Origin of the sequence: Acinetobacter sp. YH12039, from assembly GCF_013420015.1 — a bacterium.
GTDB lineage: Bacteria > Pseudomonadota > Gammaproteobacteria > Pseudomonadales > Moraxellaceae > Acinetobacter > Acinetobacter amyesii.
The window spans coordinates 1-115,343 of record NZ_VOZA01000004.1; the positions used below are offsets into that span (position 1 = coordinate 1).

The following is a 115,343-nucleotide window of genomic DNA, read 5'->3' on the forward strand; positions in this document are numbered from 1 at the left end:
ATTCATATTAAGCTTTACGAGGGCGTTGTATCGTCTGACGAGACGTGTATCAAGATGGGAGATATTAAATTGAAGAGCATGCTCTTCAATTTAACCCAAAACTTGGGATTTGTGTAGATACCTATGCCTTGTAGGAGAGGGTTAGGGTGAGGTGAATGCAATACGATATTGATGTTATGCCGCAAATAATGGACTAAAACCTTTTTTACGCAATAATTTGCGGTACATGCTAGAACTGCGGTCCGCCGGGAAATGCGCTTCGATGCTTAAATCCAAAGGCAAATATTCAGGCTTTTGTGATTCAGAGACTAATCGGTCTTCCTCAAATATTTTCAGGTTAAAGTCGTAAGCATCTTCGACAGGTAAGTCCTTGTCATAATTACGGCAAATGGGAGCAAATAGACGGGTGGAGCGGGCAGTCATCGGTGAAGCCACATTCATAATCACTTGCTTGCTGTCGTTTGGAAAATGTATGGTGAGTGTTGCAGTAAAAGGCAGATGAATTTCAAAATGCCGCAGCCATTGAAAGCCATCTTGTCCACGTTGTTCTAAACCAATCGGGTAGCGCCCAACACTGCTCCAATAATCCGCATTAAACCCTGTTTCAGTCTCAAATGTTTTATAGTCAGGTACTTCTACATTTTCAGGGTCACCAAAGGTATCGGGATGTACCCATGCAAAATGCGCAACATCAATAAAGCCTTCAAGCTGCCGGCCTGCAAAACATTGAAAATCGACCGTTGGGCACACCAATTGCTGAAACTCGGCTTCATCCCAATATGGCATTGCAGGTATATTCGGCGCAGTATCTTTAGCGGCAGTAAGTGAGCACCATATCAGTCCATAACGCTCAACAGCAGCATAAGTACGTAAGTTAAAGCGAGGTGAAATTTTGTGCTCAGGATGTGCAGGGATGCGATTGCAATGACCGTGTTCACCAAAGCGTAAACCATGATAGCGGCAGACAACGCCTAGACCATCATTTTTACCTAAACTTAGGGGTACGCCGCGGTGTGGGCAGGCATCTTTAGCGATAATCAGTTCATCTCCCATTTTATAAATGACGAGCGGCATATCTAAAAGCATGGTGCCATAAGGTTGTTCGCTGATTTCACGTGCTAATGCAATCGGATACCAATATTCTGCAAGTAAGTGCCAGTCATGTTCTTCAAAAGTCATATGCACAGGCAAGTCCGGATTAAATGTCGCAATGGCTTTGCTGGTCATTTTAGGCTCTGTTTTTATGTAAACTTGCATATTGAGCGAACTAAAAATGTAATGAAATTTCAATTATTGGAATACGGAGGAATAAAAAATCGAACATGCAAATGTGCAACATTCAGAAAAGGAGGGGAAATTGAAAAAAGAAAATAAGACAAAAGATGACAAGGACATGAATTCTTACGAATATCAAAGTAGAAATAAATAAGACCAATACTTTGATAAATTTCATTACATATTGAAAAATAAAGAATTATATTTAAATCAATGTGCAATCATCAATTATCATAAAAGCGTCATAAAGATGTAACCTAACTGTCATACTCTAAAATCAAAATGCAGATATCGAAAAAGTACAAGACTTTAAAAACAAAAGTGGCGTACTCCAATAAATGCATCAATTAAGAGAGATGAGAATGCGCTTAAATCATATCGCACTTGCTATGGTACTCACTACTGGGGCAACAGTCGCTACAACTGCAAATGCAGCTCGTGACACGATCCAAATTGCTGGTTCTTCAACTGTACTGCCTTATGCAAGTATTGTTGCAGAAGAGTTTGGTAATACATTCCCACAATTTAAAGCACCTGTCGTAGGTTCAGGCGGTACTTCAGGTGGTTTGAAACAATTCTGTAATGGTGTAGGCGACAACACAATTGACGTTGCAAACGCATCTCGTAAAATTAAAGATACTGAATTGGCTGCATGTAAAAAAGCCGGCGTTAACCAAATCTTAGAAATTAAAGTTGGATATGACGGTATCGTATTTGCGTCAAATGCGAAAAAAGCGGCATTCAAACTTCGCCCACAGCACGTATTTGCTGCACTCGCTGCTGAACTACCATCAAAAGGTAAATTGGTTCCAAACCCATACACACGTTGGAATCAAATCGACCCAACATTACCAAACGAAGCAATCACTTTAGTTATTCCTGCATCAAACCACGGTACACGTGAAGTGTTCCAAGAAAAAATGGTCGATGCTGGCTGTGAAACTTATGAAGCTTTCGCAAAATTAGATAAAGATGCTCAGAAAAAAGCATGTTCAACTTTCCGTAAAGATGGTCGTGTGATTGAAATCGCAGGCGACTATACAGAGACATTGGCACGCTTAAAAACTTCACCTAACGCTGTAGGTGTATTCGGTCTAGGTTTCTATGACCAAAACCGTGACAAGTTACGTGTAGCAACAGTCAATAACGTTGCACCTTCTGAGAAGACGATTTTAAATGGTTCATACCCAGTATCTCGTCCATTGTTCTTCTACGTAAAAGGTGAGCACTTAAAATCAATTAAAGGCTTAAAAGAGTTCACAGGATTCTTCCTTAGCAAAAAAGTATCAGGTAAAGGTTCTAAGCTAGAAAAAGCAGGCTTAATTTCAATGTCTGATAAAGAACGCGCTGCAGTTCTTGCAAACTTTAAAGCGGGTAAAGCAGTTAAATAATTGGATTGAAACAGCCAATGGCAGGATTGACCTGCCATTGGCTTTTTGCAAAGAAACAGTTTTTTCAAGAAGGGCTTTTGAAAAAACAGTGGAGATTACATGAATCTGCTACTTATTGGTGTGTTGCTCGCAATTATTGCAATCGCTTATCAAGTTGGACTGACCAAAAGTCGCAAACTTGCAGGTAAAGGCAATAACTCAGCAATGTTGCATTCACGACCGGGCTACTATGGTGTTTTGGTCGCTTTATGGTGTGGGATTCCCGCTTTTTTAATCTTGATTGTTTGGAACTTGGTTGAACCGAGTATTTTTCAACATGTTATTTTAAATAATGTCCCTGAAAATATTCGTTTAAGTTTAGATCCTGCAAGCACGAGCGTAATGGTTGACCGCGTTCAAGCGATTGCTTCTGGTTTTGGGGTGAGTGATACGCCAGCTGCATATGAACTTGCAGCAGCAGAACAATTAAAGAAAATTGAAAACATCGGCTCATATGCAAAATTGGCCATTGTGATTTGTGCGGCATTGATTGGTTTAGTCATGGCTAAACGCCGCATCGCAGAAAAATATCGTGCACGTAACCAAGTCGAAAAAGTCATTAATATCGCATTGGCACTGTGTTCGGGTGTCGCAATCCTGACAACAGTTGGCATTGTGATGTCGATGTTCAGTGAAGCCATGCGTTTCTTTAGTTTTGTCAGTCCACTCGATTTCTTCTTAGGCACTGAATGGAACCCCGGTTTTAGTACATCAGGGAATGCCGAAGGTAGTTATGGTTTGCTGCCACTCCTTTGGGGCACACTCATGGTCAGTGGTATTGCGCTATTGGTTGCTGTTCCTGTTGGTTTGATGATTGCCATTTACTTAGCTGAATATGCCAAGCCAAGTTTCCGTGCTTGGGCAAAACCGGCCATTGAAGTTCTCGCAGGTATTCCAACGATTGTTTACGGTGTATTTGCCTTAATGATTATTGGACCTTTTGCAAAACAGCTCGGCGCGTATATTGGACTCGATATTAATGCAACCAGTGCTTTAACAGCAGGCTTTGTGATGGGGATTATGATTATCCCATTCGTTTCATCATTATCTGACGACATCATTACTCAAGTGCCTCGCGCGCTTCGTGATGGTTCACTTGGTTTGGGTGCTACAAAATCAGAAACCATTCGCCAAGTGGTGATTCCAGCAGCATTGCCGGGCATCATCGGTGCATTCTTATTGGCAGCATCTCGTGCAATTGGTGAAACCATGATTGTGGTGCTTGCAGCAGGGAACAGTCCTTTACTGCATATCAACCCACTCGAAGCGGTGTCTACCGTCACTATTACCATCGTAAACCAATTAACAGGTGATACAGACTTTGCGAGTCCTCAAGCATTAGTTGCTTTTGCACTCGGTTTAACACTGTTTGTGATTACCTTAGGGCTGAATATTGTTGCACTGTACATTGTGCGTAAATACCGTGAGCAATACGAATGAGTACTACGAATACATCAAACATGGATCAAAAATTTGATTCACATGCAGCCGCTGAGCTTCGTGAAAAACGTAAGAAAATCATTGAAAACTCATTGGCGAAAAGACACCGTAAAGAAAATACCTTCCGTGTCTTGGGTTTTAGTGCAGTAGTGACTGGCTTATTGTTCGTCGTGCTATTGTTTGGCAGTATTTTAGCCAAAGGCTTACCAGCATTCTGGCAAAGCTCGATGACGGTGCCTGTGTTTTTTGATCCAAGTATCGTCAATGTAGGTGCGAAACCGGTTCAAAAAGAAGGTGAATCTCCTGCACAGTTCCAAGAGCGTTTTATTGCTTGGCAAACTGAAATGGGCATGGTGGATTGGGATGCGCTGATTGTGAATGGGATCATTGCAAAAGATCCAGCGATTGCCTCTCAACGTGATGATCTCAACAGTTTATATACCAGTTCAGAAGCATATCGCTTACGTGACATGGTTATGGCAGATCCATCATTGATTGGCCAAAAGCAAGATTTGAAAATCCTTGCAGATGCCAATGTCGATGTCTGGTTAGCGGGTAATATTGACCGCAGCTTGCCTGATGAACAGCAACAATTGAGCCCAGAAGTACGCCAACTCGCAGATAAACTCAAGGCTGACGGTGTTATCACCAACTCATTTAATACTGAAATATTTAAAAATCCAGACTCTCGTAGCTCACCTGCAACTTCAGGTTTAGCAGGGGCGTTTATGGGTTCACTCTTCATGATGCTGATCGTGATCATTATTTCGATTCCAATCGGTGTAGCATCCGCAATTTACTTAGAAGAATTTGCACCTAAAAACTGGATTACGGATGTTGTCGAAGTCAACATTAACAACCTAGCAGCGGTTCCTTCGATTGTCTTTGGTTTACTTGGTGCTGCGATCTTTATTGGTTGGATGCACATGCCGCTTTCGGCACCTGTGGTTGGTGGTTTGGTCTTAAGTTTGATGACACTACCAACGGTCATTATTACCACACGTGCATCACTAAAAGCTGTCCCGCCATCGATTCGTCAAGCAGCTTTAGGTTTGGGTGCATCACGTTTACAAACTGTATTTCACCATGTCTTGCCACTGGCATTACCGGGTATTTTAACCGGTGCCATTATTGGTGTTGCACAAGCCCTAGGTGAAACTGCTCCATTATTATTGATTGGTATGAGTGCCTTTGTGGCAAGTGTACCAACCACTCCTTTAGATCAATCCACTGCATTACCTGTACAAATTTTCCTTTGGCAAGGTAACGAACTACGTAACTTCTTTGAAGGGCGTACCGCAGCAGCAATCATTGTACTTCTTGCTCTCATGATCGGCTTAAACAGTTTAGCCATCTGGTTGCGTAAGAAATTTGAAGTACGCTGGTAATTGAGGGCATTATATGAATAGCGTCGTTACAACTGAAAAGAATTCCTTAGATCAGGATAAGTCCGTGAATCCAGAACAAACACAATTTACCTCTGCACAGGGCAGCCAAAAACAAACCAATACTGCGTTTGTGTCACAATTCGATACGCAATCTAGCGCGAAAAAAGATGCGAAATCGACCAATGTGAAAATCAGTACCAATGATGTGCATGTGTACTATGGTGAATCTGAAGCGATCAAAGGCATTGATCTGAACATTTATGAAAATGAAGTGATTGCCTTTATTGGACCGTCTGGTTGTGGTAAGTCAACGTTTCTACGTACGCTCAACCGTATGAATGACACGATTGATTCTTGTCGTGTGACAGGGCAAGTGCTCATGGATAATCAAGATATCTATGATCCAAATCTCGATGTGGTGTTACTTCGTGCCCAAGTGGGTATGGTTTTCCAAAAGCCAAATCCATTCCCTAAGTCAATTTTTGACAATGTGGCTTATGGTCCTAAACTGCATGGATTGGCGCGTGACAAATACGACATGGAAGAAATTGTTGAAAATAGTCTGCGTAAAGCAGGGCTTTGGGATGAAGTGAAAGATCGTTTGAACCAACCGGGTACGGGGCTTTCAGGTGGTCAGCAGCAACGTCTTTGTATTGCGCGAACCATTGCAGTTAGTCCTGAAGTGATTTTGATGGATGAACCTTGTTCAGCACTCGATCCGATTGCAACAGCAAAAGTAGAAGAACTCATCACTGAACTTTCAGCGCAATATACCATTGCGATTGTGACACACTCGATGCAACAAGCAGCGCGTGTTTCTGACCGTACCGCATATTTCCATTTGGGTGATTTAATTGAAGTGAATTCCACTGAAAAAGTCTTTACCCAACCGGATCATCAGCTTACAGAAGCCTATATTACCGGTCGTTTTGGTTAATCTGGTCTGTTTAAAAATAGAGCCGAAAGGCTCTTTTTTTATGAAGTCAATAATTAGGTCAAAAAGTCTTGATAAAAATAAAATGCTCAATTTGGCTCAATGAGAATTATTTTCAAAAAATAGATTGAATTTTTGTGATGCAACCCACATGTTATACAACATAAATATGAATTAAATGAGTTTCAATTTTATGCTATTTCATAATCCCAAGTTGCCTGCGGAAATTCGTGTAAGCCATTTAAATGCACGTATTAATGAACAACGAAAAAAAATTGCGCAAACGACTGCATCTAAACTTGAGCTGCTGCAACTAAGCCAACAATTATCAAAAGAAGCGCGCGCACGTAAAAAGAATAACCAAAAAATTTATGTAATCGATTTTAATGGTGATACCGCTGCATCTGCGGTAACGAGTCTACGTGAAGAAATTACCCTGATCTTAGCGACAGCAAAAGCAGGACGTGACCGCGTGGTTTTACGTTTAGAAAGTCCAGGCGGGATGGTGCATGGCTATGGTCTGGCCGCTGCACAATTGGTACGTTTACGTGATGCTGGATTTAACTTAACCATTTGCGTGGATAAAGTTGCTGCAAGCGGTGGCTATATGATGGCCTGCATTGCAAATGAGATCGTTTCAGCACCATTTGCCGTGGTGGGTTCGATTGGTGTAGTTGCACAAGTGCCGAACTTTAACCGTTTATTGAAAGAAAAACATATCGATTTTGAACTGTATACCGCGGGTCAGTTCAAACGTACCGTAACTATGTTTGGTGAAAATACTGCTGAAGGTAAAGCCAAATTTGAAGAAGAGTTACAGCAAACCCATAACTTGTTTAAACACTTTGTTGAAAAATACCGTCCTCAGCTCAATGTCGATAAAGTTGCCACAGGTGAGCATTGGTATGGTCAAGATGCAATGGATCTCAATTTGGTCGATAAACTCCAAACGTCAGATGAATATCTATTAAGTCTTATGCCACAACATGATGTATATATGATTGAAACCCGCAAAAAACCAACACTGGGTGAGAAGTTAGGCTTACAAGCAGCACAAATTGCGGATTCATTGGTTCCTGCTGTCATGTCAAAAGTGATGGAATCATTGAGCAAAGCCAATTCGAGTCTTGTGCAGTTGCGTGATCCAAAGCTTTAATTCTTTAAGTTTAAAAGCCAATCCAAAGATTGGCTTTTAATGGTTGGGTTTCTCAAATAAAGGGCTTTAAAACTGAAATCTGTATTTAATTTTCGTTTGATATTATTATTTTTTATCCTTACTTCTTTTTTAGTTTTTAACTATATTTCTAATAATCAGCAGTCTGAGGAAATTAAAATAACGGATAGCCAACACCCAATAAATTTAGAATTGAAGCAAAAGGCCCAAGAAATTTTTGGCAATATTCTTATATTGGAAGGAAGTTATAGTTCTTACTCCTCGCATGATGTACTTTATAGTATCCATTATAAAGATTTCAGTATCGCTGATTTTTTAATTTATCATGATGAAATTTTGAAGAAAAACGAATGGGTTTTTCTGAAAAAAATGGCCCAGTCATATATTTATTGTCAAAATCGTCGCCAGTTAGAGATTATTCCCCCGAAGATATTAATTAAAAATGTAGATAATGAAGAGGGGGATATCATTAGACAATTGGATGAAGAATGGAATATTAATTTTTATCATTCAAGAAATAGCCATTTTAGTCAGTGTTCGAAACATGATAATTCTCATGAATGAAATAAATAATACGGTTCTTTTTTGTTTAATTATAATGTGTGAGTAATTATTCTGGGACTGGAAGAGTGCTCCTAGTAAAAATAGCATTTTAGGTAGTTAGAAGCTTATCTTTTAGCATGTGTTGTCTTTTTAAACCTTATATTTTTATGAGTCTAGAAGATTACCCAATACTTAGTAATACGAATCAACTCATATATTACATTGGCTTTTTCTATGCCAAAATTACTCAATAAATAATTATATATTAGGGTTTGTCTGTTCAGCACCAATTTGATAAGGTACTTAACTAATTATTTATTAGATGTTTATTACATAATAACACTGAGGGCGAAATGACAAAAATTGTCGTGATATCGAAGAGAGATCAAACGATTTTAAAAGAAACTCAGGCCAACAAAATACAAATATCTCAACCTTAAATTATTCAGTTAGAACTCAAGCCAATCGATATTCAATCGATCCATCGAGTAGGGAATCAATGTGTGATTACCCTGAAAAACGGTCAAAAAATCGTGATTGATCATTTTTATACAGATGACTTTGGCTCTGATAACTCTTTGGTTTTACATAGTGGGCCAGAGCAATTTGAACTGGTTGAAATGGATGTCGATGGCAAAACGGTGAGCTATCGTTCTGTGAATGAATTTGCGCAACCTTTATCTACATCCACTCAATTGAATCAGGCAACAACACCCATTCAAGCTACTGAAATTGCAAGTGAAGATGATGGTTCACCATCTCTACTTAAGGCGGGATTGGCGATCTTAGGTGCAGAAGCGGTATATCTGCTGGCTTTTGACAAAGAAGATGATCAATCCTCTAGCAATGACAAAACAGCGCCAAGTACGCCAACTGGAAGTTTTGATAGTGACGGAAAAGTCGTGTCCGGTAAGGCGGAAGCGGGTGCAACGGTTTATATCGTAGATGCGAAAGGCAATACGATTGGTCAATCTAAAGCAGATGCCGATGGCAACTATAAAATTACTTTAGATGACGCGATTACAGACGGCAATCGCGTGATTTTGTACGCTAAAGACAAGGCTGGAAATAGTTCTCAATCAATGATTTTAACGGGTAGTAAAGATACGATCGCCCCAGACGCTGCAAATGCACAAGTGGATGAAAGCGGTAAATTTGTCTCTGGTTTTGCCGAAGCGGGTGCAAAAGTATATGTTTATGCTGCAGATGGCACAACGCTTTTAGGTGGGCCTGTGACTGCGGCAAGTGATGGCAATTTCTCCATTGCATTAAGTGATACTTTACAAGCAGGTGAGACGGCTAAAGTCATTGTAGAAGATAAAGCTGGCAACAAATCTGAAGCGCAGTCGGTTGAGATGGGCAAAGATACGCTTCGACCTGATCAACCTAAGATTGAAGTGAATAAAGCCGGAACTGAGCTGGTTGGTACTGCCGAAGCCAACAGTACTATTAAAATTTTAGATGCAAATTCACAAGTCATCGCCACCACTACGGTAGATGCCAATGGTCAATTTAAACTAACATTGTCCCCAGCACTGTCGGATAGTAATAAGACAACCATTATTGTGGTTGATGCGGCAGGCAATCAATCGATATCGTTAAATGTCACTGCCGGAACGGATAATACGGCACCAGTGGCACCAACAGCAACAATCAATACAGATGGTACAGAAGTGTCCGGAAGCGCTGAAATTGGTGCCAAAATTACGATTAAAAACAGTGCGGGAAATACACTTGGTACCGCAACTGTTGGTGACGATGGTCGCTATACAGTAAAATTAAGCAGCGCAATAACAGATAATAATATTGTTCAAGTGACTGCGACAGATACATCAGGGAATATATCAAAGAGCACGCAAGTCATTGGAACAAAGGACACGATTGCTCCTTCCGCGCCGACATTGACGACTGTGTATGATGATCGCGAGACTACAAAGCTCACCATTAAACAGGGGGAGAGCACGCAAGATTCCACCCCAAGTTTTGAAGGCAAAGGTGAGGCCAATGCCACGATTACCATTTATAAAAATGGCGTCGCAGTGGCAACGGTCAAAGCAGATACCAGTGGAAAATGGTTGTATACACCAGAATCTGACTTAGCGGCAGGTAAGTATAGCTATAGTTTTACCCAAACGGATCTGGCTGGAAATACCAGTGCCAAAAGCTCAGCATTTGATTTTACCGTTGAAGCGATGGTAGTTGCCAAAGCGAGTTTATTCTTGATCTCAGAAGAACAGGCTTCGGATGAATTACAAGATCAAGCATCAGTGTTAACTGATGATAATAGCGTGTTTGATGTACTTGCACAGCACAGTATGTCGAGCTTTAGCCTAGACGAAACTAACGCATTCATTCCTAATGATCAAATTGATTTGAACAGCTTATTGAGCAATCAAGAACCAAACATTGCTCTTGATGAAATATCAGATGATTCATCTTATTTAAATCCGTCTATCAATCCGGTATCGGGTGTCACAGCAGTTTCAAATACAGAGCTTCAAACAGCATGGGGCGCTTTAGATCCGTTAGATCAAACCTTAAATGCGCTACCACTCTATTAATAATTAATACATCCATTCATGAATAAAGCGATAAAAAAGCACTCTGATGAGTGCTTTTTTATTTAGGATTTTTTCTGATTGAAATATAAAAGGCCGCCAGTGATCATCGCACCAAATGTTGCCAGCAGCATATCTTTATGCGCATCCCAAATATCACCTTGTTGCCCATTGTAATTTTCAGCTTCTTCTGGTGATAAGCCAATGGCAATCAGCCATTCGATCCATTCATAAAATAAACTGGTCGCCATGACGAATTGTATAACCAATAAAAAGAGTGTTCCGGCTTTTAACTGCGGTAGCCAGATTTGAAATATGCGATAAAAGAACGGGTAGAGCAGCAATCCATAGGCAAGATGTACAAGCCGATCATACATATTCCGAGTCCATCCCATGCTTTGGTCAAGGTTGAAACCGAGGAGAGCTTGTGTCCATTCAGAATAAGGCACATAAGAATATAAATAATGGGCACCAATGACATGAATCAGTAAAAAGCCAAGATACAGACAAACTGTTGTGAAAGTTAGCCCTATTTTATAGAGGAAAACGAGCAACACGATCAGCATAAACGCTGTGCCGATTTGATGGAGGATATACGCTTCCATTTCTAAAGGTTGGATACTGGCGATCACAATGGCAAGCGTTAATAACGCAAAAGCTAAGATGTGCTTAAGTTTTAATTTGAAATCAATCATGAAAAGGCAAAGCTCAAATTTTTTATCGGTGTGCAATGTTTATAATTCGCGGCAAGTATAGCCATAATGCGATGAAAGGTGTTAGTTCGACGGCGTTAGAATTTGTGCATTATTTTTTCAAATGTCATCAGCTAGCAACTAGGGATAAGTATTTTCAAAAAGATTGTATTAAACTCAGATGTATATCGAAGTTTATGTATTTGGAAGTAACTATGGCCGTTGTTGAGGCATTTATTGCGACTCAAAATTGTTATTTTAACTATGAGTTTGAAGAACTTAATTTAACAGATGATTTTCCAGAAGAGCTCTCTGTATCTTTGCGCGGCATGATGTTTCGCCATGAAATTCAGTATCCCAATGCCACATATTATGTTTATTACTCAGATGTTTTAACAGGCTGTGAATTACAACGGATGAAAGATGATTGGGCGAAATATTGCCCTGCAGAATAAAATTACGTCTAAATTTTCTATCTCCTTGCGGAGCATGCTCTTCATCCCAAAGGGAGTAGGAGTATATAGGTGGAAATAAAAAACGAGGCATGAAGCCTCGTTTTTTTGATCTATTTAAAATTAGATTTTAGAAATCAGATCTTTGAAATTAATTCAGCAATTTGTTTTGCTTGAGTTGATGCATTACCTGTATATGTTGCAGGTGTCATTTCAGCAAGACGTGCACGGTCAGCAGCTGGAACAGCTTCTAACTCGTTACCATTTACGAAATCAACCATTATTTCGCGAGTCATTGCTTGACCACGAGTTAGGGCTTTAAGTTTTTCGTAAGGTTTTTCAACTGCATAACGACGCATTACAGTTTGAATTGGTTCAGCAAGAACTTCTTGAGCATGGTCAAGGTCTTCTAGAATACGTTGAGCATTCAACTCAAGTTTGCCAATACCTTTAGAGCAAGCTTCAAATGCAATCAAGCTTTGTGCAAAACCAACACCCATGTTACGAAGCACAGTTGAGTCAGTTAAGTCACGCTGCCAACGAGATACAGGAAGTTTTTCACCAAGGTGAGCCAATACCGCATTCGCAATACCCAAGTTACCTTCAGAGTTTTCGAAGTCAATTGGGTTAACTTTATGTGGCATTGTTGAAGAACCAACTTCGCCTTCTTTCAAACGTTGTTTGAAGAAACCAAGTGAGATGTATCCCCAAACGTCACGGTTAAAGTCGATTAAGATTGTGTTGAAACGACGTAGCGCATCAAAAAGTTCCGCCATGTAGTCATGCGGTTCAATCTGAGTCGTGTACGGGTTGAAGGTTAAACCTAAAGACTCTACAAAAGCTTGAGAATGAGCAGGCCAGTTAATTTCAGGGTAAGCAGAGTAGTGCGCGTTGTAGTTACCTACAGCACCGTTAATTTTACCTAGAAGTTCAACTTGTTTGAATTGCTTGATTTGACGCGCTAAACGGTAAGCTACGTTCGCCATTTCTTTACCCAAAGTTGTTGGGCTAGCAGTTTGACCGTGTGTACGAGACAACATTGGTTGTTCAGCATGTTTTTCAGCCAAAGCAACGATTGAATCGATGATTTGTTGCATCGCAGCAACTAAAACTTCACGGCCATTTTTAAGCATTAAAGCATGAGACAAGTTGTTGATGTCTTCAGAGGTACATGCAAAGTGAATGAATTCGCCTGCATTTTTAAGCTCATCGATATGTGCGATTTGCTCTTTTAAGAAGTACTCAACTGCTTTTACGTCATGGTTAGTTGTACGTTCAATTTCTTTAATGCGGTTAGCATTATCTTCAGAGAAGTTCGCAACAATTGCATCAAGCGCAGCGTTGGTTTCAGCACTGAACGCTGGAACTTCAGTGATTTCAGGACGGTTTGCAAGCGCTTGTAACCAACGCACTTCAACAGTCACACGAGCATGGATTAAACCAAACTCAGAGAGGAAGGGACGTAGAGCATCACATTTGCTTGCGTAACGTCCATCTAATGGAGAAAGTGCGGTTAAAGCGTTCATAGCGATTCCTTAAATTTTGGAATTAAACGTAAAACAAAAAGCCCGTACTGCATCAGTTAAACCACCTGATACTGTAAACGGGCAAGATCTTGAATATCTTGGAGCAGCTTACGCTTGCTGAAAATCATACCCCACGAGCTACCGCCGAGCTGACGCCACAAGTGAGCCATTTGTAAGCCTGTGAATAATGTCGCGCGAATGCGGTTGGTATGTGCTGTATCTTTAAATGCTTCGGCATTGCCACGAACCATAATACGTGGATTAATTTGGCCAGCAGTTTCAATATAGGTTTGCGCTAAATTGGCAATGATACTTGGATGTAAATAATTATTATCGAAAAAGGAAAGCTGTCTCAGAATTTTTTGTTGGGATTGTTCAATGATTTCTACAAATTTAGGATTGCTATAGACTTTCTTTTCTAACTGCAATAATGCCATCGCATACGTCATGGGTAGCTTGGTATTGGCAAGTTTAGGCAGTCTAGATTTGGGAGAAGTATTGAAGGGCTGAGTAATGCTACTTTCTAAGGTTTTTAATCCCAGCGAAATATCCGCCAAGCCACTAAAAAAATCAAGTGTCTGACTAGACTGATTCGACTTAGGACGGATATTTAAACTGGCTTTAATGAGATGTTCAAAATAAAAGTTACCGCTTTCCCCGATACTCTGTTGCCCAGTCAATGCAGTCATGTGGGTCAGCTGTGTCGCTTGAAAAACAGCAGCTAACGCCAATGCACGATTTTGGCGAGTATTCAGAGTCTGAGGCTGTTGAAACGGTAACTCTGTCATCCGAAACAATCCTTATTCAATAAAATCCGGTTTAGGCGCATTGGTATGATGAATCACACCACCCCCTAAACAAACTTCACCGGTGTAGAACACCACACTTTGACCCGGTGTAACAGCACGTTGTGGCTCATCGAATTCGACACGCACACCATTTGGCGCTGTAGGGTCTTTAAATATTGTACAGTCTTGGTCAGGCTGACGATAACGAGTTTTCGCTGTGCAGCGGAAGCCTGATTCAGGAATCTCTTGTTCACCAGCCACCCAATCAATCGCTTCAGACCATAAAATGGTGCTTTGCATGAGTGGATGTTCATGACCTTGACCAATGACTAGGCGATTACCTTCGATATCTTTATGCAGTACAAACCAAGCGCCTTCTTCAGCACCTTTTAGACCACCAAGACCGATGCCACCACGTTGGCCGAGCGTATAGTACATTAAGCCGTGATGTTCACCAACCTCTTTACCTGTGTCAAGGACGATTTTTCCGGGTTGAGCAGGTAAATATTGCTTTAAGAAGTCATTAAATCGACGTTCACCAATAAAGCAGATTCCTGTTGAATCTTTTTTCTTCGCGGTGATTAGACCTAATTCTTCAGCGATTTTGCGTACTTGTGGTTTTTCAATTTCACCCACAGGGAACAAAGTTTTGTTAATTTCACGACCATGCACTGCATGTAGGAAATAGGTTTGGTCTTTGTTGTTGTCTAGGCCACGTAGTAGAGGAGCATACTCTTCACCACGTGAATTTTTTAGCGTTTCACCACGGCGGCAATAGTGGCCTGTCGCAATAAAGTCAGCACCTAAGTTCACAGCATGGTCTAGAAATGCACGGAATTTAATTTCTTTATTGCAGAGAATATCTGGGTTTGGTGTACGACCTGCGGCATATTCTTCTAAGAAATGCTCAAAGACACGGTCCCAATATTCCATCGCAAAGTTCGCGGTATGCAGTTTGATACCAATTTTGTCACAAACGGCTTGAGCATCGGCAAGATCTTCCATTGCCGTACAGTATTCCGTGCCGTCATCTTCTTCCCAGTTTTTCATGAAAAGACCTTCAACTTGATAACCTTGTTGAAGTAAAAGTGCTGCAGATACAGAAGAATCTACACCACCAGACATACCGACGATGACACGTTGTTGCATAGGATTAAGCATCCAAATTTGAAATTAAGGGAGAATTTTGGTGCTCGTAAATGAGCGATAAAGGAAATTTTTGACCTGAAAGAGCATCTTGTACAGCTTTGATGACTAATGGACTACGCGCACGGGCAGACTCAATGAGTTCATCAAGCGTCATCCATACTGCACCGACAATGCCTGTGTCTAACTGTGCATCGGCATGGTGCTGAATGTCTTTAGCTAAGAAACAGAAACGGAAATAAGTACGATCAGGGAACATCGGAGGAGTATAAGTATACATGCCTAGGAGGTTCGTGATTTCTACATCGTGACCTGTTTCTTCCATGGTTTCTCGAATGGCTGCTTCAATAATGGTTTCGCCAGCTTCGACATGACCTGCAGGTTGATTAAATACAGTATGGGTCACACCTTCTGTATGTTCTTCAACAAATAGGAATTTTCCGTCTTTTTCAACGACGGTTGCGACAGTGACGTGAGCAGTCCAAGCGGTCATAAAGCAGCACCATGGATAAGGATGCACTATTGTATAAAATTTTGGGGTGTGTGGCTATGATGGGAGGGGAATTCTTTGGAGAGAGATGATTTTTAGCGTAGAAATTTATGGAACACTGTTTCATAAATGGGGTTGGAAACAATGAATCATAAAAAGCCCTGTACAGTTGATATAGGCTTTTTTTGTAATATGGATATGATTAATATTAAAAAATAATTAATACATGCACTATTTCAATTGTTACTTTCAATTGCCATTTCATAAGAACCCTGAAATTGGAACTTCATTGTTTCATCTGTTGTCGAGTTAATGAATTTTTCCATTTGTTCTTTATACTCACCATGTCCTGATTTATACATAGCTAATAAATATCCCCATTTAGCATACGGATAGGCTGGATCATCTTTGGGGATAGTCTTTAATTCATTCCTTATACCTTCTGCTACTTTACTCTGACAAGATCGCAGGTCATTTTGCGGATATTTCAAAATTTGCATTAGTTCACAGTGCTTAAATAATTTAGCTTGAGTTGGTCTCTCATTGAGTTGTTTCTTATTTAATTCATAAGCCTCTTGATACATTTCTAAAGAGAGATAAATATTCATTTCTATTTTTTCTCGCTCATTTTGAGCTTGGATTTTTTTTACATCTAATAAAATATTTTTTAATTTTTCTTTAGATTTAGGGTTATGAATGTCTATATCATTCATTAATATTCTGTATTTTTGGATGATAATATCATCTGATAGGGATATTTTTTGTTCTTCTACAACTTCATTTTTCTTTGGAATCTCTTGTGCATTAGAGCATCCAGTTATAGTGAAAACTGTACTAAAAAGAATAGTTAAAATTAGATATTTTTTCATGAAATACGTCTAGCAGCCGAAGTTAATGTGAATGTATGGTAATCCTCCCATAAATAACCGAAGTTAAAAGTAGAGGTTAAGCAGCCATTAGAGGTGGCTTTCCTTTGTTAGCTTGATGTGGTCTTTCATGGTTGTAATGCCACAACCAGTTTGTTGCATAATCTTGTACTTCATCCAAAGTATCAAATAAATGCTTGCTCAGCCAACTATAACGTATGGTCCGATTATAGCGTTCAATATACGCATTCTGCTGTGGCTTACCCGGTTGAATATATTCAATACGAATACCGTGCTCAGTAGCCCAGCGCACAAATTCGTGACTGATAAATTCGGGACCATTATCGCATCGGATCACTAACGGTTTTTCTCTCCACTCCAGCAATTGATTCAACGTACGAATAACCCTGATTGTGGGCAATGAGAACCCTGCTTCAATGGCTAGGCCTTCGCGGCGGTAATCATCAATCACATTCAATAATCGAAACTTGCGACCATCGGAAAGCTGATCATGCATAAAATCTAATGACCAAACCTGATTTTCTCGGATTGGTTCTTTCAATGGTTCAGGCGCATGCCGTTTTAGTCTTCTTCTCGGTTTAATACGCAGATTCAGTGCCAACTCACAGTAAATGCGGTAAACCCGCTTGTGATTCCAGCAGCAACTCTCAACATGCCGTAAATACGAGAAGCACAAACCAAAGCCCCAATCGGAATTTTCCTCAGTGAGTTCAATGAGCTGTTCAGCAATGAGTGCATTGTCATCGCTGAGTTTGGCTTGATAGCGGTAGCAGGTTTCACTAATGCCAAATGCTTTACAAGCCAAACGAATACTAATGGCATGCTGGGCAACTGCCTGTTGTGCCATCTTACGCCGGCAAGATGGCTTTACCCTTGCGCAGCAGTGCTGCTCATTGCCATCGCTTCCTGGATGATTTCGGCCTTTAATCGCTCTTCCGCATACATCTTTTTAAGTCTGGTATTTTCGGCTTCTAGCTCTTTCAGTCGAGCCATTAATGATGTATCCATACCACCATATTTGGCACGCCATTTATAAAAGGTAGCATTACTCATGCCGTGTTCACGGCAAAGGGTAGCTACAGGTGTGCCAGACTCCGCCTGTTTTAAAATGGATATGATCTGGCTGTCAGTAAATTTAGATGTTTTCATGCAGAATCTCCTGCTCGTATCTTAAGAGAAAATTCTACTTTTAGATCCTTTTATTTTTAGGGGGGATTACCCCCGAACAAGTCCACCATTTTTAGTTTTTGCACCGTTAAATGCTACATAATATTTTGTGTGAGGCTTATGATTCCAATATAGTTGTTCTGCCTCATGAATTTTTTTTATATCTTCTTTTGAAAGCTTTTGTAGCTGCTCTTTTGGCAGTTGATGCAAAAAAGTAGGGCTAGTCATACTATGTCCAAATATTGTAATTATATTCGAGCTTAATAAAATAAGATGACTAATAAAATTTGAAAATGTAACTAGGGAAATACTATCTAATTTTATATTTATTCTAATATATGCATTTTAGGTGCAAAACAATAAATAAATTTTTAGCATTGAAATAATGCTTTAATATAAAATTAACCTAAATAAAATCTATTTTATTTATAATTCCCCGACACCTTCACATAATTTTGTGCTGAATAGGGCAAGAACGCTTTTTCTTTATCCGTCAGTGGTCGAACTTTCTTAACGGGACTACCGACATATAAATAATCACTTTCTAAAACTTTATTGGGTGGAACAAGTGAACCAGCGCCTATCATCACATCATCTTCAACGACAACATCATCTAAAATAATCGTACCTATACCGACTAAAACACGATTACCAATGGTACAACCGTGTAATTTCACATGATGACCAATCGTCACATCTTCACCAATAATCAGTGGAGAACCTTCAGGTTTATCGGCTTTTTTATGACTCACATGCAACATTGAGTGATCTTGCACATTAGAGTTTTTACCAATACGAATATGGTTTACATCACCACGAATCACAGCAAATGGCCAAACCGAAACATTTTCAGCCAATACAACATCGCCAATCACGACTGACATTTCATCGATATAGCAAGAGTCAGCAATACGTGGAACAGTGTCTAAATAAGGGCGAATGTTTTGGCTCATAGGAAAGTCATCTACAGGTTTTTAGGCAGTATAAAATAAAAAAGCACCTAGACCGAAATCTAGATGCTTTCACTTTAGTCTTAATATCGAGTTTTCATCAAACTTAGAATAAGTTGCTAAAGAATTGTTTGATGTGATCAATCATTTTTGCAAAGAAACCAGCTTCTTCAACATTTTGTAGAGCTACAAGTGGTTTTTCAGCAATGACTTTGCCATTAAGAGTTGCAACGTATTTACCGACCACTTGACCTTGTTTTAAAGGAGCAGTTAATTTTGGTTGAACAACCAATTGAGTTTTAATGGCGTTCGCTTCGCCTTTAGGCATCGTCACGTTAAAGTTTTCAGCTAGACCTACTTGAACTTCATTGTCTTTACCGTACCAAACTTTTGCTTTTGCAAGCACTTGTTTAGCAGGTTGAACTTTTACAGTTTCAAAGTTTGCATAACCCCAAGCTAAAATTTCACGTGTTTGAGATGCACGCTCGTTCATGCTTGGCGCACCAAAGATCACTGAAATTAAACGTAAAGGACCACGTTTAGCTGAAGTCGTTAAGCAGTAGCCCGCTTCTTCAGTATGGCCAGTTTTTAAACCATCTACACTTGGGTCAGTATAAAGCAGGGCATTACGGTTGCCTTGCTTAATGCCATTGAACGTAAATTCTTTTTCAGAGTAGATCGGATAGTATTTTGAACTGTCATGAATGATATGTTGCGCAAGAGTCGCCATATCTTTGGCAGTCGAGAAATGACCTTCAGCTGGCATACCTGTCGCATTGATGAATTGAGTATTCACCATGCCAATACGTTTCGCTTCTTGGTTCATCATGTGGGCAAAGGTGCCTTCATTGCCAGCAATATGTTCTGCCATAGCTTTAGAAGCATCGTTACCCGACTGAATGATAATGCCACGTAACATTTCTAATGCAGTTGCAGTACCGTTGAGCGGAACGTACATACATGACTCAGTGCTGCTGCCGCGACACCAAGCCGACTCATTCATACGTACTTTTTCATTTTCAGTTAGTTCACCGCTTAATAACTTTTGCTCAATGATGTAACTGGTCATCATTTTTGTCATTGAAGCCGGAGCTAATTTTTCGTTTTCATTTTTAGAAGCAAGGATTTGCCCTGTTTCATAGTCCATCAGCACATAAGATTTATTATTTAATTCAGGTGGTGCAGAAAGGACAGTTGCCGCGAATGAAAAACTAGGTGCAAGTAGTAATGCGGCAAGGGCGGTTTTTCGGGTCATTCTGGGGGGTTCCAATAACTTAGGTATAAGCACAAAGAGCCTAGCATTTTAGGACAAAGCTAGGCGGACTGCTATGGGGTGCAAGCGCTTATTTTAAAAGTATTGTAACCAATTGGTATTATTTGCTGTAAGCAGTCAATTCTTTGCAAATCGTACCATTTTTCTTATCGCCAGCTTTCTTCGCATCAGACTGCGCTTCTTTTAAAGCTTCTTTAAAACTTTTTTGTTTGCTGAGCTGTTGTAAGGCATTTACAGGGTTCTTTTCATTCGGCATATATTCTTTGGCTAATTTTGCATAACCCGCTTCAAACTTCGGCTGATCTTTGTCATTCACCAGTTTTGGACAAACTTCAGAAAGTACATAAATAGCTGCAAGTTCTTGACTGGTCACTTGAGGTGTAGGAGTCACTTCAATTTTTTCATCTGCGGCATGTGCAGACATGGTGGTGAACGCAAAAGCAGAAAGGCTAAGGGCACAAAGAGATTTTACAAAAGAGTTTTTCATTTAAATAACCTGTTAAATAACCTAAAAGATATCAAATAGCTAAAATTTATTAGCCAAGCTTAATCATATTTTGGGTAGAGATCAGTAGAAAATTGTATTGAAGCTGTTTAGAAATCAATACATTGTGAAAGAAAAAAGGATGAGGCTATAAAGCGTCATCCTTTTTTGGCAGGTTTGATGCAATTAGGACTAACCTATTGAGAGGGCGTCCAAATCTGAATGATCAATTAACCTTCATAATTTAAAACGTCATCACAAACTGATTTTTGTTCAGCTTTATCAGTTTCTTTAGCAGCTTGACGTGCTTCTTCAAGAACTGATTTATATTCGCTGTCAGACTGTAGTTTTTCTAAAGTCATTGATTTATCAGAATAATCAGCAAGATATGTTTTAGTGAGTGCTTGAATGTTGGCATCAAATTTTGCATTTTGACCAATAATCGCAGGGCATACTTCTAACATGACTTGTGCAGATGCAATGTCTTCTTTTACGATAGTATTGGCTTCTTCTTGAGTGAAGTCATTGTCTGCGACCACAGTTTGAGTCATGCAAGCTGCTAGAGCAAAGCCCAATAAACCACGAAGTGCTACGGTTTTATTCATTTTGTACACACACATTTATGCTGGATGTTGAAATGTAAATATATATAATTATTCATATATTTCAATAAAATGTTCTTGCGAGTCATTTTTAATTTTTTAGTAATGGAAATTTAGTTGTGAATATATTAATTGCCAATGATGATGGCGTTTTTGCTCCCGGTATCCAAGCTTTAGCACATGCATTGCGTCCTCTCGGTCGTGTGGTGATTGTTGCACCTGAAAGTGAACGCAGTGGTTTTTCAAGTGCACTGACTTTAGATCGACCATTACGACCTGTCGAAATTGCACCAAATATGTGGGCGGTAAATGGCACACCTGCGGACTGTGTGTATTTATCAATGAATGGTCTGTTCGATTTTGAATTTGATTTGGTGGTGAGTGGGATCAATAGCGGCGCAAATCTGGGTGATGATGTGCTGTATTCAGGGACGGTCGGTGCCGCATTTGAAGGTCGTCTAATGAAACAACCTGCGCTAGCCGTGTCTTTGGCTGGGCCGAATGTGCGTAGTTATAACAACCCTGAAGATTATGCCGTAGCTGCACAATGGGTGCATGACTTTATTGCCAATGGTTTACCTGCGCTACCTGCACGACATATTTTTAATATCAATATTCCAGATGTCGCTGAACTTCAAGGCACTAAAGTGACCTATCAAGGGCGACGTTTACAGTCCAAACCGATTACCAGTCATGTAGACCCGCGCGGTCGTCAAGTCTATTGGATTGGCTTGGCAGGTGAGGCCGTGGCAGAGCCTAAAAAAGGCTTAACGCATATTGAATCAGACTTCTTTGCAGTGGCAAATGGTTATGTCAGTGTAACGCCTATACAAATGGATGCTACAAACTATGAGATTTTGAATAACTTGCACTCAGAGTTATCTAAATCTTAAGTATTAATGTTATAACTTTGTGAAAATGGTTATGCCGCAACTTTTTTAGAGTGGATTTTTGCTAATCTTAGCCCATTCATAATGACTATATTTGAATTATTAGTGAGGAAGATGATGTCCCTGGTGTCACAATATCGCGTTATTACCGCTCCTGCAGCATTATTTAAGACCCTTGTTTTATCTGCTGCGGTTGTTACGACTTTGGTCATGACTGGCTGTGCGTCAAAACCACAAATTAATAATGCGACCCGTTATGCGACTGCTCCGGATTATTATACAGTTCGTTCGGGAGATACTTTAAGTGGCATTGCCGCTCGCTATGGTTTGAGCTATGTCAGCATTGCAGAAATGAACGATATTGCGCAGCCTTATCGCATCTATGTTGGACAATCCATTCGCCTTAAAAATGGCGGCTCACGTCGTACAACGTCTACGCAAGCCATGACTCAAGCGGCACCAATTCAACGCCAAACGATTGCAATGCCAACGCAAACAGCGCCCGTGACTCAAGCTTCAACCACTCCATCGACAGTGACGCGAACTACAGTTCCAACGCCAGTGGTCAGTTCTTCAAGTTTACGTTGGGTGAGTCCAGTATCGCGTCCTACGGTATTACAAGGCTATAATTTAGCATCGAATGTGAAAGGAACACGTTACGCAGGTAATACAGGTGATCCTATTTTTGCAGCAGCTGATGGTCAAGTGGTCTATGCCGCCGATGGTCTTAAAGAGTACGGCAATTTAATTTTGGTGAAGCATATTAATGGCTATATCACTGCATATGCACATAACAGTAAAATGAATGTCAAAAGTGGCGATACTGTGAAAGCAGGGCAGCAAATTGGTGAGATGGGTTCATCGGGTACAAACCGTACGATGCTTGAGTTTCAGGTGCGTTTAGATGGTAAACCAATCAATCCAACTGCAGTTTTACCAAATAATTAAATATATAATGCAAAAGCAAAATATCCCCGTATAATACAATGAGTTGCTTTTATCGAAAGATGAAGCTTCTCATAAGTTTATGAGGGAAATTTATGTTAGATCAACTTCGAGCAATGGGTGTCTTTGCTTGCGTTGTGGAAAAAAATTCGTTTAGCGGTGCTGCTCGTGAGTTAGGTATTACCACGAGTGCCGTGAGTCAGCAAATCCGCTCACTAGAGCAGGATATGGAAGTCATTCTTTTACATCGTTCAACACGTAAGTTAAGTTTGACAGAAGCTGGACAAGCTTTTTTTCATAGTTGCCAAGAGATGCTATCTGCCGCAGAGCGCGGCAAAATTCGTATCAATGAACTTCGTGACGACTTAGTCGGTGAATTACGTATTGCATCGACACCAGAAATTTGTGCGAATCATGTGATTCCTGCATTGTCACATTGGATGTCGGCACATCGCGGTTTATCCGTTCATCTAGAAGCAGATAATCAATATATCGACTTAATTGATGGACGCATTGATATTGCGCTACGAATGAGTTCAAAAATTGATGATCAACAGTTTCATGTGGTGCCATTGGCACATGTTGAACAAGTTCTCGTTGCAGCACCAAGCTATATCAATCAAACCAGTTTAATTACACGACCAGAAGATTTACAAAATCATGATATGGTTCAAATAAATTTGGTTAGAAACTTTCAGCATTTTGCATTTGAAAATGCAGTGACTAAAGAACAGGTTGCATTGGATGTGCACTCCCGATTTACAACAAATAATGTATTTGCTGCAAAAGCAATGTGTCAACAAGGACATGGCATTGCAAGAATATTATATCTAGATACGCAAAAAGACTTATTAAACGGTTCTCTTGTTGAAGTTTTACCAGAATGGCGTTTACCATCATTTACTCTATATGCGGTGATGTCTAAACGTGATCAACAGCCTACTAAAATTCATCGTTGCCTAGATGCATTAAAATTGTATTTCAGTCAATTACCAGGCGGACGTGTATACCAAGAAGCCTCATAAAAACAAAAAAGGTTTAAAAAGATATAAAAAAAGCCGCAATCAGCGGCTTTTTTTACTTTCGGCACAAATTACGCTAGAAAGTTTTTCACCATTTTAACAATGCGTTCAATCAAGATATCCGCTTGTTCTTTATTGATGTTTAGCGTAGGTAATAAACGAATCACAGAACCTGCTGTTACGTTAATAATCAAGTGATGCTCATCACGTGCAATATTCACAAGTTCACCACATGCTTTTGGTAATTCAATGCCGACCATTAAACCAAAACCACGAACAGTTACGTTTTGATCGGCAAGTTGCTCTGTGAATTGCTCAACAAGGTACGCACCCATATTTGCAGCATTTTCAACAAGGTTTTCTTTTTGAATGGTATCAATCACGGTATAAACCACACGTGAACCTAATGCTGTACCGCTATAAGTTGAACCGTGGTTACCCGCTGTTAAAACGCCAACACCACGACCTTGAGTCATGACTGCGCCGATAGGGAAGCCATTACCTAGACCTTTTGCTGTAGTTAGCACGTCAGGAATAATATTGGTGTGTTGATATGCAAAGTATTTACCAGTACGGCCGTTACCTGTTTGCACTTCATCAAGCATCATTAACCAGTTGTGTTGGTTACAGATACGACGAATATCTTCTAAATAGCTAAAACCTTGAGGAGCAGTGTTGACGCCACCTTCGCCTTGGATCGGCTCAACCAAAATCGCTACGATGTCTGGGTGGTGAATTGCAGCTTCTTCAATTGCTTCGATATCACCAAAAGGTACACGAATAAAACCTTCAACCAATGGGCCAAAGCCTTCTTGAACTTTTTTGTTGCCTGTCGCAGATAACGTTGCCATGGTACGACCATGGAATGAATGATCAGCAACGATAATTTTTGGTGTTGCAACACCTTGCATATGACCAAATTTACGTGCAATTTTGATTGCACCTTCATTTGATTCTGCACCACTATTTGAGAAGAAAACTTCTTCCATACCCGCAACTTCAGCTAATTTTTGCGCAGCAGCCGTTTGCCAAGGCACTTCAAATAAGTTACTGGTATGAATGAGGGTCGCTGCCTGTTCAGCAATTGCAGCTGTAATTGCAGGATGTGAGTGACCTAAACCACAAACAGCGATCCCTGTCAGTGCGTCTAAGTATTCTGTGCCATCTGCGGTATACAGGTGAGCACCTTGACCTCGGACAAAGCTGATCGGTTGGCGGCCAAATACTGGCATCAAGTGCGATGGTTGATCAGTTTGTACTGGGGCAAGGGTAATGTTATTCATGACTAACTCTAATTTGTCAGGTGATTGAAATAATATAGAGGAGACGCCATATATATATATGAGCATCAAGAGGTCTATATAAGCAAAATATGACTCACTTGAAAAGCTGAAATGTAAATAAAACGTGAAATATTGCTTTAGTCATATTGTTTTACTCAGTTTTGGGTATAATGCGAAGCAGATTTATTGAGGATATATCAATGACTGAACAAGCACGCGATACAGAAGCGTTAATTCGTGACCAAATTGCTAAACACGCAGTTCTACTTTACATGAAAGGCACTCCACAGTTTCCACAGTGTGGTTTCTCTGCGCGTGCAGTAGAAGCGCTCAGTCAAATTGGTCGTCCATTTGCTTATGTAAATATTCTTGAAAATCAAGATATTCGCGCAACCCTTCCACAAATTGCAAACTGGCCGACTTTCCCACAATTATGGATCAATGGTGAATTGATCGGTGGTAGTGACATTATGCTTGATATGTTCCAAAAAGGTGAATTACAACCTTTAGTTGAACAATATAGCCCAGCTCCGGAAGCTTAATTGGATATGTATTTGATGATTTTAATCATTGGATACAGATAAAAAATAGCGCCTTTAAGGCGCTTTTTTTATGACTTAATTATCTAAAAAGTCTGGGGTTATGCGTTTTTCCACCATTTCAAAGGCATTTAAAGTGCAATGAATGGTGGAAAAATCAACAAATGAATAAACTCATCGAAGATTTATGACGGATTGTCTTCAGTCGGACTTTCTTCAACACCTTGCTCATTTTCAGCAGTCCCATTTTTAGCAGTACTGTCTTGAGCTTCAGACTTCTTTGCCTTTTTATCTTTGTCCTTTTTTGACTTCTTCTTTTTTTTCTTTTTCTTTGGCTCTTCTTCCTCAAACTCAGCACCATCTTCAATCGCTTGCCAGTATTCAAGTTGCTCCATGACAGCAGCGTAGATTGAGCCTTTGCTATAACGACCTTTTTTATCAAGAGTGCCTACTGGACGCGCCATCAAAATTTCTAGAGCTTGGTCAATGGTATCTATGGCGTGAATATGGAATTGACCTTGTTGCACAGCTTCAATCACATCTTTGCGTAACATTAAGTGCTGCATATTTTGGCGTGGAATAATCACACCTTGCTTGCCTGTTAGCCCTTGTAATTTACATGCATCATAGAAGCCTTCAATCTTGGCATTTACACCCCCAATCGGTTGAACTTGACCCAATTGGTTCATTGAGCCAGTGATTGCCCATGATTGATCGATCGGTAATTGGCTAATAGCGGAAATCAGAGCTGAAAGCTCTGCAACAGTTGCGCTGTCGCCATCTACTTGGCCATAGCTTTGCTCAAAGGCAAGGGCAGCAGAAAAATGTAAAATTTGTTCACGACCAAAGTGTGCCTTTAAGAAACTCGACATCAGCAGGACGCCTTTGGCATGTAAAGAACCACCGAGTTCTACACTACGCTCGATATCTAAAATATCGCCGCCACCTTGATAAACCGAAGCCGTTAAACGTGACGGTAAACCAAATTCAACATCAGCATATTGAATCACAGAGAGGGCGTTAATCTGCCCGAATCGATGACCTTTGGTTTCGATTAACTGTGTACCGCGAGTGAGATCTTGCCAATATAATTCACGTAAGTAGCCTAGACGGTATTTACGATGATCAAGAGCGGTATTGATATGTGTTTCTGTCACCATTTTATCGCCAGCAAGGGCTGCATGATGATGGGCTTCACGAATCAAATCACCTAAGGTGAGGGCATGTAATGACAAAGAGCTTTGATCTTCAGCTTGACGACTTGAATCAGTTAACAGTGCAGCAAGTGCTGTACGGTCAAACGGCAGAAGTTTGTCTGTTTGCACATAGTCAGCAATTAGCTGCATATATGCCTGCTCATTAATGTCATTACGTTGTAATGTATCGGTAAAATCGGCACGAATTTTAAAGACACTGCCAAGTTCAGGTTCGAGTTCTAAAATATCGTAATAAATATCAGGTTCAGCAAGCAGGATCACTTTGATATTTAAATCAATGGCTTCTGGCTCAATCGAAATACTGCCTGTTAGCGTGAGCATGTGTTCAAGTGAAGACAGCTTTAAATGTCCTGATTTTAATGCACGTTTTAGACCTTGCCATGCATAAGGCTGTTCTAAAAGTTGTTCAGCTTCCAAGATGAGGAATCCACCATTGGCCTTATGTAATGCACCGGGACGGATTAAGGTAAAGTCAGTGGTGATAGTGCCGTTTTGAGTCAGTTGTTCAACATGACCTAGCAAATTGTAATGGGTAGGGAAATCTTCAAAAATAACGGGCGCACCAGCATTAGGTTTATGTGTGGCAATGATGTTTGCTTGGTAGCGAGATGGCACGCGGTTAAATTGGCCAGGTGTAAAGTCATCTTCTTCTTGCTCAAGAACAAACTCAACATTTTGAATGATGTCATCTGCATATTGCTTCAGATAATCTTCTAAGCCTTCAACCATGCTAAATTTATTTTGAATTACATCAATACGCGGCATGACGACTTGTTTAGCAATTTCACGGTTTAAAACCTGAACTTTATCGCGTGCGTCATCTTCAAGATCACCAAGATGTAGACCAAGACGTTCAAGTTTTTTATCCATATAACGGACGTTTGACGCAATTTCAGCACGTTGTTTGCTGCTTAAAGCATTGATGTCTTCTTTCGACATTTCTTGGTATTTGTTATCGACCAAATGCATCGGAACGAAACAATGATCATCATCCTGAGAAATCAGTTTAAGATCGAGCTCTTCACCTTCTCGGGTTAATTCAACTAAAGCAAGATGTTGTTCATCACCAGCATGTTGGCGAATCATTTCAATGCGATTGTGATAGGTTTCTGCGGTGAAGCGACGTTCAAGCTGTTTTAATATAGTTTGCCAACTTTGATGTAATAACGTTTGGAATTTTGTCGCTTGACCAGAAGGAAGTTTCAGCGCAATCGGTTCACGCGGAAACTTGAAATTATTGACATAGACCCAGTCTGAAGGCGTTGGCATATTTTTAGCGTGTTGTTGTAATAAGCGCTTAATCATGGTGCGCTTACCTAAGCCTGCGGTACCTACAGCAAAAATGTTATAGCCTGAATAGGGTAATGCAATGCCAGCTTCAACCGAAGCTCGGGCACGATCTTGTCCTAAAAAGTCATTAAGTGGTTTGATCCGCTTGGTAGACGTTGGTATTTTTTTGAGTTCAGGTGTATGCGTCAGCTGAAGCGGCTGCAACTGGGTTTTAGTTAAAGTATTCTGTATTTCGGGTTGATCAAAAGCGCTCTTTAGTGTCGTTACTGTTTCTGCTAAGTTTTTTGTGTTGGTTTCATTAATGGTGGTTGATAAAGAAGAGTGAATTTGTTCAAGTCGCTGGGTCACTGTTGAATCCAAAAAACTAAAGAATAGAGATATGTAATTAAGGTATACAGGTTTAATGCCAAAGATCAAGCAACAGCATGCGAAATATCGATAAAATAAAACAATGATTTCATAAATGTTGTTGAAACCGTTGCCATTAAGCGCTTGAATAGCAACATTCGATTTTGACAAAAATAACTGAGTCATGACAACACAAGCTTCAGGATGGAAATCTGCTTTTACTGCATTTTTAGACCGACGTGCGCTGATTATGCTTTTTCTTGGCTTTTCGGCCGGTATTCCAATTTTACTGATCTTTTCCAGTTTATCGCTTTGGTTAGGTGAAGCAGGAATTGATAAAAGTGCAGTAACTTTTTTTAGTTGGGCTGCACTTGGCTATTCGTTTAAGTTTGTTTGGGCACCCTTAATAGATGAGTTGCCTGTGCCATTTTTAACTAAGCAACTCGGACGTCGCCGTGCATGGTTATTGATCGCTCAGGTTCTTATTATCTGTGCAATTTGTATCATGGCCTTTTCAGACCCAGCTTTAGGGCAGAGCTATATTTACCAAATGGCCGCTGGAGCCGTACTACTTGGTTTTTCTGCCGCAACGCAAGACATTGTGATTGATGCGTATCGTATTGAGTTGGCAGAAACTGAAATGCAGACCGTTTTAGCTTCGACTTATAATGCAGGTTATCGTATCGGCATGATCGTGGCAGGTGCAGGGGCGTTATTTTTGGCTGCATATTTAGGCACGGCCAAAGGTAACTATATTTATGAAGCTTGGAAATATACTTACCTTGCAATGGCTGCTGTGATGGTTATCGGTATTATCACAACTTTATCGATACGTGAGCCGCAGGTTGACCGTGTACAAAAGCATTATAAACGGACCGACTATTATCGTTTAGTCGCTGTATTCTTTGCTGCGGTGGTTGCCTTTGTCTTGAGTTATATCTATTCAGGTGTAGCGGTTGAAAGCTTGAAAGAGCAGTGGCAAATTTCAGACTCATTCGCCTTGTTCTGTTTAGAGGCTGTACGCTTTATTGGTTCAGCTGTGGTTGCTTTTGGTGTCGGTTCTGTTTTAGTGAAATCGGGTGCTGTAAATAAGCAGATGGCATTTGAAACTTGGGTTAATCCAGTTGCAGATTTCTTTAAGCGTTATGGTCTAAAACTGGCTTTAGTGTTGTTGTTACTTATTGGTTTTTACCGTATTTCCGATATTATCGCCGGCGTCATTTCTAATGTGTTTTATCAAGATTTAAACTTCACCAAAGAGCAGATTGCCGAAGCTGTAAAAGTCTATGGTGTGATTTTCAGCTTGGTTGGTGGCTTCCTTGGTGGTTTGCTAGCGCAGCGCATGAACATTATGAAATTAATGTTTGTCGGTGCGATACTAGCAAGTTCAACAAACTTGATTTTTATCGGCCTGGTCAAATCAGGTCAGCCATTGAGCGATGTCACTGTAAATGTAGCAGGGCAGCAATATACAGCGACGCCGGATGACACGGGAGCTTGGGCAGTTCAAATTCCAAAAGCAGTCTTGGCTGCAGATCAAAATATTAAAGTCAGTGCGGATTATCAGTCTAAGAATCAACATCCAATACAGGTGAGTTTGCCGTATCTGAATAATGCTTTTGCAAACTCAGCAATGATGTTGTTGCCAGTGACTTCAGATAACACGATTTCAGCTCAAGAGACTGCAAATAGTATCGTGGTCCGTGGACAATACTTGGCAGGCGAGTTAAAAGAAAATCAAAAAATTCAAATTATTTTGGATGCTAAACCATTCGACGCGAAGCTTGATAAAACCGGTGTTTTTAGTGCTGCAATTCCAGGGCAAGCGCTCGAAACAGCAAAGCAAAAAACATTAACGGCTCAACTGCTAGAAAATGATGTAGTGAAAAAGAGTGTCGATTTAGCATATCAAGTGAATACAGCGGCCAATATGGCGGGTGTGCTTGGTGTTGATATTCAACCGATTAATTTGGCTAGTGCTGAACAAAATGTGGACATCAAAGGTAAGGTCATTAAGCCTTATAGTTCGCTGTGGCTATATTTCGCGATCATTGTCGATAACTTGGCGTCAGGTCTTGCAGGCGCGGCATTTATTGCATTTTTATCGAGCTTGACCAGTGTTTCTTTCACAGCGGTTCAATATGCCATCTTTAGTTCATTAATGACCTTAACCCCTAAAATTTTAGGCGGTTACTCTGGTACGATTGTGACCAATATCGGTTATCCGAAATTTTTCTTGATGACAACTCTAATTGGTATTCCGATTTTAATTTTAGTAGTTTGGGTGGCTAAACTATTAAAAGAGCATGAACAGAAATCTAGTTTATAATTCAATTTGAATTAAAAAAGCCCATTCAATCTGAACGGGCTTTTTTATTCTAAGCTCATAAATAGCCTAAGCATATCTGCGGTTTTGGACAAGGATATTTGAAATAAGCGGGTATATGCGTTCTAGACTTAAATTGAACTTTGCATGTTAAATCCCTATAGTATTCAAACATAATGATAGATTTAGGAAACTCGATTATGCGCATGCTGCATACCATGTTACGTGTAGGCAATTTAGAGCGTTCATTGGCGTTCTATACTGAAGTACTCGGTATGACTTTGCTTCGTAAGCGTGATTATGAAGAAGGTCGTTTTACTTTGGCATTTGTGGGCTATGGTGATGAAGAAAATCATACTGTACTCGAGTTAACGCATAACTGGGATACAGATAGTTATGAGTTGGGAAATGCGTATGGCCATATTGCTATTGCAGTAGATGATGCCTACAAGGCTTGTGAAGAAATTAAAGCATGTGGCGGAAACGTGGTACGTGAAGCAGGACCAATGAAAGGTGGTGTGACCGTCATTGCCTTTGTTGAAGATCCCGATGGCTATAAAATTGAGTTGATCCAACAAGACTCAAATGCACGAAATAATTAATCTGCAATTATTCATTTAAAGTCATATGTAATGCTGAATATTCTTATTTATAAATTTTTTTGCGTTGAGCTCACTATCAACGTTTAAAATAATGAATATATCGGAGAAAAGCTGGCTTTATTTACATGGCCCAGTAAGATGAAATTTACTCAATGGTAAATTTAGCTTATTGGGCATTTTTGTGCCGACGAGCTTTAAAGGGAAATTTGTACAGGATGTTGTTATGCTGAAAATGTTGGCTTTGGATCGTTTTACCATTCTACTTTTTGTAATGGTCATACTTGCGACTTTTTTGCCTGTTAGTGGTCAAGCTGCAGAAATCTTTGGCTATATTACCACGGCTGCAATTGCCATTTTATTTTTCCTTCATGGTGCAAAGTTATCTCGTGAGGCTGTGGTTGAAGGCATTTTGCATTGGAAGTTACATGCTTTAGTTTTTGCTTTTACCTTTGCATTATTTCCATTATTGGGTTTAATGGCGAAACCAATTCTCGTGCCGATGTTAGGGCAAGAGTTGTATTGGGGCTTTTTGTTTATGTGCTTTTTACCCTCGACAGTACAGTCTTCCATTGCATTTACTTCGGTAGCACAGGGTAATGTTGCTGGCGCAGTCTGTAGTGCATCATTTTCAAATATTATTGGTATGTTTATTACCCCAGTGATGGTGGCCTATTTTATTCTCGGTCAGTCACAACATAACTACGATCCGACGGCATCTATTATCCAAATTACGCTGTTATTACTCATTCCCTTCATTTTAGGGCAGCTCCTCCGTCCTTGGGTGTTTCCTTATATGAAGAAAATGCCAAAAATCGTGAAGGTATTTGATCAGGGCTCAATTTTGATGGTGGTCTATGGCGCATTCAGCAGTGCGGTGGTGGCAGGGCTATGGCATCAAGTGAGTGGTATGACTTTATTCCTGTTGATTGTGGCGTGCTCAGTTCTATTAACGATTATTATGTTATTGGCGTTATATGTACCACGTTGGTTGGGCTTTAGCCGAGCTGATCAAAAGACGATTTTCTTTTGTGGCTCTAAAAAAACCTTGGCGAGCGGCGTGCCCATGGCACAAATTCTCTTTATTGGGCAGCCGATGGGGATGATAGTTTTACCAATTATGATCTTTCACCAAATTCAGTTGATGGTCTGTGGTGTGATTGCCAACCTTTGGGCAAAACAAAGCCGTGGGCAAGAATAGGGCGAGATGAATAGGTCCTTTTAAAATACCTTATATAGATGAAAAAAAATCATGAAAATTAAACAAGGCATCTTCATTTTATTCTTGGGTATGAACACAGTCGTTCATGCTCAAGAGGATTTATCCGTAAATAGTAACCGTGATGTCATTGAAAAAATGCCGCTCATCAGCCTGCAGCCCATGTTGGATTTTTGTCGTGATCGACAACCACAGATGAATACGGAATTAGATCAGGCTTATCAAACTGCAAAGCTTAAATTAATTGCTGCGGTTCAGGCTGTCCGTTTTAATGGTGTAGAGCCATTAAAAGCAAAAGATGTTGATTTGCCAGTCGATGCACAATTTAAACAGCAGCTTCAAGGCATGTTAGAGGGCATGAGCAAATCATTACAGCCAGTAAATGCAGCGACGTTTTGTCCTGCATTTATTGAAAAATTAAAACATTTTGATCAAGCCCAATTTCAGCGTACAGTCGAATTACAATATCAGAAATATTTAGAGCAAGCTCAACCTAAAGAGTAGAGTGATTCAGCCTTGAATATCTATTTATTAACAATAAAAAATCAGCTATAATTTGCCCCAACTTGTTGTGCTTAGCTCTGGCGGTATCCGTCTCGGTGGGCCAAAAGAATGGTCTGTTATGGTGTTGGTCTGCTTTTTTAAGCCTTCCTTGTAGTGATGCAAGAGTGATCAATTGCGATGACAGCTAAACCTTCTTAAATCTTAGGAGTAATCGACGATGCGCGCCGATATTCACCCAAAATATGAAACTTTAGTTGCTACATGTTCATGCGGTAACGTAATTGAAACTCGTTCAGCTCTTGGTAAAGAAACTATTTACCTAGACGTATGTTCTGCTTGCCACCCATTCTACACTGGTAAACAGAAAAGCGTTGACACTGGCGGTCGTATCGACAAATTCAAACAACGTTTTGCTGGTATGTCACGTTCTATCAAACGTTAATATCCAAAACGAAAAAACGGGCTTTATGCCCGTTTTTTTTGTGCCGATAAAAAGATAAACCTTAAATCGGCAATGTTCAGAACCTTATTGGTCCTGAACATCGATGAGATGGTCGAGTTTCTTCTGGAAATAATCACCTTGAATAAAACGAGCTTCTACATTCCAAGCATTGGCAAACAGTGTCATGTCATTTAATTCACGTAGCATGATTTCAACAGTTTTGATTTCATGATAAGTGGTAATTTTTTCTTGCAGCTCTTGGCATGACTTGTCGTTTGCAAGCATTTGGGTCAAGCTTGAATCTAGTGTTAAGCAGTGAACATCCATTTGACGTAATAATGATTCACTAAACATCGAATGACCAAAATTACGTAAAGCCAGTTCGGCACCATTTTTACGAAGTTCAACAAATGCTTTTTGAGCGGCATCAATATTGAGCTGAATGTCTTCTTCTGCAAATTGTAAAATCAGTGGATTCTTCAATTTACTACGAATAATCGTAATGAGTTTTGAAATAAACTCAGGGAAGGTGCGGTCGTTATATAGCACTTCCTTGTTGAGGTTAACGATTAATTTAGCTTCAGGGAACTGAGTAATAAAGTTGTGTAGCTGTTTACACGATTCAACCAAGATCCAACGATCCAATTTAATGGATAGCTCTGAGTCTTCAGCCAATTCACGTAGTTGGGCGATATCTTTCCATTTATTTTCAAAAATAAAGCCGCTGGTTACTTCATAAGTATAAAGATGTGAATCTTCTTTATCATACAGTTGCTGATATTTAAGATGAATTTCACCGCGTTCTAAGCAGTTGCGAAGGGCCTTGATAACAGGAGCTTCATCACTAACGACAATCGGCGCAATTTGTGCTTCTGGTGTACCGAAATCCAAACTTGGAATATCAATTTCTAATGGAATCGTTAAATCGATTTCAGGCGCTTGTTGGTTGGTAGGTAGCGCAGTATTAAAGGCTTTTGCAACAAAGGTTTCAAAATGTGCTTCATCACGAATATCGCTGTCTAAAACACTGTATCCCATGCGTAAATTTAATGGATAAGTTTCATTATTTACACTGAGTAATTGAGGTTTGCTCAGAGTGTTAAGACCAATCAATTTAGACTCAAGTTTGAGCTGATTATCCGCTTGGAATAAGGCAACGATTGCACCATTATCTAAACTAAATAATGGAGCATGAGTCTGATCTTTCAAGAAGTTTTTAATATTGGTGAAATAGCTCTTATAAGTATTCCAATCTTTTTGAAAAATCGCATCAGAACAAGAAGCCAATGTAAATAGAACTAATGCATTTACATTAGCAGGTTGCTGGCCAATGGTGCGGTTGAGTTGTTGAAAAGCTTTTGGTTTTTGTGGGCTAGCTTCAACTGGAGCGTTGCTTACAGCATTGCTGCTTTGACTGCCAATTTCAATTGCGAGCTGTAAAGCATCTTCTTCAGCCGCGGCAATAAATTCGAGTTTTAGTGGGTTTTGCCCAGCCACTGCGATATTTTGCGAAACAAGATCAAAACGTCCTAAATCGAGCTGTCCTTGGCTGATTTTTTTAAAACGTTGTTTAAAGTCATTGAGGTCAGTAGGTTGTAATAGATCGAGCAGGGGCAGACCAATTACATCATCTTCATTTTTTAGACCAAATAAAGTGAGATATTCAGCATTGGCTTGAATATGAATACCTTCTTGAATTACGGCAACCGCTTTACGACTATCTTCAACTAAAGACTGGGTTTGAATCTGAGCCGTTTCAAGCTCTTCCATTAAATGTTGTTGAGATTGTTGTAGGCGACTAAAAGACAATGCACGAATTAAACCAAAATAGAAACTTTCAGGTTCAGCAATATCGACGATGTCATAAATCCCTTTTTTGACTAAACTTGCATATTGTTCAGCTTGATAGTCTTCAGGTTTAAGTAAAATAATCGGTAAATTCGGTTGGCTCGACAGTTGAACTAAACTTAAAGCTTGTTCATATTTTAAATCATAAGCACGTCCAAAAATGATCAAGTCCCAATTGAGATTCAGCTGTTTTTCGAAATTTTGTAAATCATCAAGTAATATGGCATGAACTTGATGTTCGCTGTCTGTCAATAAATCACGTATCTGGTTAAAACGTATTTGATTATCATCAATAATGAGTAATCGAGTTTCCGTACGTTTTAGTTTTTTGGATAGTAATGGATTTCTCACTTTAATGCTTCCCATAAGTCGTTATTTTTGATCTCATTGCTCTGTTTCGCAATATAGTCTTTAACGACATTTTCTTGCTCTTCATTCAATAATTCATATTCAAAGCGAATAAAGCTTTGTGTCACCAACTGCGCTTTGGTGAGATAGACTTTGATGTCTTCTTTGCCTAAGCGAAGGTGGACCGTTTGTTTCTCTCGGAAGAGATTTGCCCCAGGTAACATTAAGGTCGTAGACACTTGATCAAGTTGTGTGGTCTGTACCAATAAAGCAGGTTGATGATTTGTTGTATTGCGGTCGGTACGGATATGGGCTGAACATGGATACAAATCTTGAGCCAGTACTTCGAGACCCAATTCCAAACTTTTTTCAGTCGATTGTTTGATCCAACGAACAACACCGCCACGCCATTGGCTTTGAGCATTTTCTTGGATCAAAATAAATTCGCCGGTTTTTAAATTAGCAGGGGTAGGGCCAGTCCATTTAATGCGATAACCATTCACACTAATATCTAATACGTCAGCAGTATGAATCTGTTTTGCTTCACGATCTAGCGCTTTCGCATTAGTCATGCCTGTTGGCATATTTGAATCATGCGAATTGACAAAAGAGGCTTCATTGTGGAATTGATAATTGCCTTCCAAATCTAAAGTTTCGTGGAAGTTTTTACCTTTAGAGAGATAGAAATGCGCCACCATTAAGCTAAAGCAAATATTAATTTGCGCAGAATATTCATAACGTTCATGACGGCGTTCAGTGTTGTTGGTCAAAATATTATGAATATGGAAATATAGCGCTGGAGTTAAAAATAACTTTTCATTTTTAGATAAATAATTGGCATTTCTAGTTTGCGTTTCGGTCAAATGATCGAGCAAGTTTTGCGTTGAAATGTATACATTGGCTTGATAAGACCGATCTTGTTTTGAGTTATAAATCGGTGGGTGATCTTTTTTCGTGTCTACAACATAGCGTGAAAGCGTGGTTTCTTTCGGTAGGATTTGAACCAATTTTGCCCAGTCAAAGCTACATAAATACAAACCTTGGATTTCAGCAGGGCGAATCTGATGATTATTGAAAATATCTAATAAGATTAATTGTGCATAAGCTTGAGCAATATTTGCAATTTGATGTTGAGTACCCAGTAACTGATTGACATTACTTTGATAGAAATTGTGTTCAATGGCACATTCAATCAGTTGATGTGCCGCAATCCATTGACCTGCAGTCGGTGTGGCATACAACATATGTTGTTGATACAACAACAGTGTCAGTTGTTGCAACGCATAGTAGATTGATGCAATTCGAGCGGTTTGTAAGCTTTTTTTATGGCCGAATGAAAAAATCGAAAACTTTTGTTGATTAAGCTGCTGATTACATCGTTTGGCAATATCAATATAGATTTTGGCAAAGTGACTGCGTAAAAGCATCGCCAATTCAATGATTTGGTCATTACGATCCGTGGTAATGAGGCTTTGATTGGTAAAGTGTTTTTCTAAGCTTGTGAGCACACTTTCCATAGTCGGATGTAAAATTTGAACCAAATCAAAACGTAACATCTCTTGGCATTTCAGCTCGGAGATTTCAAGTAAGGCATTGAATAAAGCTTTAGATGAGGTACCCAATTGTAAAATTGAAATACCGTTTAACCACTCTTGCAGACCTTTAGCATTGGTCGGACAAAAGCTTAATTTATCCAGCTTTAATTCAGTCGGATTGTAAAACGTATCTGAAGTATGCGTGGTCATCTTTATTATTTAACTCAAAAAGTTGAAGCCCCAAAAAGCGGTGTCTTGTTTTTTTCGCCCGCTATTTCCCGTACAAGTTTAGGAACCAAATAACCAGGTAGGTTCTCTAAAACTTTTTTATAAATTAAATCAATATCCTGAGCTGGTGTATCAAAATGATGAGCACCTTTTACTTTATCCAGAACATGCAAATAATATGGCATTACACCTGCGTCGAATAAGCGGTAACTTAAATCGACCAACACTTCTGCAGAATCATTAACCCCTTTTAATAAGACTGCTTGGTTCAGCACGGTGATTCCTTGTTTGACAAGCTGTTGAAGCTGGCTGCACGTGAAGTCATCTAGCTCTGATGGATGATTTGAGTGTACCACTAGAATAATGCGTAGCCTACTGTTTTTTAAATTAGAAACCAGCTCTTCATCGACACGGTTGGGGATTACGATAGGAACTCGTGAATGAATTCTCAAAAATTTAATTTGTGGCAAAGTCGATAAACGTTCAATCCACACTTGAAGTTTACGATTTGATAGTGTGAGCGGGTCTCCACCACTTAAAATCACTTCATTAATATCGGGTTGTTGTTCGATATATTGCTTAATGTTTACCCAATCGTCATTTTTAGGCAGGTTTTCTTGGTAGGGAAAATGCCGGCGGAAACAATAACGACAATGGACCGCGCAGGCACCGGTTAAAGTCAGTAAAAAGCGAGACTTGTACTTATGTAATACACCAGGCTGTTGGTTAGCTTGTTCTTCACCTAATGGGTCGGTAACAAAACCGGCGTGTTCTTCAAGTTCTAAATGATGCGGTAGGACTTGGAGTAAAAGCGGATCGAGCGGATTACCTTTTTGCATTTTTTCGACAAAAGCGCGCGGCACGCGTAGGCGAAACTCATCTGCTGCGAACTGAGCACCCGATAATAACTGATCATGCGAGAGTTCTAATACATCGAGTAATTCTTGAGGATTTGTAATCAAATCACTCAATTGAGTTTGCCAGTTTTGCTCTTGAAATAAATAGTTTATCATGCCGAATGTTTAAAAAATGCAGAAAGGTGAGTGGGGAATATTGCTGAAATTAATGCGTCGAACTTTGAAGTGTAAGCTGAAATAATTCCGATAAAGCTTACAACGGATGAAGCCTACGAAACATTTATTAAGTTTCAGTAAACAGCAATTTTACCTGTTTGTGGGCATTGTATAAACAAAGTTCTTTAATGTCTGAGTGTAAGTTAAGCAGCTTGACCCCTTTAATGGGGATTTTTTCGTTGCGACATGGTGCATTGGTCATTTAGAATACGCAATATCACATTAATGTGCATGTGGCAGCCAATGTTACAGTCAGTACTTGCTAAATGACATGTTACAGCCCATAGCATCTATAGATTAAAGTTAGTAAGTTTGGAGTGAGCCAGTCATGGCCTATTATTCTACGAATGATTTCAAGTCAGGCCTTAAGGTCATGCTTGACGGTAACCCATGTTCAATCATGGAAAACGAATACGTAAAACCAGGTAAAGGCCAAGCTTTTAACCGCGTAAAATTACGTAACCTTAAAACTGGTAAAGTTTTAGAAAAAACTTTCAAATCTGGTGATTCACTAGAAGCTGCTGACATCCAAGAAGTTGAAATGAACTACTTGTATAACGATGGCGAAATGTGGAACTTCATGGACCCAGAATCTTTCGAACAAATCACGGCAGACAAAGTTGCAATGGGCGACGCTGCAAAATGGTTGAAAGACGACTCTAACGAACTTTGCACAATCATGTTATGGAATGGTGTTCCTTTAACTGTGAGCGCGCCAAACTTCGTTGTATTAAAAATCGTTGAAACTGATCCAGGTGTACGTGGTGATACTTCAGGCGGTGGCGGTAAACCTGCTAAGCTTGAAACTGGTGCAGTTGTACGTGTTCCATTATTCGTACAGCAAGAAGAAAGCGTTCGTGTAGACACCCGTACTGGTGACTATTTAGAACGTGCATAATGGTTTAAAAATAGACTATTATCGAAAGGGATGAAGTGATTCATCCCTTTTTTTATACCTATTGGTTTAAATTTTTATGCCAAAGTATTAGATGAAAAAGCCCATAACAGGAGTAGAGTTTCAAGGGAAGAAACAGCAGTACCTCGAACAAGAAAAATCAAGCTGATTTATTTCAACATTTATGAGGGATTGAGATGGAAACCATTCAACCGAAGTCAGGAATGGCTTCAAAGATTATCTGGCTGTTTGTAGCCATTCTAGGTGCCGTTTCATTCGGTATACTAGCACTCAGTCGAGGCGAGCATGTCAATGCAGTTTGGCTGATCCTTGCAGCAATCTGTGTGTATAGCATTGCGTATCGTTTTTATAGTTTATTTATTGCCAATAAAGTCTTTGAACTGAATGAGCGACGTTTAACGCCTGCCCATCGCTTAGCTGACGGATTGGATTATGTACCGACCAATAAAAGCGTTCTATTTGGTCACCACTTTGCTGCGATTGCAGGTGCTGGCCCTTTAGTTGGACCGATCCTTGCTGCGCAAATGGGTTATTTGCCGGGAACAATTTGGCTCTTGGTGGGTGTTGTACTGGCTGGTGCGGTTCAAGACTTTTTAGTCTTATTCATCTCGACGCGTCGTGATGGTCGTTCACTCGGTGAAATGGCAAAACAAGAACTGGGTTCTTTTGCCGGAATCATCGTGATGCTTGGCGCACTAGGTGTGATGATCATCATTCTAGCGGTACTTGCTTTGGTGGTTGTAAAAGCGTTGACCAACAGTCCGTGGGGTGTTTTCAGTATCGCTGCAACAGTGCCGATTGCGATTTTCATGGGTATCTACATGCGCTTTATCCGTCCGGGTAAAATTGCAGAAGTGTCGATCATTGGTTTTGTACTGATGATGGCAGGGATTATCTATGGTGGCGACATTGCACAGCACCCATACTGGGGTCCATTCTTTACTCTTTCAGGTACTGAACTAACTTGGTGGTTGATTGGTTATGGTTTCGTAGCATCAGTATTGCCAGTTTGGTTGCTGCTTGCTCCACGTGATTACCTATCGACCTTCTTGAAAATTGGTGTTATTGCAGGTTTGGCAATCGGGATCATGTTTGCATTGCCTGAAATGAAAATGCCAGCGGTAACGCATTTTATTGATGGTACGGGTCCTGTATTTGCAGGCTCAATGTTCCCATTCTTGTTTATTACCATTGCCTGTGGTGCAATTTCAGGTTTCCATGCGCTCGTTTCTTCAGGAACGACACCGAAGCTTGTGAATAATGAAAAAGATATTCGCATGATCGGTTATGGCGGCATGTTGATGGAATCTTTTGTTGCGATTATGGCTTTGGTCTGTGCAACGATTCTTGAGCCTGGTGTATATTTTGCGATTAATGCGCCAGCAGCTGTGATTGGTACAACGGTTGAGTCCGCTGCGGAAGCAGTTCGTACATTAGGCTTCGTGGTAACACCTGAAGCATTGACCTTACTTGCACAAGAAGTGGGTGAAAATTCGATTCTGTCTCGTACAGGTGGTGCGCCGACATTTGCGATTGGTATGGCTCACATTATTACGGAAATTTTCAATAACCGTTCAATGATGGCGTTCTGGTATCACTTCGCGATTTTATTTGAAGCACTTTTCATTTTAACAGCTGTGGATGCAGGTACTCGCGCATGTCGTTTCATGGTGCAAGATACAGTGGGTATCGTGGTTCCTGCGGTTAAAAACTCTCATAATTTCTTCGGAAATCTGTTGGGTACAGCGGTGGCTGTCGCAGGTTGGGGCTTCTTCGTTTACCAAGGTGTGGTTGACCCACTTGGTGGTATTAATAGCTTATGGCCGCTATTTGGTATTGGTAACCAAATTCTTGCTGCGATGGCATTGATCTTGGGTACAGTGATTTTATTCAAGATGAAAAAACAAAAGTATGTTTGGGTGACGATTATCCCAACAGTATTCTTGTTTATCACTTCTATGACCGCTGGTTGGCAGAAGATTTTCCACGAAAATCCAAAGATTGGTTTCTTGGCTCAGGCAGATCGTTTTAACGCAGCAATTGCGAAAAATGAATTGTTGGCACCTGCAAAAACCATGGCTGAAATGCATACGGTTGCATTGTCGAATCAAATCAATGCTGGTCTTTGTGCATTCTTTATGATCGTGGCATTTGTGATGTTATTTGCAGCGATTGGTGTGGTGCGTCGTGCCTTGGCAAATCCAAATCCATCGGTGAATGAAGCAGAAGCGATTTACCGTGACCCAGCTGAAATTAATCCGTCAAATTCAGCACATTAATAGGGGAATATGAATGAACCTGAAGTTTGCAAAAAGTGGAAAAACGGTGATTTATAAAATCATTAAAATGACCATTATGTCGCAGAAGGATTTAATTCTGAACCCGAAAAATTGGTCACGTATTGCGACGTTGTGGCAACGTTTACAGCAAAGCTTCCGCCTGATGGTGGGTGTGCCAGATTACCAAAACTATTTGGAACATATGGCAAAACATCATCCTGATTTGGAAGCGATGGATGCAAAAACATTTTATCGTCACTGTGTAGATGCACGTTATCCATCAGCTGGTGGTGACATGAAGAAATGTCCTTGCTAATGCTTTGACTTGTGCTAAAAATCCAATAAAAAAAGCGTTCTTCGGGACGCTTTTTTTTTGCTGAATTGTGATCAGTCGAAGCGAAAACAACGCTTTTGTATACCCAATAAATATCAAGCGTATGTATTTAAAGTATTGAACTGGGTATAGATTGGAGATAAACACTGTATTTTTAAATAAAACCCTGTATGTTAGTCATTCATTTAACTTTTTTATTGGGGAATAAAAGGTGTTTTGGGGATCAGAGAAAAGCCAACAAAATAATACATCAACGCTTTTAAGTGAGCAGAGCCTTGCGCCTTTTTACCCGAAAATAAATACATTCCTCGAACAAATTAACCAAATTATTTTGGATAAAAATCAGCAAACCAAATTGGCTTTAGCTTGTCTATTGGCAGGCGGGCATGTGCTATTTGAAGACTTACCTGGTTTAGGAAAAACGACATTATCTAGCGCCTTGTCACATTTGGCGGGATTAAAGTTTCAACGGATTCAATTTACCAATGACATGCTGGCCAGCGATGTGATTGGGGTAAATATGTTTAATCAAAAAGAACATCATTTTGAGTTTAAATCTGGGCCGATTTTTACCCAAATTTTATTGGCAGATGAAATCAACCGTTGTAGTCCAAAGACCCAAAGTGCTTTATTGGAAGCGATGGAAGAGGGGTATGTGACGGTTGATGGTGTGCGATATGCTTTGCCTCAACCATTTTGGGTGATTGCGACACAAAACCCTTTATTTCAAAGTGGTACTTATGCCTTACCTGAGTCCCAGTTGGACCGGTTTTTAATGCGTTTGTCTTTAGGTTATCCATCGCGTCAGGCAGAGAAATTATTGCTCCAACAAACTTCACGCCATGATCTGATTGCGGCATTAGCACATATCTTTAATGAAGCAGAAATTTTACAACTACAAGGGTTTGTCGAGCAGATACATCTGAGTGATCGTTTAATGGATTACATTTTGGATCTTGCTGCTGAGACACGTAAGGGGAGACATGGTCTTTCTACTCGTGGTGTTTTAGCCTTAAAGAAAGCTGCGCAAGCCTATGCGCTGATTGAGCAGCGAAATTATGTGAATCCTGACGATGTACAAGCCGTTTTTACAGCTGTGGTATCTCATCGAATTGGGTTGTCAGATCTTGAAGCCTTTAAGCTTTTAGAACAAGTTTCGATCCAATAAAGGAGTTGAACCTTGGCTTCAATGTGGCAGCAATGGATTGAACGTCGATTTAAAATTGATCAGCATAAACAGCTGACTCAAAAAGACGTCTTGATCTTTATCTATCAGCAAGGCTACTTGTATGTGGTGTTAATTTTCATCACCTTTATTGCTGGTGTGAATTATGCCAATAATTTGATTTTAGGCTTTTGCTTTTTAATTAGCGCCGTATTGAGTATTAGTTTCTATATTACTTTTAAGCAGCTTCATGCGTTGCAGATTCAAATAAATGTTGTTGATACACCGCAAGCAGGTGAATTACTCTCGGTCGAAATTTACTTTAAGCAAGATGCTGAACAGGCGCGATATTTGTGGATTAAAACTGAAAATCAGCTACATAAATTATTGTTCAATACGCAACAGCATGGCTTTCAATTAAATTTTACAACCAGCCAACGCGGTTTTTTTCAGATTCCACCCATACAAATTTATAGTGTTTATCCCTTTGGTTTGGTTCGGGCCTGGACGTATTTGTACGTACACCAACCAGCGTGGGTTGCACCTCAAGCCAGTTTGCATTCCGTTGAAAATAAGCAACAACAGCAAAATTTTGAACCTGATCTTGATGAATTTCGCGAATTACGGAGTTTTCAGACGGGGGATTCACTTCATGCGGTGTCTTGGAAACAAGCAGCACGAGGACAAGGCTTATATGTGAAAGTCTTTGAACAGTATGAAGATCTAAAGAAATTGGAGATTCATTATCACTATATGCCAGCTCAAAGTCATGAAGAAAAACTTAGCCTTATGATGGGTTTGGTCGAGCAGGCTGAGCAAAATCACGATCAATATGCACTGTATTTACCTAATGCTGAGTTAGCATCAGGCACTGGAGCACTGCATTTTTCCGAAGCTAAACGGTTATTGGCGCAGGCTTAATTGATGATTGAAAATACCATACGCCGCTCCATACTACTCACTTTAGCTTTGTTGCTCATTGCGCAAATGCTTTATATACCAGTGGTGACATCATTAGTATTTTTAGTCATTTGGCTTATTTTATTACACAATACCCGCGCAACTAAAAAACCATTTTCTAAAATTTTAACCTATGTGCTGACATTGATAGCTTTATTCAGCATTTACATAAGTCATAAAACATTTATTGGTGTTGATGCAGGGGTTACAGTACTTAGTACATTTTTATTTGCTAAATCTTTAGAAACAAAAACACGTCGTGATGTAATTATTTTATTTAACTTTGCGATGTTTGTGATTGCCAGTAGTTTTTTGTTTAGCCAGTCCTTTGCCATGGCATTGGTCATTTTGTTGGCGTTGTTGAGCTGCTTTATTGGATTATTCCGTTTACAGACCGTTGGTTTTAGCCAAGACTCAAGCGGTGAAATACAGGCGATTAAACAAGATATTGGGCATGTGGGAAAATTTATTGGCTTAGCTGTTCCATTTTTTATCTTACTGTTTCTATTTTTTCCACGCCTGCCGCCGCTATGGCACATTCCTATTCCTGAAAATAAAGCCACAACGGGAATCAGTGACAGCATGTCTCCGGGCGATATTGCTGAGTTATCACAGTCGAGTAGTTTGGCTTTTCGTATAATCGGTGATATTCAAGCCTTGCCACCACGTACAGAGCTGTATTGGCGGGCAATGGCTTTAGATGAATATGATGGTTCTAAATGGACCAGTCATTTTTTCAACCAGAACGTTATACAGCTGAATCCAGCTGATTTAAAACCCAAGCGGACATTGAATTATCAATATTTGGCTGCCGACCCAACTGTGATGTGGATTATGTCGTTGGAGCAATCCGTTCCCAATGAAGCACGTTTTGCTTTAGGTCAAGATGGTCGAATTACGCCCTACCGATTAACAGCACGCACGGAGCCGATTCAACTGAAATGGTTAGGAAGTGCAGAGCCGCCACAAATAAAAAATGTGACTTTACTTGAAAAATTAAACACGCGCTATGTTGAAAACTTGGATGTTCAATCACAACAATTGGCCCAAACTTTATGGCAGCGCAGTCATCAAAATCCTGAGCGTTATATTGCAGAAGTTTTGCAATGGTATAAACAAAATCGCTTTGCATATACCTTAAGCCCAGGCGTATTGGGGCAAAATCGGATAGATGATTTTTTATTTGGATCAAGACAGGGCTTTTGCGAACATTTTGCTTCGAGCTTTGCAATGTTGATGCGCTATGTAGGTGTTCCATCGCGTATTGTCGTGGGATATCAAGGTGGTCAATTAGCACCAGATGGAAAAAGTTGGGAAGTTCGTCAACTTGATGCACATGCGTGGACAGAGGTTTATGTCAATCAACATTGGCGTCGAATTGATCCTACAGCCATGATCGCACCTCAGCGTATCGATGGTGGGATGCAGGATTATATGGAACAAGATCGGACAATTTTTGGGAGCCAGCAGTCTACTTGGGCCTATCAACAATTTTCGATGTTGAAAAAAGTCCGTGTATGGAGTGATTATGCGAGTTACCAATGGCAAAGCAAAGTGGTGGGCTATAATACTCAATCTCAACAACAATGGTTTAAAAAGCTCGGTACAAATTCTGCTTATGCAGGTGTTTTAATTCTTATTTTGAGTATTGGTGGCATTGTAGCATTATATTTTATATGGATTTTGTGGAAAAAAAGAAAAAGTTTCAGCCCTCTTGAAAGAGAAATTACCAAGTTTGCTAAGAATTTACCCTTGAGCCAGCAAAAAGTGGCTTCAGAAAGTTTTAGGCATTGGTTACAACGTTTGGCTGAAAATGTACCTGAACAGGAAAGGGCGGCATTTGAACAAGTTATTACGTTATTTGAGCAGGGAATTTATGTAGGTACCGCGCTAAGTTCTCATGATATTCAATATTTTAAGGCTTTGCTTAAAACTTGTACGCAAAATTTAAAAAAGTCAGAAAAGGGCTTGTCATAAAAAATAAAAATGAATATGATTCTACGCATTCTAGGTTTATAGCTCAGTTGGTTAGAGCGCTACGTTGACATCGTAGAGGTCACCAGTTCGAATCTGGTTAAACCTACCAAATTCAAAAGCAGAATCAAAATGATTCTGCTTTTTTTTTTATCTGAAATTATTAGGGTCTGTTGACATTTACTGTTCATAATTAACCCTATAAAGGTAGCCATAAAAATATACAGGCTAAAGCAACAGAACTTTGATAATTCCTTTTGAGCTTGTCATATCGAGTAGCTATTCCTCTAAATTCCTTTAATCTGCAAAACATATTTTCAACTAAATGCCTGATTTTATATAAATAGCAGTCCATATGGTCATTGTTCGATTGGCTATTCGTTTTCCTTGGTATATTCGCTTTAGTCCTTGTTTTCCTGATCTGTTCACGCAGTGATTCTGAATCATAGCCTTTATCTGCGCATACCACTTTTGTCTCTTTTAAATCTAATGTTGATATTAAATCAGGTGCAACTTTAACATCATGTGTGGTTCCATCGGTAATCATGAAATCAATAGGATTACCATGTGCATCAACAATCAAATATATTTTTGAGGAGTTTCCACCTATACTTTTAGAAATAGATTGATTCGCTATGCCGGCAGAATGTTGATGAGCACATACATGAGAGCCATCAATAAAAATCCACTCCATATCGGGGCATGAGGCTAGTAATTTGAATAATTTAAGTAACTTACCGCTGCTTGACCAACGATTAAAACGTTTGAAAATAGAGTTTGAATGGCCAAAACAAGAAGGAATATCTCGCCACGGACAGCCTGTTCTAATTCTATAGAGAATAGCTTCAATGAAATTGCGTAAATTTGAGTTGTGGTGAATGGATAAATTAAGCAGCATAACTTTCAACTTTTGCCAATGTTGATCTGTCAGCATGGTACGAGGCATAGCGAATAGTAAAATTGGGTTTGGCGATTTGATTTTACTACTTCGCTATTTTTTTAAGCTAAAAGTGTCAACACACCCTAATTAAAGTGTTATTAAGACTATAGTTGAATCAAATCGACTTATATGTAAGGTGTTCTTCGCAATCGTTTTCAATCGTATTTGGCCTGAATAGATTCATATGGATTGAGTCGTAAAATCATCATGAGATGGAATTGGGGGTAAATGCATCTATGTGCAAATACATCAATTTGGATATTGGTTGATTAAGTGATTAAGCCAAACTTCTTTGGCTCATATTTCTGCATTTATAACTATATAGCAGTGCTTTATAAAATGTGTGCTATAGCGGATTGGTTAAAACAAAAAAGCCGCATTCTATGCGGCTTTTAATTGAGCAAATAAATTATGTAGCTTCAGCTTCTAAAATTTCGAAGTCATGAGTAATTTCTACACCACCGTCCATCAGCATTTTGCTCGCAGAACAGTATTTTTCAGCAGAAAGTTCAACCGCTTTTGCAACTTGCTTTTCCTTCACGCCATGACCAGTGACTACAAAGTGCAAATGAATTTTAGTGAATACAGCAGGAATAGTGTCGGCACGTTCTGCATTTAATTCACAACGAACATCAGTAATGTCTTGGCGTGCTTTCTTTAAAATCGTCACAATATCGAAAGATGCACAACCACCAAGTCCTGTTAAAATCAGTTCCATTGGGCGCGGACCACGGTTTTCACCGCCATATTCTTGTGATCCATCCATCATAACAGTGTGACCACTTTGAGTTTTTGCTTCAAAAGCAACATTCTCTAGCCAATGAACACTAGTTTGCATTGCAAGTCCCTAAAAAAAGCTATAAATTTACGCAGTACCTGTACACTAACATAAATTGAGTTGATAAGGAATTTCAACTCTTACGTGTGACAAGTTCACTTTAGGTCTTGTGCGATCTATAAATTATCCATATTCGGAAACTGTTAGCATGACTTCAAACTTTTCACAACTTAGCACAGATGCGCTATCTCCGGGGCAGTTACCTGAGTCGGTGAAGGCATTATTAAAACGTGCATATATCAATCGTTACCCAAAACGTACAACAATCGTTGATGCGGGCTCAGAATCTAAATCTTTGTATTTAATTCTTAAGGGTTCAGTATCTATCATTTTACGCGAAGATGATGAGCGTGAAATTGTGGTTGCGTACTTAAATGCGGGTGACTTTTTTGGGGAAATGGGTCTATTCGAAGCAAATGCACAGCGTACTGCAGAAGTGCGTACGCGTGATGTATGTGAAATTGCTGAGATTACCTATGAAAACTTTCATGAATTAAGCAAACAATACCCAGACTTAAGTTATGCGGTATTTGCACAGCTTGTACGTCGTCTTAAAAATACGACACGGAAAGTCACTGACCTTGCGTTTATTGACGTGTCAGGTCGTATTGCACGTTGCTTAATTGATTTATCTTCACAACCAGAAGCAATGATTTTGCCGAATGGTCGTCAGATTCGTATTACTCGTCAAGAGATTGGTCGTATTGTGGGTTGTTCCCGTGAAATGGTTGGTCGTGTTCTAAAAACACTTGAAGAACAAGGTATGATCGAAACTGATGGTAAAGCGATTCTAATTTTTGATGCATCGCTTGAAGAGAAAAGCCAATTGGCTTCTGACGAATTTGACGACGAAGAATAATCATTCTTCCAAATCTAAAAAAGCAAACTCAGGGGTTTGCTTTTTTTATGTCTATTCATTTCTCACTATTTTAGCGGAAGAAACCTTTCTCACATTTTTTGACAAATAAACAGAAAATTATGATTTAAACAAAGCCGATATCTTAGGTAAGCTACTTCGTGACTTATATATTGATATTTAAAATAAAGAGGGAATTTGCGGCATGCAATTTAAACCATTGGCACATACAGGCATATTAGTTCCAGAAATTTGTTTAGGCACCATGACGTTTGGTGAACAAAACACCCAAGCAGAAGCTTTCGAGCAACTGGATTATGCTTTAGAGCGTGGTCTTAACTTTTGGGATACTGCAGAAATGTATCCTGTCCCACCGAAACCTGAAACCCAAGGTTCAACTGAGACTATTATTGGTAACTGGATTGCAGCTCGCGGTGGACGCGATAAATTAATCTTAGCTTCAAAAATTGCAGGTCCGTCACAAGGTGGCAGTCATATTCGAGATGGGCAAACCAAATTTATTGCTTCGGAAATTGAGTCTGCTCTAGATCAATCTCTTCAGCGCTTACAAACAGATTACCTTGACTTATACCAGCTGCATTGGCCGCAACGACCAACCAACTTTTTCGGTAAATTGGGTTTTGGCAATGCCGAAGCGAACAATACGCAAACCATTACCAATTTAGAAGAAACATTGGTTGCTTTAAGTTATGAGGTGAAAAAAGGCCGAATTCGTACTATTGGACTCTCCAATGAAACACCATGGGGAACTTTAAAATTCCTACAACTTGCAGAAAAGCATGGTTTAGAAAAAATTGTCAGTGTGCAAAATCCGTATAGTTTATTGAACCGTACTTATGAAATAGGTTTATCTGAAATTGCACACTACGAAGGCGTGGGCTTATTGGCATATTCTCCATTGGCATTTGGTTATCTAACAGGTAAATTCCGTCATGGTGCGCGTCCTGCCAATGCTCGAGTGACACTATTTTCACGCTTTAGCCGCTATTCAAATGCGGAGAGTGAATGGGCAACAGAACAATATGCACAATTGGCAGAACAGCATGGTTTAACGTTGACACAGTTAGCACTAGCATTTATTAAGCAGCAATTTTTTGTCACCAGTACAATTATTGGTGCGACAAATCTAGATCAGTTGAAAGAAAATATTGATGCTTTTGAGGTGAATTTATCAGAAGACATTTTAAAAGGGATTGAAGCTATTCATCGCCAACAGCCAAATCCTGCACCTTAAGCTGAACTTTTTAGTGGATTAAGCAAAAGCCTGCATGTAAATGTGGGCTTTTTTGACATTTGTATTATTTAAGCAAATGGAAAATCATTGAATTTTATTGTCAGAAAGTCAGTTGAGTTGACAAGAAAATTGCCTAAAAATACATATGTATTTAAACAATATAATAAAGTACTAAATTCTTCAATAAATGACTTGAAAAGTATTCTATTTATACCAATATTATAATTGAGATTTATCTTTATCTTAAAATTAACTCATTGAAAAATATTTGAAAAATGTATTTGAAATTTTAAATATGACTCCCATATATGCTTCAAGTACAGAATTTGTTGTGAGGAATAACAAGAATGCGATTCGAAAAATTCACAAACCGTTTGCAGCAAGCATTATCCGATGCCCAATCTTTAGCAATGGGGAAAGACCATACAGCCATTGAAGGAATCCATATTCTTTCGACATTGCTTGAAGAGCCTTCGAACCAAAGCTTGTTACAACAGGCAGGTGCTAATCTTCCTGAGTTAAAAACCAAACTTCAGCAAGCCCTACAGGATACCGCCACCATTGCGACGCCGACAGGGGACATCAACCTAAATCCTGAAGCAGTCAAAGCGCTAAATTTAGCCGATAGTTTTGCGCAAAAAGCTGGAGATGAGTTTCTTTCTACAGATTGGGTGATTCTCGGTTTAGCTGAAACGGGTAAAACCAAAACCTTATTAAATAGTGTAGGCGTAACGACAGATAAATTACGTAGTGCAATTGAACAAATACGAGGCGGTGAACAAGTCATGAGTAATAACCACGAAGATCAACGTGATTCACTCAACAAATATACCTTAGACCTCAATGCACGTGCATTAGAAGGTAAGTTAGATCCAGTTATTGGTCGTGACGAAGAGATTCGTCGTACCATTCAAGTTTTATCGCGTCGTAGTAAAAACAACCCGGTATTGATTGGTGAGCCGGGTGTGGGTAAAACTGCAATCGTTGAGGGCTTAGCACAGCGTATCGTCAATGGCGAAGTTCCTGAAAGTCTGAAAGGTAAACGTGTACTTTCACTTGACTTAGGTTCATTGCTTGCAGGTGCAAAATACCGCGGTGAATTTGAAGAACGTCTTAAAGCCGTTCTAAAAGATTTAGCCAAATATGATGGCGAGATTATTCTTTTCATTGACGAATTACATACGCTTGTTGGCGCAGGTAAAGGCGATGGTGCAATGGATGCTGGTAACATGCTTAAACCTGCATTAGCGCGTGGTGAGCTACGCTGTGTAGGTGCGACGACACTTGATGAATATCGTCAATATATCGAAAAAGATGCGGCTCTAGAACGTCGTTTCCAAAAAGTGATCGTTGATGAACCGAGTGTGGAAGATACCATTGCGATTTTACGTGGTCTAAAAGACAAATATGCAACCCATCATGGTGTGCAAATTTTAGACTCAGCGATTATTGCTGCGGCAAAAATGTCGCACCGTTACATCACAGATCGTCAGTTACCAGACAAAGCCATTGATTTGATTGATGAAGCAGCATCACGAATTAAAATGGAAATTGACTCAAAACCTGAGCCATTAGACCGTTTAGATCGTCGCCTAATTCAATTGAAAATGCAACTTGAAGCCGTGAAAAAAGATGCAGATTCAGTCTCAAAAGCTGAAGTTGAGCACCTAGAGAAACAAATTGCTGAAGTTCAAAAAGAATATAGCGATTTGGAAGAAGTGTGGATTGCGGAAAAACGTTTGGTTGACGGCACGAATCAGGCTCAAATCGAGCTAGATAAAGCACGTACTGCCTTTGAAAAAGCACAACGTGAAGGTGATTTAGCAGAAGCGAGCCGTTTGCAATATGGCGTTATTCCTGAGTTGCAAAAACGCTTGAATGAAGAAGAAGTCGCCGAGGTGAACGAAGAACCGAAACTGATTCGTACCAAAGTCACAGAAAATGAAATCGCTGAAGTGGTAAGTGCGGCTACAGGTATTCCTGTTGCGAAAATGTTGCAAGGTGAACGTGAAAAACTCTTACATATGGAAGAGTTCTTACATAACCGTGTAGTGGGTCAAGATGAAGCTGTCGTAGCAGTGTCGAATGCGGTGCGTCGTTCTCGTGCAGGATTATCCGATCCAAACCGCCCAAGTGGTTCATTCTTATTCCTTGGGCCTACAGGTGTAGGTAAAACTGAGTTAACCAAAGCGCTAGGTAATTTCTTATTTGACAGTGATGATGCGATTATTCGTATCGACATGTCAGAGTTTATGGAAAAGCATTCGGTGAGCCGTTTGGTAGGTGCGCCTCCGGGCTATGTGGGTTATGAAGAAGGCGGTGTATTAACCGAGGCTGTTCGTCGTAAACCTTATAGTGTAGTGTTGTTTGATGAGGTTGAAAAAGCACATCCAGACGTCTTTAACATCTTGCTTCAAGTGTTGGATGATGGTCGACTAACAGACTCACAAGGTCGTGTGATTGATTTCAAAAACACCGTGATCGTGATGACCTCGAACTTAGGTTCAACCGATGTTCGTGAATTAGGTGAAAACCCGTCGAAAGACGAAGTTCGTGCTGTGGTGATGGCTGCTGTCTCGGAACATTTCCGTCCTGAATTTGTGAACCGTATTGATGAGCTGGTGGTTTTCCATTCTTTACAAAAAGCGCAAATTCGTGGCATTGCAGATATTCAGTTGGATCGTTTACGTTCACGTTTGGCTGACAAAGACATGAGTTTGGCAGTTGAAGATAGTGCCTTTGAGTTACTTATCGATGCTGGTTTTGACCCTGTATATGGTGCACGTCCTCTAAAACGTGCCATCCAACAACAAGTTGAAAATACACTGGCACAGAAAATCTTGTCAGGCGCGTTCCAACCGGGCGATACGATTGTTGTTCAAGCGGAAGGAGATCACCTAAGTTTTGACAAGATGAAACTCAATTAAAAGGTACAAATTAGCCACGTTCAGTTGTAAAAACAGAAACCCGGTTTAGGCCGGGTTTTTTTATTTTACGCTTTTCGTGATTTTCGTTTAAATACGTAAAGTTCATTGCATTTCATCATTTTCACCCACTAATATGACGTCCGCACGCATCCAACGAGATGACTGTGTTCTGTAAAACAAAAACAATATCGCGCGTTCATCAAGAATGAATGGCAACAGGAAATTATGATTATGATGGAATTTAAACTGCTTAGGCAGATCAAAAAAGAACCTTATAGTTTATATAAACATACTGGTGACATCACTGTTCAAGAACTCAAACGCATGTATGGTATTTATCAAAAGTATTATGCCAATACCCGTTATGAAATTTTTGAACGCGACTTCTTAGAAAAAACCGGTGTTTTTTTTATTATTGAACCGAAAAATAATCAAATTGTCGGATTTTCGACGGTTATGGAACGTGACTTTGTTGTTGATGGTAAAGCCCGACATGCTTTTTTCAGTGGAGATACCATTATTGAGAAAGAGTACTGGGGGAATCGTGCATTAACCCGAGCAATGTTCCGTTATATTATTAGTTTTAAATTCCGTCATCCAAGAACCCCTGTATATTGGATTTTAATCTCTAAAGGCTTTAAAACTTATCTGCTCTTAGCCAATAACTACTACAGCTACTATCCACATTATGGTGAGAAAAATGCTCATCTCAAAGACTTTGTCGAATCGTACTGTAAAGAATATTTCTCAGAATATTATAACCATGAAACAGGTCTTCTGAATTTTGGCGAAGACTACCAGCCACTCAAAGCAGATGTTGCGCCAATCACCCATGAGATGCGCGAAAACAATACCAAGATTGCTTTCTTTGAAGATAAGAACCCAACGTGGGTCGATGGAACTGAACTACCGTGCATTGGTGAATTACGTTGGAGCGATTTATACCGTTATGTAAATCGATTCTTAACCAAGACCACCAGTGTGAGTAAACATGACAGCAAGTTACGTTATAAGTCTCGTACATTGCATATTGCGACAGGTTCAGACTCGAAGGTGGCCTAATGGGATTGCTTCTCACCACTGCACATCAAGTTTTGAATATTGCCTGCCGTAAAGCATTTCAACGCTATACACAGCAGGCAAATCAGCTGGAAAATGTGCAACGTAAAAAATTAAGTCATTTTTTAAAGCAGCACATTTCGCAAAATTTAAGCTATGAGCAATTTGCCAAAAAATATCCGCTATCGCGTTATAGCAATTGGAAAAGCCAAATTGAACAATCCAGACAAAGTGGCAAAAATTGTTTGGGGCCTGAAAAAATTGTACGGTTTCAACCCACCAGTGGGTCGAGTGAAGCAATTAAATTCATTCCCTATACTCAGGCTTTTTTAGATGAATTGGATGAAGCTATTGGGTTATGGCTCACCAATTTATACCGAACTCATCCACAACTGAAGAATTCAACGCATTATTGGTCGGTTTCATGGTTGCCTGAAAGCCAGCGAAAGCTTTTAGAAAATAGTAATTTGAATGATGATAGTGCGCTCCTTAATCTGTCGAAGCGAGTGCTGAGTAAAATTACCCAGTCGGTACCGACTGAAATTGCGATGGCAAGTTCAGCCGAAGATGCCATGTTTGCAACTGCGGTGTATCTCGTTGCAGATAAGCATTTAGGCATGATTTCGGTATGGAGTCCTACATTTGCTTTGCAATTGTTGGATATCATTCAAGAACATCAAGCTGAAATTGTGCAGGTCTTGAAAACTGGACAATGGCAACGTGAGGGATTGAGTTTTCTGCAAGTTCCTAAATCTTGTCAACAATGCTATCGCTTACAAGACTTGGATTTGACCCAAGCATCGGCGTGGAAAAAACTGTGGCCTAAACTCAGTCTGGTTTCGAGTTGGGATACAGCGAGCGCAGAGCAGTGGGCAGTACAACTCCAGCAACGAATTGCAGGTGTGGCATTTGAAGGTAAAGGTTTATGGGCAACTGAAGGCGTAGTGACGATTCCATTTGCAGAGCGTTTTACCTTAAGTTATCAGTCACATTTTTATGAATTTATTTTGCAGGACAGCCAAAAAGTGGTGCCATCTTGGCAACTGAAAATAGGCGATATCGTTAGTCCTGTGATCACGACAGGTTCAGGATTAATTCGTTATGTGATTGATGATGAATTAGAAGTCACCGACTTTTATCAGCAAGTGCCATGTTTTAAATTTTTAGGTCGAAAAATGACGGTTGATTTGGTCGGAGAAAAGCTCGACCACAATGCAGCAGTTAAAGTCCTTGCAGAGTTTAAACAAGCGGATTATTTGCCGATTAGTATCTTGGGTATTGAACAATGTTCGGTTAAAAAACCACACTATATTTTACTCAGTGAAGGCAATGTAGATAAACAACCATCCGCTCAAGCACTAGACCGTTTGCTTAAACATAATTTTCATTATGAATTGGCACGCGATCTAGGGCAGTTGGATGAACCTGAAGTGGTACATGTACAAGATGCTTGGGACTACTACAAAACACTAGCCATGAACAATGGCATGATTGAAGGGAATATTAAGCCTGAGCCGCTTAAGAAAATGAAAACAAAAATAATTGAGTATTGAGATGGATATCGATGTGTTAGATGCACCGTTCGACGAAACGGCGTTATATCATTCAAAGAATGAGACTAAGTTTGCGGTTCGAAATGCGACTGTCGAAGATGATGAGCAACTAATGAAAATTAGTGCAGAGACTATGCCAAGCAATGGCATCACATTATCTTATGCGCGTCACCCCAGTTATTTTGATGCCAGCCACGCACAGTATAATCGTCCAGATTTAAAAGTGGTTGTCCCTGTGGAAGATCCATCTATCGTGATTGCGATGATGAATTTGGGATGGCGTTATTGTTATATCAATGGTCAGCCTGACCTGATGCGTTATGTCGCCGATTTAAGAATGAATCCAGCGTATCGTGGTGCTAAAGTCATGCGCTTATTGATGGACTATCTCCATGATGAAATACCACAAGACACGATTTTTGAAAGTGTGGTTTTAAACGACAATATTGTCGCTGCCAGTATTTTACATCATGAAAGATCTGGATTTCCGCTGCCATATTTTTATGATGAAATTCGAACCTTTACCGTTTCACAGGCAGTGAAACCAAAAACTTTCAATCAATATCAATTTAAAACCCTGACTGCTGAACGTGTAGATGAAGCGAATGATTTCATTTTAAAAATGAAAGACCATTATAATTTTTTACCTAGCTATGATTTTAATGCTTTAGTAGATGGTCAAAATCCATTTTGGGCATGCTTAAATCTAGATGACTTCTATTTGATTTACGATCAGCACAATCAGTTGGTTGGACTTTATGGCTTATGGAATCAAAAAAGTTTTAAACAAACTCGAGTGATCGATTATTCAAGGTCATTAAAGTTGATGAAACCTTTTTATAATGCCTATGCCAGTGTGCGTGGTGTTTTATCACTGCCAAAAATTCATGGAACCTTTGATTATTTAATGTTGCATAGTCCGCTATGTCATCCTGAACATCTGGACGTATTTGCAAGTTTGATTTTTCATGCAAAACAGCAGACAAAGCAACGTGGTAAAGAAACCTATTGTATTACTTTGGCAGAGAAGGACCCGCGTATTGAGTGGATGAAAAATACGACCTCACATGTGTTAAAAGCCAAGCACTATTTTCATAGTTTTAAAGCCAATCCATACGCTGCTTTTGATCGTAAACGTATTAGTTATTTTGAAGTTGGGCGTATATAGAGGAAGTGATAACGATCAAAAAATCAATTAAAACTGCCAAATCAATCATTTAAAATCATTCTAATTGTGTACTTATGTAACTGAGTTCTTCAGTATACTGCGCAAAGAATAATCAGAATGAGAAAGACATGTCGAAGTTGATGTGGGGAATTGGCAGTTTAGCGGTGCTTTCAGCAGCAGTGGTGGGAGGGAATTTATATGCAGATAAATCTCTTGCCCAATTTTATACACAGAATAATTGGTCAGCAGCTGTACAAGATGTTGATGTGAAGTACAGCAATTATCAAATGGGCTTGATGGGTGGAACGGTCGATTGGGTATTAACCCTGAAAACAGACCCGTGTAAACCCAAAGAAGTGATTGTGTTGAAGGGAACCGATCAGATTCAACGTGGGTTGAAAGGCTATAACATCAACTCTAACTTTAAGATTGTTCAACAACAAAGTACGTCCGAATATGCCAAGCTTTTTGGTACGGACTTAACGGCAAAAACCTTGGTCAATTGGATTGGTCAAAGTAAAACAGATTTACAGATTCCTGCATTTAAAACGACTGCACAAGGTGCAACGGTACAAGCTGATGCCAGCCAATTGCAAATTCGAATCAATAGTCTACCGGGACAAGCAACGAAGGTATCTGAGCTTTCAATCCATTTACCTGTAGTTCGGTTGAGTGAAGGTCCAATGCAAACCATGGTGCAAAATTTTTCGATGAAAACCAATCAAGGTTTAAATCAGGAAAATCTTGAAAATGGCTTTATTGAAATCCAAGCGGGTTCTATCAAACGTTTAGATCAAAAGTTCTCAGGCGGCATGCGTGGTATGCAACTGCGTTGGGAGACCGAGCTAAATGAACATGATGTGGACTTTGAAGGCTATTTAAAAGCAGATGAGATGGATTTCCCAGGTTCACCGGTCACCAAAGATTTCGCACTGAATTTGGCATTGCATAAAGTCAATTTGGATAAAGTTCGTGCATTTAGTGAACTTTTGCATCAGGTGGAAAATTCCTGTGATGCAGTGGGTGAATCAAGTGAAGAAATGACTCAAGCTTTCTTAGCTATCGCAAGCCAAGGTTTTGATTTTGAGTCTAAAGATAACTCGATCAGTATTGGTGGAGGTAAAGCCTCTGCAAATGTCGTGGGGAAAGTCATGCCGGGTCACCATGCCTCAATGGAGTCTTTTATTAAAATGGTGCCGAGCTTACTGGATTTTCAAGCAGACTTAAGTTTTGATAAAAATATGATGACTGCAATCATGAATAACTTTTTGCAATTACAGGGCAAAAGTTTGTCAGGACAGGAAGCTGAAGCCATGTTTGCTGGTTTTGAAACATCAGGGCAAGGCAAGCGCGATGGCGATAACATGGTCATGAGTATGCAATATAAGTTCGGTCAAAAGCTTTTTGGTCAAGCCATACAAAAGAAATAAGCAACCAGTAGTGAGTAGTTAAGTTTAAAAAATATAAAACCGTCATAGATTGGCGGTTTTGTATTTTTGGCTACAGAATTATGATTTTCAGTTTATCGGAACACAGCGGCCTAGCCATTGTTGAACAGTTGAAAAGTTGCTAGCGTCAATGGGCAACTAGCCAATGAAAACAACAATAGGAAAGACACCATGTCACACGATTATTTTTTTAGACGGAAACTTGTTCATTCATCCATGCCTAAATGTTCTTGGGTAAAACACAGTCTTATTAGTAGCATTTTTCTGATCGCTGTTCAGTCTACAGTTTTTGCGGGTACTTCAATTTCAGATCAACGTTTGTCGAATGAAACGCAAGGTAAAAAACAATTTAGTTAAGAAACCTTAGATATTATTGAGAGTGAAGCAGCTAAACCCAAAGAAGAGCAGCAGAACAATTCAAATCATAAATCTAATCGTAATAATAAGATCATTCAGGAGACCCAGCTTGAAGGCTCAACCATGAGTGATTATTTGCTTCAAAAGAAAAGGGCAGCGGATCAGGTCGGGTTAATACAATCTCCTGAAGTTGCACCGATTAACCGTATTGTGCTGCAAGAGCGACATGAAAATATTCGAGTAACGTATCCAGATGGAGTCGTGGTTGAAATGAAGCACTGACGTGCTTCATTTCATAGATCAGGAATTTCTAAAGTCAAACCTTAGATTTGTGGATGAGTGATTTTCCATGCACGGTGAATTTTGGTATTACGTTTAAAGTCTAGGCCAATGGTTTCATTGCTGATTTCTTCAACGTCAAACATTGCCATGATCACATCGTCCATCTCAAAACCACGGTAGTTGTTTGAGAAGTAAAGCGTTCCGTCAGTGGTTAAACGGTTCATGGCACGTTTAAGCAAAGACATATGGTCGCGTTGGACATCAAACGTACCATAGAACTTTTTAGAGTTAGAGAATGTTGGTGGGTCAATAAAGATCAGGTCATATTGCTCGTGACCTTCTTTCAACCATTCAAAACAGTCGCTAGAGAAGAACTGATGTTGTTCATCTGCATGATCTACTGTCAAACCATTCAGTACAAAGTTCTCTTTAGACCAGTTTAGGTAGGTATTTGACAAATCGACACTGGTCGTACTTGCTGCACCGCCAAGCGCTGCATGTAAGCTCGCTGTAGAGGTATAGCTATATAAGTTCAGGAAGTGTTTACCTTTGGCTTCTTTGGCAATACGTAGACGCATTTGACGATGGTCAAGGAACAAACCTGTATCGAGGTAGTCTGTTAGGTTCACCAAAATCTTTGCTTTGCCTTCTTGAACGATAAAACGTTTAGACGCAGTACTTTGTTTGGTGTACTGATTTTTACCTTCTTGGCGGGCACGTGTTTTAATGAAAATCGCATCACGACCTAAGCCTGTCACTGCACGAATCGCTTGCAGTGCTAAGTTAAAGCGTTTTTTGGCTTTCTCAGGGTCAATTTTTTTCGGTGGTGCGTATTCTTGTACGTGTAAACGATCACCATACAAATCTACCGCGACATTAAAGTCTGGTAAATCGGCATCATATAAACGTAGGCAGAAAATATTTTCTTTAACTGCCCATTTTTTAAGATTCTGCATGTTTTTTTGCAGACGGTTAGTAAAGTCTTCTGCACCTTCAATTTTTTCAAATTGTTGAGGTTCCCAATGCTCGAGGAAAGGCTTTTGAACTGCCGCAGGTTTGACTGTACCAAAACGGACGTAAATTGGCAGCTTACCATTCATCAAACGCAAAATTTGCGGATCATTAAAGGCAAGGACATCGGCCTGTTCAACTTGTGCTGCAATAATCGCAGCAGGCTGGTTCGGGAAGTTCTTTTGTAATAGTGCCGATAAACCTAAATACAGAGCACGGTTAGAGGCTTTATCACCTAAACGCTCACCGTATGGCGGGTTGGTGACAACAAAGCTTTTCTTACCTGTTGCTTGGAAATCTGGCCAGTCTGCAAGTGTACGTTCTTCAATCTTAATTTGATCAAGTACAGATTCGAAACCTGCCGCGATAATATTTTGTTTGGTTGCTTTTACCGCTTCCCAGTCTGCATCAAATGCATAGAATTGTGGCAGAGGGTTTTCAAGTGCGGCTTTATGACGTTCAGCAGCTTCGCCTTTGATCGACATCCAAAGTTCATGGTCATGACCATTCCAACCATTAAAACCAAAACGACGAACAAGGCCTGGTGCGCGGTCAGTCAAAATCATTAAAGATTCAATGATAAAGGTCCCTGAACCACACATTGGGTCCAAGATAATATCGGGTTGATGTTGTTTAAGTTTTGCTTTCTGTAAGATAGCAGCCGCTAAGTTTTCTTTAATCGGTGCATCTGTCATGTAGCGACGGTAGCCGCGTTTATGCAGAGAATCACCTGATAAATCTAAGCAATAAGTATGTTCAGTTTTGCCAGCTAATACATACAACGTAATTTCAGGTTGCTTAATGTCAATGCTAGGACGTTTGCCCACAGCTTCCATAAAGGAATCGACCACACCATCTTTGACACGTAAAGTTGCGAACTGAGAATTGACTTTAATGTCACGTTCGATGTGTAAACGAACAGCAAATGTACTTTGTGGTGCAAAAATAAGTGACCAGTCAAAGTTTATTGCACCTTCATAGAGCTCTTCCGCTACATCACGTGCATCATGCGTGAACTCTAATTCATGTGTATGAATCGGGGTGAGTACACGAGAAGCCAAACGTGACCACATGCAAATACGGTATGCATCTTCAAGTGTGCCTTTGAATACAAGACGACCCGGGAATTGTTCAATATTTTGAACACCTAAACCTTCAATTTCCTCGCGGAGTAAGGTTTCCAGTCCATCTGCACAGGTAACCCAATATGTAGAAAGACGCGGTTTCGAATTCATGTAAATTTCCAAAGGCAAAAAAGCAATCGCATATTTTAACGTATTTTCGTGGATTTGGGCGGACGATATTGCGCTGAAACGGGAGAAATATCGGTAGATTTGAATGACTTTATCAAATTTATTCTGTGTACATTGTGAGAAATATCACTTAATGGTACAAAAATTGCTATAACCCTGATCAAATTTCGATCTTTATAATATTGATATCATTAGGGGTATTTATGACAGGGCTGGCAATCAATAGTCAATCAAACGCATTTTCAATCGCCACTTTAATTTACGCGCGTTTACGTCGTGTGTCAGGTCGGGTTATTGACGCATTATATGTGGTTGAGAATGTCGAATACGCACGCTTTGTTTCTAACTTGGCTCTGGAAACGGCCGATCCTGAATTATCTCGTTTGGTTGCGCGGCTTTACAGCGAGTTGAATTTGCATGAAGCTGCCGTTTCTGAAGCAGAGGAATTGACGGACAGTTCAGTACAGCCTGAAACGGCAGAAATATTAATGAGCGAACCGACTGCGGAAGACATCTGTAAAGCACAGGTTGCACATCGTTATATTGGCGCATTGCGTTAATTCAATCCCGCTGTGAGCAGCAGCATAAATTTCCTGCTGCACGCAGCCTGACGTATCAACTCTCTTTCTTTATTTCACAAGTTATTTAACTGCGCAGAAGGCGGCTGTTTATAGCTGAACTTTATCTGTTTGAAAGTATTCAATTCAATCAAAAATAAGGACAGATAGAAGTCCTGTTTGAAGGCTTTTTGAAAGGGGAAAGGTGAAGTTTAAATTAAAACGTTTAATTTATCTAATTGAAATGATAGATAGGAATTTGAAAATTCATTTTGAATAACATCATGCGTTTGCATTGAACGTTGAAAACTTCAACTGCCATTTGCCAAGATTCTCTGTATAATGCGTTAACTTAACGATAAGGAATCTCTCATGCACTTGGCGGCATTGCATACACCGAGCCAGATTCAACTCAACCAAGATGGTAACTTAAAACATTTCCTCACCATCGAAGGCCTTTCTAAAGAAACTCTCACAAAAATATTGGACACTGCGCAGTCCTTTTTCAATGACCAAAATCAGCTGATTACCAACAACCTTTTAGAAGGCCGTACGGTAATGAACCTGTTTTTTGAAAATTCAACACGTACCCGTACCACTTTTGAAGCGGCAGCAAAACGTCTGTCTGCAAACGTATTGAACATTGATATTGCGCGTTCAAGTACATCAAAAGGCGAGACACTGCGTGATACCTTGTGGAATTTAGAAGCGATGGCGACCGACATTTTTGTGGTTCGTCATTCATCGTCAGGCGCGCCGCACTTTATTGCCAAAGATGTTTGTCCGCATGTGGCAATCATCAATGCAGGCGATGGCCGTCATGCGCATCCTACGCAAGCCATGTTGGATATGTTGACGATTCGCCGTGAAACCAAAAAGAATTTTGAAGACATTTCCATTGCCATTATTGGCGATATTAAGCATTCGCGTGTTGCCCGTTCAGATGTCGCTGCATTGCAAACATTGGGCTGTAAAGATATTCGTGTCATTGCGCCAAATACTTTGCTGCCTTACGGTTTTGATGATTATGGCGAAGGCATTCGTCTGTTCAACAATATGGAAGACGGCATTCAAGACTGCGACGTGATTATTACTTTACGTATTCAAAACGAACGTATTGATTCTCCTGCGCTGTCATCTCAAGCCGAATTCTACAAAATGTATGGTTTGAATAAAGAGCGTCTGGCTTTGGCAAAATCAGATTGCATCGTGATGCATCCGGGACCAATGAACCGTGGTGTTGAAATTGACTCGAGTATTGCCGATGGCACTCAGTCGGTGATTTTACATCAGGTGACCAACGGTATTGCGGTGCGTATGGCGGTACTGGCTTTGGCAATGCAAGGTCAGTTGCAAGAAAAAGGTTTAATTGAAGCGATTGCGGTTTAAGGGATAGTCATGAGTATTGTTAAAGTTGAAAATGTACGTGTCTTAGATCCAATCAATCAAACTGACAGCGTACAGACGGTTTATATTGAAAATGGCCGATTGGTTGCCGAAAGCAATGCCGCTGAAACCATTGATGGTCAAGGCAAATGGCTGATGCCAAGTATGGTTGACCTTTGCGCGCGTTTGCGTGAGCCGGGTCAGCAGCAGCACGGCACTTTAAAGTCAGAAGGTAAGGCTGCGCGTGCGAATGGTATTCTGCATGTGTTTACGCCGCCAGACTCTAAACCGATTGTGCAAGACAATGGCGCATTGATTCATGGTCTGGTGGAAAAAGCCATGCTAGATGGCGGCATTTATCTGCAGGTGATTGGCGCGCAGACTCAAGGCTTGTTAGGCAAGCAGCCTGCGAATATGGCAGGTTTGAAAAAAGGCGGCTGTACAGCAGTATCGAATGCTAATGCGCCATTTATGGACGATGATGTGGTGATTCGTACCTTGGAATATGCTGCGGGTCTGAACATGACCGTTGTGTTCTATGCCGAAGAACCGCAAATTGCCAAAGATGGTTGTGTGCATGAAGGCTTTGTCGCATCTCGTCAAGGTTTACCGATGATCCCTGCATTAGCGGAAACCGTAGCCATTGCAAAATATTTATTGATGATTGAAGCTACTAAAGTGCGTGCGCACTTTGGTCTGTTGTCATCAGGCGCATCTGTCGAATTAATTAAACATGCTAAAGCGAAAGGCTTGCCTGTGACTTGCGATGTAGCCATGCACCAATTACATTTAACTGATCAGTTGATTGATGGCTTTAACTCACTTGCACATGTTCGTCCGCCGCTGCGTTCTGAGCAAGATAAAGACTTGCTCCGCCAAGCAGTGAAAGACGGTGTGATTGATGCAATTTGTACGCATCATGAGCCGCTGAGCAGCTCAGCGAAAATGGCGCCATTTGCTGAAACACAGCCCGGTTTTACTGCATTTGATACCTATGTACCTTTTGGTATTCAATTGATTCAAGAAGGCCTATTAAGCCCACTGGAATGGGTTGAGAAAGTCACACTCGCACCTGCTAAAGTAGCCAATATGCAACAACGTTGGACAGATGAAGCGGGTTGGGTGCTTGTCGATCCAGAACTTGAGTGGACTATTAATAAAGACACGATTGTCTCAAATGGTAAGAACACACCATTAATTCAGCAAACGGTAAAAGGTAAAGTAGTTCACGCTTTTTATGCCGTTTAAGCGCACGCTCAACATGGAAATTTGTTGATTCTCAGAATTTTGATTAGACATTAAAAAGTCAGCTTCGGCTGGCTTTTTTAGTGAAGATTGAAAATAAAAGAAGAAATTAAAGCGTTGACAAGTCCGAACAAATTATTACATTTGATCAAAAAATAAGCATATAAACTGAAGTACATATGAAAATAATGACAACTGCATGGAGTACAAATATGAGTATAGATTTATTAGCGCTGATTAAGCAGCACGTCTCCTCGATTGTGCTGGACGGTGATACACAATATTTAACTGAAAAAAATTCAGCCATTAGCCAGTTTATTCCATTCCTGTTAAATATTTTTCGATCCAAACCTGAATTTATTGATGCCTTTCAAAAACAGTTAAACCCACGTATTAGTGATATATTTTCGGCAAATCCCACATTAAAAGATCAATTTTTGCAACATCTCGGTGGCGGTACGGCCCCAACGTCAGAAATAGAGCAAACCTTAAACCACTCTATAGCTCCAACTTTAGGGGCACTTGAAAATGAAGCGGGTTCATCTGATCCCGTCGCAATCACGCATTTACTTGATAATCATGCAGATAGCATTTTGGCGGCACTACCACAATGGGCAGTGCCTTTACTCGCAGGTTTAGGGGTAAACACTGCAGCTGGCCGTACATTACACCAAGCGCCTGTTGTTGAACCAACACCTGTTATCGTTGAAGAAAAACGCTCGAATTGGTTATTACCAATTATTGCGCTGCTTATATTATTGGGTCTGATCGCATTTTGGTTTAAGTCTTGTACTAATAAAGAAGAACCAACCACCTCTGCAACAACGGTTGCACAGCCTGCTGCATCTCAGCCAGCACATTTGCAATTTAGCACCGGTACAGATGGGCAGTTAACCAACTGTCAAATTCAAACTGGTGATTCAAATTATCTTGAAATTTTGCAGCAACAAGTCAAACAGATCTTTAACTTTAATACGGGTTGTGGTGCTTCATCTGATGCCAGTTACCATACTCAATTTATTGATCAAGATACCATTCCAACGGTTCTGCAAAAACTTAAAGGTGTGCCAAATACCACTTTAACCTGGACAGAAAATCAGTTATCGATTTTGTCGCAAAATCCTGCGGATGCTCAAAGCCTTGCCAATCAAATTAAGCCTTTAGCAAAAAATATGACGGTATTGGTTCAAGAAGGCGTGAGCGAACAAACTGCAGTAGATAACAGTATTACTGATGCACAAAAAGCATTAGCGAGTATTAACCCTGAACAAGTTCGTGCTCTAGATGTTGCGACTGCGCTGAACTTACAAATTATTAATTTTGCGACAGGTTCATCTGATATTCCTGACGTGAATAAATCGATTTTGGATCAAGCGGCAGCGTTAATGCAGCGCGCAACACAGGTACATCTGACTGTACAAGGTCATACCGACGCTGTGGGTAATGCGGAAGCGAATAAAGCTTTATCGCAAGAGCGTGCACAAGCTGTGGTGGATTATTTGGTGTCGAAAGGCGTTGATCCTGCACAGCTTCAAGCGGTGGGTTATGGTCAAGAAAAACCGGTAGCAGAAAACAGCACCAAAGAAGGTCAATTCAAAAACCGACGTATTGAGTTTGAAGTTTTAAATACCGAGAATGGCAAAGTACGAGATGTTACCAATGAAGGCGTGACTGAAAAGGCCAATTAAAACCGTACTAAATGAGATGATATATAAAAAATCCCTGCACATGCGGGGATTTTTCTCGTCAAAGCGCTGTAATTTTGAGTAAAATACGCCCGAAGAATAAAATCATAATGGTACTTATACAATGAAAAAAATAGTCATCACGAGCCTCATGTTGTCTGCGGCATTAATATCCGGCTGTGATAATTTTAAAAATAAAAAAGATACAGAAGCCAAAACGGAAGCGCCTGCTTTGGAAGATTGGAGTTGTACTGCACAAGCCAATATTGACCAATTGCAAGATCATTTAAAAAAAGAATATCTCAAAGAATTAAACAAAGAAATACGTCAGTCAGATTATGAAGCCGATCAGCAACTCATGGATCTGATTGTAAAAAATCTAAAATTTAACATTCAAAATGTCACGACTTTAACTGAAGACCCTAATAAAGCCAAAACATTGGAATGTAGCAGTCAATTGTTGGTGGTTTTCCCGAAAGGATTACAAAAGCGTGCTGAAAACGCCTTTGCTGAACGACCATGTGATGAAGGCTGTGAAGAACGTGGTAATTATACTTTGAATGATTCACTCGAAGATGGGGAGTCAGGCTTAAGCATGGACAATGATCAGCTTAAAGGGAACTTTAGCTATAGCATCACTAAAACCGACAAAGATGGTTTAAGTTTAAGTGTCCCGAGTCAAAATGACGTAATTGATAGCGTTGTCACAGTGACACGTCATGCGGTGTTATATGCGGCATATAGTGCTCAAAATAAGCGAGATGAAGAATCCTATCAGCAAGGGATGGAGAGCCAATCTCAACAAATGAGCCTTGCACAAAAGGCGATGGATATTCGTAAGAAAGAGCTAGATCAGGATAATGCCAAAGTGGTGGATCGTCTCAATCAGACTTGGGATCATTTTAGTGATGAACAAAAGGCGCAGTTACAGCAAGATCAAGCAGACTGGTTTGAAAAGCGTGATATCGACTGTAAAGTGCTTGCACAAAAAAGTGTTTATTCATTAAATGAAAGTGAAAAAGAGACTTATCAAAAGCATTCGCAATACTGGGATGAGGCGATGAATACGCAAAATCAAGAGTTGCAATATACCAAATGCTTTAATCAGAAAACTACAGAACGAATTGTATATTTAAACAACGTTTTTAATTGATCTAAAAGAAGAAAAGCCCTCAATTGAGGGCTTTTTTATGAATCTTAGTTTATTGCTTGATGATCAAAACAGGAATTGGGCACTGCGTTAAAATATTTTGTGCTACGCTGCCCAGCATGGCTTTTTTCAAACCTGTACGTCCATGCGAACCCATGATGATTAAGTCAGCAGAGATTTCATCAGCCACTTGTAAAATCCCTTCTGTTGGCGATACACCATGAATCAAACGGGTTTTAACTTCGATACCATCACGTACAAAGGTTTGTTTGATATCTTCTAAACGCAGCTGAGCACTTTTTTCAGCTTGCATAAAATATTCAGTGATTGCAGGTGCAACAGCATAGAAATCGACACCAACGAATGGATCAACAGCAACAACGCTGACAATGGTCACTTGTGCATTTTGACTTTTAGCCAAGCTGAGGGCATGTTCAACAGCAGAATATGAAATTGGAGATTCATCCACAGGGACTAAAATTTGTTGATATTGACTCATATCCGCTTCCTTAATATTTTAAATGTTATCAATCTAATCTTGCGCTATTCACGATATTGTATGAATTAGACAAAAGGGTAAGCTTATTGGTGAAGGGTGTGCTGAATACAAAAAAGCCCACATTGTGTGGGCTTAGTCATCTTAAGCTTTTACAACCAACACGGGTAATTCAGTATTGCTGAGTACATCTTGTGCGAAGCTGCCGAGTAGCATTTTCTTAAATCCTTTGCGACCATGTGAACCCATCACAATTAAATCAGCTTTGACTTCATTGGCTGCTTCTACCACACCTTCAGCAGAAACTTGACCTTTAATAATTTTACTTTGTGCTTCTACACCCACTTCAGTTGTAATTTGTACAGCTTCTTTTAATGCAGATTCTGCATTTGCATATGCTTGTACGAAATATTCTTTCATGATTGATGAAGAATAATAGAAGTCTGCATCGGTAAATGGGTCTTCAGCAACAAGGCTGATTAAAGTGAGTTGGCTGTTAAACGCCTTGGCAATAATTGCAGCTTTTTTAACTGCAGAAAACGAGATTTCTGAACCATCGACAGGTACTAAAATGTTTTGATATGACATGGAACAATCTCCTGTAATTTTGCTTTTAAACCCTATGGATTATTGATAACACATTGTCGTGCATGGTTCAATTTATTAATCTAAAAAATATTGTAAATTCATAAAATTACATAAAATAATGTCGATAAGTCGTCAAATAAATCTGAGCAAAAAACTCGGACTTTGCTCAAAAAATATTAAAATAAAATCAACTAATTTTCTCGGATTTTGAGCATAAAAGATCAATTTGAACTTTATAAAAATAAGCCTAAACTATATACAGTTTTAAATCTAAGATTTATAACAGAATTGATGCGATTGGATAGATTGATATGTCATATAAAGTAGGGTTGGTTGCACTCAGCATGTGTTCAGTGTTGCATTTGTCTGGTTGTCAAAACACGCAAAGCAGTACCAAAGTGATTGCAGGTGCTTTTAACTTATCGACACAAGTTCAAAAGACCTTCATCAACCTACATGCGCCTGACAATGTTATTGTGCAGTCAAATATTCAATATCTACAAAATCCAAATTTAAGCTTGGATATCTATCAACCTGAAACAAGTATGGCGATTGCACCCAGACCAACGATTATTTGGATCCACGGTGGCGGTTGGGTCTCAGGTTCAAAAGAGCATGCAGGTGGATATTTTAAACGGCTCGCAGCCCAAGGTTATAATGTGGTTTCTGTTCAATATCAGTTTGCACCTGAAGCCATTTATCCCGTACAGCTCAACCAAATAGATGCAGCACTGACGTTTTTGAATCTACATGCGGCACAATATGGCATTGATTCGCAAAATATGTATTTGGCCGGGGATTCTGCAGGTGCAAATATGGCCAGTCATTATGCCGCCTTGGTTACGAATCCTGATTTTGCGCAAGCGTCAAAGATTCAGCCTGTATTAAAGCCTTCACAGCTTAAAGGGCTGATTTTGCATTGTGGTATTTATGATTTAAACAGCTTTGTAAATACTGCACCCGCAGAGATTGGACTGATCGAGTGGGGCGTCTATAACTTAGTTCAGGCGTATACCGGAGACAAAAAAGATGATGCCGAGTTTTTAACGCGTATTTCAACGGCCTCAAATATTAATGCAAATTATCCGCCTGTATTTATCAGCGGTGGCAATAAAGATTTTTTAACCAAAACGCAATCTGAGCCTTTTGTGGAAAAATTGCATGCAAATAATGTACCTGTGACAGCGGTATTTTATCCAGATTCGAAAGAATATTTGGTACATGAATATCAATTTATGATGAGTAAAAAGGCCAGCCAGCAGACCTTTGATCGCACTTTAGAATTTTTGCAACAACACGTACAGTCCGTTAAAAATTAAAAATAGGCTTAAAATGCTTGCAGAATAATCTCTAACTTAATAACATACCTACCAGCTGGTATGTTTGTTTTGGAATGAATAATGAATTCGGTAACATTGGCGTATGGCTTACTGTCATTGGCGATTATCTCAGAAGTAATTGGTTCGACATTTTTGGTGAAGTCAGAAGGGTTTACCAAACTTGCGCCTTCATTGGCTGTCGCAGTTTTATTCTGTTTGGCATTTTATTTATTGTCTCAGGTGATTAAAGTCATACCACTTGGTATTGCTTATGCCATTTGGGCGGGTGTTGGTATTGTTTTAACTGCACTAATTGGCTACTTTATCTTTCGTCAAAGTTTAGACCTCCCAGCCATGTTAGGGATAGGCCTGATTGTTTCAGGTGTGGTCGTAATTAACCTGTTTTCAACTTCTGCTGGACACTAGTATGGATAATCCGCATCAGCGCAAGAAAGAACCTCAACTGATACGCCAAAGTATTTTGCAGCATGCAATCCGTCTTGCTGCTGATAAAGGTGTTAATGGGGTGTCGATTCAAGCCGTTGCGGATTTAGTTGGGGTTACAAAAGGTGGTGTATTTCATCATTTTTCAAATAAGCAAAAGCTCTTAGAGTCCATGATTGTGATGCTTTTGGCTCAATTAGACGAGGTCGTTGACCGATTAATTGACGAAGACCCTGAGCCATACGGTCGTTTTACCCGAGCCTATATTGAAATTACCTTAGAAAAACAAATCATGGGTTTGCAACAGTCATGGTCAGCGATTTCGATGACCATGCTGACCGATAAAACTTTTAATGAATATTGGATCGAATGGATGAAATCACGTTTAGAGCGTCATCATCAGACAGATTCGGATATAGAACTGAAAATTGTACGTTATGCAGCCGATGGTATTTGGCTCACCGCTTTTACAGAAGTGGAAGATGAGAGCGAAACCCAATTATTAAAACAAGAACTGATCGCCAGAACGTATCGAGTGAAAGAGATTAAATAACTGATTTTACATACGTAAAAGTAATTACGCATTTTAAAATGATTTTTGAGTCTTTTCGACAGAGTCTTACATCTAGGGATTGAATAAAGGGATTAGCCTTCAGCTGGAGGTGATTTTGTTTAGGTAAAATGAGAAGCGTGCTTCGTAAGGAAACCATCTTGCGGAGCATTGCTCCTCACCGCAAAAACATTTTTGATTGGAAATAGTCCTATCTCAAACACATGCGGATGATGTTACCGCGTATCATTCTTTTATTTGAAGCAAATTATTTAACTGAGGGCTTAATTTCTCTTATACTTGAAAATAACATGTACGACTAAACCAAAGACCAACCCCCAAAACGCGGAACCAATACCAAAAAATTGTACGCCCGATGCACTAAATAAGAAGGTGAGTAGAGCAGCGTCACGTTCACTCGCTTCTTGGAAAGCAATGACGATGTTGTGTCCAATGGTGCCTAGTAGGGCAATTCCTGCTAAAGCGGTAATAAATACCAATGGAAAAGCAGTTAAGAAACTCACCAAAGTGGCTGCAAACAGGCCCATCAAAATATAAAAGAAGCCACAAGTCATACCTGCGATATAGCGCTTTTTCTCATCGGGGTGGGCTTGGTCATCTAGACTGATGGCCGCACTAATCGCAGCAATATTGACACTAAAACATCCAAATGGCGCGAGTAGCGTTTGGGCTGTACCAGTCCAACCAATCAGTTGATTGACGTGGGGTTGATAACCATAACTTTTAATCATGGCTAAACCCGGTAAATACTGAGAGGCCATATTGATTACAAAGAGTGGTAGCGCCAAACCCAGTATTGCTGAGATCGAAAATTCAGGTGTGACCCAAACCGGCTGTGCGAGTTCTAAATTAAGCGCAGGTAATTGAAAACCAAGTAAAAATGGACAAAGCATGATGCCAATGATCACCGTAATGACAATGCTATAACGTGGTAACAGCCGTTTACTGAGGACATAGGCAGCCAGTAAACCAAGAACGAATGCCCATTCATTTTGTAAATTGACAAATAGCTCAATACCAAATTTAAGGAGTACACCCGCCAACATTGCACTGGTTAGACATTGCGGGATATAGCGCAGTATTTTTTCAAAAATGCCTAAAAATCCGAGTACTGCTGTCAATAGGCCACAGACCAAGAAAGCACCTAGGGCGGCATTCATGCTGTAACCATTTGCAGTCGCTAAAATCAGTGCCAGTCCTGCAGTGGACCATGAAGTCGCAACGGGATATTTAAATTTCCAAGACAGAATCAGCCCGCTTAAGCCGATACCCAAACCTAGGGCCCAAAACCAAGAAGTTATTTCTGCAGTGTTGGCACCGAGCATTTGTGCAGATTGGATCACCAAAACAGCCGAGACACTGATCCCGACTAAGAACGTAATAAAACCTGCAAAAGCAGCTGGAATGGAAAAGTCTTGGAGTAGTTTTTGCATAATGATCGAGCTATGAGTATTGTTGGCGCAGATTTAAGATGACATTTTTCAGGATGATACGCTCAAGTCCTGTACAGTAAAAGTGCTCATCGAGAGATTATGGAAATACTTTATTTATTCACTGATGTTACGCAGTAACATCAGAAGAGCCATTTGATTCAAATAAAAGAACGATACGCGGCAACGTCATTCGCAAGTGTTTGAGACAGGACTACTTCTATTCAAAAATGTTTTTGCGATACTTTTGAATAATTAGACGCTAGTGAACGAGTTTTGCGGATGACAATGGTTTTGGGTACTTTTGCCGAAACAAAAGTACCTCCAGCCGAAGGCTAATCCCTTTATTTAAATCCTAGATGTAAGACTCCGTCGAATAGACTTAAAAAGCATTTTAAAAATGCGAAATTACTTTTACGTGCGTAGCATCAATTATTAACAAACGGCACTTTAATAGAACGAATCGACAACCACACATTGTGGATGTTTCATCCTTTTAAAAGTTAAAGGCATCGTAGATTATCCGGAGTTAAAACTTTGAGCTTTGTACTGTATACATATCGTTTACATGGTAGATGTCGCAAGCTTTAGACCAAATCCACAAAATAGAAGGCCAACCGCTGCTACACAGCATGCCGTAAATTTATAACGATGGCTAAAATAGGTGGCCAGTTTTGCACCCGAAAAGATCAAAATCGTTAAATAGCTCATACTGATAATTTGCAGCACGATCGCGAGTGCGGTGAATGTAATCGCTGGATATGGATATGCAGGATCGACGAATTGCACAAAGAACGATAAGTAAAAAAGAATGGCTTTAGGGTTTAAAATACTGATGGTTAATGCAGTCTTAAACGGTTTCAATTCATTCAAACTCAGTTGCTTGGTGTCGAGTTGTTCTGGCATTTGAACGGCATTCCATGTTTGGTAGGCAGCCTTGAAAAGTTTGATACCTAGATAACTTAAATACAGCGCACCGACAATTTTTAATAATAAGAATAACCAAGGGAAGGCGTGAAGTAAGGATGCAGCCCCTAGAGCGGTGAGTAAGATTAAGATCAAATCGCCAGTATAAACGCCAAAAGCACCTAAATAGCCGACCTTAATGCCATAGCGAGAAGCAACAGACATGACATAAAGTGAATTTGGCCCGGGTAAAATCACAATTAATATCGTACCAATAATAAAGGTCGTTAAGTCTGTGATTCCAAACACTGAAGACACTCAAATAAAAAACCGAAGCTGTAGTATACAACTTCGGTTCTAGATGAAACTGAAAATTTCTAATTTATGCTTTTATTTCAGCATCTAAGCCAAAAGTTTGACGCAGTAAGCTACTTAATTGCTCACGGGCTTTAATAAATCCATCAATACCGCCTTGTAATAGTTGGAAAGACATTAAGTCTTTTTCAACTTCAGCTTTGAAAGTTTGCTTGTCGAGCACTTGTACATCGTGTTGACAGTGTGCATGCGCATGATGATTAGACAATTGCACTTCCACGGTACGCTGATCTTTTTCCAGTTCTGCCAATAAATTCGGTGAAACCGTCAATAAATCACAACCTGCTAAACCAAGCACTTGATCAATACTACGGAAGCTAGCACCCATAATTTCAGTTTTGATGTCATGTTGTTTATAGTAGTGGTAAATCTGCTTCACTGATAACACGCCCGGATCTTTCTCAATCGGGTAGCTATCCACATTTTCAGCTTTTTTGTACCAATCTAAAATACGACCAACAAATGGCGAAATCAGCGTGACTTGAGCATCTGCACAGGCTTGAGCTTGATGCAAACCAAACAAAAGCGTCAGATTACAGTGAATGCCTTCAGCTTCAAGGGCTTTAGCGGCTTGAATGCCTTCCCACGTTGAGGCAATTTTAATTAAGATACGATTTTGATCGATACCATACTGTGCATATAAAGCCAGTAACTCTTTAGCTTTTGCAATGGTGGCATCAGTATCATAAGACAAGGCTGCATCGACTTCTGTAGATACACGTCCTTCGATCAATTTTAAGATTTCTACACCAAATTTGACCGTAAGAATATCGATGGTGCGCTCAACCAGCTCATCGTTTTGATAACCTTCTTTACGCGCTTGTTCAAAAGCACTTTCAATCAGTTCTTTATTTTCAGGTTGATTTGCCGCTGCTGTAATTAAAGATGGATTTGTAGTCGCATCCAATGGACGGAATGTATTAATCGCAGCTAAATCACTGCTGTCAGCAACAATCGTTGTTAGGCTTTTTAATTGGTTTAACGCATTTTGAGTCATTTGAAATCTAGTTCTTAATGTTCTTGGTGTACATACTTTTATAACACAATCTGTTTAGAACCCAACCAAAAACCGCCCAATTAGGCGGTCTAAATCGTAGTTTTTCGTGAATTTCGGATGTGATTAATCAAAAAATGAGCAGCCGAGCCGAGTGGTTTTTCACGGTTCCAGACCAAGTCGACGAAATATTCAAATTTGGGTGTGAAATCTTGAAAGCTTAAGATTTTGAGTTGATCTTTGAGCGTCGGATTTTCATTAAACATCTCTAATGGAAGCACACCCCAACCCAGACCTTGAATAATCATCGAACAAGCAGAGTGGTGGTTATCTGTACGCCAACTGTGTTTGGAAAATAACAACTCTGGTTTGATACTTTTATCACGACTTGCAACCACGATTTGCCGACTTTGCAAAATTTGCTCAAAACTGACTTGCTTAAATTTCGACAGGCCATGTTTTGTCGCAGCAACAGGAACCAATGCTTCACGTTTCAATTCGACAAATTGTTCATAACTCTCAAGCTGTTCACGTTCAAACATTAGAGCAAGCTGTGCTTGACCTAGTAATAACATCTTTTGGGCATCTTCTTGAGGCGCAGAAAAAATATTGATTTGCAAAGATGGAAAATGAGCTTCTAGCAAAGAGATATAGTCGGTCCACTGCGTATGAAGCAGTTCTGATACCACCACGATATTCAGTGATGACTCTAAACCATGACTCAGCGCAATTGCATGCTGTTTCCACTGATTGATTTCTATCAATAATTGTTCAGTTTTTTCATACAGGTTTAGCGCTTGAGCTGTGGGCACAGGTTCACGACCAACGCGCTCAAACAGTTTAAGGTTGAGATCAATTTCGAAATTGGCAATGGACATGCTGACCGCTGAAGGCACTTTGCCGAGTTGTCTGGCAGCTGCGGAAAATGATCCTGTTTCCATGACTGTTTTAAAAATCATCAGTTGTTCTTGATTAATATTCATGAGCATACAGAAAAATAAAGGAATACAACCTTTCAATAATATTGAAAGAAACTAACTCGATTAATCAATAATATAAAAATAAAATAAGTTTTTTACAAATGATAGAGTGTTTCAAAATGACGATTTCCAAGAGAAGGATTATTCATGCGCTAAGCTATGAGATCATCCTATTGGTGATCATTGCTATTGCTTTAAGTTTTATTTTTAAAGTTCCAATGGAAGTAACGGGTACGCTAGGTATTGCGATGGCGGTCACTTCTGTGATTTGGAACATGATTTTTAATCATTATTTTGAAAAATTTGAAGCAAAAAGAAAGTTAAAAAGAACCTTTGGTGTACGTGTTTTACATGCGATTGGATTTGAGGGCGGCTTAATGCTTGCAACCATCCCAATGGTGGCTTATGCCATGCATATGACCTTATGGCAGGCGATTTTGCTCGATTTTAGTATGACCATGTGCATTTTAGTCTACACATTTATTTTCCAATGGTGCTATGACCAGATCGAGGCGCACTTGGGCTACCAACCACAATATCGTTAAATTTCAATAAGAAAATCACATTGGCCTGTACTGATAAATACAGGCCTTTTTTGCATCAAAATAGTGCAATATTTAACAAATAATAATATATAAAAACATAAACTAACTATAAAAAGTTAGAATAATTACATAACTTTTAAATATAAGAACAAAGAATGTTTTTATATATTAATTAAAAAAATATGCAAAACAAGGAGTTAGAATATGAAATTGATAAAAATTGTCACACCTGTTGTTTTACTTGGGCTTACACAATTTACATTTGCAGATGGTAACTTTAAGCGCTTTTCTGTATCTGCAGGTTGGTTACACGTGATGCCGCAAGGAAAGGCGAATCCTTTTAACATTAATACTTCTGTGGCAAATGGGACACAGGCCAAAGTTGGAAGCATTAGTGAAGAGGGTTTTTTACAAGCAATTGACCCAAATGCAACGATTCAAGACGGTGATAACACAGTAAATTTAAAGGAGACTTTAGGAACATTATTAGAAGATAGTTTTATTAATGGACTCATGACAGATGGCAAAGGCAATATCAAACCAGATATTGCAGGGACATCGACATTATATGGATTGGAAAATTGGTCAGCAGGAGGCACTGGTCTAGAAGCAGAGGATGTTGATACTTTAGGTTTGATGGTCAATTATTATATCAATGACAACGTATCCTTACAGATGATTGGCGGTATTCCTCCCAAAGTGGATATTCAAGGGAAAGGGATGATTACGGCACCTTTATCTGGCAATGCAATGCCGGGAGGTCTTGCTGGTTTGCTGTTTCCGGACGGTTTACCTTTGGATTATGATGTACCAATTACCAATCTGGATGCTTATAGTAAAGCAGCAACAGCGCGTGCTTGGACGCCAGCATTTCAAGCTCAGTATCAATTTGGAAAATCGGGCGTGAATAAATTCAGACCTTATGTAGGTGCAGGGATTATGTATGCGTATTTTAATGATATTGAACTCAATAAAGGTATTGAATCTGACTTAATTGCTGCAGGGCATATGATTCAAAATATTAAGGATAATCTTGCAGGTGCTGCATTAGACGGTAAAGAATCATCAGGTAAAATGGTGGTCGATGTCGATGCGGATAATGCGATTGCTCCAATTGTCACACTCGGTTTTACCTATGACTTCACCCCAAATTGGTTTACAGCAGCTTCAGTGTCTTATGCAAAGTTAAATAATAAGACCAAGATCGATGTGATTAACCAAACGACCGGTGAACAGTTAATTCATGCAACGACAAAGATCGATATTGATCCCATCATTACTTATTTAGGTGTCGGTTATCGTTTCTAAAAATTATGAAATCTCTGAAATAAAAAACCGCTCATAAGAGCGGTTTTTTGCTTTAAAGCATAAAGGATTATTTTTCAATAATCGCTGTTACGCCTTGACCACCCGCAGCACAGATCGATACAAGTACACGGCCTGAACCTTTTTGGTTCAATAGTTTTGCAGCAGTTGCGATAATACGACCGCCAGTTGCAGCAAATGGGTGACCTGCAGCAAGAGATGAACCTTTCACGTTCAATTTAGAACGATCAATTGAACCCAATGGTGCATCTAAGCCTAAACGTTCTTTACAGAATTTAGGATCTTCCCATGCTTTCAGTGTAGACAATACTTGAGATGCAAATGCTTCATGAATTTCATAGTAATCGAAATCTTGTAGCGTAATACCTGCACGTTCAAGCATACGAGGCACTGCATAAGCAGACGCCATCAATAAGCCTTCTTTTTTCTCGACAAAGTCAACCGCCGCTGTTTCTTGGAAAGTTAAATAAGCAAGAACTTCGTGACCGTTTGCTTTTGCCCATTCTTCAGAGGCAAGAAGGACACATGACGCACCATCAGTCAGTGGAGTCGAGTTACCCGCAGTCATCGTACGTGCATCGCCTTTACCAAACGCTGGTTTTAACTTCGCAAGTTTTTCTACAGAAGAGTCTGCACGTAAGTTGTTGTCACGTTCTAAACCTAGGAATGGCGTAATAAGGTCATCGAAGAAACCTTCTTCATATGCAGCTGCCATTTTTTGATGTGAAGATGCAGCAAGTTCATCTTGCGCTTCACGAGAGATACCCCATTCAAGCGTCGTAATCGCTTGATGATCACCCATAGAAAGACCTGTACGTGGTTCACCGTTCTTTGGTGCATCCATCAAATCTTTAACATTAATTTTAGTTAATGCTTTTAGGCGGTCTTTACCTGTTTTAGCAATATTCAATTCAAGTAAAGCTTTACGTAAGCCATCACCAAAAGCGATCGGTGCATCAGAGGTTGTATCTACACCACCAGCAACACCCACTTCGATTTGACCCAATGCGATTTTGTTAGCAACCAAGAAAGCTGCTTGTAAACCAGTACCACATGCTTGTTGAATATCGTAAGCAGGTGTTTCAGGAGCAAGTTCGGTATTGAGTACACACTCACGGGTCATGTTAAAGTCACGACTATGTTTTAACACGGCACCAGCAACAACTTCACCAAGGCGTTGACCTTGAAGGTTGAAACGTTCAACAAGACCATTTAATGCAGCTGTGAACATATCGCTGTTCGATGCAGTGAAGTAAGCGCCGTTAGAACGAGCGAAAGGAATACGATTACCACCGATAATAGCAACGCGGCGAACTGTGTTTTGACTCATGGTATTATCCTGTTGAACAGACGTTTGAGTTGTTGATTTTGAAGCTGTTTTAGGGTTTGAAGCGGGTGTCTTAGTGCGCGTAGATGCACGACGAGGACGGCTCGTTATAGCGGCATCACTTGTAGACTTGGTTGCTGTGCCCGTACTTTTAGCGCTACGTGGCGTACTCTTTGATGTATTTGACACAGTTTCCGTAGTCGGACTTTCGACTGCTGGATTTTCTTGAGTTGTTTTGCTCATAAGGCTTTTCCAAGCATGTTGATGATCTTCTTGACGGCTACATTAGCATATTCACCAAAGGGGTAAATTGACTAAAATGACATTCGCTAAAGCATTCAGGTCAAGCCATCTGCGGTTTAACTCAAGTATGATTCCATGGAAACTGATGGAACTATTGAAATATAAGTATCTGACATCATCTTGAAGTTAAAGGGATATCTTCAGATCCATCAAAAATTAATCTGTATGAGAGATAATAAACATGACTGATCAATACCAAACATTTGCAAAATCTCCTATTGGTAAATTTGTCATCAAAAATTTAGGTTTACCATCACCGACTTTTTTAGAGCGTTTTGAGTCTGCAACACCTGTAGTTAAAGGTGCGGTTTTATTCGGTGCAGCGCCTGCTTCAACATTGTCTGGTGCAATTGCACAAGTCTTGGCAAATATTCATGCCAATAGCTATGCAGGTAATAATGCTGAATTACAACAAGCTGCGGCAAAATCAGGTCTGAACTTAAGCGCATTTAACGAAGGCGATAAAGAGTCTAAGTTTAAAGTTGTGGTGTTTGATGCTTCAGGTATTCAAAACTCAGAACAACTGCATGCCTTATATGCATTTTTTAACCCAATCGCACGTCAAATTCAGGCGTCTGGTCGCGTTGTCGTTGTTGGTACAACACCAGAGACTGCGAAAACTGTGAAACAAGCCATTGCACAACGTGCATTAGAAGGTTTTGTAAAATCAGTCGGTAAAGAGTTTAAGAAAGGGATTGCAGCACAATTAGTTTATGTGGACGAAGGTGCTGAAGCAAACTTAGAATCTGCATTACGTTTTGTGATTTCACCACGTTCAGCTTATGTATCGGGTCAGGTGATTCGTGTATCTAAAGCAGATGTTGTGGATGTTGACTGGAATAAACCGCTTGCAGGCAAAACAGCTGTAGTAACAGGTGCAAGCCGTGGTATTGGTGAAGCAATTGCACATGTATTGTCACGTGATGGCGCGCATGTCATTTGTTTAGACGTTCCACAGCAGCAAGCAGACCTTGACCGTGTTGCAGGTGAAATTGGCGGTTCTACGCTAGCGATTGATATTACTGCAAGCGATGCCGGTGAAAAAATTAAAGCGGCGGCAGCTGCTCAAGGTGGTTTAGATATCATCGTGCACAATGCCGGAATTACCCGTGATAAAACTTTGGCTAACATGAAACCTGAGCTTTGGGACTTAGTGATTAACATTAATTTGTCTGCGATTGAACGTGTAAATGATTACCTTCTTGAAAATGATGGCTTCAATGCAAATGGTCGTATTGTGTGCGTATCTTCTATTTCAGGTATTGCAGGTAACTTAGGTCAAACCAACTATGCTGCTTCTAAAGCTGGTGTAATTGGTGTGGTTAAATTTACTGCTCCATTATTGAAAAATGGCGTAACCATTAATGCTGTTGCTCCAGGTTTTATTGAAACGCAAATGACTGCTGCGATTCCATTTGCAATCCGTGAAGCAGGTCGTCGCATGAACTCGATGAGTCAAGGCGGTTTACCTGTGGATGTTGCTGAAACGATTGCGATGTTTGCTTCAACTGCGTCGACTGGCTTGAACGGTAACGTGGTACGTGTGTGTGGTCAAAGCTTGTTAGGGGCTTAAAGCATTCCTCTTAAAATTCCCTCTCCTTTTAGGAGAGGGCTAGGGAGAGGTAAAAATTTGCTATAAATGGAATGGGGCTAAGCCGCATCCAGCCTTCTCCTCGAGCCATATATGGCGCAAGCGAAGAGGCTTTTAAAACATTGAAATAAAAACTTCCAAAGGTTTCGTATGAATACTCGCCATTTTAGTCAACTTCCAAAGCCTTATTTAGCCTATCCAAAAGTGATTCAAGGCTTGATTTTTAAAAAGCCAAAAGGTGAAAAAGTTCTGCCGCAAGTTGAATATGTGGTGGATTCATTTAAGGTCGATCAAAAGCATTTAAAAGCTTATAACGAAGTGTGTGGCTTTAAAAACAATGGTTATATCCCAGCGATTTATTTGGCTGTGCTTTCTCAAAGTTTGCAAATGCATATGATGACTACGGAAGCTTTTCCATTTGCGATCTTAGGTTTGGTACATATTCGTAACCAAGTGAAGCAATATCGCAAAGTTGGTGTGAATGAAACACTGTCATTGTCATGCAAATTCGGTGAATTACAGCCACATGATAAAGGTGTGCAATTTGACTTTATTACTACTGCAAAAGTGGGCGATGAAGTGGTTGTAGAATCATTAACCACGTATTTAGCACGTCAAAAAAACGACAACAAAGCTGTGGCAAAATCTACCGAAATAAAGCCAGCAGAGTTGCAAGTTCAAGCTGAATGGAATGTTTCTGAAAATACCGGTCGCCGTTATGCGTTGACTTCTGGTGACTTTAACTTGATTCATATTCATGCTGTAACAGCAAAAGCGTTTGGTTTTAAACAAGCCATTGCACATGGTATGTGGAGTAAAGCCAAAGCCTTGTCGAGCTTAACTTTGCCAGATGCCTATGAAGCAGATGTATGGTTTAAATTACCGATGTATTTGCCTTCTCAAGTCGAGTTCCTAACTGCGCAAACAGGTAAAGATACAGAGTTTGCCATTCGAAATAGTAAGAACAAAAAACCGCATGTCGCGGGAAGTGTAAAGGCACTTTAAGACTTAAGCCTAAATCGATATCGGTTTAGGCTTTTTTGTTTTAATCTCAAGCGATTCATATTCAAAGGAATGATGATGCAGGCGCTCAAAGAATATCTATTTGCACAGAAGAATAATTATCAAGGTACAGTCGACGAGGCGTTTCAAGATTTGGCGGTGCAATTTAGCCGGATGCAGGATGCTCGAACCCACTTAGGCGGAGCTGCCTTAGTGGTGTATTTTAAAGGTCAAAAAGTTGTGGATATTTGGACCGGTAAAAAATCAGCCGAAGAAGCTTGGAAGTCCAATACCCCCTCGGTCTGTTATTCCACGGGTAAAGGCGTACTTGCAACGCTAGCACATATTTTAGTGAGCGAAGGCTTTCTTGATTACGATACTCCCGTTGCAACATATTGGCCGGAGTTTGCTCAAAATGGTAAGTCGGATATCACATTAAGGCACATACTGAGTCATCAAAGTGGTTTATACGATATCCGTAATATCATTGAAGCAGCATCCGAAATGGCAGATTGGCAGCATATGCTCAACGTCATTGAACAAGCTAAACCACGTTTTGGGCCGACAACTGATGCGGCATATCAACCGTTAACCTTCGGCTGGCAAGTAGGTGGTATACTTGAAAAGGCCACAGGTCGACCGCTTGCTGAATTGATGCAACACTATTTGGTTGAGCCTTTGGCATTGGATCATGCATTTTTTGGCGTACCAGAGCATCAACTTAGTGAGGTTGCTCGCTTGATTCCGAAAAAGAAACAAGTAGAACGTGCTGTAGATACATCTGCACAAGAAAATACCCAAGCGCAGACAACGAAAAAAAAGACAGAGACACGAAAACCGTCAATCTTTGATCAGCTTCTGCAACTTTCTGGACAAAATTTGCAAGACTTTCAAGATGGTATGATTCCTAAAGGAATGCGCAAGTTTTCATTTTTTAGTGATGACGGTTTACAAGCCATTATACCTGCGGCTACTGGTGTATTTAGTGCCAATAGTTTAGCGAAAATCTATGCAATGCTGGCTAACCAAGGGCAGTGGCAGGGACAGACCTTAATCACGCCACAAGTTTTTGAATCTTTAAGTAAAATTCAATATAAAAAACGTGATCGTATTATGCCTTTACCGATGAATTGGCGTTTGGGATATCATCGAATTTTAACTTTAGGCAAATCTAGTCAAGGTTTTGGACATATAGGTTTTAATGGTTCTGGGGCGTGGTGTGATCCGCAGCGTGATTTAAGTTTTGCATATACACATAACTTTGCGACGGGTTCGATCACAGGCGATTATCGCTTATGGGGCTTAACTCAAGAAACGCTACGTTGTGCAGACAAAGCGCTAAAGGGACGAAAGGGCTGGCTTTAAGATTCTTTGGGATAGAACAGAAATTGGGGAAATGTGAAAAATATGCTATTTTCCCTCGCAGTTTTAGACTGCTGTGATATCCCTATGAAAAAAGTTGTTTTGATTCCCTTAGTCGCAACATCGGCAATGTTGGGTTGTCAGGATTCAACTCAAACGAAAGCAAAAGAGATAGAAGCGATTACTGCCGAAAAACAGCAAGCTGCATGGGTCGGTGATTTTAAAGGTACCACGCCGTGTATGGGCTGTCTTTCTCGTTGTGAAGATTGTCCTGGCATGGCTGTGGCTATAGAGCTACATGAAGACCAAACCTATACACTCACTCGTGAAAGTCTAAGTGGTCATAACGAAGTAGAAGTGCTAAAAGGTGTAATTCGTTTTAAAGATGAATCAAAGCAGCAGCTAGAACTTATGAATGTGCAAACGCGTAATCTTTTGTATGTTGATTTGGATCAGCAATTACTTGAAATTCGGGAAGACCAGACGGCGAAACGCTATCAAATGCAGAGTGATTTTTTGCTTAAGCGGGCAGAGACTTAATTATAATTAAATCGTTCTTTCTTTACGTAGTTTGTCAGTCATGATAAAAAACCACTTTATAGTCTAATTTTTATAAATAATGATAAAAAAAGAATTATCAATTACGGAGTTATTTGGAATTTTATCCATAGCAGCCCTCACAATTTCTGTTATTTCGAATGCATTTTTCTATTACTCTTTAGATGCTATATGGATAATGTCTGTTTTATCTCCATCATTTTATATTTTTGAAATTATTAAGGTATTAGTCTTAAGTTGTTCAGTCATAGCCGTAGTTGGTGTTCTATTAGATTTCTATAGATTTTTATTTAAACAATATTACAAAAGTTAGCCTAAAAAGAAAATTTTAGTTTCTAATCATATTACGGAAGCAGAGCTGAAAGAAAAAATCGAACAGTTTTTAAAAAAGCATAAGCTGCTACAAGCTATATTTGTCATTATTGTATGTGTTAGTGGGCTAATTACGCTCTATGTAAATAACTTTATTGGTCAAACTTCAATGCTATGGGGTGCTGTTCTAATTGGTATAACTCTCAATATTTTTACCGATGATGAAGTGCGCAGAGATAAACCACTTAAATTTTTGGTGTTAACCATTCTTGCCATATTTGCTACCTGTTTTTCTGCACAGTTAAAATTAAATGATATAAAGAAGTCGCCTGTAGCTACATTGAAAATCAAAGACGTAAATAAATGGTATGTTCTGGACAGTTTTCAAGGTAATGTAATCTTGTTTAATGATTCAGAAAATAAATCAAATATTAAAGTCGTTAAATTCGAAGATATTGATCGAATTAGTTCCACTGACTAAGAACTTCATTCACTCTTAGACAAAAAAACAGTATGCTTACACCTGTAAAAAGGAGCATACATGTATCAAGTACTTGCACGAAAATACCGTCCACGAAATTTCATTGAACTCGTGGGGCAAAACCATGTGTCACGCGCACTTACCAGTGCCTTAGAACGTGGTCGGTTACATCATGCGTATTTATTTACAGGTACTCGTGGCGTGGGTAAAACCACCATTGCCCGTATTTTGGCAAAATGTCTGAACTGTGAAACAGGTGTAACCTCAACGCCTTGTGAAGTCTGCCCAACGTGTAAAGCAGTAAATGAAGGTCGTTTTATTGATTTAATTGAAATCGATGCGGCATCACGGACCAAAGTTGAAGATACCCGAGAGCTTCTCGACAACGTTCCTTATGCTCCAACCCAAGGTCGCTTCAAGGTTTATCTAATCGATGAAGTGCATATGCTCTCTACGCATTCATTTAATGCGTTATTAAAGACTCTAGAAGAACCGCCAGAGCATGTGAAGTTCTTATTTGCTACTACAGATCCTCAAAAATTACCGATTACTGTCATTTCACGTTGCTTGCAATTTACTTTGCGTCCTTTAGCCGTGGATGAAATCACCACGCATCTGACCGATATTTTACAAAAAGAACAAATTCAAGCGGAGCAAGATGCGATTTGGCAAATTGCTGAATCGGCTCAAGGTTCACTGCGTGATGCATTGTCACTAACTGATCAAGCGATTGCCTATGGTCAGGGTTCAATTCAGCACCAAGATGTTAAAGACATGTTGGGCCTAATTGACCGTACGATCATTTATGATTTGATTTTAGCCATTCATCAAAATCAGCGTGAACGCGTGAGTGCTTTACTCATGCAATTCCGCCAACAAGCACTGGATGTTTCACTGGTATTGGATCAGTTAATTTCGACTTTGCATGAACTGGCATTATTACAATACTTGCCAGACTTAGCGTTGAAATATAGCGCTGAGATCAATCAAAAAATTATGCAATTGTCGCAGTTGATTTCAGCTCAAGATTTGCAGTTGTATTATCAAGTCGCATGCAAAGGTCGGGCAGACTTGCAGTTGGCAGTCACGCAAGAGCAAGGTTTTGAGATGTGTGTGCTGCGTCTATTAGCATTCCGACCATTACAGCCAAACGAAATGTTGGTCTCTGCCGTACAGCAAGAGTCAGCCGCACAGCCACAGCTTGCTCAAAATCAGGCCGAAACAGTTCAGCCGACTCAAACACAGTCTTTGCAGCAACCCAATACCGTTGTTGAGTCTGCTGCACAGGTTGCCACTGTTGAGCAGCCTGAAGCTGTACCCGCTGTAGACACATCGCCAGCTTTCGATGATTTTGATGATTCACATTATGATGACGATGATGGCTATGTTTCTGCACCCGCAGCCGACGAACCTTCATCTGATGATTTTTTAGATGATCCTGAAGAAGACGCAATAAGCCAAACTTCTACAGCATCTACAGCAAATGGCACTCTAGATACGCAAGTGGTTGCATCGGTTGAATCTGTAGCGACACAGCAAAATGACACGCTTGTTATGGATGCTGTGGCAGATGATACATTATTTGATTTAGATCCGACGCCGAGTACTGAAACTGAAGAAGTTGATGTAAGCGCTATAAATTTTGAAGATATTGCACCTTTAGAATCAACAGCTTTAGAGTCAACAATTACAGAGACTGAAACGTCTCAGCCAAATTTGACAGATGCAGTTGAACCAAAGCATGTGGTGAATGAATCAGTTTCGGGGGCTCAAGATCACAATGGTTTTGATCTAGCATCACCACAAGTTACGCTAAGTTCAGTTTCTTCGGATGCTGTTCAAACGGGTTCATCTTCTACTTTGATGCCACAAGATATTTTGACTTTACAGCCTCAAAACCTTGAAGGTGAGTGGACGGTCGAAAAGTGGGAGTATTGGTTCCGAAATAGCCAACTTTCACCTGCGGTACAAGAGTTGGCGCAGCATGGCATTATGCGCGGTACAATTGACGGTGAATCGACTTTCCATATTCCAAAGCGGTACGAAGCTTTAGTGACTCAATTACAGCATGTATTGGAACAAGCCCTTCATGCGCAATGGTCAAAATGTCGTTTCCATATCAGCTTTGAAGATGTCGAAGAAACCACACCGTATGCTTTACAGCATGTCCGCAAAGAAAAAGCGTTTGCACGTGCAAATGAGTTATTACATGCAGAGCCTGTTGTGAAAGATTTGCTCAAAAGCTTTGATGGTGAGTTGCAAAATATCCAGCTCAAATAAGTTTCAAGCTGGATATAAAAATTAAAGTAAAAATTGAGTTAAAGCATCTCGCATATCTTCGGGTATCGAGGTGCTTTTTCGTGTTTGGCGGTCAACAAATACATGCACGAAATGTCCTTGAGCTGCAGCCTCATTTTGTCCTTGTTTAAAAATGGCTAAGTCATAGCGCAGTGAAGAATTACCAATTTTTTCAATCGCAACCCCAACTTCAATGATTTCTGGATAGGACAGCTCTTGTAAAAAGCTGCAGGCTGAATCGACCACTAAACCAATGATCGGGGTATTATGCAAATCAAAACCGGCATGTTGAATCAAGAGTGCATTTGCAGCGGTATCAAAATAGCTGTAATAGGTGACATTATTGACATGACCATACATATCGTTGTCTGCCCAACGGGTTTGGATTGGAAATAAAAATCGATAGTTTTGGCGACATTTAGTTTCAGGTTTCATCGTTGGTATTTTCTTTATTTCAAAAATGAGTGAACTTTAGGCATAAATCGCTTGGTAAATCTGGCGAGCATCTTCAAATTGTAGTTCTCGAGGATTATTTTGTAATAGTCGAGTTTGTAATAACGCGTCTTCTGCTAAGCGATCGAGCATGTTTTCAGGCACATTGAGTTGGCTGAGTTTTAGCACCAAACCGCTCTGATCTAAATGATTTTGCATATGATCAATAAATAAATCACATAAACCATCGGTACAGCCCGTACTGTATGGGTCTAGCCAACTCATAAGTTCTGCATAATGCTGCTTGGCCTGAGGTGCATTAAACTTTAACACTTCAGCGAGAACCAGTGCATTGGTATGACCATGCGAGAGATGAAAGTGTCCACCGAGTGGATAGGCGAGTGCATGCACCGCTGCAACTGGTGCATTAGCAAAGGCCTGACCTGCAAGCATTGAACCGACTAGCATGTGCTGACGCGCTTCGAGGTTATGTCCATCTTGTAAAACCACTGCTAAGTTTTTATTTAATAAACGCAAAGCTTGTTTGGCGAGCATATCCGCATACGGATTTTTTTTAATTTTTGACGTATAGGCTTCAATGGCATGCACCATGGCATCGATACCTGTCGCTGCGGTAATATGTGCGGGAAGATTTAAAGTAAAGTTCGCATCGAGGATACAGACATCGGCATACAGTACAGGGGAGACGATACCAGTTTTGGTGGTTTCACCTGTAGTGACGATAGAGATTGGTGTGACTTCAGAGCCGGTCCCTGCCGTTGTCGGGATCAAAATGAGCGGTAAGCGTGGTCGTTTTGCATTAGCAACACCATATAAATCACTGATCTGTTGTGTTTGCTTAGGATGAGCCAAGATCGCGATAATTTTAGCCACATCCATTGAACTGCCACCGCCAAAACCAATAATCAAATCTACTTTTTCATTCTTGGCAAATTGAACTGCATCCAAAACTATATGTTCTGCAGGGTCAGCTTGAATACTGGAATAAATTACATAGTCTTGATGGATACTTTCTAAAATATCCAAAATGGGTAAATGTAATTGTTGTTGCAACATACCGGGGTCGGTCACAAACATGACACGTTTGGCTTGAAAGTCGCCTAGGACCTCTCTCAGTTGGGAAATAGAGCCTAAGCCTGAAATAATATTGCTGACGGTTTGAAACTGAAATTGACTCATTGGCTTATCCCTAATTTTTTATATCCAAATAAACATTATTCTTGAGTGTTGATATAGGATTCATCCTGTAAATAACTTAACATAAGACGCTTGAAATAAAAGTAGTCTTGAGGTTGTTATGTCATCCAGCACGCCATATAAGGTGTTGTGTGTTTGTTTAGGAAATATTTGCCGTTCACCTACGGCTGAAGTGGTTCTCAGACATTTTTGTGATGAAGCGCAACTCAATATTCACGTCGACTCTGCGGGTACGAGCAATTATCATCCGGGCAAAGCGCCTGATCTTCGTAGCCAACAGCATGCAAAATTACGAGGCTATAACTTATCTGCATTACGCGCACGTCAGTTAACGGTTCATGATTTTATTAAATTTGATTTGATCTTGGCCATGGACTACGAAAATTTAGACAATATTCAAAACCTCATGCAAAAGGCGCAGCAACAATTCGGTCAACTACGTGCACAAGTGTCTTTGATGAGTCAACATGATCACCAATATCCGCAACAAGAAGTACCAGATCCGTACTATGGTGGTGATGCTGGGTTTGAACATGTATTAGATCAATGCGAATCTAGCAGTCAGGCTTGGGTCAATTATTTAAAAACTCAGTTACAAGCACAGCAAAAAAATTAAGGTTTAAGAATGCAAATTCAAACACAGGTTCAGCTTAAGCCATTTAATACATTAAGCCTCGATGCTGTAGCATCTCATTATGTACGTGTTCAATCGGTAGAAGATATCCAAGCAGCGCTCGACTTTGCCAAAGCTGAGCAATTAAATGTATTGGTGCTTTCAGGGGGCAGTAATATGCTGTTGCCTGAGCAAATACATGCTTTAGTGATGCATATGGATATTCAAGGGATTGAATATGTACAAGACGATGCCGCAACTCAAACTTTAAAAGTGGGTGCAGGGCAAGTGTGGCATGACTTTGTACTTTGGACGACGACACACCAGTTTTATGGCTTACAAAATTTAGCATTGATACCCGGTTTAGTCGGTGCTTCACCTGTGCAAAATATTGGAGCTTATGGTGTTGAGGCGGGTGAATTTATTGAATCTGTGCAGGTCTATGACCGAGTAACAGAACAGCAAAGTAGTATTAGCGCTGCCGATTGTCATTTTTCATATCGCCATAGTATTTTTAAAGATGAGCCAGAGCGTTTTATTATTACGCATGTGACTTTTAAACTTTTAAAACATGCCGATTTAAAATTAAATTATGGTGATTTAAAGCAGGCGGTAGGCGAAGACTTAAGTGCAGAAAACCTACAACAACAAGTCATTCATATCCGTCAAACCAAACTTCCAGATCCGAAAGAATTTCCAAATGTCGGAAGTTTCTTTAAAAATCCTGTGATTAGCCAGCAAGCCTTTGACCAAATTGCGCTGCAATTTCCAAATTTACCCCATTATCCACAACCGAATAATGCGGTAAAACTGGCAGCTGGCTGGTTGATTGACCAAGCAGGTTGGAAAGGGAAATCTGTGGGTTCAGTGGGTATGTTCCATAAGCAAGCTTTGGTGTTGGTCAATTACCAAGACGGTACGCTGCAAGATGTACGTACAACATACAAAGCTGTACAACATGATGTTTTTGAAAAATTTAATATTGAACTACATCCTGAGCCTGTATTATTTGATACAAATGGCTTGATTCGATCTCACTCAGATCAATAACAACACTTAGGTTTTAGATTTATGCATAAAACACATTGGATGGTTCGCTTAGTACAAATTGCCGCAGTGCTATTTGTACTTTTGGGCTGTCTAATGATTTTTATCTATACGCCGTTTTATTCTAAATTGATCGTTAAAAGTTTAAATTATTTCGTTCCTGTAGAAGTCAATCAGCTTGCAGCGCAAAGTCAAAAACTCGGTGCTTTGAGTGACGATGATAACTATGAGCCGGGTTCTGACTTATGGATCGCGCGCCAAGCGTATTTAAAACTCATGGAGCAAGCCATACAGTCTGATGAGCCTCAAGATTTAACCCTTATACAAGCACGTTATAAGGCGTTACAGCAGCTCATTGAAGAAGAACATGAAAAAGAAAAGAATGATAGTCAAAAGGACATGCCGAAAGTTCCTTTGCTGAATCCTTCTGCGTCCGAGGCGGCATCTTCTGAGGCATTGGCGGAAAATCCTGCTCAAAAAATGAAAGAGCTGCTTGAGCTCAATAGTGCGGAAAATAAAGGCCTGATGACTCAATATACTGAGTTCTTAAAAACCCATGAAATTGAGCAAGCTGCTTCAGAAGCAGAACCGATCGATGATGAAACGTATCTTGATCTTGCCAAAATGAAAGATAAAACCCTGAAGCAGCCAACGGCAGAGCCGTATGCGATCGTGGTGTTAGGTGGTGGTTTAACCTTAGATAAAAATGATAAAGATATCGTAGTGAATGACTACACACGACTTCGACTGGAAAAAACACTCGATGTCGAACGTGCCAATAAGTTACCGATTGTACTCAGTGGTGTAGAAGCACCGTATATGCAAGCATGGTTAAAGCAATATGATGTCGATGCGAAATTGCTTGAAGACCGCAGTATGAATACTTGCGAAAATTCGCGTTTTAGTTCGTTACTTTTACAGAAAAAAGGCGGCGCACCGACGGTTATTTTAATCACCGACCAATATCATATGCCTCGAACACGGCGTTTATTTGCATTAAATGGTATTGAAACCATTCCTGTTGTTGCACCTATGCCAACGACATTAACCACATGGCGACCAAGTGAAAAAAATTATGACCATAGTCGTCGTGCCAATTATGAATTATTAGCCACCTTACGTGATGTTTGGTTTGGCTCAAGTGACTGTCGGGAGGTCCCATAATGTCAGATATCCCATTTCTTAATCCTTCGATTCTTAAACAATTAGATCTTCCTGTTCCAAGTCGAGAATTAACCCCACAATTATTAGAACCTTTAAATTTAAATCGACCTTTTGAGCCTAGTGTTGAAATACAGTCTTATAGACGACTTTATGGTTTAGATGCCTTGAACTGTGAACATTGGCAAGGCTATGTAGAAATGCCTTTGTTCAAATTACATGTACAAGTATTTCAACCGAAACTGAAAACTGAAACGGATGTCATTAAAGGCACTGTATTTTTATTGCATGGTTATTTAGAGCATAGTGGAATATATCAGCCGATTATTCGTGAGCTCTTAGATCAAGGTTTTAGTGTTTTGACCTATGATTTACCGGGGCATGGTCTAAGTAATGGATCGCCAGCCAGTATTCAAAACTTTGATCATTACCAACAAGTTTTGGAAGCGGTATATCGTTATGTGAAACATGCAGCTCAATTACCGACACCGTGGTTAGGGATTGGGCAGAGTACGGGTGGGGCGATTTGGCTGCATCATCTGTTAGATTTTGCTGAACATCGCAAAAACCCTTATGTCGAACGAGTTTTATTATTATCTCCGCTGATTCGCCCTGCAAAAACGGCATGGTGGCATAACTCGGTTGGATTAGGCATTATTCGTCGTATTAAACGTGAAGTGCCACGTCATTTTAGACGGAATAATCATAACCCTGAGTTTTTGCGTTTTGTACGTTTAAAAGATCCTCTACAACCTCGAATGATGGGGATGGACTGGATTTTGGCCATGTCAAAATGGATGCAGGAAATGGAAGAGCGACCTGCATGTCGTATTCCAGTGTGGTTAGCTCAAGGCGCACAGGATCAGACGGTGGATTGGCGTTATAACATTGAGTTTATACGTCGTAAATTCCGTTTACAGACGCTTCTCATGCTTGAAGAAGGTTCACATCAGCTGATTAATGAACGTGCCGATATTCGTGCTGCATTAACAGGTTTGATCCCTGCATTCTTGCATGCTCAATCGAATAGTAAGTCTTATTACTAACTGATGTTACGCACTAACATCAGGAGCGTAATTTGATTCAAATAAAAGTACGATACGCGGGAAGGTCATCCGCAAGTGTTTGAGACTGGACTACTCCTAATCAAAAATGTTTTTGCAATACTTTGAATAATTTGACGCTAGTGAACGAGTTTTGTCGGTGAGGTGCATTGCACCGCAAGAAGGTTTCCTTGCGAAGCTTTGCTTCTCATTTTGCCGAATGAGAAACAACGTTTCGTAAGAGTACCTCCTGCCGAAGGCTAATCCCTATGTTTAAGCCCTAGATGTAAGACTCCGTCGAATAGGTTTAAAAATTATTTTAAAATGCGTAATTACTTTTACGCGCGTAACATCAGTTACTAATTGATGATTGAGCACAGCCTACCTTAATCAGTGTGATGGATCTAGACGAAAAAAAGAGGCGTGGTCGCCTCTTTTTTATGCGGTAGGGATTAGAACTTTTCTAGATGTGCCATATTCCACATACGGAAATAGAAGTTTTCTTCATCTTTATTTTCACAACTGAGCAGCTCACCATCTTTTAACCAAAAATGTAGCTGTGCATAGTTTTTAATTTCACGGTTATTAATGCGCTGCGCTAGATGGTGTGCACGGATATCCGATGGATGTTGTAAACCTGCTGAGGCAATAAGTTCAGATAAACCATGCATGGTGTTTTTGTGGAAATTAAAAACACGTTCTGCCTTTGTAGGAACATGAATGGCTTTTTGACGGTCTTTGTCCTGTGTTGCAACCCCAACAGGACATTGGTTGGTATGACAGCTTTGAGCTTGAATACACCCGACTGCAAACATAAAGCCACGAGCTGAGTTCACCCAATCTGCGCCAATCGCCATGGTACTGGCAATATCAAAAGCACTAATAATTTTACCACTGGCACCGACTTTAATTTTTGCACGTAAGCCTGCACCAATTAGGGTGTTATTGACAAAGAGTAGGCCTTCACGCAGTGGTGTCCCCATATTATCAATCAGTTCAATCGGCGCTGCGCCAGTCCCACCTTCAGAACCATCCACCACGATAAAATCAGGTGTAATACCTGTGTGTAACATGGCTTTTACGATACTCATAAATTGCCACGGTTGCCCGATACACAGTTTAAAGCCTACAGGTTTACCTTCGGAAAGCTCGCGCAATTGCTGAATAAATTGCATCATTTCAATAGGGGTGCTAAAGGCAGGATGGCTAGATGGAGAGATACAGTCATGTTCACGGCTGACACCACGGATTTGAGCAATCTCTTCGGAAATTTTGTCTTTAGGTAAAATACCACCATGGCCTGGTTTTGCACCTTGAGATAATTTGATCTCAATCATTTTGACTTGAGGGTGCTTGGCTTGTTCAGCAAAACGTACAGGATCGAATTGACCATCAATGGTACGACAGCCAAAGTAACCACTACCGAGTTCCCAAACAATGTCGCCACCATTTTCCAAGTGATACGGACTAATACTGCCTTCACCGGTGTCATGGTAGAAATTGCCCATTTTTGCGCCTAAGTTTAAGGCACGAATGGCATTGGCACTTAAACTACCAAAGCTCATCGCAGAAATGTTTAATATCGATGCGCTATACGGTTGCTTGCATTGTTCATTGCCAATGTTAATACGGAATGTTTCAGGAATGGCAGGAATGCAAGGTGACAAGGAGTGATTAATAAAGCGATAATCATTTTGGTAAACATCAACAATTGAACCAAATGGTTTATCTGCATTTTGATTTTTTGCCCGTTGATAGACCAAGCTGCGTTGCATACGAGAAAAGGGCAATGCATCTTGATCAGATTCAATAAAATATTGGCGAATTTCAGGTCGAAATTCTTCAAATAGAAAACGAAAGTGCCCCATGATAGGGTAATTTTTTAAAATCGAATGTTTATTTTGTATGACGTCATACAAACCCAATAAACTCAAAAGCCCAGTTATGACCCAGATACTATTCAATAAGGTTTGTGGAATAAAATATTGAATATAGCGAGGGGAATAACCTAAATGAAAACTCGAAATGAGTAGGAAGATAAAAATACAAGCAAACCAAATGGAATGCCGAGAAAAAAAAGTATTCAGTAGCTTGTGGCGAATAGTTTGTGCTGGACTGGCCATATTTTGAAAAATCTTATTCTGCTCATTTGCTCATAATTTGCCGAGTTTATGCACAATGCTCAAGCTTTAATTTGTTGATTCAGTGTAGCATTTATAAAAAACAGCATTGAAGTTGGATGAATTTTCCATTTAAAGCCAAATCAGATAAGAAAAGCAGGAATGTTCTTTAAGAAAATTTGTGAAAAGTAGCGCGGTTCTTGTTATTTCACAATGTGCAAAATGGAGGTTAAAGTGATTTTACTTTCTAAACACGAGGTGCTGAATATGACTATGAAATCTATTCGTTATAATAATGCCGACCTAGCCTGCCTATGTCAGTAATTGATTATAGCCATGAGAAATTAGCGCTACGGCATAAGGTATTCAGCAGATACTTATGCTGTAGTTCCTTTGACCTAAACGACTAAAATTACAAAAATATTCTAAGAAATTATCCAGTCCCAGCGTTGGGACTTTTTTATGTGTTGATATTTTAAGGGAAAATCTAAGCATAAATAATGTACTAGATATTCATTATGCGTTAGAAGTTGTCACCTCAAATAAAAGAATGATACGCGGTAAGGTCATCCGCAAGTGTTTGAGACAGGACTACATTTATTTAAAAATGTTTTTGCGATACTTTGAATAAGTAGACGTTAGTGAACGAGTTTTGCGGATGACAATGGTTTTGGGTACTTTTGCCGAAACAAAAGTACCTCCAGCCGAAGGCTAATTCCTTTATTTAAACCCTAGATGTAAGACTCCGTCGAATAGACTGAAAAATCATTTTTAAAATGCGAAATTACTTTTATGTGCGTAACATTAGTTAGTATTTAAGGTAGCAGAAAACCTTAGATCGGTTTAATCATTGCGTTGTTGTACAACTATAGCGACTTCTTCAGGTTCAATTTTCTGAATCTTTTTCCCAAAACTACGCAGCCACCATGTTAACTGAGAGGTAAATGGTACTGTTGCACTAACTTCAACCCAGCCATCTTCGGTTTTTTGAATCACTTGATCTTTACTTAGCTGACTTTCTTCAAAATAAACTGCTTCTGATTCCGACATGGTTAATTTGAGCTGAATCATTTCAGTCGGCTTATTGAAGTCCACACGGAAGCCAAGCGCTCCAGAGTCAATATAGGCATCAATATCAAAATCGACAGGGTGTAATGCACGTGAATTTAAGACTGTAGCTGATTTAAAACGATGTAAAGCAAAGGTTTGGATGTCTGTTTTGTCATGACGTGTGCACACCAAATAAATAATTGCACCTTTTTGGACCAACGCCAGTGGATTTAAAATATAGGTCTTTTCTTCGCTTTGTTGTCCACGACCTTGATATAGACATTCCAGTTGTTTGTCTTGTAGTAAGCCTTCATAAATCGATTGCTGTGCGACTTTTTCAACCACAGGAGGAATCAATGGCTGAGTAGCTGGCACGATCCGCACGCGGTTAATCCACTGACGGACATTATTTTGCGACGACAGACTTCGACGTGCGAGGTCAAACCAAGGATTCATTTCTTCAATTAAGCTTGGCGGAAGCAAATGCTTTAGATGCTCCTCAACCATCATAAAGGTGACCGCTTGTGAGCTGGTCATATGAGGCAGGCTTTGAATCGGTGCATCAGAACGCCAACGCCAGCCTTGCGGCGTTGTTTTACTGCTCTCAATTGGGAAACGTAGAGAAATTTGATTTAAGTCACGCTGAATGGTGCGTAGGCTGATATCAATGCCTTCACGGTTCAGTATTTCTTGTAATTCACGCGTACCCATCCACTTACCTGTGGACAGTCGTGAAAGAATTTGCCACTGACGATAGAGGCTGTTCGACGTTTCTTTTTCTTGTGAAGACATAATCTAGTGCTTGAACTTGGACTTAAATGAATAAAATGATGCTGTGGGACACAATAAGAAATCTTCCTGCGTTAAGCAAGTCTTCATCTAAAAAAACTAAGATGATTTTAATAACGCAATTTGACACAACTTGAGCAGTTACATGCTGTACCACTTTGCAAAAATGATGCATAAATAATCAAAGAGAAGCAGCATATGTATTGATGGCATATATATTGCTTTATCTGATTTACAAGACATGACAAAAACATGGAGTTGCTATGCTGAAAGAAAATCGTAATACAACTTCAAATGGAATTGAGGGTTATGAGGCAAAGTTGGTTAATACTTCTGTCTCTACATTAAAAACTTTACCACTTGCTCGAGGATATGCGCTGTTTAATCAATTCAATTCGGATTTTTTTAATGAAATGCGCGACAGCAAAACGGTAGCTAAAGAATCATGCCAACGGATAGAGCAGTGGTTATCACAGCATACACTTGATGAATTAAAACAACTAAATCAGGTAGCAAAACAACATTTTCTCTATGAGGGTATTACCTTTACAGTGTATGGCGAAGATGAGGGCATTGAACGCACTATTCCTTATGATCTTATTCCTCGTGTGATTGCACGAAAGGAATGGAATAATTTATCACTGGGCTGTGCACAGCGCGTGAAAGCTCTCAATCTGTTTTTACATGATGTTTATCATCAGCAAGATATTTTAAAAGCAGGAATTATTCCTGAACTGCAAGTCTTAACCCATGAAGCCTATTTGCCACAAATGTATATGCATGGGCTAAAAGGTAAAATTTATAGCCAAATCAGTGGTATTGATATCATACGTGATCAATCAGGCGATTTTTACGTCCTTGAGGATAATCTTAGAACACCATCGGGTGTGTCGTATATGCTAGAAAGCCGTAAGATCAGTCAAAAACTGATGCCTGAACTTTGCCAGCAAAGCAACATCATGGGGATTGAGCAGTATCCGCAGCTCTTACGTGAAATTCTTGCAGAAAATGCCTACGTCGATACCCCATTTATTGTGGTCTTAACCCCAGGGCGTTTTAACAGTGCATATTATGAACATGCCTTTTTGGCAAGGGAGATGGATGTACCCTTAGTGACATCACGTGACCTTTATGTAGAAAACGACAAGGTTTATGTGAAAACCATTAAAGGTCGACAACAGGTTGATGTAATTTATCGTCGTGTGGATGATGCTTTTCTCGATCCATTATGTTTCAAACCTGACAGTACTTTGGGCGTAGCAGGGCTCATGTCAGCGTATATGCAACATAATGTGGTCATTGCAAATGCACCGGGAACAGGCGTAGCAGATGATAAATCGATTTATCCATATGTGGATAAAATGATTCATTTCTATTTAGGCGAACAAGCGATCCTGAAAAATGTGCCGACCTATCAATGTCGTGAGCAGAACGAATTGGATTATGTGCTCTCGAATATCGAAAAATTGGTGGTCAAAGAAGCGCAGGGTTCAGGTGGTTACGGCATGCTGATCGGTCCACAAGCTTCTTTACAAGAATTAAATAGCTTTAAAGATAAAGTGGCCGCAGCACCACATTTATATATTGCACAGCCGACTTTAAATTTATCTGTCAGCCCAACCCTAAGTGAGGCGGGTGTTTCGGAACGCCATATCGATTTACGCCCATTTGTACTGAGTTCACCATATCGAACTGAAATTGTACCGGGTGGCTTAACTCGTGTCGCGATGCAAGCAGGTTCATTGGTAGTGAATTCTTCTCAAGGCGGCGGCATTAAAGATACGTGGGTAGTAGACGATTTACGCTCATAGCACTCCAGTGAAGGAGCAAAACATGATTTTATTAAACAGTAATGCAGAACATATTTTTTGGTTGGGGCGTTATTTAGCACGTACTCAATATTTATGCAGTATTTTCCCTTTTCAAGATGTTGATACGGCATTGAACTATGCACATGCTTTTTGTTTGCCAGCATTTGATGCCGACTCAATGAATGAGTTAGTTTTAAATGCGGAGCAGCCGGCGTCATTTTCCAGCCAATTTCAATATGCGCAAAGTAATATTCAGGACTTAAGGGGTGTACTTTCAGCAAAAAGTTATGCAGAACTCAGCCGTTTAATTCGTAATGCGAGTGATAACCCAGGTTATATCTGTGACGTGGTAACAGATTGCCAAGATGTTTTAGAGTCCGAATCTGAAGATGTATTTTTATTTTTTAGTTTAGGACAAGCCATAGAGCAGCTTGATCGCCAGTTACGCATGCAGCAGGACATTCAACACACCCTAGCGAAGATTGAACATATTGTCATGGCTTTGGTTCAGTTTGGATGGGAAAGCGTGCAAGAGGCATGGTTGGCACTTAAACAGCAGCCGAATAGCCAAAACTTCTACCATTTCAGTGATCATATCCAAAATATGTTTGAGGTGGCTGTATGAGGCTCATGATCAACCATCAGACCCATTATGTTTACACTGATGTGGTAAACAGAAGCATTCAATATATCAAAATGACCCCGTCCACCAATGCACACCAACAGGTGCAAAATTGGGATGTGAGTGTGCCGGGGCAGCGTGATATGCAATTGGATACTTTTGGTAATGTGTGGTTGACCACAACGCAGCGCGAACCTTATCTGCAAATGACCATTATGGCGCAGGGCATCGTAGAGATGAATTTGAGTTCAAATGATTCAAATGCGGATGATTTAAACCCGAAATTGTTTTTACAGCCAACGCCGAGTACGCAGTACGATATTCACATGAAAAGTTTTGCCGATTGCTATGTCCCTCGTATCAATCGTGCCAATCTGATTCGTTTGGCTGAAGCGATATTGGCGCATATTCCCTATGTATCGAATCAAACATCGGTACATACTTCAGCGATTGATGCTTTTCATCATAAGCAAGGGGTATGTCAGGATCATAGCCATGTCATGATCGCAATGTGTCGCTATTTGGGTATTCCTGCACGTTATATTTCTGGGTATTTATTTGTGCCGAATAGTAGCCACCTTGCCAGTCACGCTTGGGTAGAAGTCTATATCGAAAATAAATGGTATTGTTTTGATGTCAGTAATCAGCTATTTACACCACAATCACATATTTATGTTGCGATTGGGCGGGACTACTGGGATGTAGCTCCAGTTCGAGGCGTTCGTGATAAAGGTGGTATTGAGTCTATGAGCTCAATTGTACAAGTGCTGAGTTGTTAATCATTTGAGGGATAAAAATGACCTATTGTTGTGCATTACGGTTAAAAGATGGCATGGTATTTATCAGTGATACACGGACAAATGCAGGTGTTGACCATATTTCAGTTTTTCGCAAACTTTATTCCTTTGGTATTGTGGGTGAGCGATTTATTACCATCCAAACCTCTGGAAATTTAGCCACAACACAAGCGGTCATTGGGCATTTACAAAATCAGCTAGAGGTCAAACAAGAGCCGAATTTATATAGTGTAAATACGATGTTCGAAGTGGCTGAATTGGTCGGGCATACCTTAAAAAAAGTCATCTCAGATGTCACCTCAGATATTTTAGAACAAAGTAATTATTACTGTAGTTTATTGGTAGGCGGTCAAATTGGCAGTGCGGATATGCAGTTATATAACATCTATCCGCAAGGTAATTTTATTTGTGCGACACCGGATACCCCATATTTTCAAATTGGCGAAAGTAAATATGGTAAGCCGATACTTGACCGAACTTTGCGTTACGATATGCCACTCGATGAAGCAATGCGTTGTAGCTTAATTTCTTTTGATTCAACGATACGTTCGAATGTGTCTGTAGGTATGCCTTTAGATGCTTTGGTTTATAAAAAGGACAGTTTAGAAATACCAAATGGTAAGCGCATTTATGAAGAAGACCCATACTTCACCATGATCAGTAAAGGCTGGTCAGAAGCATTGCGTCAGGGCTTAATAGAATTGGCAAAACCAACAGCTGACTATTTTCAATAACCATTTGATCAACGAATAGATCAATTTAAAAAGCGAATAAAAAAAGCGAGATAAAAAAAGCCCAGATTTGATCTGGGCTTTTTGATTTGGCGTAATTAAGCTAATTTACGTACAGGGCGCGCGCTCATACGGCATAATAATTCATAGCCAATGGTTCCGTTCGCTTCTGCAACGTCATCAACCAGACGATCTTTGCCCCAAAGCTCAACTTCAGTGCCTATCGGTGCATGCATACCGGTGATATCAATCGCAATCATATCCATGGCAACACGGCCAATCACACGCGTTTTCTGTCCATGGATGGATACATAGTTTTGTTTAGGGAAGGCACGTGGATAACCGTCACCATAACCAATCGACACAATCGCAAGATTCATTTCTTGTTCTGCAACGAAAGTCGATCCATAACCCACAGATTCACCAGCTTGAATGGTATTTAAAGCAATCACTTCAGCGGTAAAGGTCATCACCGGTTTAAGATCTAATGCTTCTACAGAACGGTCTGAGAAAGGTGTCGCGCCATATAGCATGATGCCTGGGCGAACAAAATCAAAATTCAGTTCTGGCCATTTGAAAATCGCAGCCGAGTTACAGCACGAACCCATGATTGGCGCACAAGCTTCTTTTACGTGTAAGAATTGTTCACGTTGTTGGTCATTTAAAGGATGATTTTCTGCGTCGGCATTGGCAAAGTGCATCGCCAGTACGCAAGTAAAACCTTCCGCCTTTAATGCATTGATGACATCAATAATTTCAGGCACTTTAAAGCCTAAACGGTTCATACCGCTGTTGAGTTTGACCCAAACTTTTAGACCTTGAGCGATATAGGCATCTTTATGCGCACGTAACCAATCTAGTTGTTGCTGATGATGCACTACACATTCAATTTTTTTATCGATGATAATTTGCATTTCATTATCTGAGAAAATACCTTCAATCAACGTAATGGGTTGTTCATAACCCAACTCACGAATTTCTAAGGCTTCTTCTAGGCAAGCAACACCGAAGGCATCACTGTCTTTTAAGGCTGCTAAGCAGTCTTTAACTCCATGTCCATAAGCATTGGCTTTCACCATGCTTACAATTTTAGCGGTTGGGGCAAGTTGTTTGACACGGTTTAAATTATATTGAAGTGCTTGTTGATCAATATAAACTGTAGCTTGGCGCACCCTAAATACTCCTACAGGGTCGATGAATTAATGGATGATATAGAGTCTTTACTCTTCATCATCATACTGAGCATAAAACTCAGGGGAGAGGTTACTAAATTTGGTGTATTGACCTTCGAAGGCAAGACGCACAGTACCAATTGGACCGTTACGCTGTTTACCAATAATAATTTCTGCAGTACCTGCTTCTTTAGACTCTTTGTTATAAACCTCGTCGCGGTAAATAAACATGATCAAATCGGCATCCTGCTCGATCGCACCCGATTCACGTAAGTCGGACATCACTGGGCGTTTATTAGGGCGGTTTTCCAGTGATCGGTTCAACTGAGACAGTGCAATTACAGGGCAGTGCATTTCTTTAGCCAGTGCCTTTAAGCTTCGGGAAATTTCCGAGATCTCGCCAACACGGTTATCGCCCATACCGGGTACTTTCATAAGCTGCAAGTAATCTACCATGATACAGCCGAGTTTACCGCCATGCATTTTTGCAATGCGTCGCGCACGGGCACGTACTTCCGTTGGCGGTAGTGCAGATGAGTCATCGATATACAAATTCTTTTCTTGGAGATGCACAATAGTACTGGTCACTTTTGACCATTCATCTGCATCCATTTTACCTGCACGTAAATGCCCTTGGTGTACACGACCGAACGAGGATATCAAACGCATGGCAATCGAGTCAGCGGGCATCTCCATAGAGTAAACTAGAGCGGGCAGGTTGTTATTAAACAGCACACTTTCAACCAAGTTCATGGCAAAAGTAGTTTTACCCATCGATGGACGGGCCGCCACAATAATCAAATCGCCTGCTTGCATACCTGAGGTTTTATTATCAAGTTCAACAAATCCAGTGGTTAAACCCGTGATACTGCCTTCAGTTTGTGAAAGTTCATTCAACTTATCAAAAACACTTGCAACGACAGAGTTAATAGCTTTAGGGCCTTGTGCTTTGGCGTTGTTGTTGTGTTGCTCGGCAATCGAGAAAATATTGGTTTCTGCCAAATCTAAAATTTCACTGACTGTACGACCTTTGGTGTCATAGGCATTTTGTAAAATCTCTGAGCTGACTTTAATCATGCTGCGTAAAGTTGAAAACTCTTTAATTTTTGCAGCATACGTTTCAAGGTTATAGAAACTTGAAGGTGAATCTGACATGAGTTGCATCAGATATTCTTCGCCACCTGCAGCATCGAGCAAGTTTTGTTTAATCAGCCAGTCATTGACTAAGACCGCATCATAAGGTGAGCTATCTTTTGATAACTGGTCGATGGCACGGAAAATATATTTATGACGAGTCGCATAAAAATCAGCTTCAGTCAGTACATCACCCACTTGCTCAAAAGATTCTGCAACGGTCATCAGTGCAGCAAGCACAGCTTGTTCAATCGCTAGGTTATGGGGTGGGGTACGAAACTCTTTCAACGAACTTTGTTCTGTGGTTTTTGCTGTTGGCGTAGAGTTTGGCTTGCTGGCATTCGCCTGTGACATAAAAATCCCTGATGCTGAAACCATTTAATGTGATGGAAATGGGTGCTAATTACAGTTTTTTCAACTCTTCATTGAACTGAAATGATAGGCGTTTTCTACAGAAATGCGAACAAGTATTTCCGATTAATTCGTCATACATTGAATTGAATGAAGAGTTAAAAATTTAAATTAAGTTGGAGCACTATTTTTTACAGATAAAAAAAGAGCATGCGTAAGCATGCTCTTTTCTTTGCAAGAAATTACTCAGCTACGATAGTAACTAGAACTTCTGCAACAACATCATGATGCAATTGGATTGCGATGTTGAATTCACCAGTGTTGCGAAGCGCACCATTTGGTAAACGAACTTCTGCGCGGTCTACAACAAGACCAGCATTAGTTAACGCGTCAGCGATGTCACGAGTACCGATAGAACCGAATAGTTTACCTTCGTCACCAGCTTTAGCAGTGATTACGATGTTAACTTCGTTCAATTGGTCAGCACGTGCTTGAGCAGCAGCTAATACTTCAGCTTCTTGTTTCTCAAGTTCAGCACGACGAGCTTCAAATGCAGCAGTGTTAGCTTCAGTAGCAGCAACTGCTTTACCTTGAGGGATAAGGAAGTTACGGCCGTAACCAGCTTTAACTGAAACTTTATCGCCTAATTTACCAAGGTTTTTAATGCGTTGTAATAAGATAATATCCACAGCTCAACCTCACTTATGATTGTCAGTGTAAGGGATCAAAGACAAGTAGCGAGCTTGTTTGATAGCAAGCGCTAATTGACGTTGGTAACGAGCTTTAGTACCTGTAATACGGCTAGGAACAATCTTGCCGTTTTCAGTGATGTACTGTTTTAAAGTGTCGATATCTTTGTAGTCGATGTACGTAACGTTCTCAGCTGTAAAGCGGCAGAACTTGCGACGACGGTAAAAACGTGCCATGTTATGTTCTCCTTATGCTTCAGCAGAGTCTTGAGCTTGTTGTGCTTCTTCACGTTGAGCTTTACGCGCACGTTTTTCTTCAGCACTCTTAGCCAATAGTGACTCTTCAGTGATAGCGTTTTCACGACGGATGATAAGGCTACGAATGATTGCATCGTTGTAACGGAACAATTCTTCTAGCTCATCAAGAGTAGTTTGACCACACTCAACATTCATAAGAATGTAGTGAGCTTTGTGGATCTTGTTGATTGGGTAAGCCAATTGACGACGACCCCAGTCTTCAAGACGGTGGATTTGACCTTCAGCTTCTTTGATGTGAGTTAGGTAACGTTCTACCATACCCACAACTTGATCGCTTTGGTCTGGATGTACCAATAGTACGATTTCGTAGTGACGCATTGTCAGCTCCTTACGGTTTAGCCAGCCCCAATCATTAATTGATTGAAGCAAGGAGTCACAACCAAAGTTGTGTCGCAATAATTGCGAAGCGTGAATTTTAGAGCGTTTAAGTTTGAAATACAAGGCATGGATTTAAAATGCTTGAGTTATTTATGGTTTAAGGCCGATTAGCGGTACGCAATAAAAACACCACATAACCTTTAAAATAAGGATCTTGAATTAAATGTTTGGGTGCTTGCCAAAGGCCATTTTGTACAAGGCCTATTTTATAAGGTAGTTTCAATTTTGAGACTTTATTCAAATAGCTCGTGTAATTCTCGATCGTGACACTACCACGATAAGTTTGAATAGCGATCTCATCAATATTGCGTCGCAAAACACTGAGCGTTTGCTGATCTTGAATATTTGTCCAATCCATTAAACCAGTAATGCTTAAACGATATTTTTGAGGTAGTTGCTTTCGTATATTTTCAAGGAATAAGGCATATTGATGAATGTTTTTAGTTTTTGCGTCAAAATCGATTTGTAAGCCTTGGATCTGATTGCCGTTATTTTCCCAATGTTTTAGCCGCTGCAAAATTTGCTGAATATTGCTATTTGACCATTGTAAATGATGGCTACGGATTACAATCCAAATTTTCTGCTGTGGTTTATGGAGGACTTGAATGCCTTGAGGGATAAACTCGGATCGTTTTAAAGGTTTATTCCAATTCAATTCACCTTGTAAAATATAGAGCTCCGTGGCTTGCTGTAAGTAGGGGCTACTAGAAATATTGCCCCAAATCCAAAAACTTGAATAATGTGCTGCATCAACACGTTGCTGTAATTTGGTTTGAGCCTGTTGTGTTTTTCCAGATTGGGCAGGTGTGCAAGCAGAGCACAAACCTATACTCAAGATAAGCAAAAGTCGAAATGTTCTTGACCACTTGATCACCTGCAAAATCATCATCAATTACCAATAATATTTTAGAGATTTAGCCCAGCTGGTTTCTGGATAGTCGCGTTTGATTTGATCAAACCATTGTTTTCGAACCGACTTATTTACATCTTTGTCTTGGCATTCATTATTGCCACTTGGCGCATAACATTGAATGGCACGGTACAGCGCATAAGCCGTTAATTCAGATTTTGTCCCTGTTTTAATAATGTTTTTATATACATCGCCACGGGCAAAATAAGTCCCCTTGAAACTTTGCAGTGAATGATCAGGCAGGTAGTTGAGATTTAGTATGGTATAGGCTTGTGAACTACGCGCATATTCACCTAAGCATAAATTAAGGCTCAAGTCTTTTGGGTTGACTTGCAATTGTTGGGTCAAAGTTGCCAAGTCAGGACATTTAATCGAATTGCTCACGCTTGCACCTTTCCATAAGAAATTTGCAAATGATGGCTGATTGCGAAACTTCTCCGCAGTGTTTTGTTCAGTATTAAATTGAGCCGCGTTGCTTGGTAATTCACGGTACGCTTGGTTAAATAAATCAAAGTTTTGATAAGCCAATGACTTATTTAGTAGGGTATAAAGCGCTACATTTTTTTGATCTTGTGTGGCCACGTTATTTTTGACCACAGACATTAAACTTTGTTCATTCGCTGCATCGACTAAATATTGTTGCTGTAGATAAGCTTGCTTGATTTTGGCTGAAGAACCAATAAATTGTGCAGTATTTTGCTGTTGAGCATAGTAACGATACAGCATAAGTTCAGCCAATCCACGTTGTTCGGCGGTTTTGCTGATGGAAAGTAGGTTTTCCCAATATTTTTGAGTGGCCTGATTTCGCCCACTAGCTTCCAGAATACGGCCTTTAAGTAGTAACTGACTCAACTGTAGATAACTGTTGATGCTGCTCGGTGCTCGTTGTGGCAGATATTTGAGTGCTTCTTGTGCTTTGTTTTGCACATAAAATAAGTGATTTGCCTGCAAATACTGGAACAGTTCTGGTGAATCTTTAAAATAATTTTTCTGTGCGTTTAACTCAGCCCATGAAATGACCACATCATCTGCCGTTTCTTTTTTGCGCATATGCATAAGGTCATAAATGCTAAGAAAAAATGGATCTTTCAAATTTTTGACATTGAGTCTATTACTTTGAAAAACATGTCGATCTAATTCATAAGGTAGATTTGGCAATTCTAAATTATAGACGCTGGATGTTGGATGATTGATTTGCCAGACATATTCATTGATCAGTAAATCGTGTTTACCACTCAGCCAAAAACCACGTCTTAATAAACCGCGTGCGCTTGCTGCATATTGACCCTGCGGATAGAGCTTAAAGTACTGAGTAATGTTATTAAAAAAAGTGGTTAATAAGTTTTGATTGAGTTTGTCATGTACTAAATCACCATATTCACCAACACCACTTTGATAGGCTTCATTTAAGGTGCTACGAATAAGCATATATTGAGAAGTTTCTTTTAACCACGTTTGATCAACATTGGTTAGTACTGAATAAATCTTAGTCGCTATGGAAAAGTTAGTATTATAAAAAGAGATCGTTGCATTTAGATAGGATACATATTGACGTGCAGCGGCAGACCAATTTGGATTCACGCTCAGTAAAGCTAATGTGTTTTCACAATTATTAATTTTTTCACGCTCATGGATCAACATGTCTTTTTCACTGCTTGAAAGCTTAGTGTCCGTTTTGACTTGTTGAATAAACGCGTGCGCACCATTTTGCAGGCTATTGCAATGCTCGTTATAGCTTAAATCTGGTGCTTTTAGAGGTTTGCGTGCATTTGGCAATTTATTGTGGCTATTCACTAAAAGACTGGAAACTTCAAAAGGAACTTTGCTATAGCTAGTTGTCCATAAAGTGGATTTTTCTTCTTGAATATTAAATTTGGCAATGCCTAAATCGCTAAGCAACAGCAGCATATTGGTTTGATTGTCATTTGCCGGCGTGAGCGCAGGCAATTCATTGCATGCTGTATAGGCAGTGGTCTGAATTTCAGTCGAAGGTTCACAATAGACATCCATACCTGCATGACTGTGTGCACTAAAGAAAATGCCAAAAGGAATAAATGATGTGAAAAGAGCAGAGCGAAGAATTTTTTGTTGAGAAGACATAAGGCACAGTTATTTATAATTGTAGGTGCAATGATATCAAGTGGGGAAAGTTGATTGAAGATGCCTAGAAATAAAAAAAGATAGAGTAAAACTCTATCTTTTTTAAAAAAATACAATTGGCTTTAGAGGGGCAGTGGAAGTAAAACTAAAAATTAAACTAATCACTGTGATCAATTTGACCGAAAACATGAAATATTGTTTTGCCCAAACTTGATCATCTTCAGCTTTGAATCCTTGAATGGTTAAATAAATCCAATACAGACTTAAGGCATTCAGGACAATCATATAAATCCAATTGGCATAACCATAAAAGTATAAACCGTTCATGGTGATGCAGAACAAAATCACGTAAACCAAAGATTCAACCTTGGTTCGATGAATTGAACGTGCTACAGGTAAAATTGGAATTCCTGCATTTTTGTAGTCATCAAATCGGTAAACTGCAATTCCCCAAGAATGAGGCATTTGCCAAAATGCATAACCAATAAAAATCAGTAATGCACCTAAATCAAACTGGTTTGCAACAGCCGTATACCCGATTACAGGTGGTGCTGCGCCAGAAAGACTGCCGATAATGGTTTGATGAATTGTTGTTCGTTTTGTCCATAAGCTGTAAAAACCAACGTATACGACAAAACCAATAACAGCAAAAAGAAAAGCGTAAGCATTTACCCAGAACCATAAAATGCTAAAACCAATTACACCTAAAACTAAAGCAAAAACTAAAGCAACAGGAATCGAGATTGATTTTTTAACCATCGCACGATTTTGTGTGCGTTGCATTTTTGAGTCGATGTCTTGGTCAATAACGTTATTGACAACACATCCAGAAGCGACCACAAAGAGGGTGCCTAAGAGGGTAAGAAGCAACAGAAGGAAATCTACAGAACCTTGGGCAGCTACAAAGTAGCCACCCAAAGCGGTAACAAAGTTACCAAAGAGAATTCCTGGTTTAGTCAGGAATAAATACTTTTTCAGCATGACGACCAGTTTAGATCATCATGTTGAAGTGAAGGTAGTTCATAATCCACACAGAACCTACTAAAAGGATAGCAATTGTGAGGATTGTATAAACAAATGCAATCACGTTCCAGCGTTGCTCTGAAGAAGAGTTCATATGCAGGAAGTAAACTAACTGAATAAGAACCTGAGCAACCGCAGTAATCGCGATTACGGCAACCAATAGACCGCGGCTAAAACCACCTGCCATTACCATACCGAATGGAATTACGGTAAGTAGAACAGAAAGGATAAATCCGATTGTATATTGTTTAACGTTACCGTGAGCTGCACCAGCAGAGTTATGATCGTGACTCATTAGATAACTCCCATCAAGTAAACAACGCTGAATACGCAGATCCAAACGATGTCAAGGAAGTGCCAGAACAAGCTTAGGCAAGCAAGACGACGAGTGTTTGGAAGTGTCAAACCATATTTCTTGATTTGGAACATCAACACAAGCATCCATACCAAACCAGAAGTTACGTGAATACCGTGCGTACCAACTAAAGTAAAGAACGCAGATAAGAACGCACTTGTGCTTGGGCCATGACCAGCATGAACTAAATGATTGAACTCATAAAGCTCCATGCCAATGAAGGCTGCACCAAATACCCAAGTAACTGCTAACCAAGTTAAAACTTGACCAACATTTTTCTTGTATGCTGCAAGAACAGCAAAACCAAAAGTTACAGAAGAGATAAGAAGGGCGAAAGTTTCAGTTAAAACGAAACCTAAAGATTCACCAAACAGCTCTTGTGCACTTGGCGTACCCACTGGAACGTGGCTACTTAATACAGCGAACGCGATGAAGAGTGTCCCGAAAAGAACCAAGTCACTCATCAAGTAAGTCCAGAAACCAAAGACAGTGATGTCAGTATCATCGTGATGATGATGTTCGTCATGTCCGTGGTTGTCGTGATGAAGTACTTCAGCCATTGTCTTAGTCCTTCTTCAAATGTTTTTCAAGAAGCGCGTAGCGTTCATTTTCAATACGTTCAACTTCTGCAGCTGGAACATAGTAGTCAACTTTCTTAGTGAAAGAAGAAACGATGAAGCTGATAATTGAAGCAATGAAAGTTACAACGACTAACCACCAGATATGCCAGATTAATGCGAAGCCCATAACTGTAATAAACATTGCAATTACGAAACCTGCCGCACGGTTTGTAGGCATATGGATGTCTTCGTATGTAGTTGGCTTAGCGTAAGCAACACCATTTTCTTTGTCAGTCCAGAAAGTATCAATACCATTGATCTTTGGAAGATAAGCAAAGTTATAGAATGGTGAAGGAGATGAAGTAGCCCACTCAAGAGTACGACCATCCCAGATATCGCCAGTAACGTCCATGTTGTCTTTGCGTTGAAGGAAACCAACAACGATTTGCATAACAAAACAGAAGATACCGATAGCAACCAATACAGAACCAAATAAAGCGATCGCTAAGTACGGATCCCATTCAGGGTTGTCATATGTATTCAAACGACGAGTCATACCCATGAAACCAAGGATATAAAGTGGCATGAATGCAAAGTAGAAACCGAAGAACCAGAACCAGAACGCTGCTTTACCCCAAGTTTCATTCAATTTCCAACCAAACATTTTTGGCCAGTAGAAAATGATACCCGCGAACATCGCGAACACTACACCACCAATAATTACGTTATGGAAGTGAGCGATAAGGAATAAAGAGTTGTGTACTAAGAAGTCCGCTGGTGGAACTGCCATTAATACGCCTGTTAAACCACCAATACCGAAAGTCACAAGGAAGCCAAGTGTCCAAAGCATTGGAGTTGTATAGGTGATGCGGCCCTTGTACATAGTGAATAACCAAGAGAAGATTTTCACACCAGTAGGGATCGCAATGATCATGGTCATGATACCGAAAAACGCGTTAACGTTGGCACCAGCACCCATTGTAAAGAAGTGGTGAACCCATACAACTAGTGAAAGAACACCAATTGCTACAGTTGCGTACACCATTGATTTATAGCCGAACAACGCTTTGCGTGAGAACACAGCAGTAACTTCTGAGTAAATACCAAAAGCTGGTAATACCAAGATGTAAACTTCCGGGTGACCCCAAGTCCAAATCAAGTTTACATACAACATTGGGCTACCACCCATGTCATTTGTAAAGAAATGGAAGCCGAAGTAACGGTCAAGTGAAAGCATTGCAATAGTCGCAGTCAAAACTGGGAAAGTTGCAACGATAAGCACTACAGTAACTAATGCAGTCCAAGTGAAAATAGGCATGTCCATAAGTTTCATGCCAGGCGCACGCATTTTAATGATGGTAACGAAGAAGTTAACACCAGTAAGAAGCGTACCTAGACCAGAAACCTGAAGTGCCCAAATATAGTAGTCTACACCTACACCTGGAGAGTATTCGATGCCAGAAAGTGGAGGGTAAGCCATCCAACCTGTTGCAGCGAATTCACCAATTGCAAGAGAAGCCATCATTAAGCCCGCAGCGCCGGCAAATAACCAGAAGCTTAGAGAGTTTAATAATGGGAATGCTACGTCACGCGCACCAATTTGAAGTGGTACAGCAACGTTCATTAAACCAACAACTAGACCCATTGCTACGAAGAAGATCATGATTACGCCGTGGGCAGTAAAGATCTGGTCATAGTGTTCTGGGTGTAAGTAACCTTCACCGCCACCTTTTGCAAGGAACAGTTGAAGACGCATCATAATCGCATCGGCAAAACCACGCACAAGCATGACAATTGACACGAGGATATACATGATACCAATTTTTTTATGGTCTACAGATGTGAACCATTCGTTCCACAAGTAGCCCCATTTTTTAAAGTAGGTGATACCAGCAACAACTGCGATACCGCCAAGGATCATCATTGCAACAGTAACCAACACGATTGGATCGTGTGGAATTGCATCTGGTCCTAACTTACCTAATAAGCTCATGTCTTATTCCCCTGCAACAGTCGCATGTTCAACGCCTGCATGAGCTTCAGAAGCAGCAGCTTCGTGTCCAACAGTAGCTGTATGATCAGCACCGTGGTAGTTACTCATGTATTTATTGATCACTGATTCGAACAATTTAGGTTCTACTGAAGAGTAATAAGTCACTGGATGTGGCTTAGTAGGGTAAGGCTTCATTGCTTCAGCTTTAGCCTTTTCTTCAGGAGTAGTTGCTCTAGCAACTAAAGCTTCGATCTGGTGTTTAGAACGGTTGCCGTCACGTAAGGTTGCAAATTCAGCTTGGTCTAAAACAGTTTTTTGAACTGCTTCAGGATTAACTGAAGAACCATTACCAGCTTTAACAGCAGAAACCCATTCAGCAAACTGAGCATCAGTCACAGCATGTGCACGGAAGCGCATTTGTGAGAAGCCATAACCTGAATAGTTAGAAGAGAAACCACGGAAGCCTTCAGCAGGACTAGTTTCATCAGCTAATAAGTTCAAGTGAGTTTGCATACCTGCCATAGCATAAATCTGACCACCTAACGCCGGAATGAAAAATGAGTTCATTGTGAAGTTAGATGTTAAACGAAGGCTTACAGGAGTTTTCTCAGGGAAGCGGATCTCGTTTACAGTCGCGATGCCTTGTTCAGGGTAGATGAAGATCCATTTAAATTGTTCAGCAATAACTTGAACAGTTAAAGGAGCTTTATCTGACTCGAGTGGACGGTAAGGGTCATACTTGTGGGAACCCCACCAAGTTAACCAAGCTAAAATAGCGATAATAATTACGGGAATACCCCAAACTACAACTTCAATTGCAGTCGAGTGTGCCCAAGTAGGTGCATAGTCTGCATCTTTATTTGACGCGCGATATTTCCAACCAAACCAAAGAGCCATAAGTGCTGATGGAATAACGACCAACAACATTAGGTAGATCGCAGTAAGCATGAGGTTTGATTGACCTTCAGCAACTGGACCTTTTGAGTTTAGAAGTACCATATCACCACCACACCCAGTTAAGAGTGCAGCGATCGCAGATAAAGACAATACAGCTAAAATTGTTTGTCTCATTTTACAACCTCGGTGAAGAGTCCCATTCCCTAAATTTAAAATTTGGGATAGCGAATAAAGTGTCGCATGATTGTGATTTTTTCAGACATGAAAAAACAGTCACAATGATGCGACACCGCTACGTTGTAGGGCATTATGCCTGATATCGGCAAACTAAGCTATACATAAAGATGCTTTAAATGACTGTATTAAAACCCTATTTTGCTAGTCGGGATTGTATTTTTTTTATCTAAATTTTATTTTAATTTCAATATAATGCACAAAAAAGGGATGAAAAAATCATCCCTGAATAAAAGTGAAAATTATTGGTTTATTACCTTGGTTTTTGCCAATTTGTCATGCAAGGTTTGACGCTTTTTGCCGAAAATAAAAACGGAATCAATGATTGCGCTTAAAGGCATCGATAAAAAGTTCAGAAAAATAAATAAAACACTACGTAAAGTGAAGCCACGCATGAGGTTTACAGGTTGGCTGGTTTCGGCATCTACGATTTTAATTTTGGTGATTTTTTTACCAATACTTTGACCAGATTTAGCAATCAAATACGCTTGAATGAAAAGCATAATGAAGAGGTAAGCAAACATTGCAATCCAAGCTTGGTTGGGAAACATCTCAACCATTTGTGTTTGTAGTGCCTGTAAAACATTGGGGTCAGCATTTGGGGTCATCACAGCTTGCATAAACTGTTCATTCAGATTTGCAAATTGTGTCTTTTCACTTGGACTAAAAAATGCCGTTAAGATAAAAGTTGCTGGTATCCAAAGCAGTAAATCGACGATTTTCGCCAAAACACGTTTAGGAATACTAGCTAGGCTAGTTTGCTCTTGTACCGCTTGAGGCTGTGCATAGGTATTTGATGGCGTAGTTGCAGTTTGATTTGATTCGAATGCTGTTGGTGCAGTATATCCTGCAGGCATATAAACCAACTGACCTTGAGTGAGTTCACCCAAAGCTTTCCATTCGGTCATACCTTGGTGCCAAACCAAGTCCGTGAGTAACACTTGTTGGCTCGCGAGCATTTGGTTAAGTTGTTCTAAGGTGTAGGGACCAGCTTGTTGGTTATTTCGTGCCAAGTAAATCTGCATAAAACTAAAATCTCAAAAAACGTCTGTAAAAGTATAAATAAAAAAAAAGACCCACATGTGGGTCTTTTTTTAACACAGTTTATTAAGCTTGTTGAGCTTTTTCTTCAGAAAGGAAGAACCATGTGTCTAATACTGAGTCTGGGTTAAGCGAAACAGACTCGATGCCTTGTTCCATTAACCATTTAGCTAGGTCAGGGTGGTCTGAAGGACCTTGACCACAAATACCTACGTATTTGCCAGCTTTACGACAAGCATGAATTGCCATAGAAAGAAGTGCTTTAACGGCTGGATCGCGTTCATCAAATAGGTGAGAAACGATACCAGAGTCACGGTCTAGACCGAGTGTTAACTGAGTTAAGTCGTTAGAACCGATAGAGAAACCGTCGAAGTGTTCAAGGAACTGTTCAGCCAACAATGCATTGGTTGGAAGTTCACACATCATGATCACTTTAAGACCATTTTCACCACGTTTAAGACCGTTAAGCGCTAACAATTCAATAACACGTTTCGCTTCAGCAACAGTACGTACGAAAGGAATCATGATTTGAATGTTAGTTAAGCCCATTTCGTCACGTGCTTTTTTCAGTGCGCGGCATTCAAGTTCGAAGCAGTCACGGAAATTGTCAGACACATAACGGCTTGCACCACGGAAGCCAAGCATTGGGTTTTCTTCTTCAGGTTCGTATAACTTACCACCGATTAAGTTTGCGTATTCGTTTGACTTAAAGTCAGACATACGAACAATCACTGGTTTGTCAGCAAACGCTGCAGCAAGTGTAGAAATACCTTCAACTAGTTTTTCAACATAGAATTCGATAGGAGATGCATAACCAGCAGTACGTGACATTACAGCAGCACGAGTTTCACGTGGTAGGCTGTCAATGTTAAGCAATGCTTTAGGATGTACACCGATCATACGGTTGATAATGAACTCAAGACGAGCAAGACCAACACCTTCGTTAGGAATTTGAGCAAAGTCAAATGCACGGTCAGGGTTACCTACGTTCATCATGATTTTGAACGGAAGTTTAGGCATAGATTCGATAGAGTTGCGTTGGATTTCAAAGTCCAAAGAACCTTCGTAAATAAAGCCTGTGTCACCTTCAGCGCAAGACACAGTCACTTCTTGACCGTCAGTCAATACTTCAGTTGCATTACCACAACCTACGATTGCAGGAACACCAAGTTCACGTGCAATAATCGCAGCGTGACAAGTACGACCACCACGGTTAGTGACAATCGCAGCAGCACGTTTCATTACTGGTTCCCAATCTGGGTCAGTCATGTCAGATACAAGTACGTCGCCGTCTTGAACTTTGTCCATTTCTTTGATTGAAGTCACGATACGCACGCGACCAGAACCAATACGTTGACCGATTGAACGACCTTCACAAATCACATTACCTTTTTGTTTAAGAAGGTAGCGTTCCATTGTGCCTACATTTTGACGGCTCTTCACAGTTTCAGGACGTGCTTGAACGATATAGATTTGGCCATCATCGCCATCTTTCGCCCATTCGATGTCCATTGCTGAACCGTAATGGTTTTCAATGATCAATGCTTGTTTAGCAAGTTCTTGAAGTTCGTGGTCATTTAAAGCGAATTGTTGACGATCTGCTTTTTCAACGTCTACAACAACCACGGATTTACCCGCAGCACCTTCTTCACCATAAATCATTTTTTGGTGTTTAGAACCAAGGTTACGACGTAATACAGCGTGTTTTCCTGCATTTAGAAGTGGTTTAGATACATAGAATTCGTCAGGGTTAACTGCACCTTGTACAACCATTTCACCCAAGCCATAAGATGCTGTGATGAAAACTGCGTCACGGAAACCAGATTCTGTATCAAGTGTAAACATTACACCAGCAGCACCTGTTTCAGAGCGAACCATGCGTTGAACACCAGCAGATAACGCAACGACGTCATGTGCGAAGTTTTGGTGTACACGGTAAGAAATTGCGCGGTCGTTATAAAGTGAAGCAAATACTTCTTTAATCGCAACAAGGATGTTATCGATACCACGGATGTTCAAGAAAGTTTCTTGTTGGCCGGCAAATGAAGCGTCTGGTAAGTCTTCTGCAGTTGCAGATGAGCGAACGGCAACCG

At 40.1% G+C, this 115,343-nt stretch carries 101 protein-coding genes, 1 tRNA gene and 1 pseudogene (1 of these 103 running past the window's edge); 57 read left to right on the top strand and 46 right to left on the bottom strand.

What is annotated here, in order from left to right; translation table 11 throughout:
- Positions 1-174 precede the first annotated feature (174 nt).
- A complete protein-coding gene (locus FTT98_RS02880) occupies positions 175-1,227 on the bottom strand; it encodes a Rieske 2Fe-2S domain-containing protein (protein WP_180093493.1) in 1,053 nt (350 codons plus the stop codon).
- A gap of 410 nt (positions 1,228-1,637) precedes the next feature.
- Between FTT98_RS02880 and FTT98_RS02885 the strand changes: the two genes are divergently transcribed.
- The 7 genes from FTT98_RS02885 (at position 1,638) to FTT98_RS18325 (ending at position 10,745) form a co-directional block, all read left to right on the top strand.
- Positions 1,638-2,666, top strand: a complete 1,029-nt coding sequence (locus FTT98_RS02885) for a substrate-binding domain-containing protein (protein WP_180114573.1) — start codon at positions 1,638-1,640, stop codon at positions 2,664-2,666.
- 99 nt (positions 2,667-2,765) lie between these two features.
- On the top strand, positions 2,766-4,145 hold the full coding sequence (gene pstC, locus FTT98_RS02890; RefSeq protein WP_168379200.1) for a phosphate ABC transporter permease subunit PstC: 1,380 nt from the start codon (positions 2,766-2,768) through the stop codon (positions 4,143-4,145).
- The gene (gene pstA, locus FTT98_RS02895) at positions 4,142-5,533 is read left to right on the top strand and encodes a phosphate ABC transporter permease PstA (RefSeq protein ID WP_180176957.1); all 1,392 of its coding nucleotides are present in this window, start codon (positions 4,142-4,144) and stop codon (positions 5,531-5,533) included. The genes pstC and pstA overlap by 4 nt, the downstream gene beginning before the upstream one ends.
- A gap of 13 nt (positions 5,534-5,546) precedes the next feature.
- Positions 5,547-6,470, top strand: a complete 924-nt coding sequence (gene pstB / locus FTT98_RS02900) for a phosphate ABC transporter ATP-binding protein PstB (protein ID WP_168379202.1) — start codon at positions 5,547-5,549, stop codon at positions 6,468-6,470.
- Between the two features lie 190 nt (positions 6,471-6,660).
- Positions 6,661-7,623 (top strand): protease SohB, encoded by a 963-nt coding sequence (gene sohB, locus FTT98_RS02905; protein WP_180176958.1) that lies wholly within the window; start codon positions 6,661-6,663, stop codon positions 7,621-7,623.
- A gap of 96 nt (positions 7,624-7,719) precedes the next feature.
- Complete coding sequence (locus FTT98_RS02910) at positions 7,720-8,205, top strand: hypothetical protein (RefSeq protein ID WP_180176959.1); 486 nt, start codon at positions 7,720-7,722, stop codon at positions 8,203-8,205.
- A 422-nt stretch (positions 8,206-8,627) separates the two neighbouring features.
- Positions 8,628-10,745: an Ig-like domain-containing protein gene (locus FTT98_RS18325; protein WP_373685119.1), complete on the top strand. Its 2,118-nt coding sequence runs from the start codon at positions 8,628-8,630 to the stop codon at positions 10,743-10,745.
- A gap of 62 nt (positions 10,746-10,807) precedes the next feature.
- Here the strand turns inward: FTT98_RS18325 and FTT98_RS02920 are convergent, their stop codons facing one another.
- Positions 10,808-11,437 carry a DUF2238 domain-containing protein gene (locus FTT98_RS02920; RefSeq protein ID WP_180176961.1) on the bottom strand — a complete coding sequence of 210 codons (630 nt, stop codon included), beginning with the start codon at positions 11,435-11,437 and terminating at the stop codon, positions 10,808-10,810.
- 212 nt (positions 11,438-11,649) lie between these two features.
- On the opposite strand from FTT98_RS02920, the gene FTT98_RS02925 reads away from it, so the two are divergent.
- The gene (locus tag FTT98_RS02925; protein WP_180060146.1) at positions 11,650-11,889 is read left to right on the top strand and encodes a hypothetical protein; all 240 of its coding nucleotides are present in this window, start codon (positions 11,650-11,652) and stop codon (positions 11,887-11,889) included.
- Between the two features lie 134 nt (positions 11,890-12,023).
- On the opposite strand, the gene purB is transcribed toward FTT98_RS02925, so the two are convergent.
- The 11 genes and pseudogenes from purB to FTT98_RS02980 all read right to left on the bottom strand — a co-directional run bounded on the left by purB (position 12,024) and on the right by FTT98_RS02980 (position 21,202).
- Entirely contained in the window at positions 12,024-13,412 is a 1,389-nt protein-coding gene (gene purB / locus FTT98_RS02930) for an adenylosuccinate lyase (RefSeq protein ID WP_180116773.1), read from the bottom strand.
- 56 nt (positions 13,413-13,468) lie between these two features.
- A complete protein-coding gene (hflD, locus tag FTT98_RS02935) occupies positions 13,469-14,200 on the bottom strand; it encodes a high frequency lysogenization protein HflD (RefSeq protein ID WP_218954592.1) in 732 nt (243 codons plus the stop codon).
- A 12-nt stretch (positions 14,201-14,212) separates the two neighbouring features.
- Positions 14,213-15,349, bottom strand: a complete 1,137-nt coding sequence (gene mnmA / locus FTT98_RS02940) for a tRNA 2-thiouridine(34) synthase MnmA (protein WP_180114904.1) — start codon at positions 15,347-15,349, stop codon at positions 14,213-14,215.
- A 4-nt stretch (positions 15,350-15,353) separates the two neighbouring features.
- A complete protein-coding gene (locus FTT98_RS02945) occupies positions 15,354-15,839 on the bottom strand; it encodes an NUDIX hydrolase (protein WP_078190179.1) in 486 nt (161 codons plus the stop codon).
- Positions 15,840-16,072: 233 nt separating this feature from the next.
- Positions 16,073-16,705: a hypothetical protein gene (locus FTT98_RS02950; RefSeq protein WP_168379209.1), complete on the bottom strand. Its 633-nt coding sequence runs from the start codon at positions 16,703-16,705 to the stop codon at positions 16,073-16,075.
- 76 nt (positions 16,706-16,781) lie between these two features.
- Positions 16,782-17,872 (bottom strand): annotated as a pseudogene (locus tag FTT98_RS02955) (IS3 family transposase).
- A gap of 66 nt (positions 17,873-17,938) precedes the next feature.
- On the bottom strand, positions 17,939-18,118 hold the full coding sequence (locus tag FTT98_RS02960) for a hypothetical protein (protein ID WP_180176956.1): 180 nt from the start codon (positions 18,116-18,118) through the stop codon (positions 17,939-17,941).
- A 194-nt stretch (positions 18,119-18,312) separates the two neighbouring features.
- Positions 18,313-18,843 (bottom strand): gamma carbonic anhydrase family protein, encoded by a 531-nt coding sequence (locus tag FTT98_RS02965; protein WP_180176963.1) that lies wholly within the window; start codon positions 18,841-18,843, stop codon positions 18,313-18,315.
- A gap of 103 nt (positions 18,844-18,946) precedes the next feature.
- Positions 18,947-20,095, bottom strand: a complete 1,149-nt coding sequence (gene dacC / locus FTT98_RS02970) for a D-alanyl-D-alanine carboxypeptidase PBP5/6 (RefSeq protein ID WP_078191838.1) — start codon at positions 20,093-20,095, stop codon at positions 18,947-18,949.
- A 118-nt stretch (positions 20,096-20,213) separates the two neighbouring features.
- A complete protein-coding gene (locus FTT98_RS02975; RefSeq protein WP_168377837.1) occupies positions 20,214-20,600 on the bottom strand; it encodes an MCR_0457 family protein in 387 nt (128 codons plus the stop codon).
- A gap of 227 nt (positions 20,601-20,827) precedes the next feature.
- Positions 20,828-21,202, bottom strand: coding sequence for an MCR_0457 family protein (locus FTT98_RS02980; protein ID WP_168377836.1), 375 nt, complete (start codon positions 21,200-21,202; stop codon positions 20,828-20,830).
- Positions 21,203-21,318: 116 nt separating this feature from the next.
- On the opposite strand from FTT98_RS02980, the gene surE reads away from it, so the two are divergent.
- The 3 genes from surE to FTT98_RS02995 all read left to right on the top strand — a co-directional run bounded on the left by surE (position 21,319) and on the right by FTT98_RS02995 (position 24,059).
- Positions 21,319-22,092 (top strand): 5'/3'-nucleotidase SurE, encoded by a 774-nt coding sequence (surE, locus tag FTT98_RS02985; protein WP_078190173.1) that lies wholly within the window; start codon positions 21,319-21,321, stop codon positions 22,090-22,092.
- A gap of 114 nt (positions 22,093-22,206) precedes the next feature.
- Positions 22,207-23,037 carry a peptidoglycan DD-metalloendopeptidase family protein gene (locus FTT98_RS02990; protein ID WP_180063556.1) on the top strand — a complete coding sequence of 277 codons (831 nt, stop codon included), beginning with the start codon at positions 22,207-22,209 and terminating at the stop codon, positions 23,035-23,037.
- A 92-nt stretch (positions 23,038-23,129) separates the two neighbouring features.
- A complete protein-coding gene (locus FTT98_RS02995; RefSeq protein ID WP_180114900.1) occupies positions 23,130-24,059 on the top strand; it encodes a LysR family transcriptional regulator in 930 nt (309 codons plus the stop codon).
- A 68-nt stretch (positions 24,060-24,127) separates the two neighbouring features.
- Here the strand turns inward: FTT98_RS02995 and FTT98_RS03000 are convergent, their stop codons facing one another.
- Positions 24,128-25,339, bottom strand: coding sequence for an aspartate aminotransferase family protein (locus FTT98_RS03000; RefSeq protein ID WP_180114898.1), 1,212 nt, complete (start codon positions 25,337-25,339; stop codon positions 24,128-24,130).
- Between the two features lie 200 nt (positions 25,340-25,539).
- Here FTT98_RS03000 and grxD point away from each other — a divergent pair, with 200 nt between their 5' ends.
- Complete coding sequence (grxD, locus tag FTT98_RS03005; protein WP_067762767.1) at positions 25,540-25,881, top strand: Grx4 family monothiol glutaredoxin; 342 nt, start codon at positions 25,540-25,542, stop codon at positions 25,879-25,881.
- A gap of 182 nt (positions 25,882-26,063) precedes the next feature.
- On the opposite strand, the gene FTT98_RS03010 is transcribed toward grxD, so the two are convergent.
- The gene (locus FTT98_RS03010) at positions 26,064-28,712 is read right to left on the bottom strand and encodes a Lon protease family protein (RefSeq protein ID WP_373684169.1); all 2,649 of its coding nucleotides are present in this window, start codon (positions 28,710-28,712) and stop codon (positions 26,064-26,066) included.
- Positions 28,713-28,917: 205 nt separating this feature from the next.
- On the opposite strand from FTT98_RS03010, the gene FTT98_RS03015 reads away from it, so the two are divergent.
- The 5 genes from FTT98_RS03015 (at position 28,918) to rpmE (ending at position 33,823) form a co-directional block, all read left to right on the top strand.
- Entirely contained in the window at positions 28,918-31,062 is a 2,145-nt protein-coding gene (locus FTT98_RS03015) for an MFS transporter (RefSeq protein WP_180176964.1), read from the top strand.
- Positions 31,063-31,259: 197 nt separating this feature from the next.
- Positions 31,260-31,661, top strand: coding sequence for a lactoylglutathione lyase (gene gloA / locus FTT98_RS03020; RefSeq protein WP_180055115.1), 402 nt, complete (start codon positions 31,260-31,262; stop codon positions 31,659-31,661).
- 223 nt (positions 31,662-31,884) lie between these two features.
- Complete coding sequence (locus FTT98_RS03025) at positions 31,885-32,859, top strand: bile acid:sodium symporter family protein (protein WP_180176965.1); 975 nt, start codon at positions 31,885-31,887, stop codon at positions 32,857-32,859.
- A gap of 51 nt (positions 32,860-32,910) precedes the next feature.
- Entirely contained in the window at positions 32,911-33,381 is a 471-nt protein-coding gene (locus FTT98_RS03030) for a hypothetical protein (RefSeq protein WP_180176966.1), read from the top strand.
- A gap of 217 nt (positions 33,382-33,598) precedes the next feature.
- On the top strand, positions 33,599-33,823 hold the full coding sequence (gene rpmE, locus FTT98_RS03035; protein WP_078190165.1) for a 50S ribosomal protein L31: 225 nt from the start codon (positions 33,599-33,601) through the stop codon (positions 33,821-33,823).
- Positions 33,824-33,907: 84 nt separating this feature from the next.
- On the opposite strand, the gene FTT98_RS03040 is transcribed toward rpmE, so the two are convergent.
- The 3 genes from FTT98_RS03040 to epmB are packed head-to-tail and all read right to left on the bottom strand — an operon-like array spanning position 33,908 to position 38,795.
- Positions 33,908-36,037, bottom strand: a complete 2,130-nt coding sequence (locus tag FTT98_RS03040; RefSeq protein ID WP_180176967.1) for an EAL domain-containing protein — start codon at positions 36,035-36,037, stop codon at positions 33,908-33,910.
- Positions 36,019-37,764 carry a GTPase gene (locus FTT98_RS03045; protein WP_180176968.1) on the bottom strand — a complete coding sequence of 582 codons (1,746 nt, stop codon included), beginning with the start codon at positions 37,762-37,764 and terminating at the stop codon, positions 36,019-36,021. The genes FTT98_RS03040 and FTT98_RS03045 overlap by 19 nt, the downstream gene beginning before the upstream one ends.
- A 14-nt stretch (positions 37,765-37,778) precedes the next feature.
- Positions 37,779-38,795, bottom strand: coding sequence for an EF-P beta-lysylation protein EpmB (gene epmB, locus FTT98_RS03050; RefSeq protein ID WP_180176969.1), 1,017 nt, complete (start codon positions 38,793-38,795; stop codon positions 37,779-37,781).
- A 388-nt stretch (positions 38,796-39,183) separates the two neighbouring features.
- Here epmB and efp point away from each other — a divergent pair, with 388 nt between their 5' ends.
- The 7 genes from efp (at position 39,184) to FTT98_RS03085 (ending at position 46,595) form a co-directional block, all read left to right on the top strand.
- On the top strand, positions 39,184-39,753 hold the full coding sequence (efp, locus tag FTT98_RS03055; RefSeq protein WP_078190162.1) for an elongation factor P: 570 nt from the start codon (positions 39,184-39,186) through the stop codon (positions 39,751-39,753).
- A 194-nt stretch (positions 39,754-39,947) separates the two neighbouring features.
- Entirely contained in the window at positions 39,948-42,050 is a 2,103-nt protein-coding gene (locus FTT98_RS03060; RefSeq protein WP_078190161.1) for a carbon starvation CstA family protein, read from the top strand.
- A gap of 13 nt (positions 42,051-42,063) precedes the next feature.
- Positions 42,064-42,366: a YbdD/YjiX family protein gene (locus FTT98_RS03065; RefSeq protein WP_078190160.1), complete on the top strand. Its 303-nt coding sequence runs from the start codon at positions 42,064-42,066 to the stop codon at positions 42,364-42,366.
- Between the two features lie 229 nt (positions 42,367-42,595).
- Complete coding sequence (locus FTT98_RS03070) at positions 42,596-43,552, top strand: MoxR family ATPase (protein ID WP_180004888.1); 957 nt, start codon at positions 42,596-42,598, stop codon at positions 43,550-43,552.
- A 12-nt stretch (positions 43,553-43,564) separates the two neighbouring features.
- Positions 43,565-44,470: a DUF58 domain-containing protein gene (locus FTT98_RS03075; protein ID WP_180176970.1), complete on the top strand. Its 906-nt coding sequence runs from the start codon at positions 43,565-43,567 to the stop codon at positions 44,468-44,470.
- Between the two features lie 3 nt (positions 44,471-44,473).
- Complete coding sequence (locus tag FTT98_RS03080; RefSeq protein ID WP_180176971.1) at positions 44,474-46,486, top strand: DUF3488 and transglutaminase-like domain-containing protein; 2,013 nt, start codon at positions 44,474-44,476, stop codon at positions 46,484-46,486.
- A gap of 32 nt (positions 46,487-46,518) precedes the next feature.
- Positions 46,519-46,595 (top strand) — tRNA-Val (locus FTT98_RS03085).
- Between the two features lie 87 nt (positions 46,596-46,682).
- On the opposite strand, the gene FTT98_RS03090 is transcribed toward FTT98_RS03085, so the two are convergent.
- Entirely contained in the window at positions 46,683-47,429 is a 747-nt protein-coding gene (locus FTT98_RS03090) for an IS5 family transposase (protein WP_180134860.1), read from the bottom strand.
- Positions 47,430-47,832: 403 nt separating this feature from the next.
- Positions 47,833-48,261, bottom strand: a complete 429-nt coding sequence (locus tag FTT98_RS03095; protein ID WP_180134859.1) for an OsmC family protein — start codon at positions 48,259-48,261, stop codon at positions 47,833-47,835.
- A 148-nt stretch (positions 48,262-48,409) separates the two neighbouring features.
- Between FTT98_RS03095 and crp the strand changes: the two genes are divergently transcribed.
- The 9 genes from crp to FTT98_RS03140 all read left to right on the top strand — a co-directional run bounded on the left by crp (position 48,410) and on the right by FTT98_RS03140 (position 59,166).
- Positions 48,410-49,120 carry a cAMP-activated global transcriptional regulator CRP gene (crp, locus tag FTT98_RS03100; protein ID WP_180055139.1) on the top strand — a complete coding sequence of 237 codons (711 nt, stop codon included), beginning with the start codon at positions 48,410-48,412 and terminating at the stop codon, positions 49,118-49,120.
- 202 nt (positions 49,121-49,322) lie between these two features.
- Positions 49,323-50,372, top strand: coding sequence for an NADP(H)-dependent aldo-keto reductase (locus FTT98_RS03105; protein WP_180055141.1), 1,050 nt, complete (start codon positions 49,323-49,325; stop codon positions 50,370-50,372).
- A 347-nt stretch (positions 50,373-50,719) separates the two neighbouring features.
- Entirely contained in the window at positions 50,720-53,299 is a 2,580-nt protein-coding gene (clpB, locus tag FTT98_RS03110) for an ATP-dependent chaperone ClpB (protein WP_180021988.1), read from the top strand.
- Positions 53,300-53,524: 225 nt separating this feature from the next.
- Positions 53,525-54,361 (top strand): hypothetical protein, encoded by an 837-nt coding sequence (locus FTT98_RS03115; protein WP_306669694.1) that lies wholly within the window; start codon positions 53,525-53,527, stop codon positions 54,359-54,361.
- Entirely contained in the window at positions 54,361-55,911 is a 1,551-nt protein-coding gene (locus FTT98_RS03120) for a GH3 auxin-responsive promoter family protein (RefSeq protein WP_180176972.1), read from the top strand. The genes FTT98_RS03115 and FTT98_RS03120 overlap by 1 nt, the downstream gene beginning before the upstream one ends.
- A gap of 1 nt (position 55,912) precedes the next feature.
- Positions 55,913-57,079, top strand: a complete 1,167-nt coding sequence (locus FTT98_RS03125) for a GNAT family N-acetyltransferase (protein ID WP_180170133.1) — start codon at positions 55,913-55,915, stop codon at positions 57,077-57,079.
- 128 nt (positions 57,080-57,207) lie between these two features.
- Positions 57,208-58,509, top strand: coding sequence for a DUF945 family protein (locus FTT98_RS03130; RefSeq protein WP_180176973.1), 1,302 nt, complete (start codon positions 57,208-57,210; stop codon positions 58,507-58,509).
- A gap of 189 nt (positions 58,510-58,698) precedes the next feature.
- The gene (locus FTT98_RS03135; RefSeq protein WP_180055150.1) at positions 58,699-58,884 is read left to right on the top strand and encodes a hypothetical protein; all 186 of its coding nucleotides are present in this window, start codon (positions 58,699-58,701) and stop codon (positions 58,882-58,884) included.
- 123 nt (positions 58,885-59,007) lie between these two features.
- The gene (locus FTT98_RS03140) at positions 59,008-59,166 is read left to right on the top strand and encodes a hypothetical protein (protein WP_162689727.1); all 159 of its coding nucleotides are present in this window, start codon (positions 59,008-59,010) and stop codon (positions 59,164-59,166) included.
- A 41-nt stretch (positions 59,167-59,207) separates the two neighbouring features.
- Here FTT98_RS03140 and rlmKL read toward each other — a convergent pair whose 3' ends face one another.
- Positions 59,208-61,412 (bottom strand): bifunctional 23S rRNA (guanine(2069)-N(7))-methyltransferase RlmK/23S rRNA (guanine(2445)-N(2))-methyltransferase RlmL, encoded by a 2,205-nt coding sequence (rlmKL, locus tag FTT98_RS03145; protein ID WP_078188622.1) that lies wholly within the window; start codon positions 61,410-61,412, stop codon positions 59,208-59,210.
- A 221-nt stretch (positions 61,413-61,633) separates the two neighbouring features.
- On the opposite strand from rlmKL, the gene FTT98_RS03150 reads away from it, so the two are divergent.
- From FTT98_RS03150 to FTT98_RS03170, 5 genes are all read left to right on the top strand, one after another.
- Positions 61,634-61,990: a hypothetical protein gene (locus FTT98_RS03150; RefSeq protein WP_180026441.1), complete on the top strand. Its 357-nt coding sequence runs from the start codon at positions 61,634-61,636 to the stop codon at positions 61,988-61,990.
- A gap of 369 nt (positions 61,991-62,359) precedes the next feature.
- A complete protein-coding gene (locus FTT98_RS03155; protein WP_180176974.1) occupies positions 62,360-63,376 on the top strand; it encodes an aspartate carbamoyltransferase catalytic subunit in 1,017 nt (338 codons plus the stop codon).
- A 9-nt stretch (positions 63,377-63,385) separates the two neighbouring features.
- Positions 63,386-64,621, top strand: coding sequence for a dihydroorotase (locus tag FTT98_RS03160; RefSeq protein ID WP_180176975.1), 1,236 nt, complete (start codon positions 63,386-63,388; stop codon positions 64,619-64,621).
- A gap of 209 nt (positions 64,622-64,830) precedes the next feature.
- Positions 64,831-66,306 (top strand): OmpA family protein, encoded by a 1,476-nt coding sequence (locus FTT98_RS03165; RefSeq protein ID WP_180176976.1) that lies wholly within the window; start codon positions 64,831-64,833, stop codon positions 66,304-66,306.
- A gap of 121 nt (positions 66,307-66,427) precedes the next feature.
- Positions 66,428-67,456, top strand: a complete 1,029-nt coding sequence (locus tag FTT98_RS03170; RefSeq protein WP_180176977.1) for a DUF1311 domain-containing protein — start codon at positions 66,428-66,430, stop codon at positions 67,454-67,456.
- A gap of 49 nt (positions 67,457-67,505) precedes the next feature.
- Here FTT98_RS03170 and FTT98_RS03175 read toward each other — a convergent pair whose 3' ends face one another.
- Both FTT98_RS03175 and FTT98_RS03180 read right to left on the bottom strand, forming a co-directional pair.
- A complete protein-coding gene (locus FTT98_RS03175; protein WP_078188616.1) occupies positions 67,506-67,952 on the bottom strand; it encodes a universal stress protein in 447 nt (148 codons plus the stop codon).
- A 141-nt stretch (positions 67,953-68,093) separates the two neighbouring features.
- A complete protein-coding gene (locus tag FTT98_RS03180; protein ID WP_078191806.1) occupies positions 68,094-68,537 on the bottom strand; it encodes a universal stress protein in 444 nt (147 codons plus the stop codon).
- A gap of 311 nt (positions 68,538-68,848) precedes the next feature.
- Here FTT98_RS03180 and FTT98_RS03185 point away from each other — a divergent pair, with 311 nt between their 5' ends.
- The 3 genes from FTT98_RS03185 to FTT98_RS03195 all read left to right on the top strand — a co-directional run bounded on the left by FTT98_RS03185 (position 68,849) and on the right by FTT98_RS03195 (position 70,853).
- Complete coding sequence (locus FTT98_RS03185; protein WP_180176978.1) at positions 68,849-69,856, top strand: alpha/beta hydrolase; 1,008 nt, start codon at positions 68,849-68,851, stop codon at positions 69,854-69,856.
- A gap of 81 nt (positions 69,857-69,937) precedes the next feature.
- The gene (locus tag FTT98_RS03190; protein ID WP_078188613.1) at positions 69,938-70,282 is read left to right on the top strand and encodes an SMR family transporter; all 345 of its coding nucleotides are present in this window, start codon (positions 69,938-69,940) and stop codon (positions 70,280-70,282) included.
- A 1-nt stretch (position 70,283) separates the two neighbouring features.
- Positions 70,284-70,853, top strand: a complete 570-nt coding sequence (locus FTT98_RS03195; RefSeq protein WP_180176979.1) for a TetR/AcrR family transcriptional regulator — start codon at positions 70,284-70,286, stop codon at positions 70,851-70,853.
- A 281-nt stretch (positions 70,854-71,134) separates the two neighbouring features.
- Here FTT98_RS03195 and FTT98_RS03200 read toward each other — a convergent pair whose 3' ends face one another.
- The 4 genes from FTT98_RS03200 to FTT98_RS03215 form a co-directional block, all read right to left on the bottom strand.
- Positions 71,135-72,304, bottom strand: a complete 1,170-nt coding sequence (locus FTT98_RS03200; RefSeq protein ID WP_180176980.1) for a benzoate/H(+) symporter BenE family transporter — start codon at positions 72,302-72,304, stop codon at positions 71,135-71,137.
- 561 nt (positions 72,305-72,865) lie between these two features.
- A complete protein-coding gene (leuE, locus tag FTT98_RS03205) occupies positions 72,866-73,516 on the bottom strand; it encodes a leucine efflux protein LeuE (RefSeq protein WP_180170168.1) in 651 nt (216 codons plus the stop codon).
- 73 nt (positions 73,517-73,589) lie between these two features.
- A complete protein-coding gene (tal, locus tag FTT98_RS03210) occupies positions 73,590-74,579 on the bottom strand; it encodes a transaldolase (protein WP_078191801.1) in 990 nt (329 codons plus the stop codon).
- Between the two features lie 89 nt (positions 74,580-74,668).
- The gene (locus tag FTT98_RS03215) at positions 74,669-75,559 is read right to left on the bottom strand and encodes a LysR family transcriptional regulator (RefSeq protein WP_180165873.1); all 891 of its coding nucleotides are present in this window, start codon (positions 75,557-75,559) and stop codon (positions 74,669-74,671) included.
- Positions 75,560-75,675: 116 nt separating this feature from the next.
- Between FTT98_RS03215 and aceI the strand changes: the two genes are divergently transcribed.
- Together aceI and FTT98_RS03225 are read left to right on the top strand one after the other, a co-directional pair.
- Positions 75,676-76,101 (top strand): chlorhexidine efflux PACE transporter AceI, encoded by a 426-nt coding sequence (gene aceI / locus FTT98_RS03220; protein ID WP_168377760.1) that lies wholly within the window; start codon positions 75,676-75,678, stop codon positions 76,099-76,101.
- 204 nt (positions 76,102-76,305) lie between these two features.
- Complete coding sequence (locus tag FTT98_RS03225) at positions 76,306-77,409, top strand: OmpW family protein (RefSeq protein ID WP_180176981.1); 1,104 nt, start codon at positions 76,306-76,308, stop codon at positions 77,407-77,409.
- A 67-nt stretch (positions 77,410-77,476) separates the two neighbouring features.
- Here FTT98_RS03225 and FTT98_RS03230 read toward each other — a convergent pair whose 3' ends face one another.
- Positions 77,477-78,997 (bottom strand): acetyl-CoA C-acetyltransferase, encoded by a 1,521-nt coding sequence (locus FTT98_RS03230; RefSeq protein WP_180176982.1) that lies wholly within the window; start codon positions 78,995-78,997, stop codon positions 77,477-77,479.
- A 241-nt stretch (positions 78,998-79,238) separates the two neighbouring features.
- On the opposite strand from FTT98_RS03230, the gene FTT98_RS03235 reads away from it, so the two are divergent.
- The 6 genes from FTT98_RS03235 (at position 79,239) to dnaX (ending at position 86,643) form a co-directional block, all read left to right on the top strand.
- The gene (locus FTT98_RS03235) at positions 79,239-80,630 is read left to right on the top strand and encodes a 3-oxoacyl-ACP reductase (RefSeq protein ID WP_180007894.1); all 1,392 of its coding nucleotides are present in this window, start codon (positions 79,239-79,241) and stop codon (positions 80,628-80,630) included.
- 168 nt (positions 80,631-80,798) lie between these two features.
- Complete coding sequence (locus tag FTT98_RS03240; protein ID WP_180065288.1) at positions 80,799-81,653, top strand: MaoC/PaaZ C-terminal domain-containing protein; 855 nt, start codon at positions 80,799-80,801, stop codon at positions 81,651-81,653.
- Positions 81,654-81,728: 75 nt separating this feature from the next.
- The gene (locus FTT98_RS03245) at positions 81,729-83,015 is read left to right on the top strand and encodes a serine hydrolase (protein WP_180176983.1); all 1,287 of its coding nucleotides are present in this window, start codon (positions 81,729-81,731) and stop codon (positions 83,013-83,015) included.
- Between the two features lie 84 nt (positions 83,016-83,099).
- Positions 83,100-83,552: a copper resistance protein NlpE N-terminal domain-containing protein gene (locus tag FTT98_RS03250; RefSeq protein WP_180010375.1), complete on the top strand. Its 453-nt coding sequence runs from the start codon at positions 83,100-83,102 to the stop codon at positions 83,550-83,552.
- A 499-nt stretch (positions 83,553-84,051) separates the two neighbouring features.
- Positions 84,052-84,363, top strand: a complete 312-nt coding sequence (locus FTT98_RS18055) for a hypothetical protein (protein ID WP_257230178.1) — start codon at positions 84,052-84,054, stop codon at positions 84,361-84,363.
- A 60-nt stretch (positions 84,364-84,423) separates the two neighbouring features.
- On the top strand, positions 84,424-86,643 hold the full coding sequence (gene dnaX / locus FTT98_RS03260; protein WP_180176984.1) for a DNA polymerase III subunit gamma/tau: 2,220 nt from the start codon (positions 84,424-84,426) through the stop codon (positions 86,641-86,643).
- A gap of 21 nt (positions 86,644-86,664) precedes the next feature.
- Here the strand turns inward: dnaX and FTT98_RS03265 are convergent, their stop codons facing one another.
- Together FTT98_RS03265 and FTT98_RS03270 are read right to left on the bottom strand one after the other, a co-directional pair.
- Positions 86,665-87,096, bottom strand: a complete 432-nt coding sequence (locus FTT98_RS03265) for a thioesterase family protein (RefSeq protein ID WP_180176985.1) — start codon at positions 87,094-87,096, stop codon at positions 86,665-86,667.
- Positions 87,097-87,132: 36 nt separating this feature from the next.
- Positions 87,133-88,293, bottom strand: coding sequence for an iron-containing alcohol dehydrogenase (locus FTT98_RS03270; RefSeq protein ID WP_180176986.1), 1,161 nt, complete (start codon positions 88,291-88,293; stop codon positions 87,133-87,135).
- 118 nt (positions 88,294-88,411) lie between these two features.
- Between FTT98_RS03270 and FTT98_RS03275 the strand changes: the two genes are divergently transcribed.
- From FTT98_RS03275 to FTT98_RS03290, 4 genes are read left to right on the top strand one after another with little or no spacing between them, the layout of a single operon-like run.
- A complete protein-coding gene (locus FTT98_RS03275; protein WP_180176987.1) occupies positions 88,412-88,927 on the top strand; it encodes a low molecular weight protein-tyrosine-phosphatase in 516 nt (171 codons plus the stop codon).
- 9 nt (positions 88,928-88,936) lie between these two features.
- A complete protein-coding gene (murB, locus tag FTT98_RS03280) occupies positions 88,937-89,974 on the top strand; it encodes a UDP-N-acetylmuramate dehydrogenase (RefSeq protein WP_180176988.1) in 1,038 nt (345 codons plus the stop codon).
- A gap of 21 nt (positions 89,975-89,995) precedes the next feature.
- A complete protein-coding gene (locus FTT98_RS03285; RefSeq protein ID WP_180063537.1) occupies positions 89,996-91,135 on the top strand; it encodes a YdcF family protein in 1,140 nt (379 codons plus the stop codon).
- Positions 91,135-92,178 carry an alpha/beta hydrolase gene (locus FTT98_RS03290; RefSeq protein ID WP_180026424.1) on the top strand — a complete coding sequence of 348 codons (1,044 nt, stop codon included), beginning with the start codon at positions 91,135-91,137 and terminating at the stop codon, positions 92,176-92,178. Before FTT98_RS03285 ends, FTT98_RS03290 begins: the two co-directional genes overlap by 1 nt.
- Before the next feature lie 449 nt (positions 92,179-92,627).
- On the opposite strand, the gene FTT98_RS03295 is transcribed toward FTT98_RS03290, so the two are convergent.
- Together FTT98_RS03295 and FTT98_RS03300 are read right to left on the bottom strand one after the other, a co-directional pair.
- Entirely contained in the window at positions 92,628-94,298 is a 1,671-nt protein-coding gene (locus tag FTT98_RS03295) for an FMN-binding glutamate synthase family protein (protein ID WP_180040358.1), read from the bottom strand.
- Positions 94,299-95,138: 840 nt separating this feature from the next.
- Positions 95,139-96,137: a YafY family protein gene (locus FTT98_RS03300; protein ID WP_168377745.1), complete on the bottom strand. Its 999-nt coding sequence runs from the start codon at positions 96,135-96,137 to the stop codon at positions 95,139-95,141.
- A 260-nt stretch (positions 96,138-96,397) separates the two neighbouring features.
- Between FTT98_RS03300 and FTT98_RS03305 the strand changes: the two genes are divergently transcribed.
- From FTT98_RS03305 to FTT98_RS03320, 4 genes are read left to right on the top strand one after another with little or no spacing between them, the layout of a single operon-like run.
- Entirely contained in the window at positions 96,398-97,945 is a 1,548-nt protein-coding gene (locus tag FTT98_RS03305; protein ID WP_180176989.1) for a circularly permuted type 2 ATP-grasp protein, read from the top strand.
- 22 nt (positions 97,946-97,967) lie between these two features.
- A complete protein-coding gene (locus tag FTT98_RS03310) occupies positions 97,968-98,570 on the top strand; it encodes an alpha-E domain-containing protein (RefSeq protein ID WP_168377743.1) in 603 nt (200 codons plus the stop codon).
- Positions 98,567-99,346 carry a transglutaminase family protein gene (locus FTT98_RS03315; protein ID WP_168377742.1) on the top strand — a complete coding sequence of 260 codons (780 nt, stop codon included), beginning with the start codon at positions 98,567-98,569 and terminating at the stop codon, positions 99,344-99,346. Before FTT98_RS03310 ends, FTT98_RS03315 begins: the two co-directional genes overlap by 4 nt.
- Before the next feature lie 17 nt (positions 99,347-99,363).
- Positions 99,364-100,098, top strand: coding sequence for a proteasome-type protease (locus FTT98_RS03320; RefSeq protein ID WP_168377741.1), 735 nt, complete (start codon positions 99,364-99,366; stop codon positions 100,096-100,098).
- 95 nt (positions 100,099-100,193) lie between these two features.
- On the opposite strand, the gene alr is transcribed toward FTT98_RS03320, so the two are convergent.
- From alr to ppsA, 14 genes are all read right to left on the bottom strand, one after another.
- Entirely contained in the window at positions 100,194-101,267 is a 1,074-nt protein-coding gene (alr, locus tag FTT98_RS03325) for an alanine racemase (protein ID WP_180059703.1), read from the bottom strand.
- 48 nt (positions 101,268-101,315) lie between these two features.
- Positions 101,316-102,755 (bottom strand): replicative DNA helicase, encoded by a 1,440-nt coding sequence (dnaB, locus tag FTT98_RS03330; protein WP_078188586.1) that lies wholly within the window; start codon positions 102,753-102,755, stop codon positions 101,316-101,318.
- A 239-nt stretch (positions 102,756-102,994) separates the two neighbouring features.
- A complete protein-coding gene (rplI, locus tag FTT98_RS03335) occupies positions 102,995-103,441 on the bottom strand; it encodes a 50S ribosomal protein L9 (protein ID WP_078188585.1) in 447 nt (148 codons plus the stop codon).
- Positions 103,442-103,450: 9 nt separating this feature from the next.
- Complete coding sequence (rpsR, locus tag FTT98_RS03340) at positions 103,451-103,678, bottom strand: 30S ribosomal protein S18 (RefSeq protein WP_004278792.1); 228 nt, start codon at positions 103,676-103,678, stop codon at positions 103,451-103,453.
- Between the two features lie 12 nt (positions 103,679-103,690).
- Entirely contained in the window at positions 103,691-104,077 is a 387-nt protein-coding gene (rpsF, locus tag FTT98_RS03345) for a 30S ribosomal protein S6 (RefSeq protein ID WP_004696436.1), read from the bottom strand.
- 157 nt (positions 104,078-104,234) lie between these two features.
- Entirely contained in the window at positions 104,235-105,023 is a 789-nt protein-coding gene (locus FTT98_RS03350; protein WP_168377858.1) for a DUF3142 domain-containing protein, read from the bottom strand.
- A gap of 6 nt (positions 105,024-105,029) precedes the next feature.
- A complete protein-coding gene (locus FTT98_RS03355) occupies positions 105,030-107,147 on the bottom strand; it encodes a hypothetical protein (RefSeq protein ID WP_180176990.1) in 2,118 nt (705 codons plus the stop codon).
- Between the two features lie 102 nt (positions 107,148-107,249).
- Positions 107,250-108,128 carry a heme o synthase gene (gene cyoE, locus FTT98_RS03360; protein WP_078188583.1) on the bottom strand — a complete coding sequence of 293 codons (879 nt, stop codon included), beginning with the start codon at positions 108,126-108,128 and terminating at the stop codon, positions 107,250-107,252.
- Positions 108,129-108,138: 10 nt separating this feature from the next.
- Positions 108,139-108,465 (bottom strand): cytochrome o ubiquinol oxidase subunit IV, encoded by a 327-nt coding sequence (locus tag FTT98_RS03365; protein ID WP_078188582.1) that lies wholly within the window; start codon positions 108,463-108,465, stop codon positions 108,139-108,141.
- Positions 108,465-109,085, bottom strand: a complete 621-nt coding sequence (gene cyoC, locus FTT98_RS03370; RefSeq protein ID WP_078188581.1) for a cytochrome o ubiquinol oxidase subunit III — start codon at positions 109,083-109,085, stop codon at positions 108,465-108,467. The genes FTT98_RS03365 and cyoC overlap by 1 nt, the downstream gene beginning before the upstream one ends.
- 4 nt (positions 109,086-109,089) lie before the next feature.
- A complete protein-coding gene (gene cyoB, locus FTT98_RS03375; RefSeq protein WP_067767311.1) occupies positions 109,090-111,078 on the bottom strand; it encodes a cytochrome o ubiquinol oxidase subunit I in 1,989 nt (662 codons plus the stop codon).
- A 3-nt stretch (positions 111,079-111,081) separates the two neighbouring features.
- Positions 111,082-112,149: a ubiquinol oxidase subunit II gene (cyoA, locus tag FTT98_RS03380; RefSeq protein ID WP_180051123.1), complete on the bottom strand. Its 1,068-nt coding sequence runs from the start codon at positions 112,147-112,149 to the stop codon at positions 111,082-111,084.
- Between the two features lie 302 nt (positions 112,150-112,451).
- Positions 112,452-113,234: an RDD family protein gene (locus FTT98_RS03385; protein WP_180063545.1), complete on the bottom strand. Its 783-nt coding sequence runs from the start codon at positions 113,232-113,234 to the stop codon at positions 112,452-112,454.
- A gap of 82 nt (positions 113,235-113,316) precedes the next feature.
- Positions 113,317-115,343, bottom strand: partial view of a phosphoenolpyruvate synthase gene (gene ppsA / locus FTT98_RS03390; RefSeq protein ID WP_078188577.1) — the 3' portion only. 352 nt of this gene lie beyond the right edge of the window; only the last 2,027 of its 2,379 coding nucleotides appear in the window; the start codon falls outside the window, past its right edge; it ends in the stop codon at positions 113,317-113,319.

Excerpts from the sequence above, each read along its gene's own strand:
- aceI (WP_168377760.1), top strand. The coding sequence starts at position 75,676 with ATGACGATTTCCAAGAGAAGGATTATTCATGCGCTAAGCTATGAGATC.
- cyoE (WP_078188583.1), bottom strand. The coding sequence starts at position 108,128 with ATGCTGAAAAAGTATTTATTCCTGACTAAACCAGGAATTCTCTTTGGT.
- dnaB (WP_078188586.1), bottom strand. The coding sequence starts at position 102,755 with ATGTCACAGGCGAATGCCAGCAAGCCAAACTCTACGCCAACAGCAAAA.
- hflD (WP_218954592.1), bottom strand. The coding sequence starts at position 14,200 with ATGACAGAGTTACCGTTTCAACAGCCTCAGACTCTGAATACTCGCCAA.
- FTT98_RS03350 (WP_168377858.1), bottom strand. The coding sequence starts at position 105,023 with ATGATTTTGCAGGTGATCAAGTGGTCAAGAACATTTCGACTTTTGCTT.
- murB (WP_180176988.1), top strand. The coding sequence starts at position 88,937 with ATGCAAATTCAAACACAGGTTCAGCTTAAGCCATTTAATACATTAAGC.
- sohB (WP_180176958.1), top strand. The coding sequence starts at position 6,661 with ATGCTATTTCATAATCCCAAGTTGCCTGCGGAAATTCGTGTAAGCCAT.
- FTT98_RS03200 (WP_180176980.1), bottom strand. The coding sequence starts at position 72,304 with ATGCAAAAACTACTCCAAGACTTTTCCATTCCAGCTGCTTTTGCAGGT.
- FTT98_RS02980 (WP_168377836.1), bottom strand. The coding sequence starts at position 21,202 with ATGAATAAAACCGTAGCACTTCGTGGTTTATTGGGCTTTGCTCTAGCA.
- FTT98_RS02995 (WP_180114900.1), top strand. The coding sequence starts at position 23,130 with ATGTTAGATCAACTTCGAGCAATGGGTGTCTTTGCTTGCGTTGTGGAA.
- epmB (WP_180176969.1), bottom strand. The coding sequence starts at position 38,795 with ATGATAAACTATTTATTTCAAGAGCAAAACTGGCAAACTCAATTGAGT.
- rpsR (WP_004278792.1), bottom strand. The coding sequence starts at position 103,678 with ATGGCACGTTTTTACCGTCGTCGCAAGTTCTGCCGCTTTACAGCTGAG.
- FTT98_RS03315 (WP_168377742.1), top strand. The coding sequence starts at position 98,567 with ATGAGGCTCATGATCAACCATCAGACCCATTATGTTTACACTGATGTG.
- FTT98_RS02945 (WP_078190179.1), bottom strand. The coding sequence starts at position 15,839 with ATGACCGCTTGGACTGCTCACGTCACTGTCGCAACCGTCGTTGAAAAA.
- FTT98_RS02925 (WP_180060146.1), top strand. The coding sequence starts at position 11,650 with ATGGCCGTTGTTGAGGCATTTATTGCGACTCAAAATTGTTATTTTAAC.
- clpB (WP_180021988.1), top strand. The coding sequence starts at position 50,720 with ATGCGATTCGAAAAATTCACAAACCGTTTGCAGCAAGCATTATCCGAT.
- FTT98_RS03060 (WP_078190161.1), top strand. The coding sequence starts at position 39,948 with ATGGAAACCATTCAACCGAAGTCAGGAATGGCTTCAAAGATTATCTGG.
- FTT98_RS02975 (WP_168377837.1), bottom strand. The coding sequence starts at position 20,600 with ATGAAAAACTCTTTTGTAAAATCTCTTTGTGCCCTTAGCCTTTCTGCT.
- FTT98_RS03290 (WP_180026424.1), top strand. The coding sequence starts at position 91,135 with ATGTCAGATATCCCATTTCTTAATCCTTCGATTCTTAAACAATTAGAT.
- FTT98_RS03105 (WP_180055141.1), top strand. The coding sequence starts at position 49,323 with ATGCAATTTAAACCATTGGCACATACAGGCATATTAGTTCCAGAAATT.
- FTT98_RS03235 (WP_180007894.1), top strand. The coding sequence starts at position 79,239 with ATGACTGATCAATACCAAACATTTGCAAAATCTCCTATTGGTAAATTT.
- FTT98_RS03190 (WP_078188613.1), top strand. The coding sequence starts at position 69,938 with ATGAATTCGGTAACATTGGCGTATGGCTTACTGTCATTGGCGATTATC.
- FTT98_RS03175 (WP_078188616.1), bottom strand. The coding sequence starts at position 67,952 with ATGAGTCAATATCAACAAATTTTAGTCCCTGTGGATGAATCTCCAATT.
- FTT98_RS03365 (WP_078188582.1), bottom strand. The coding sequence starts at position 108,465 with ATGAGTCACGATCATAACTCTGCTGGTGCAGCTCACGGTAACGTTAAA.
- pstA (WP_180176957.1), top strand. The coding sequence starts at position 4,142 with ATGAGTACTACGAATACATCAAACATGGATCAAAAATTTGATTCACAT.
- cyoB (WP_067767311.1), bottom strand. The coding sequence starts at position 111,078 with ATGAGCTTATTAGGTAAGTTAGGACCAGATGCAATTCCACACGATCCA.
- FTT98_RS03275 (WP_180176987.1), top strand. The coding sequence starts at position 88,412 with ATGTCATCCAGCACGCCATATAAGGTGTTGTGTGTTTGTTTAGGAAAT.
- FTT98_RS03230 (WP_180176982.1), bottom strand. The coding sequence starts at position 78,997 with ATGAGCAAAACAACTCAAGAAAATCCAGCAGTCGAAAGTCCGACTACG.
- FTT98_RS03295 (WP_180040358.1), bottom strand. The coding sequence starts at position 94,298 with ATGGCCAGTCCAGCACAAACTATTCGCCACAAGCTACTGAATACTTTT.
- FTT98_RS03270 (WP_180176986.1), bottom strand. The coding sequence starts at position 88,293 with ATGAGTCAATTTCAGTTTCAAACCGTCAGCAATATTATTTCAGGCTTA.
- rpmE (WP_078190165.1), top strand. The coding sequence starts at position 33,599 with ATGCGCGCCGATATTCACCCAAAATATGAAACTTTAGTTGCTACATGT.
- cyoC (WP_078188581.1), bottom strand. The coding sequence starts at position 109,085 with ATGGCTGAAGTACTTCATCACGACAACCACGGACATGACGAACATCAT.
- grxD (WP_067762767.1), top strand. The coding sequence starts at position 25,540 with ATGACTGAACAAGCACGCGATACAGAAGCGTTAATTCGTGACCAAATT.
- FTT98_RS03320 (WP_168377741.1), top strand. The coding sequence starts at position 99,364 with ATGACCTATTGTTGTGCATTACGGTTAAAAGATGGCATGGTATTTATC.
- FTT98_RS03245 (WP_180176983.1), top strand. The coding sequence starts at position 81,729 with ATGCAGGCGCTCAAAGAATATCTATTTGCACAGAAGAATAATTATCAA.
- FTT98_RS03000 (WP_180114898.1), bottom strand. The coding sequence starts at position 25,339 with ATGAATAACATTACCCTTGCCCCAGTACAAACTGATCAACCATCGCAC.
- FTT98_RS03305 (WP_180176989.1), top strand. The coding sequence starts at position 96,398 with ATGCTGAAAGAAAATCGTAATACAACTTCAAATGGAATTGAGGGTTAT.
- FTT98_RS02920 (WP_180176961.1), bottom strand. The coding sequence starts at position 11,437 with ATGATTGATTTCAAATTAAAACTTAAGCACATCTTAGCTTTTGCGTTA.
- FTT98_RS03240 (WP_180065288.1), top strand. The coding sequence starts at position 80,799 with ATGAATACTCGCCATTTTAGTCAACTTCCAAAGCCTTATTTAGCCTAT.
- FTT98_RS03170 (WP_180176977.1), top strand. The coding sequence starts at position 66,428 with ATGAAAAAAATAGTCATCACGAGCCTCATGTTGTCTGCGGCATTAATA.
- FTT98_RS03030 (WP_180176966.1), top strand. The coding sequence starts at position 32,911 with ATGAAAATTAAACAAGGCATCTTCATTTTATTCTTGGGTATGAACACA.
- mnmA (WP_180114904.1), bottom strand. The coding sequence starts at position 15,349 with ATGCAACAACGTGTCATCGTCGGTATGTCTGGTGGTGTAGATTCTTCT.
- FTT98_RS03015 (WP_180176964.1), top strand. The coding sequence starts at position 28,918 with ATGACAACACAAGCTTCAGGATGGAAATCTGCTTTTACTGCATTTTTA.
- FTT98_RS02880 (WP_180093493.1), bottom strand. The coding sequence starts at position 1,227 with ATGACCAGCAAAGCCATTGCGACATTTAATCCGGACTTGCCTGTGCAT.
- FTT98_RS02990 (WP_180063556.1), top strand. The coding sequence starts at position 22,207 with ATGTCCCTGGTGTCACAATATCGCGTTATTACCGCTCCTGCAGCATTA.
- FTT98_RS03185 (WP_180176978.1), top strand. The coding sequence starts at position 68,849 with ATGTCATATAAAGTAGGGTTGGTTGCACTCAGCATGTGTTCAGTGTTG.
- FTT98_RS03300 (WP_168377745.1), bottom strand. The coding sequence starts at position 96,137 with ATGTCTTCACAAGAAAAAGAAACGTCGAACAGCCTCTATCGTCAGTGG.
- FTT98_RS03250 (WP_180010375.1), top strand. The coding sequence starts at position 83,100 with ATGAAAAAAGTTGTTTTGATTCCCTTAGTCGCAACATCGGCAATGTTG.
- FTT98_RS03160 (WP_180176975.1), top strand. The coding sequence starts at position 63,386 with ATGAGTATTGTTAAAGTTGAAAATGTACGTGTCTTAGATCCAATCAAT.
- FTT98_RS03150 (WP_180026441.1), top strand. The coding sequence starts at position 61,634 with ATGACAGGGCTGGCAATCAATAGTCAATCAAACGCATTTTCAATCGCC.
- FTT98_RS03045 (WP_180176968.1), bottom strand. The coding sequence starts at position 37,764 with ATGACCACGCATACTTCAGATACGTTTTACAATCCGACTGAATTAAAG.
- rlmKL (WP_078188622.1), bottom strand. The coding sequence starts at position 61,412 with ATGAATTCGAAACCGCGTCTTTCTACATATTGGGTTACCTGTGCAGAT.
- cyoA (WP_180051123.1), bottom strand. The coding sequence starts at position 112,149 with ATGAGACAAACAATTTTAGCTGTATTGTCTTTATCTGCGATCGCTGCA.
- FTT98_RS03225 (WP_180176981.1), top strand. The coding sequence starts at position 76,306 with ATGAAATTGATAAAAATTGTCACACCTGTTGTTTTACTTGGGCTTACA.
- FTT98_RS03385 (WP_180063545.1), bottom strand. The coding sequence starts at position 113,234 with ATGCAGATTTACTTGGCACGAAATAACCAACAAGCTGGTCCCTACACC.
- FTT98_RS03140 (WP_162689727.1), top strand. The coding sequence starts at position 59,008 with ATGAGTGATTATTTGCTTCAAAAGAAAAGGGCAGCGGATCAGGTCGGG.
- FTT98_RS03285 (WP_180063537.1), top strand. The coding sequence starts at position 89,996 with ATGCATAAAACACATTGGATGGTTCGCTTAGTACAAATTGCCGCAGTG.
- FTT98_RS03065 (WP_078190160.1), top strand. The coding sequence starts at position 42,064 with ATGAACCTGAAGTTTGCAAAAAGTGGAAAAACGGTGATTTATAAAATC.
- FTT98_RS03080 (WP_180176971.1), top strand. The coding sequence starts at position 44,474 with ATGATTGAAAATACCATACGCCGCTCCATACTACTCACTTTAGCTTTG.
- FTT98_RS18055 (WP_257230178.1), top strand. The coding sequence starts at position 84,052 with ATGCTATGGGGTGCTGTTCTAATTGGTATAACTCTCAATATTTTTACC.
- FTT98_RS03135 (WP_180055150.1), top strand. The coding sequence starts at position 58,699 with ATGTCACACGATTATTTTTTTAGACGGAAACTTGTTCATTCATCCATG.
- FTT98_RS03025 (WP_180176965.1), top strand. The coding sequence starts at position 31,885 with ATGCTGAAAATGTTGGCTTTGGATCGTTTTACCATTCTACTTTTTGTA.
- FTT98_RS03090 (WP_180134860.1), bottom strand. The coding sequence starts at position 47,429 with ATGCCTCGTACCATGCTGACAGATCAACATTGGCAAAAGTTGAAAGTT.
- tal (WP_078191801.1), bottom strand. The coding sequence starts at position 74,579 with ATGACTCAAAATGCGTTAAACCAATTAAAAAGCCTAACAACGATTGTT.
- FTT98_RS03120 (WP_180176972.1), top strand. The coding sequence starts at position 54,361 with ATGGGATTGCTTCTCACCACTGCACATCAAGTTTTGAATATTGCCTGC.
- FTT98_RS03310 (WP_168377743.1), top strand. The coding sequence starts at position 97,968 with ATGATTTTATTAAACAGTAATGCAGAACATATTTTTTGGTTGGGGCGT.
- FTT98_RS03115 (WP_306669694.1), top strand. The coding sequence starts at position 53,525 with ATGATTATGATGGAATTTAAACTGCTTAGGCAGATCAAAAAAGAACCT.
- pstC (WP_168379200.1), top strand. The coding sequence starts at position 2,766 with ATGAATCTGCTACTTATTGGTGTGTTGCTCGCAATTATTGCAATCGCT.
- FTT98_RS03125 (WP_180170133.1), top strand. The coding sequence starts at position 55,913 with ATGGATATCGATGTGTTAGATGCACCGTTCGACGAAACGGCGTTATAT.
- dnaX (WP_180176984.1), top strand. The coding sequence starts at position 84,424 with ATGTATCAAGTACTTGCACGAAAATACCGTCCACGAAATTTCATTGAA.
- FTT98_RS02965 (WP_180176963.1), bottom strand. The coding sequence starts at position 18,843 with ATGAGCCAAAACATTCGCCCTTATTTAGACACTGTTCCACGTATTGCT.
- gloA (WP_180055115.1), top strand. The coding sequence starts at position 31,260 with ATGCGCATGCTGCATACCATGTTACGTGTAGGCAATTTAGAGCGTTCA.
- FTT98_RS03130 (WP_180176973.1), top strand. The coding sequence starts at position 57,208 with ATGTCGAAGTTGATGTGGGGAATTGGCAGTTTAGCGGTGCTTTCAGCA.
- FTT98_RS02885 (WP_180114573.1), top strand. The coding sequence starts at position 1,638 with ATGCGCTTAAATCATATCGCACTTGCTATGGTACTCACTACTGGGGCA.
- FTT98_RS02950 (WP_168379209.1), bottom strand. The coding sequence starts at position 16,705 with ATGAAAAAATATCTAATTTTAACTATTCTTTTTAGTACAGTTTTCACT.
- FTT98_RS03355 (WP_180176990.1), bottom strand. The coding sequence starts at position 107,147 with ATGTCTTCTCAACAAAAAATTCTTCGCTCTGCTCTTTTCACATCATTT.
- dacC (WP_078191838.1), bottom strand. The coding sequence starts at position 20,095 with ATGACCCGAAAAACCGCCCTTGCCGCATTACTACTTGCACCTAGTTTT.
- FTT98_RS03040 (WP_180176967.1), bottom strand. The coding sequence starts at position 36,037 with ATGGGAAGCATTAAAGTGAGAAATCCATTACTATCCAAAAAACTAAAA.
- crp (WP_180055139.1), top strand. The coding sequence starts at position 48,410 with ATGACTTCAAACTTTTCACAACTTAGCACAGATGCGCTATCTCCGGGG.
- pstB (WP_168379202.1), top strand. The coding sequence starts at position 5,547 with ATGAATAGCGTCGTTACAACTGAAAAGAATTCCTTAGATCAGGATAAG.
- FTT98_RS03195 (WP_180176979.1), top strand. The coding sequence starts at position 70,284 with ATGGATAATCCGCATCAGCGCAAGAAAGAACCTCAACTGATACGCCAA.
- FTT98_RS03095 (WP_180134859.1), bottom strand. The coding sequence starts at position 48,261 with ATGCAAACTAGTGTTCATTGGCTAGAGAATGTTGCTTTTGAAGCAAAA.
- efp (WP_078190162.1), top strand. The coding sequence starts at position 39,184 with ATGGCCTATTATTCTACGAATGATTTCAAGTCAGGCCTTAAGGTCATG.
- FTT98_RS03215 (WP_180165873.1), bottom strand. The coding sequence starts at position 75,559 with ATGAATATTAATCAAGAACAACTGATGATTTTTAAAACAGTCATGGAA.
- FTT98_RS03180 (WP_078191806.1), bottom strand. The coding sequence starts at position 68,537 with ATGTCATATCAAAACATTTTAGTACCTGTCGATGGTTCAGAAATCTCG.
- FTT98_RS03155 (WP_180176974.1), top strand. The coding sequence starts at position 62,360 with ATGCACTTGGCGGCATTGCATACACCGAGCCAGATTCAACTCAACCAA.
- rpsF (WP_004696436.1), bottom strand. The coding sequence starts at position 104,077 with ATGCGTCACTACGAAATCGTACTATTGGTACATCCAGACCAAAGCGAT.
- purB (WP_180116773.1), bottom strand. The coding sequence starts at position 13,412 with ATGAACGCTTTAACCGCACTTTCTCCATTAGATGGACGTTACGCAAGC.
- FTT98_RS02960 (WP_180176956.1), bottom strand. The coding sequence starts at position 18,118 with ATGACTAGCCCTACTTTTTTGCATCAACTGCCAAAAGAGCAGCTACAA.
- FTT98_RS03265 (WP_180176985.1), bottom strand. The coding sequence starts at position 87,096 with ATGAAACCTGAAACTAAATGTCGCCAAAACTATCGATTTTTATTTCCA.
- FTT98_RS03165 (WP_180176976.1), top strand. The coding sequence starts at position 64,831 with ATGAGTATAGATTTATTAGCGCTGATTAAGCAGCACGTCTCCTCGATT.